General features: G+C 72.9%; 99 protein-coding genes, 1 tRNA gene and 1 pseudogene (1 of these 101 only partly in view). 53 read left to right on the forward strand and 48 right to left on the reverse strand.

All coding sequences use genetic code 11. The features are described 5' to 3' along the window. Positions 1 to 26 precede the first annotated feature (26 nt). Positions 27 to 103, forward strand: a tRNA-Met gene (locus tag DOO78_RS16350). 44 nt (positions 104 to 147) lie between these two features. On the opposite strand, the gene DOO78_RS16355 is transcribed toward DOO78_RS16350, so the two are convergent. Beyond that, positions 148 to 1443 carry a thiolase family protein gene (locus DOO78_RS16355; RefSeq protein WP_111470940.1) on the reverse strand — a complete coding sequence of 432 codons (1296 nt, stop codon included), beginning with the start codon at positions 1441 to 1443 and terminating at the stop codon, positions 148 to 150. A 148-nt stretch (positions 1444 to 1591) separates the two neighbouring features. Between DOO78_RS16355 and DOO78_RS16360 the strand changes: the two genes are divergently transcribed. The 4 genes from DOO78_RS16360 to DOO78_RS16375 all read left to right on the forward strand — a co-directional run bounded on the left by DOO78_RS16360 (position 1592) and on the right by DOO78_RS16375 (position 5839). Next, positions 1592 to 2389 carry an alpha/beta fold hydrolase gene (locus DOO78_RS16360; RefSeq protein ID WP_207802939.1) on the forward strand — a complete coding sequence of 266 codons (798 nt, stop codon included), beginning with the start codon at positions 1592 to 1594 and terminating at the stop codon, positions 2387 to 2389. Positions 2390 to 2496: 107 nt separating this feature from the next. Next, entirely contained in the window at positions 2497 to 4089 is a 1593-nt protein-coding gene (locus DOO78_RS16365; protein WP_111470941.1) for an ABC transporter substrate-binding protein, read from the forward strand. A 213-nt stretch (positions 4090 to 4302) separates the two neighbouring features. After that, positions 4303 to 4614, forward strand: coding sequence for a PepSY domain-containing protein (locus DOO78_RS16370; RefSeq protein ID WP_111470942.1), 312 nt, complete (start codon positions 4303 to 4305; stop codon positions 4612 to 4614). A 79-nt stretch (positions 4615 to 4693) separates the two neighbouring features. After that, entirely contained in the window at positions 4694 to 5839 is a 1146-nt protein-coding gene (locus DOO78_RS16375; RefSeq protein WP_111470943.1) for a mandelate racemase/muconate lactonizing enzyme family protein, read from the forward strand. A gap of 29 nt (positions 5840 to 5868) precedes the next feature. On the opposite strand, the gene DOO78_RS16380 is transcribed toward DOO78_RS16375, so the two are convergent. From DOO78_RS16380 to DOO78_RS16410, 7 genes are all read right to left on the reverse strand, one after another. After that, entirely contained in the window at positions 5869 to 6672 is an 804-nt protein-coding gene (locus DOO78_RS16380; RefSeq protein WP_111471047.1) for an enoyl-CoA hydratase, read from the reverse strand. A 51-nt stretch (positions 6673 to 6723) separates the two neighbouring features. Beyond that, a complete protein-coding gene (gene upp / locus DOO78_RS16385) occupies positions 6724 to 7353 on the reverse strand; it encodes a uracil phosphoribosyltransferase (protein WP_111470944.1) in 630 nt (209 codons plus the stop codon). Between the two features lie 71 nt (positions 7354 to 7424). Continuing rightward, a complete protein-coding gene (gene pcaB / locus DOO78_RS16390) occupies positions 7425 to 8768 on the reverse strand; it encodes a 3-carboxy-cis,cis-muconate cycloisomerase (RefSeq protein WP_111470945.1) in 1344 nt (447 codons plus the stop codon). A 5-nt stretch (positions 8769 to 8773) separates the two neighbouring features. Continuing rightward, the gene (gene pcaDC, locus DOO78_RS16395; RefSeq protein ID WP_111470946.1) at positions 8774 to 9925 is read right to left on the reverse strand and encodes a bifunctional 3-oxoadipate enol-lactonase/4-carboxymuconolactone decarboxylase PcaDC; all 1152 of its coding nucleotides are present in this window, start codon (positions 9923 to 9925) and stop codon (positions 8774 to 8776) included. A gap of 257 nt (positions 9926 to 10182) precedes the next feature. After that, positions 10183 to 11391, reverse strand: a complete 1209-nt coding sequence (gene pcaF / locus DOO78_RS16400) for a 3-oxoadipyl-CoA thiolase (protein WP_111470947.1) — start codon at positions 11389 to 11391, stop codon at positions 10183 to 10185. Between the two features lie 84 nt (positions 11392 to 11475). Beyond that, positions 11476 to 12102 (reverse strand): 2-dehydro-3-deoxy-6-phosphogalactonate aldolase, encoded by a 627-nt coding sequence (locus DOO78_RS16405; protein ID WP_111470948.1) that lies wholly within the window; start codon positions 12100 to 12102, stop codon positions 11476 to 11478. Beyond that, positions 12093 to 12986, reverse strand: a complete 894-nt coding sequence (locus tag DOO78_RS16410) for a 2-dehydro-3-deoxygalactonokinase (protein ID WP_111471048.1) — start codon at positions 12984 to 12986, stop codon at positions 12093 to 12095. The genes DOO78_RS16405 and DOO78_RS16410 overlap by 10 nt, the downstream gene beginning before the upstream one ends. A gap of 122 nt (positions 12987 to 13108) precedes the next feature. Here DOO78_RS16410 and DOO78_RS16415 point away from each other — a divergent pair, with 122 nt between their 5' ends. Beyond that, positions 13109 to 14278: a lactonase family protein gene (locus DOO78_RS16415; RefSeq protein ID WP_111470949.1), complete on the forward strand. Its 1170-nt coding sequence runs from the start codon at positions 13109 to 13111 to the stop codon at positions 14276 to 14278. Positions 14279 to 14365: 87 nt separating this feature from the next. Next, positions 14366 to 15562: an LLM class flavin-dependent oxidoreductase gene (locus tag DOO78_RS16420; protein WP_111470950.1), complete on the forward strand. Its 1197-nt coding sequence runs from the start codon at positions 14366 to 14368 to the stop codon at positions 15560 to 15562. Between the two features lie 108 nt (positions 15563 to 15670). Here DOO78_RS16420 and DOO78_RS16425 read toward each other — a convergent pair whose 3' ends face one another. Together DOO78_RS16425 and DOO78_RS16430 are read right to left on the reverse strand one after the other, a co-directional pair. Further along, positions 15671 to 17512 carry an ABC transporter ATP-binding protein/permease gene (locus DOO78_RS16425; RefSeq protein ID WP_128080072.1) on the reverse strand — a complete coding sequence of 614 codons (1842 nt, stop codon included), beginning with the start codon at positions 17510 to 17512 and terminating at the stop codon, positions 15671 to 15673. 294 nt (positions 17513 to 17806) lie between these two features. Continuing rightward, positions 17807 to 18778 carry a 2-hydroxyacid dehydrogenase gene (locus DOO78_RS16430; RefSeq protein WP_207802940.1) on the reverse strand — a complete coding sequence of 324 codons (972 nt, stop codon included), beginning with the start codon at positions 18776 to 18778 and terminating at the stop codon, positions 17807 to 17809. Positions 18779 to 18960: 182 nt separating this feature from the next. Between DOO78_RS16430 and DOO78_RS16435 the strand changes: the two genes are divergently transcribed. Then, positions 18961 to 19620 (forward strand): LysE family transporter, encoded by a 660-nt coding sequence (locus DOO78_RS16435; protein WP_111470952.1) that lies wholly within the window; start codon positions 18961 to 18963, stop codon positions 19618 to 19620. Positions 19621 to 19626: 6 nt separating this feature from the next. On the opposite strand, the gene DOO78_RS16440 is transcribed toward DOO78_RS16435, so the two are convergent. The 3 genes and pseudogenes from DOO78_RS16440 to DOO78_RS16450 form a co-directional block, all read right to left on the reverse strand. Continuing rightward, positions 19627 to 20943, reverse strand: a complete 1317-nt coding sequence (locus DOO78_RS16440; protein WP_111470953.1) for an NtaA/DmoA family FMN-dependent monooxygenase — start codon at positions 20941 to 20943, stop codon at positions 19627 to 19629. A 31-nt stretch (positions 20944 to 20974) separates the two neighbouring features. Next, positions 20975 to 22882 (reverse strand): ATP-binding protein, encoded by a 1908-nt coding sequence (locus DOO78_RS16445; protein ID WP_128080073.1) that lies wholly within the window; start codon positions 22880 to 22882, stop codon positions 20975 to 20977. 163 nt (positions 22883 to 23045) lie between these two features. Continuing rightward, positions 23046 to 24702 (reverse strand): annotated as a pseudogene (locus DOO78_RS16450) (gamma-glutamyltransferase family protein). Positions 24703 to 24785: 83 nt separating this feature from the next. Here DOO78_RS16450 and pncA point away from each other — a divergent pair. Next, positions 24786 to 25442 (forward strand): bifunctional nicotinamidase/pyrazinamidase, encoded by a 657-nt coding sequence (pncA, locus tag DOO78_RS16455; protein ID WP_111470955.1) that lies wholly within the window; start codon positions 24786 to 24788, stop codon positions 25440 to 25442. Between the two features lie 105 nt (positions 25443 to 25547). Here pncA and DOO78_RS16460 read toward each other — a convergent pair whose 3' ends face one another. Both DOO78_RS16460 and DOO78_RS16465 read right to left on the reverse strand, forming a co-directional pair. Continuing rightward, positions 25548 to 27662, reverse strand: a complete 2115-nt coding sequence (locus tag DOO78_RS16460) for a TonB-dependent receptor (RefSeq protein WP_111470956.1) — start codon at positions 27660 to 27662, stop codon at positions 25548 to 25550. A 68-nt stretch (positions 27663 to 27730) separates the two neighbouring features. Continuing rightward, positions 27731 to 28459 carry a maleate cis-trans isomerase family protein gene (locus tag DOO78_RS16465; protein WP_111470957.1) on the reverse strand — a complete coding sequence of 243 codons (729 nt, stop codon included), beginning with the start codon at positions 28457 to 28459 and terminating at the stop codon, positions 27731 to 27733. 119 nt (positions 28460 to 28578) lie between these two features. Between DOO78_RS16465 and DOO78_RS16470 the strand changes: the two genes are divergently transcribed. Continuing rightward, positions 28579 to 29409, forward strand: coding sequence for a dienelactone hydrolase family protein (locus tag DOO78_RS16470; protein ID WP_165838934.1), 831 nt, complete (start codon positions 28579 to 28581; stop codon positions 29407 to 29409). Between the two features lie 56 nt (positions 29410 to 29465). Beyond that, a complete protein-coding gene (dinB, locus tag DOO78_RS16475; RefSeq protein WP_243634576.1) occupies positions 29466 to 30557 on the forward strand; it encodes a DNA polymerase IV in 1092 nt (363 codons plus the stop codon). 23 nt (positions 30558 to 30580) lie between these two features. Here the strand turns inward: dinB and DOO78_RS16480 are convergent, their stop codons facing one another. Then, on the reverse strand, positions 30581 to 31240 hold the full coding sequence (locus DOO78_RS16480; protein WP_111470960.1) for a TetR/AcrR family transcriptional regulator: 660 nt from the start codon (positions 31238 to 31240) through the stop codon (positions 30581 to 30583). Between the two features lie 124 nt (positions 31241 to 31364). Between DOO78_RS16480 and DOO78_RS16485 the strand changes: the two genes are divergently transcribed. Continuing rightward, positions 31365 to 32531: an efflux RND transporter periplasmic adaptor subunit gene (locus DOO78_RS16485; protein WP_111470961.1), complete on the forward strand. Its 1167-nt coding sequence runs from the start codon at positions 31365 to 31367 to the stop codon at positions 32529 to 32531. Further along, positions 32528 to 35686 (forward strand): efflux RND transporter permease subunit, encoded by a 3159-nt coding sequence (locus DOO78_RS16490; RefSeq protein WP_111470962.1) that lies wholly within the window; start codon positions 32528 to 32530, stop codon positions 35684 to 35686. The genes DOO78_RS16485 and DOO78_RS16490 overlap by 4 nt, the downstream gene beginning before the upstream one ends. 205 nt (positions 35687 to 35891) lie before the next feature. On the opposite strand, the gene DOO78_RS16495 is transcribed toward DOO78_RS16490, so the two are convergent. Further along, positions 35892 to 36731: an IclR family transcriptional regulator gene (locus DOO78_RS16495; protein WP_111470963.1), complete on the reverse strand. Its 840-nt coding sequence runs from the start codon at positions 36729 to 36731 to the stop codon at positions 35892 to 35894. Positions 36732 to 36861: 130 nt separating this feature from the next. On the opposite strand from DOO78_RS16495, the gene DOO78_RS16500 reads away from it, so the two are divergent. The 5 genes from DOO78_RS16500 to DOO78_RS16520 all read left to right on the forward strand — a co-directional run bounded on the left by DOO78_RS16500 (position 36862) and on the right by DOO78_RS16520 (position 40669). Continuing rightward, on the forward strand, positions 36862 to 37962 hold the full coding sequence (locus tag DOO78_RS16500; RefSeq protein ID WP_111470964.1) for an amidohydrolase family protein: 1101 nt from the start codon (positions 36862 to 36864) through the stop codon (positions 37960 to 37962). A gap of 31 nt (positions 37963 to 37993) precedes the next feature. Further along, positions 37994 to 39106 (forward strand): amidohydrolase family protein, encoded by a 1113-nt coding sequence (locus tag DOO78_RS16505; protein ID WP_111470965.1) that lies wholly within the window; start codon positions 37994 to 37996, stop codon positions 39104 to 39106. A gap of 3 nt (positions 39107 to 39109) precedes the next feature. Beyond that, positions 39110 to 39523: a Rieske (2Fe-2S) protein gene (locus tag DOO78_RS16510; protein WP_111470966.1), complete on the forward strand. Its 414-nt coding sequence runs from the start codon at positions 39110 to 39112 to the stop codon at positions 39521 to 39523. 233 nt (positions 39524 to 39756) lie between these two features. Beyond that, on the forward strand, positions 39757 to 40173 hold the full coding sequence (locus tag DOO78_RS16515; protein ID WP_111470967.1) for a rhodanese-like domain-containing protein: 417 nt from the start codon (positions 39757 to 39759) through the stop codon (positions 40171 to 40173). A gap of 22 nt (positions 40174 to 40195) precedes the next feature. Continuing rightward, positions 40196 to 40669, forward strand: a complete 474-nt coding sequence (locus tag DOO78_RS16520; protein WP_111470968.1) for a DUF3237 domain-containing protein — start codon at positions 40196 to 40198, stop codon at positions 40667 to 40669. Between the two features lie 47 nt (positions 40670 to 40716). Here the strand turns inward: DOO78_RS16520 and DOO78_RS16525 are convergent, their stop codons facing one another. Continuing rightward, complete coding sequence (locus DOO78_RS16525; protein ID WP_111470969.1) at positions 40717 to 41397, reverse strand: amino acid ABC transporter permease; 681 nt, start codon at positions 41395 to 41397, stop codon at positions 40717 to 40719. A gap of 112 nt (positions 41398 to 41509) precedes the next feature. Further along, complete coding sequence (locus tag DOO78_RS16530) at positions 41510 to 42190, reverse strand: amino acid ABC transporter permease (RefSeq protein WP_111470970.1); 681 nt, start codon at positions 42188 to 42190, stop codon at positions 41510 to 41512. A 104-nt stretch (positions 42191 to 42294) separates the two neighbouring features. On the opposite strand from DOO78_RS16530, the gene DOO78_RS16535 reads away from it, so the two are divergent. After that, entirely contained in the window at positions 42295 to 42876 is a 582-nt protein-coding gene (locus tag DOO78_RS16535) for a hypothetical protein (protein WP_128080074.1), read from the forward strand. A gap of 24 nt (positions 42877 to 42900) precedes the next feature. Here the strand turns inward: DOO78_RS16535 and DOO78_RS16540 are convergent, their stop codons facing one another. Together DOO78_RS16540 and DOO78_RS16545 are read right to left on the reverse strand one after the other, a co-directional pair. Next, positions 42901 to 43680, reverse strand: a complete 780-nt coding sequence (locus DOO78_RS16540) for an amino acid ABC transporter ATP-binding protein (RefSeq protein ID WP_111470972.1) — start codon at positions 43678 to 43680, stop codon at positions 42901 to 42903. Then, a complete protein-coding gene (locus DOO78_RS16545) occupies positions 43677 to 44543 on the reverse strand; it encodes a transporter substrate-binding domain-containing protein (protein ID WP_111470973.1) in 867 nt (288 codons plus the stop codon). The genes DOO78_RS16540 and DOO78_RS16545 overlap by 4 nt, the downstream gene beginning before the upstream one ends. Before the next feature lie 276 nt (positions 44544 to 44819). Here DOO78_RS16545 and DOO78_RS16550 point away from each other — a divergent pair, with 276 nt between their 5' ends. Beyond that, complete coding sequence (locus DOO78_RS16550) at positions 44820 to 45071, forward strand: hypothetical protein (protein ID WP_111470974.1); 252 nt, start codon at positions 44820 to 44822, stop codon at positions 45069 to 45071. A 242-nt stretch (positions 45072 to 45313) separates the two neighbouring features. On the opposite strand, the gene DOO78_RS16555 is transcribed toward DOO78_RS16550, so the two are convergent. The 3 genes from DOO78_RS16555 to DOO78_RS16565 form a co-directional block, all read right to left on the reverse strand. Beyond that, complete coding sequence (locus DOO78_RS16555; protein WP_165838935.1) at positions 45314 to 46825, reverse strand: porin; 1512 nt, start codon at positions 46823 to 46825, stop codon at positions 45314 to 45316. A 365-nt stretch (positions 46826 to 47190) separates the two neighbouring features. Then, complete coding sequence (gene mtnA, locus DOO78_RS16560) at positions 47191 to 48282, reverse strand: S-methyl-5-thioribose-1-phosphate isomerase (protein ID WP_111470976.1); 1092 nt, start codon at positions 48280 to 48282, stop codon at positions 47191 to 47193. 54 nt (positions 48283 to 48336) lie between these two features. Beyond that, positions 48337 to 48993 carry a glutathione S-transferase family protein gene (locus tag DOO78_RS16565; RefSeq protein WP_207802942.1) on the reverse strand — a complete coding sequence of 219 codons (657 nt, stop codon included), beginning with the start codon at positions 48991 to 48993 and terminating at the stop codon, positions 48337 to 48339. A 194-nt stretch (positions 48994 to 49187) separates the two neighbouring features. Here DOO78_RS16565 and pal point away from each other — a divergent pair, with 194 nt between their 5' ends. Then, on the forward strand, positions 49188 to 49712 hold the full coding sequence (pal, locus tag DOO78_RS16570; protein ID WP_111470978.1) for a peptidoglycan-associated lipoprotein Pal: 525 nt from the start codon (positions 49188 to 49190) through the stop codon (positions 49710 to 49712). 36 nt (positions 49713 to 49748) lie between these two features. Here the strand turns inward: pal and DOO78_RS16575 are convergent, their stop codons facing one another. Both DOO78_RS16575 and DOO78_RS16580 read right to left on the reverse strand, forming a co-directional pair. Beyond that, positions 49749 to 50273 (reverse strand): UPF0262 family protein, encoded by a 525-nt coding sequence (locus DOO78_RS16575; RefSeq protein WP_111470979.1) that lies wholly within the window; start codon positions 50271 to 50273, stop codon positions 49749 to 49751. Continuing rightward, on the reverse strand, positions 50266 to 50724 hold the full coding sequence (locus tag DOO78_RS16580) for a DUF983 domain-containing protein (protein ID WP_111470980.1): 459 nt from the start codon (positions 50722 to 50724) through the stop codon (positions 50266 to 50268). The genes DOO78_RS16575 and DOO78_RS16580 overlap by 8 nt, the downstream gene beginning before the upstream one ends. 263 nt (positions 50725 to 50987) lie before the next feature. On the opposite strand from DOO78_RS16580, the gene DOO78_RS16585 reads away from it, so the two are divergent. Continuing rightward, the gene (locus DOO78_RS16585) at positions 50988 to 51653 is read left to right on the forward strand and encodes an aspartate/glutamate racemase family protein (RefSeq protein ID WP_111470981.1); all 666 of its coding nucleotides are present in this window, start codon (positions 50988 to 50990) and stop codon (positions 51651 to 51653) included. Between the two features lie 194 nt (positions 51654 to 51847). Then, positions 51848 to 54691: a PAS-domain containing protein gene (locus DOO78_RS16590; RefSeq protein ID WP_111470982.1), complete on the forward strand. Its 2844-nt coding sequence runs from the start codon at positions 51848 to 51850 to the stop codon at positions 54689 to 54691. A 266-nt stretch (positions 54692 to 54957) separates the two neighbouring features. Here DOO78_RS16590 and DOO78_RS16595 read toward each other — a convergent pair whose 3' ends face one another. Both DOO78_RS16595 and DOO78_RS16600 read right to left on the reverse strand, forming a co-directional pair. Then, a complete protein-coding gene (locus DOO78_RS16595; protein ID WP_111470983.1) occupies positions 54958 to 55257 on the reverse strand; it encodes a hypothetical protein in 300 nt (99 codons plus the stop codon). A 136-nt stretch (positions 55258 to 55393) separates the two neighbouring features. Then, a complete protein-coding gene (locus DOO78_RS16600) occupies positions 55394 to 56359 on the reverse strand; it encodes an N-carbamoyl-D-amino-acid hydrolase (RefSeq protein WP_111470984.1) in 966 nt (321 codons plus the stop codon). A 149-nt stretch (positions 56360 to 56508) separates the two neighbouring features. Between DOO78_RS16600 and DOO78_RS16605 the strand changes: the two genes are divergently transcribed. Together DOO78_RS16605 and DOO78_RS16610 are read left to right on the forward strand one after the other, a co-directional pair. After that, complete coding sequence (locus DOO78_RS16605; RefSeq protein WP_111470985.1) at positions 56509 to 57498, forward strand: Bug family tripartite tricarboxylate transporter substrate binding protein; 990 nt, start codon at positions 56509 to 56511, stop codon at positions 57496 to 57498. Positions 57499 to 57700: 202 nt separating this feature from the next. Beyond that, a complete protein-coding gene (locus DOO78_RS16610; protein WP_111470986.1) occupies positions 57701 to 58624 on the forward strand; it encodes a manganese catalase family protein in 924 nt (307 codons plus the stop codon). Between the two features lie 211 nt (positions 58625 to 58835). Here DOO78_RS16610 and DOO78_RS16615 read toward each other — a convergent pair whose 3' ends face one another. Together DOO78_RS16615 and DOO78_RS16620 are read right to left on the reverse strand one after the other, a co-directional pair. Beyond that, positions 58836 to 59783 (reverse strand): N-carbamoyl-D-amino-acid hydrolase, encoded by a 948-nt coding sequence (locus tag DOO78_RS16615; protein ID WP_111470987.1) that lies wholly within the window; start codon positions 59781 to 59783, stop codon positions 58836 to 58838. Positions 59784 to 59786: 3 nt separating this feature from the next. Next, on the reverse strand, positions 59787 to 61175 hold the full coding sequence (locus DOO78_RS16620) for a dihydroorotase (protein ID WP_111471050.1): 1389 nt from the start codon (positions 61173 to 61175) through the stop codon (positions 59787 to 59789). A 263-nt stretch (positions 61176 to 61438) separates the two neighbouring features. Between DOO78_RS16620 and DOO78_RS16625 the strand changes: the two genes are divergently transcribed. Next, positions 61439 to 62122: a hypothetical protein gene (locus DOO78_RS16625; RefSeq protein WP_128080075.1), complete on the forward strand. Its 684-nt coding sequence runs from the start codon at positions 61439 to 61441 to the stop codon at positions 62120 to 62122. Positions 62123 to 62372: 250 nt separating this feature from the next. Here the strand turns inward: DOO78_RS16625 and DOO78_RS16630 are convergent, their stop codons facing one another. Continuing rightward, positions 62373 to 63284 (reverse strand): LysR family transcriptional regulator, encoded by a 912-nt coding sequence (locus tag DOO78_RS16630; protein ID WP_111470989.1) that lies wholly within the window; start codon positions 63282 to 63284, stop codon positions 62373 to 62375. A 303-nt stretch (positions 63285 to 63587) separates the two neighbouring features. Between DOO78_RS16630 and DOO78_RS16635 the strand changes: the two genes are divergently transcribed. The 4 genes from DOO78_RS16635 (at position 63588) to DOO78_RS16650 (ending at position 67925) form a co-directional block, all read left to right on the forward strand. Beyond that, positions 63588 to 65126, forward strand: coding sequence for an MmgE/PrpD family protein (locus DOO78_RS16635; RefSeq protein ID WP_111470990.1), 1539 nt, complete (start codon positions 63588 to 63590; stop codon positions 65124 to 65126). A gap of 19 nt (positions 65127 to 65145) precedes the next feature. Next, positions 65146 to 65544, forward strand: coding sequence for a GNAT family N-acetyltransferase (locus tag DOO78_RS16640; protein WP_111470991.1), 399 nt, complete (start codon positions 65146 to 65148; stop codon positions 65542 to 65544). Positions 65545 to 65567: 23 nt separating this feature from the next. Beyond that, positions 65568 to 66707, forward strand: coding sequence for a bifunctional 2-methylcitrate synthase/citrate synthase (locus DOO78_RS16645; RefSeq protein WP_111470992.1), 1140 nt, complete (start codon positions 65568 to 65570; stop codon positions 66705 to 66707). 597 nt (positions 66708 to 67304) lie between these two features. Further along, a complete protein-coding gene (locus DOO78_RS16650; protein ID WP_111470993.1) occupies positions 67305 to 67925 on the forward strand; it encodes a histone in 621 nt (206 codons plus the stop codon). 156 nt (positions 67926 to 68081) lie between these two features. Here DOO78_RS16650 and DOO78_RS16655 read toward each other — a convergent pair whose 3' ends face one another. The 10 genes from DOO78_RS16655 to mobA form a co-directional block, all read right to left on the reverse strand. After that, positions 68082 to 68717, reverse strand: a complete 636-nt coding sequence (locus DOO78_RS16655) for a nitroreductase family protein (RefSeq protein WP_111470994.1) — start codon at positions 68715 to 68717, stop codon at positions 68082 to 68084. Positions 68718 to 68786: 69 nt separating this feature from the next. Beyond that, on the reverse strand, positions 68787 to 69419 hold the full coding sequence (gene otnC, locus DOO78_RS16660; RefSeq protein ID WP_111470995.1) for a 3-oxo-tetronate 4-phosphate decarboxylase: 633 nt from the start codon (positions 69417 to 69419) through the stop codon (positions 68787 to 68789). 19 nt (positions 69420 to 69438) lie between these two features. Next, the gene (otnK, locus tag DOO78_RS16665) at positions 69439 to 70704 is read right to left on the reverse strand and encodes a 3-oxo-tetronate kinase (RefSeq protein WP_111470996.1); all 1266 of its coding nucleotides are present in this window, start codon (positions 70702 to 70704) and stop codon (positions 69439 to 69441) included. 112 nt (positions 70705 to 70816) lie between these two features. Next, complete coding sequence (locus DOO78_RS16670; protein ID WP_111470997.1) at positions 70817 to 71260, reverse strand: GNAT family N-acetyltransferase; 444 nt, start codon at positions 71258 to 71260, stop codon at positions 70817 to 70819. Between the two features lie 22 nt (positions 71261 to 71282). Beyond that, positions 71283 to 72185, reverse strand: a complete 903-nt coding sequence (locus DOO78_RS16675; protein ID WP_111470998.1) for a class I SAM-dependent methyltransferase — start codon at positions 72183 to 72185, stop codon at positions 71283 to 71285. A 43-nt stretch (positions 72186 to 72228) separates the two neighbouring features. Next, positions 72229 to 73269, reverse strand: coding sequence for a glycosyltransferase family 4 protein (locus DOO78_RS16680; RefSeq protein ID WP_111471051.1), 1041 nt, complete (start codon positions 73267 to 73269; stop codon positions 72229 to 72231). Between the two features lie 37 nt (positions 73270 to 73306). Then, positions 73307 to 73708: a 6-pyruvoyl trahydropterin synthase family protein gene (locus DOO78_RS16685; protein WP_111470999.1), complete on the reverse strand. Its 402-nt coding sequence runs from the start codon at positions 73706 to 73708 to the stop codon at positions 73307 to 73309. Positions 73709 to 73719: 11 nt separating this feature from the next. Next, positions 73720 to 74718, reverse strand: a complete 999-nt coding sequence (locus DOO78_RS16690; protein WP_111471000.1) for a zinc-dependent alcohol dehydrogenase — start codon at positions 74716 to 74718, stop codon at positions 73720 to 73722. Continuing rightward, on the reverse strand, positions 74715 to 75503 hold the full coding sequence (locus tag DOO78_RS16695) for a RibD family protein (RefSeq protein ID WP_111471001.1): 789 nt from the start codon (positions 75501 to 75503) through the stop codon (positions 74715 to 74717). The genes DOO78_RS16690 and DOO78_RS16695 overlap by 4 nt, the downstream gene beginning before the upstream one ends. 131 nt (positions 75504 to 75634) lie before the next feature. Then, positions 75635 to 76282, reverse strand: coding sequence for a molybdenum cofactor guanylyltransferase MobA (gene mobA, locus DOO78_RS16700; RefSeq protein ID WP_111471002.1), 648 nt, complete (start codon positions 76280 to 76282; stop codon positions 75635 to 75637). Positions 76283 to 76426: 144 nt separating this feature from the next. On the opposite strand from mobA, the gene DOO78_RS26980 reads away from it, so the two are divergent. Together DOO78_RS26980 and DOO78_RS16710 are read left to right on the forward strand one after the other, a co-directional pair. After that, entirely contained in the window at positions 76427 to 76972 is a 546-nt protein-coding gene (locus DOO78_RS26980) for a BON domain-containing protein (RefSeq protein ID WP_123060035.1), read from the forward strand. Positions 76973 to 77398: 426 nt separating this feature from the next. Continuing rightward, complete coding sequence (locus DOO78_RS16710; RefSeq protein ID WP_207802943.1) at positions 77399 to 79090, forward strand: sigma-70 family RNA polymerase sigma factor; 1692 nt, start codon at positions 77399 to 77401, stop codon at positions 79088 to 79090. 60 nt (positions 79091 to 79150) lie between these two features. Here DOO78_RS16710 and DOO78_RS16715 read toward each other — a convergent pair whose 3' ends face one another. Further along, positions 79151 to 80497 (reverse strand): dicarboxylate/amino acid:cation symporter, encoded by a 1347-nt coding sequence (locus DOO78_RS16715; protein ID WP_111471003.1) that lies wholly within the window; start codon positions 80495 to 80497, stop codon positions 79151 to 79153. A gap of 197 nt (positions 80498 to 80694) precedes the next feature. Here DOO78_RS16715 and DOO78_RS16720 point away from each other — a divergent pair, with 197 nt between their 5' ends. Genes DOO78_RS16720 through ftsH form a run of 3 tightly spaced genes read left to right on the forward strand, consistent with a single transcriptional unit; the run spans position 80695 to position 85372 of the window. Then, positions 80695 to 81108, forward strand: a complete 414-nt coding sequence (locus DOO78_RS16720; RefSeq protein ID WP_111471004.1) for an Hsp20/alpha crystallin family protein — start codon at positions 80695 to 80697, stop codon at positions 81106 to 81108. 8 nt (positions 81109 to 81116) lie between these two features. After that, the gene (gene lon / locus DOO78_RS16725) at positions 81117 to 83534 is read left to right on the forward strand and encodes an endopeptidase La (RefSeq protein ID WP_111471005.1); all 2418 of its coding nucleotides are present in this window, start codon (positions 81117 to 81119) and stop codon (positions 83532 to 83534) included. Continuing rightward, positions 83531 to 85372, forward strand: coding sequence for an ATP-dependent zinc metalloprotease FtsH (gene ftsH / locus DOO78_RS16730; protein WP_111471006.1), 1842 nt, complete (start codon positions 83531 to 83533; stop codon positions 85370 to 85372). The genes lon and ftsH overlap by 4 nt, the downstream gene beginning before the upstream one ends. A 179-nt stretch (positions 85373 to 85551) precedes the next feature. Here the strand turns inward: ftsH and DOO78_RS16735 are convergent, their stop codons facing one another. Further along, the gene (locus DOO78_RS16735) at positions 85552 to 86589 is read right to left on the reverse strand and encodes an ABC transporter substrate-binding protein (RefSeq protein WP_111471007.1); all 1038 of its coding nucleotides are present in this window, start codon (positions 86587 to 86589) and stop codon (positions 85552 to 85554) included. A gap of 75 nt (positions 86590 to 86664) precedes the next feature. Beyond that, positions 86665 to 87105: a hypothetical protein gene (locus tag DOO78_RS16740; protein ID WP_111471008.1), complete on the reverse strand. Its 441-nt coding sequence runs from the start codon at positions 87103 to 87105 to the stop codon at positions 86665 to 86667. Between the two features lie 99 nt (positions 87106 to 87204). Between DOO78_RS16740 and DOO78_RS16745 the strand changes: the two genes are divergently transcribed. The 5 genes from DOO78_RS16745 to DOO78_RS28440 all read left to right on the forward strand — a co-directional run bounded on the left by DOO78_RS16745 (position 87205) and on the right by DOO78_RS28440 (position 95399). Beyond that, positions 87205 to 88743 (forward strand): acetolactate synthase large subunit, encoded by a 1539-nt coding sequence (locus tag DOO78_RS16745; protein WP_111471053.1) that lies wholly within the window; start codon positions 87205 to 87207, stop codon positions 88741 to 88743. Between the two features lie 282 nt (positions 88744 to 89025). Further along, positions 89026 to 90384 (forward strand): efflux RND transporter periplasmic adaptor subunit, encoded by a 1359-nt coding sequence (locus tag DOO78_RS16750; protein ID WP_128080076.1) that lies wholly within the window; start codon positions 89026 to 89028, stop codon positions 90382 to 90384. A 94-nt stretch (positions 90385 to 90478) separates the two neighbouring features. After that, complete coding sequence (locus DOO78_RS16755; RefSeq protein ID WP_111471010.1) at positions 90479 to 93625, forward strand: efflux RND transporter permease subunit; 3147 nt, start codon at positions 90479 to 90481, stop codon at positions 93623 to 93625. Continuing rightward, a complete protein-coding gene (locus DOO78_RS16760) occupies positions 93622 to 95154 on the forward strand; it encodes a TolC family protein (RefSeq protein WP_111471011.1) in 1533 nt (510 codons plus the stop codon). The genes DOO78_RS16755 and DOO78_RS16760 overlap by 4 nt, the downstream gene beginning before the upstream one ends. Positions 95155 to 95276: 122 nt before the next feature. After that, positions 95277 to 95399, forward strand: coding sequence for a hypothetical protein (locus tag DOO78_RS28440; protein ID WP_279387805.1), 123 nt, complete (start codon positions 95277 to 95279; stop codon positions 95397 to 95399). 54 nt (positions 95400 to 95453) lie between these two features. On the opposite strand, the gene DOO78_RS16765 is transcribed toward DOO78_RS28440, so the two are convergent. Next, positions 95454 to 96200 carry a DUF2459 domain-containing protein gene (locus tag DOO78_RS16765; RefSeq protein ID WP_165838936.1) on the reverse strand — a complete coding sequence of 249 codons (747 nt, stop codon included), beginning with the start codon at positions 96198 to 96200 and terminating at the stop codon, positions 95454 to 95456. Positions 96201 to 96316: 116 nt separating this feature from the next. On the opposite strand from DOO78_RS16765, the gene DOO78_RS16770 reads away from it, so the two are divergent. Together DOO78_RS16770 and DOO78_RS16775 are read left to right on the forward strand one after the other, a co-directional pair. Next, the gene (locus DOO78_RS16770) at positions 96317 to 97090 is read left to right on the forward strand and encodes a short-chain dehydrogenase/reductase (protein ID WP_111471013.1); all 774 of its coding nucleotides are present in this window, start codon (positions 96317 to 96319) and stop codon (positions 97088 to 97090) included. A 3-nt stretch (positions 97091 to 97093) separates the two neighbouring features. Further along, positions 97094 to 98260, forward strand: a complete 1167-nt coding sequence (locus DOO78_RS16775; RefSeq protein ID WP_111471014.1) for an acyl-CoA dehydrogenase family protein — start codon at positions 97094 to 97096, stop codon at positions 98258 to 98260. A 144-nt stretch (positions 98261 to 98404) separates the two neighbouring features. Here the strand turns inward: DOO78_RS16775 and DOO78_RS16780 are convergent, their stop codons facing one another. Continuing rightward, positions 98405 to 98929 carry a CinA family protein gene (locus DOO78_RS16780; RefSeq protein WP_111471015.1) on the reverse strand — a complete coding sequence of 175 codons (525 nt, stop codon included), beginning with the start codon at positions 98927 to 98929 and terminating at the stop codon, positions 98405 to 98407. Positions 98930 to 99103: 174 nt separating this feature from the next. Here DOO78_RS16780 and DOO78_RS16785 point away from each other — a divergent pair, with 174 nt between their 5' ends. The 9 genes from DOO78_RS16785 to DOO78_RS27890 all read left to right on the forward strand — a co-directional run bounded on the left by DOO78_RS16785 (position 99104) and on the right by DOO78_RS27890 (position 107603). After that, a complete protein-coding gene (locus DOO78_RS16785) occupies positions 99104 to 99955 on the forward strand; it encodes a phytanoyl-CoA dioxygenase family protein (protein WP_111471016.1) in 852 nt (283 codons plus the stop codon). Positions 99956 to 99980: 25 nt separating this feature from the next. After that, positions 99981 to 100955, forward strand: a complete 975-nt coding sequence (locus DOO78_RS16790; RefSeq protein WP_111471017.1) for a C4-dicarboxylate TRAP transporter substrate-binding protein — start codon at positions 99981 to 99983, stop codon at positions 100953 to 100955. Next, positions 100952 to 101434, forward strand: coding sequence for a TRAP transporter small permease (locus tag DOO78_RS16795; RefSeq protein ID WP_165838937.1), 483 nt, complete (start codon positions 100952 to 100954; stop codon positions 101432 to 101434). The genes DOO78_RS16790 and DOO78_RS16795 overlap by 4 nt, the downstream gene beginning before the upstream one ends. Before the next feature lie 28 nt (positions 101435 to 101462). Then, positions 101463 to 102752, forward strand: a complete 1290-nt coding sequence (locus DOO78_RS16800; RefSeq protein ID WP_111471019.1) for a TRAP transporter large permease — start codon at positions 101463 to 101465, stop codon at positions 102750 to 102752. Positions 102753 to 102817: 65 nt separating this feature from the next. After that, positions 102818 to 103858, forward strand: coding sequence for a Bug family tripartite tricarboxylate transporter substrate binding protein (locus DOO78_RS16805; protein ID WP_111471020.1), 1041 nt, complete (start codon positions 102818 to 102820; stop codon positions 103856 to 103858). Beyond that, positions 103855 to 105090 carry a CaiB/BaiF CoA transferase family protein gene (locus DOO78_RS16810; protein ID WP_111471021.1) on the forward strand — a complete coding sequence of 412 codons (1236 nt, stop codon included), beginning with the start codon at positions 103855 to 103857 and terminating at the stop codon, positions 105088 to 105090. The genes DOO78_RS16805 and DOO78_RS16810 overlap by 4 nt, the downstream gene beginning before the upstream one ends. Before the next feature lie 127 nt (positions 105091 to 105217). Beyond that, entirely contained in the window at positions 105218 to 106102 is an 885-nt protein-coding gene (gene ypfJ / locus DOO78_RS16815; RefSeq protein ID WP_111471022.1) for a KPN_02809 family neutral zinc metallopeptidase, read from the forward strand. 82 nt (positions 106103 to 106184) lie between these two features. Further along, positions 106185 to 106652 carry a hypothetical protein gene (locus tag DOO78_RS16820; protein WP_111471023.1) on the forward strand — a complete coding sequence of 156 codons (468 nt, stop codon included), beginning with the start codon at positions 106185 to 106187 and terminating at the stop codon, positions 106650 to 106652. A gap of 27 nt (positions 106653 to 106679) precedes the next feature. Continuing rightward, positions 106680 to 107603: a general stress protein gene (locus tag DOO78_RS27890; protein ID WP_207802944.1), complete on the forward strand. Its 924-nt coding sequence runs from the start codon at positions 106680 to 106682 to the stop codon at positions 107601 to 107603. A gap of 74 nt (positions 107604 to 107677) precedes the next feature. Here DOO78_RS27890 and DOO78_RS16830 read toward each other — a convergent pair whose 3' ends face one another. Both DOO78_RS16830 and DOO78_RS16835 read right to left on the reverse strand, forming a co-directional pair. Beyond that, entirely contained in the window at positions 107678 to 108541 is an 864-nt protein-coding gene (locus tag DOO78_RS16830) for an HpcH/HpaI aldolase/citrate lyase family protein (protein WP_111471024.1), read from the reverse strand. A 133-nt stretch (positions 108542 to 108674) separates the two neighbouring features. Further along, entirely contained in the window at positions 108675 to 109499 is an 825-nt protein-coding gene (locus DOO78_RS16835; RefSeq protein WP_111471025.1) for an alpha/beta fold hydrolase, read from the reverse strand. A 235-nt stretch (positions 109500 to 109734) separates the two neighbouring features. Here DOO78_RS16835 and DOO78_RS16840 point away from each other — a divergent pair, with 235 nt between their 5' ends. Continuing rightward, on the forward strand, positions 109735 to 110403 hold the full coding sequence (locus DOO78_RS16840; protein ID WP_111471026.1) for a GntR family transcriptional regulator: 669 nt from the start codon (positions 109735 to 109737) through the stop codon (positions 110401 to 110403). Between the two features lie 129 nt (positions 110404 to 110532). Next, positions 110533 to 110601, forward strand: the 5' end (the start) of a protein-coding gene (gene tcuA, locus DOO78_RS16845; protein ID WP_111471027.1) for an FAD-dependent tricarballylate dehydrogenase TcuA. The gene runs 1467 nt beyond the window's last position; only the first 69 of its 1536 coding nucleotides appear in the window; its start codon is at positions 110533 to 110535; its stop codon lies off the right edge, out of view.

Raw genomic sequence — 110601 nt, forward strand, 5'->3', positions numbered from 1 at the left:
ATCCACACACCCACACACACCACCCACGCGGGGTGGAGCAGCCCGGTAGCTCGTCAGGCTCATAACCTGAAGGTCACAGGTTCAAATCCTGTCCCCGCATCCAAATCCAGATGAAGAAGCCCGCCCTACCGGCGGGCTTCCTTGCGTTCAGGCGACCTCCACCAGCACCGCCATGCCCTGGCCGCCGCCCGCGCAGGCGCCGGCGATGCCGCGCTTCAGCCCGCGCCGCCGCAACTCCATCATCACCGAGAGCACGCAGCGCACGCCCGTCGCGGCCAGCGGATGGCCGAAGGCGATGGCGCCGCCATTCACGTTGAACCGAGCCCGGTCGATGCCGAGCGCGCGTCGCACCGCCTCCGCCTGCGCCCCGAAGGCCTCGTTGATCTCGAACAGGTCGATATCCCCGATCCCGAGACCGAGCCGCCGCAGCAGCGCGATCGTCGCCGGCACCGGGCCGATGCCCATCACCTCCGCCGGCACGCCGGCGGCGCAGGCCGCCACCACCCGGCCGAGCGGCGCCGCGCCGCCGCCGAGCGAGGCCGCGGCCGCCCGCGTCGTCACCACCACCGCCGCCGCGCCATCGACGATGGCGCTGCTGTTGCCGCCCGTCTGCACGCCGCCGAAGACCGGCTTCAGCCGCGCCAGCGCCTCGAGCGGCGTCGGCCGCACATGCGTGTCCACGGCGACCTCGGCGAGCTTGCGGGGCAGGGCGAGGCGGCGTGGCTTCAGCCCCTTGCCCTCGAAGACCTGCTCGGTGACCGGCGCGATCTCCTCGGCCAGGCGGCCGGCCTGCTGCGCGGCGAGCGCCCGGGCGAAGCTCTCCGCCGCATAGGCATCCGTCTCCTCGCGGCTCACCTTGTGCAGGCGCGACAGGTTTTCCGCCGTCCGGCCCATAGGAAGGTCGCAGCCGGTGTCGAACAGCGCCTCCCAGAGGAAATCCTTGAACTCCACCTGGCCCAGCCCGAAGCCGCCGCGCGAGGTGTAGGAGGCGACCGGGGCGCGGCTCATGCTCTCCGTGCCGACGCAGAGCGCCGCCTCCACCTGGCCGGCGCTGGTCGCCCGCGCCCCCTGGGCGATCGCCTCGAAGCCGGTGGTGCAGAGCCGCTGCACCCCATGCGCCGGCCGGTCATCCGGCATCCCGGCATAGAGGCCGATATGGCGGGCGAAGAAGAGGCTGTCGAAACTCGCCTGGGTGCAGTTGCCGGCGATGGTCACCCCGATCCGCGCCGGGTCGATCCCGGCCCGCGCGATCGCCGCCCGCGCGGCATGGATGCCGAGATCGGTCGGCGAGACCAGGGCGAGGGCGCCGTTGTAGTCGACGAAGGGCGTCCGCGCCCCGGCCACCAGCGTGGCATCGGCGAAGGTCTCGAGGAGGGCGGCCTCGGCATAGCGCGACCAGTCGGGCGCGTCGGCGGCGGCGGCCGGATCGAGGGCGACATTCATGGCGTCTGGGCCTCCGGGTCTTGCTGTTGGCGCAGCATGGCACGGCCGCGGCCAGGGGAGGAGCGGGGAGGGCCGGGCCACCCCTAGCCGGGCCACCCCTGGCCGGGCCGGCCGCGGCCGCCCTATCCTGCGCGCGGGGAGATCGGCGATGCAGGACGGCATGGTCGCGGGCGAGATCCTGCTGGCGGAAGGCCGGCTGGAGACAGGCTGGTGGGGCCCGGCCGCGGCGGCGGCGCCGACCCTCGTGCTGCTGCATCAGGGCCTCGGCAGCCTCGGCCTCTGGCGCGACATCCCGGCGCGCCTCGCGGCGGCGACCGGCTGCGGCGTCTTCGCCTGGTCCCGCCTCGGCTATGGCCGTTCGGACCCGGTGCGGCTGCCCCGCCCCTTCGACTATCTGCGGCAGGAGGCGCAATCGGTGCTGCCGCGCGTGCTGGAGGCGATCGGGCTGCAGCAGGGCGTGCTGGTCGGGCATTCGGATGGCGGCTCCATCGCCGCCATCCATGGCGGCACGGTCGAGGACCCGCGCCGGCGCGGCATCGCGGTGCTGGCGCCGCATTTCTTCACCGAGGCCGCGGGCCTCGCCGCCGTCGCCGAGACCCGCGCCCGCTACGAGCAAGGGGATCTCCGCGCCCGGCTCGCCCGCCATCACCGGCATCCCGACATCGCCTTCCATGGCTGGTGCGACACCTGGCTGCATCCCGACTTCCCGGCCTTCTTCGACCTGCGGCCGGATATCGCCGGCCTGCGCGTCCCGGTGCTCGCCATCCAGGGCGAGGCCGATCCCTATGGCAGCCCGGCGCAGCTCGAGCTGCTGGCGCGGCAGGCCGCCGGGCCGGTGCAGGTGATGCTGCTGCCCGGCATCGGCCATGATCCGCTGCTGGAGGCGCCGGAGACGGTCCTGCCGGCGCTGCGCGCGTTCACCGACCGGCTGTTCGCGGTGCGATGAGAGGCGGCGGGTGGGGGAGGTGACGCCGCCGCGGCGGCCGGCTAGCCTTGCCGCCGCTGAGGAGACCGCCGGTCCGCCGCCCGAAGGAGAGCGACGTGACCCAAACCATGCCCCCGATCACCCGCCGCGGCGTCCTGGCCGCGGCCGCCATCGGCATCGCCGCCCCGCGCCTCGCCCTGGCGCAGGGCGCGCGGCTCATGCGCTTCATCCCGCAGATCGATCTTTCGGTCATCGACCCGCATGGCTCGCTCGCCTATGTCACCCGCGGCCATTCGCAGATGGTCTTCGACACGCTCTACGGCATGGACAGCCAATTCCAGCCGCAGCCGCAGATGGTCGAGGGCCATGTCGTCGAGGCGGATGGCAGGCGCTGGACGCTGACCCTGCGGGAGGCGCTGTTCTGGCATGACGGCACCCCGGTGACGGCGCGCGACTGCGTTGCCTCCATCCGCCGCTGGGCGAAGCGCGATGCGCTCGGCGGCGCGCTGATGCTGGCGACCGACGAGCTTTCGGCCACCGATGACCGGCGCATCGTCTTCCGCCTCAACAAGCCCTTTCCGCTGCTGCCGGCCGCCCTCGGCAAGGTCAGCTCGCCCATGCCGGCGATGATGCCGGAGCGGCTGGCCAACACCGATCCCTTCAAGCTGATCCCCGAGATCATCGGCAGCGGCCCCTTCCGCTTCCTGGCCGCCGAGCGCATCCCGGGCTCGCGCAACGTCTACGTGAAATTCGACAAATACGTGCCGCGTGCCAATGGCAAGGCGGACTGGCTGGCCGGGCCGAAGGTCGTGCATTTCGACCGCGTCGAATGGACCACCATCCCCGACGCCGCGACCAAGGTGGCGGCGCTGCAGCAGGGCGAGCAGGATTGGTGGGAGAACCCGACGCATGACCTGCTGCCGCTGCTGGCCAAGGACCGCAAGATCAAGGTCGAGGTGATCAACCCGACCGGCGCGGTCAACATGATGCGCCTCAACACGCTGCAGCCGCCCTTCGACAAGCCGGAGGGACGCCAGGCGCTGCTCTACGCCTTCAGCCAGACCGATTTCATGCAGGCGATCGTCGGCGACGATCCCGCCATGTACCACGTCCCGCACGGCGTCTTCTGCCCGGACACCCCGATGGCGAGCGAGGCGGGGCTGGAGCCGCTGAAGGGGCCGCGGAACTACGACAAGGCGAAGCAGCTCCTGAAGCAGGCCGGCTATGCCGGCCAGAAGGTCGCCATGCTGGTCGCCACCGACTACGCCCAGTTCAAGGCGATCGGCGAGGTCGCGGCCGATGCCATGGCGAGGATCGGCATCAATGTCGATTTCGTCGCCACCGACTGGGGCACCATGCTGCAACGGCGCAGCAACAAGGGGCCGCTCGACCAGGGCGGCTGGTCCTGCTTCAGCACCGGCTGGGAGGGAGCGGACCACATGGACCCCTCCAACCACTACGCCATGCGCGGCAATGGCGACGACCCCTCCGCCTGGCCGGGCTGGTGCGTCGACCAGAAGCTCGAGGATCTGCGCAATGCCTGGTTCGACGCCCCCGATCTCGCCGCGCAGCAGGCGATCTGCCGCGACCTGCAGGTGCGGGCGATGCAGGTGGTCCCGAGCGTCCCGCTCGGCCAGTACATCCAGCCGACCGCCTACCGCACCAACGTCACCGGCGTCTCGCGCGGCTTCCCGGTCTTCTGGGGCGTGAAGAAGGGCTGATCCGACGGGCCTGCCGGGACGGGGGAGGGCAGGGCGGGGGAGGGCAGGCCGCCCGCCCCGGCCGCAGGCGCTTCGGTCCGCCGCCGGACACAGGACTGTGACCGCGCAGGGCTGCCCTGCCCGCGGCATGGAGCGACGATCCCGCTCGGACGTTCTATGGCCGTCGGGATTGCCGGAGCCGTCGATCCGCTCCGCAACAGGAGGCCATGTCGCATGTCCCACATCCTTTGCCGCCGCGCCGCGTTCCGCCTGGCCGTGCTCGGTTTCGCCACGGTCGCCACCCTGTCCGTCGCGCAGGCGCAGGAGCGGCGCCGCGTCGAGAACGACGCGCCCACCGCCGCCGAGCGCAAGCGGATCGAGGGCGTGCTGCAGCAGCGCGGCTATGTCCGGTGGAAGGAGATCGAGCGCGAGGATGGCGGCAAGACCTGGGAGGTCGACGACGCCTATACCGCCGATGGCAAGCGCTACGACCTCCGCCTCAGCGCCGACGACCTGAAGGAGATCGACAAGCACCTGGAGGATTGAGGCCATCCCGCAAGGCCGGCGGGCTTCCCTCCGCGCGCCGCAGCCGTAAGCTCGCCGGCAAGGACGGTCGGAGGGATCCATGCGCATCGCCAGCATCCGCACGCATGTGCTGGAGGCGCCGCTCGCCGCGCCCTTCGCCTATTCCCGTGCCTGGTACGGCACGCGGATGGCGATGCTGGTCGAGATCGAGACGCGGTGCGGCCTCACCGGCTGGGGCGAATGCTACGGCCCGGCCTGGATGACCGAGGCGATGGTGCGCAGCGTCGCGCCCTGGCTGATCGGCGAGGACGCGCTGCGCACCGAATGGATCTGGCAGGAGATCTATGCCCGGCTGCGCGACCACGGCCAGAAGGGCGTGGTGATCGAGGGGCTGAGCGGCATCGACATCGCCCTCTGGGACCTCAAGGGCAAGCATTTCGGCGTGCCGGTGCACCGGCTGATGGGCGGGCCGCTGCGCAACGAGGTGCGTGCTTACGCGACCGGCCTCTACCGGCGGCGGGAGGGCGACCCGCTCACCTATCTCGCCGAGGAGGCGGCCGGCTACGCGGCCGAGGGCTTCCATGCGGTGAAGCTGAAGGTCGGCTTCGGCGTGCCCGAGGATGCCGCCGCCACGCAGGCGGTGCGCGAGGCCATCGGCCCGGAGGTCGGGCTGATGGTCGATGCCAACCATGCCTATGACGCGGTCGCGGCGATCGCGCTCGGTCGGCGGATCGCGCCGCTCGGGATCGGCTGGTTCGAGGAGCCGGTGCCGCCGGAGGATCTCGACGGCTACCGCGCGGTGCGGGCGGCGCTGCCGATCCCGATCGCGGGCGGGGAGTGCGAGTTCACCCGGCTCGGCTTCCGCGAGGTGCTGGCCTCGCGCGCCATGGACATCATCCAGCCCGATACCTGCGCCGCCGGCGGGCTATCGGAGTGCAAGAAGATCGCCGACATGGCCGCCGCCTTCGGCATCCGGTACAACCCGCATGTCTGGGGCACCGGCATCGGCCTCGCCGCCTCGCTGCAACTCATGGCGGTGCTGCCGACGCATACGCCGGCCTCGCTGGCGCCGGCCGAGCCGGTCTTCGAGTTCGACCGCACCGAGCACCCGATCCGCCAGGCGATCCTGCGGACGCCGATCGAGCCGGTCGGCGGCGTGGTGGCGATTCCGCAGGGGCCGGGCCTCGGCATCGAGATCGACCGGGCGGCGCTCGACCGCTTCCGGGCCCGCCCGCCGGGCGGCTGAGGGGGCCGGCATCGCCGCCGGCCACCGGATCACGCCGCCGTCTGCGCCTTGCCCCGGGCGATGGCGGCGGCAAGCCCCGCCTCGCGGGTCTTGCGGAACTCCTCCGTCACATGCGCCAGCTGATGCGTGTCGAAATGCGCGTTGATGGCATCCCGGAAGCCCTGCATGTCGGCGGCGCGGTTCAGCGAGCGCTTGGTGAGCCTGATGGCGAAGGGCGGGGCGCTGGCGATGTCCTCGGCCAGCGCCTGCGTCGCCTCCTCCAGCGTCGCGCGCGGCACCACGCGGTTCACCATGCCGAGCCGGTGCGCCTCGGCCGCATCCATCCGGCGGCCGGTGAAGAGGAACTCCTTGGCCGCCCGCAGCCCCATCACATAGGGATGCATCAGCACCTCCACTGCCGAGGCGGCGAGGGTCTTGCAGACCGGGTCGGCGAAGAAGGCGTCCTCGGCGGCGACGATCATGTCGCACATATTGGCCACCATGAAGCCGCCCGCGATGCAGGCGCCCTGCACGGCGGCGATGGTCGGCTTCGGGCAGTCCCAGATCCGCAGCGAGTATTCCAGGTAGCGCCGCTCCTCATAGGCCCAGCGCTCCTCGACGGTGAAGGCCTGGCGGCGGGCCTGGCCCTCCTTCAGGTCGTGGCCGGCGGAGAAGTGGTCGCCCTTGCCGGCGATGACGATGACGCGGACGGCGTCGTCGGCGCTCGCCTCGCGCAGCGCCGCGTCGAGCTCGTCGAGCAGCACGCTGCTCTCGGCGTTGCGCATCTCCGGCCGGTTGTGGGACAGCCAGGCGACGGGGCCGCGCCGCTCCACCGCGATTTGCGTATAGGCCATGGTTTCCTCCTCCATTGAGCGTGAATCCGGGGGCGATAGGCGCCCGGAGGGCTACCGGGTGCCGAACATCCGGTCACCGGCATCGCCGAGGCCGGGGACGATGTAGCCATGCGAATCGAGATGGCTGTCGATCGCCGCGGTCCAGATCGGCACCTCGGGATGCGCGCCGTGGAAGCGCTCCACCCCTTCCGGCGCGGCCAGCAGGCAGACCAGCCGCAGCTCCTTGCAGCCGCGCTCCTTCAGCCGGTCCACCGCGGCGACGGCGCTGTTGGCAGTGGCGAGCATCGGGTCGAGGACGATGACCAGCCGTTCCGCCACATCGGGCGGCGCCTTGAAGTAGTATTCCACCGCCTGCAACGTCTTCGGGTCGCGGTAGAGGCCGATATGGGCGACGCGGGCGGAGGGCACCAGCTCCAGCATGCCGTCGACGAAGCCCATGCCGGCGCGGAGGATCGGCGCGAAGACCAGCTTCTTCCCGGCCAGCTTCGGCGCCTTCATGGTCGTCAGCGGCGTCTCGATCTCGACATCCTCGAGCGGCAGGTCGCGCGTGACCTCATAGGCCAGCAGCATGCCGATCTCGTTGAGCAGCTGCCGGAAGCCCTTGGTGGTCCGCTCCGCCTCCCGCATCAGGGTGAGCTTGTGCTGCACCAGGGGGTGGCGGACGAGATGCACGTCCCTCATCGCGGGTCCTTCCGGGCAGGGGGAAATCCCCTGGGCTTTCCTCCCTGCTGTAGCACCGCTGGAGCCCGCGCCTACACCCTTGCCAGCACCCGGTCCACGAAGGCCCCGGCCGCGCCCAGATAGCCGGCCGGATCGGTCAGCCGCTCCACCTGCTCGCGCGGCAGCTTGCCCGCCACCTGCGGGTCGCGCAGCAGCGCCTCGGCCAGCGGCACGCCCTCGGCCAGGGCCAGGTCGCAGGCATGGTTCACCACGTGATGCGCCTCGCCGCGGCCCATCACCGGGGCCAGGCCCATCATCACCGCCTCGGCCATGATGAGGCCGCCGGTGCTCTCCAGGTTGCGCCGCATCCGGGCGGGATCGACCACGAGCCCCTCGGCGATCACCCGCGCGCAGGCCAGCGCGCCATGCGCCAGCAGGAAGGCCTGGCCCACCGCCAGCGGCTCGGCCTGCCAGGGGCCGGTGCCGCGTTCCTGGTCCTGCGCCATGGCGGCCAGCATCTGCGGCACCAGCGCCTGGACGCCGCGCGCCTGGGCGATGACGTACTCGCAGGAGATGGGGTTGCGCTTCTGCGGCATGGTGGAGGAGCCGCCGCGGCCCGCCTGGTGCGGCTCGGCCACCTCGGCCACCTCGGTCTGCATCAGCAGGATCACGTCGGTGGCGAGCTTCGAGAGGGCGCCGGTGAGCAGGCCGAGGAAGGACACGGCCTCGGCCAGCCCGTCCCGCGCGACATGCCAGGGGATGTCCGGCACGGCGAGGCCGAGCTCCTCCGCCAGCGCCGCCTGCACCGCGAGGCCCTGCTCGCCGAGCGAGGCGAGGGTGCCGGCGGCGCCGCCGAATTGCAGCCGCTCGACCCGCGGGCGGAGCTGCGCCAGCCGCTCGCGCATGGTCAGCAGCGGCGAGAGCCAGACGGCGGCCTTGTAGCCGAAGGTCACCGGCAGGGAGTGCTGGAGGTGGGTGCGGCCGGCCATGACCGTGTCGCGGTGATCGCGGGCGAGGCGGGCGAGGCCGGCGATCACCGCCTCCAGCTCGGCCTCGATCAGGCCGAGCCCGTCGCGCACCTGCAGCACCACGCCAGTGTCCATGATGTCCTGCGTGGTGGCGCCCCAATGCGTCCAGCGCCCGGCCTCGGGCCCGGCCAGGGCGCTGAGCTGGCGCACCAGCCCGACCACCGGATAGCCGGTGTTGCGCGTCGCCGCGGCCAGGGCCGGCAGGTCGAGCCGGTCGACATCGGCGGCGGCGGTGATCGCCTCGGCGGCCGTCGCCGGCACGATGCCGAGCCGCGCCTGGGCGCGGGCCAGCGCCGCCTCCACCGCCAGCATGCCGGCGAGGAAGGCGCGCTCGCCCATCGCGGCGCGCATGGCATCCGTGCCGTAGAGGGCGCCGAGGACGGGGCTGTCGGCCGGGTTCACGGGCATCGGGCTCAGCCTTCCATCTCTTTCAACGTTTCCTTGGCGATGCGGAGCGCGGTGTTGGCGCTCGGCACCCCGCCATAGGCGGCGAGCTGCAGCAGCACCTCGGCGATCTCCTCCGGCGTCACCCCGGTGTTCTGCGTCGCCCGCACATGCAGGCGGAATTCCTCATGGTGGTGCAGGGCGGCGAGGATGCCGAGGCAGAGCAGGCTGCGGTCGCGGACCGAGAGGCCCGGCCGGGTCCAGACCCGGCCCCAGACGCCCTGCAGGATGAAGTCGCGGAAGGGCGCGTCGAGCGGCGTCAGCGCCGCCTCGGAGCGTGCCACATGCGCCTCGCCCAGGATGCGCCGGCGCATCGCCATCCCGGCCTCGGCGGCATCCCCGGCCGGGGCGGTGACGCGCTCCAGATGCCCGAGCACGGCGCGGGTCATCGCCGCCGCGCGCTCGAGGTTCGGGATATGCGCCGCCTCGGCGATGGTGACGAGATGGCTGCCCGGGATCGCCGCCTGCACCGCCTCGGCGGCGGCGAGCGGGGTGGAGGCGTCGCGCTCGCCGACGATGACGGTGGTCGGGCAGGCGATGCGGCCCATGACCTCGGATGCGCGGCAGTCGCGCAGCGCCGCGCCGCAGCCGGCATAGCCCGCCGGATCGGTGGCGAGCAGCATCCGCCGCAGCCCCTTCGAGGAGGCGAGGGAGCGGTCGCAGACCCAGCGCTCCATCACCGCATCGGCGACCGCGCGCATGCCGCCCGCGGCCACGGCGTCGATCCGCTGCTGCCAGGTCTCGGGCGGGCCGAATTCGAGGGCGGTGTCGCAGGCCAGGAGCGAGAGCACCCGCTCCGGCGCCATCGCCGCCATCTGCAAGGCGATGCGCCCGCCGATGGAGACGCCGCCGACATGCGCCGCCGCGATGCCGAGGCTGTCGAGCAGGGCGAGCGCATCGCGCGCCAGCATCGCCATGCCGTAGGGACCGGGCGGCGCCTCGGTCAGCCCATGGCCGCGCATGTCCATGCGGATGACGCGGAAGCGCCCGGCCAGCGCCGCCGCCTGCGGCTCCCACATGGCGAGGCTGGTGCCGAGGGAGTGCAGCAGCAGCACCGGTGGCGCCGTCGCCGGCCCCTCCACTGCGGCATGGACGCAGATATCGCCGATCTCGCAGAACATGGCGGGCCTCCGGGCCAAGGGAGCGAAAGGAAGGGAGCGAAAGGAAGGGAGCGGAAGGAGGGCAGCGGCGCGGGCGGCGGGCCTCGCCGCCCGCGCTTCGCGACGGGTCATACCAGGCGCACGAGGGTCCGGCCTGTGGCCTGCTGGGCCGAGCGCCCGAAGGGGCGCCGCGGGTCGCGCCGTCAGGCGCGCCAAATGGCGCGACGCCGCGCAGCCAGGCAAAGGCGCAGGACGGTGACACCGTCCTGCGCTCGGGATCAGACCCGCTCGAGCACCATGGCGATGCCCTGGCCGACGCCGATGCACATGGTGGCCAGGGCGTAGCGGGCGCCGCGGTTCTGCAGCTCCTGCACCGAGGTCTGCACCAGCCGGGCGCCCGACATGCCGAGCGGATGGCCGAGGGCGATGGCGCCGCCATTCGGGTTCACATGCTCGGCGTCGTCCGGCAGGCCGAGGTCGCGCGTCACCGCCAGCGCCTGGGCGGCGAAGGCCTCGTTCAGCTCGATGACGTCGATCTCCCCGAGCGAGAGCCCGGCCTTGGCCAGCACCCGGCGCGTCGCCGGCGCCGGGCCGAAGCCCATGATGCGCGGCGCGACGCCCGCGGTCGCCGCGGCGACCATCCGGGCGCGCGGCGTCAGCCCGTATTTCTTCACCGCCGCCTCGCTGGCGACGATGATGGCGCAGGCGCCGTCATTGACGCCGCTGGCATTGCCGGCGGTGACGCTGCCGCCTTCTTTGCGGAAGGGGGTGGGGAGCTTCGCCAGCGCCTCCAGCGTCGTCTCGGGCCGCGGATGCTCGTCCTTCTCGACGCGCAGCGGCTCGCCCTTCCGGCGCGGGATCTCGACGGCGACGATCTCCTGCGCGAAGCGGCCGCTGGCCTGGGCGCGGCCGGCGCGCTGCTGCGAGCGCCAGGCGAAGGCGTCCTGGTCGGCGCGCGAGACCTGGAACTCCTGCGCCACGTTCTCGGCCGTCTCCGGCATGGAATCGACGCCGTATTGCGCCTTCATCTTCGGATTGACGAAGCGCCAGCCGATCGTGGTGTCGTAGATCTCGGGCGCCCGGCCGAAGGCCTCGGCCTGCTTGCCCTGGACATAGGGCGCGCGGGTCATGCTCTCGACGCCGCCGGCGAGCATCAGCTCGCACTCGCCCGCCTTGATGGCGCGGGCGGCGATGCCGACCGCATCCATGCCGGAGCCGCAGAGCCGGTTCACCGTGCTGCCGGGGATGCTGTCCGGAAGGCCGGCCAGCAGCAGCGCCATGCGGGCGACGTTGCGGTTGTCCTCGCCGGCCTGGTTGGCGCAGCCGAAGATCACGTCCTCCACCGCCTGCCAGTCGACGCCCGGATTGCGCGCCTGCAGCGCCTTCAGCGGCAGGGCGCCGAGGTCGTCGGCGCGGACCGGGGCGAGGCCGCCGGCATAGCGGCCGATCGGAGTGCGGACGGCGTCGCAGATATAGGCCTCGGCCATGGCGGCTTTCCTCCCGTGGTGGCGCGCGGAGACTTGCCCCGCGGCCGGGCCGGGGTCAACCGAGGGCGTGCCCGGCCCGGCGCGTCACCCCCCGTGCAGGGTCTCGACCAGCGCCCTGGCGCGCTCGCCGACCAGGGCGGCGGCATCGCCCGGCTTGTAGAGCGAGGACCCGATCCCGAAGCCGCCCGCCCCGGCCGCCCGCCAGGGGCCGATGGTGTCGGCCGCCATGCCGCCCACCGGCAGCACCAGCGTCCCCGGCGGCAGCACCGCCCGCAGGGCCCGCAACACCGCGGGCGAGGCCGCCTCGGCCGGGAAGAGCTTCAGCGCATCCGCCCCGGCGGCGAGCAGCGAGAAGGCCTCGGCCGGGGTGAAGAAGCCGGGCGCGGCGAGCAGCCCCGCCGCCTTGGCCGCCCGCACCAGGGCCGGGTCGGCATGCGGCGTGACCATCAGCCGCCCGCCCGCGCCGGCGACCGCCTCGACCTGCGCCGGCGTCATCACCGTCCCGGCCCCGACCAGCGCCCGGTCGCCGAGATGCGTCGCCAGGCGGCGGATGCTCTCGATCGGCTCCGGCGAGTTCAGCGGCACCTCCAGCACCCGCAGCCCGGCGCCGACCAGCGCCTCCCCGACCGGGATCGCCTCCTCCGGCGTCAGGCCGCGCAGGATGGCGACGAGCGGGCAGGGGGCGAGCCATTCGGCGAGCGTCAGGGCCATGCGATCATCTCCGCGATCAGGGCGAGGCCGCGCGCCACGATGTCCTCGGCATGCCGGCGATGCGCCAGCCCGTGCTCGGCGAAGGCGAGGGCATAGGCGTGGCAGAGCGCCTCGCTGCCGGCGAGGTGGATCGGCCCCGCCGGCTGCCCCTCCGCCAGAACCGCATGCAGCTCATGGCCGATCAGCAGGCCGGAGAGGTAGCTCGCCGTCTCCGCCGCGGCGAGCTCGCCGGCGAGGCCGAGGGCGCGCGTGCCGAAGAGGTGGTGCAGCAGCCCGCCCGGCTCGCCGGCGCGGCGCACCCCGCGGCGGAAGGCCGTGTCCGAGCCGGGGCCGGGCCCGGCGAGGCGGCCGAGGATGCTGTGCTGCAGCAGCACGGCGCGGGTCTCGCCGGTCATCTGGGTGGCGAAGCCGGCGATGCGTCCGCCCTCCAGCCGGGCCCATTTGCTGTGGGTGCCGGGCAGGCAGGCGAGCGCCGCGGCGCCCGGCGGCAGCGCGGCGAGCAGGCCGAGCAGCTTGGTCTCCTCGCCCCGCATCACATCCGGCACGCCGGCCGCGTCGCGCGTGGTGAGGCCGGGGACGAGGCGGCAGGCGGCGCCCTCGAAGGGCAGCGGCACCACCGCGGCGGCGATCTCGGCCGGCCCGGCGGGGCAGGGGAGGTAGGGCGCCTCCTGCCAGCCCTGGCGGCTGCCGACCATGCCGCAGAGCAGCACCCGCCGCTCGCCCTCGGCGAGCCAGGGGCCGATGGCCTCGCGCAGCGCGGCCGGGAAGCCGCCGGGCGGGACGGTGAGGATGCCGCCCTCGCGCTCGATCCGGTCCAGCACGCCGCCCCGCGGATCGAGGCGATAGGCGCGGAAGGCGGTGGTGCCCCAATCGATGCCGATCATGCCCATTCTCTGCGCCGGACGGCGGCGGCGCGCAATGCGGGCCGATGCGAGGCCGGGCCGGCTGGACACCCCGGCCGCCCGGCCCGACACTCGCGGCCGGGCATATCAGAGGGCCACGCCGCATGACACGTCTGCTGCTCGCCGGCCTGGCCGCGCTGGCCCTCGCCCCCTGCGCCGCCGGACCGGCCGGCGCCCAGCTCCTCCTCTCCTCCAACGACAACAAGGTGACGCTTGAGAACGGCGCCATGAAGGTGCTGCGGGAGCCGCAGCCCGACACGCTCTCGATCCTCGACCTCTCGGTCAGCCCGCCGGCGCTGCGGGCCGAGATCCCGGTGCCGGCCAGCGTCATCGGCCCGCCCACCTCCGTCGCCGTCACGCCGAACGAGAAGCTCGCCCTGGTCACCGCCAACCAGCGCCCCGACCCGGCCGAGCCCGGCAAGCTCATCCCCGGCAACACCATGGCGGTGATCGACCTGGCCGCGACGCCGCCGCGCATCGCCGCGACGCTGCCCACCGGCGCCGCCCCCGCCGGCATCTCCATCAACCGCGCCGGCACGCTGGCCCTGGTCGCCAACCGCGCCGAGGGCTCGGTCAGCGTCTACCGCATCAACGGCAGCCAGGTGGTGCCCGCCGGCAAGGTCGATATCGGCCCGGTTTCCTCCGAGGTCAGCCATGTCGCCTTCACGCCGGATGGGCGCTTCGCGCTGGTGACGCGCTACGGCGACCACATGCTGAACCTGCTGCAGATCGAGGGCGACAAGGTCATCAAGCTCGACCGCGAGATCACCGCCGGCGTCCGGCCCTATGCGGTCACCGTCGGGCCGGACGGGCGCTGGGCGGCGGTGGCGAATATCGGCCGCGGCACCGGCGATGCCGATACGGTCAGCCTCATCGACCTGACGCAGGAGCCCTTCCGGGTGGTGGACACCATCAGCGTCGGCCAGACGCCCGAGGGCATCACCGCCAGCCCGGATGGGAAGCATCTGGCGGTGACGGTGATGAACGGCTCCAACAAGCCGCCCGGCTCGCCCTTCGCCGGGCCCGGGCTGGTGCGGCTGCTGCGGGTGGAGAATGGCCGGCTGGCGGCGGTCTCCAAGGCGAAGGTCGGCAACTGGGCGCAGGGCGTCGCCTTCGCGCCGGATGGCCGCACGCTCTTCGTCGGCAACATGGTGGACAAGGACATCTCGGTGTTCCGGGTCGCCGAGGATGGGCAGCTCACGGAGGCGGGGCCGCGCATCCGGCTGAACGGCGCCTCGGCGGCGCTGCGGGTGGCGGACCGCCCGGCGCGGTGAGGCGGCGGTCGGTCGGTTGACCATCGGCCGGTCCAGTCCCTAGCCTGCGGACGGAACCATCGTCACACCCAGGAAAGGCATCCCTTCATGGCCCATCGCGGCTTGCGGTTCGGCATCTTCCTCGCCCCCTTCCACCGGGTCGGGGACAACCCGACGCTGTCGCTGACGCGCGACATGGAGCTGATCCAGTGGCTCGACCATCTCGGCTTCGACGAGGCCTGGATCGGCGAGCACCATTCCGCCGGCTGGGAGATCATCGCCAGCCCCGAGATCTTCATCGCCGCCGCCGCCGAGCGGACGCGCCACATCATGCTCGGCACGGGCGTGACCTCGCTGCCCTACCACCACCCGCTGCTGGTGGCGCAGCGCTTCGTCCAGCTCGACCACATGACCCGCGGCCGGGTGATGATGGGGGCCGGCCCCGGCGCCCTGGTCTCGGATGCCTACATGATGGGCATCAAGGCCGAGGACCAGCGGCGGATGATGGATGAGAGCCTCGACGCCATCACCCGGCTGCTCGCCTGCGAGGAGCCGGTCACCATGAAGACCGACTGGTTCGAGCTGAAGGAGGCGCGGCTGCACCTCGCCCCCTACAGCAACCCGCGCTTCCAGATCGCCGTCGCCTCCGCCACCACCCCCTCGGGCGTGCTGGCGGCGGGCAAGTACGGGCTCGGCCTGCTCTCCCTCGGCGCCGGCCTGCCGGGCGGCAACGCCAAGCTCGCCGATTACTGGCGGCAGGGCGAGGCGGAGGCGGCGAAGCACGGCAAGACCATGCCGCGCGACGGCTGGCGCCTCGTCGTCAACATGCATTGCGCCGAGGAGGACGAGCGCGCCTTCCGCGACGTCGCCCGCGGCGAGCGGATCGAGACGCTCAGCTATTTCAGCGAGACGCTGGGCCGGCCGCCGATGCGCTCGGAGGACCCGCTCGGCGACGGGCTGAAGGCCGGCACGACGCTGGTCGGCTCGCCCGACACGCTGATCAAGGGCATCGAGCGCCTGCTCGAATACACCGAGGGCGGCTGCGGCGGCGTGCTGTTCCGGGCGCATGAATGGGCGAACCGCGAGGACACGCTGCGCAGCTACGAGCTCTTCGCCCGCTGGGTCATGCCGCGCTTCCAGGGCTCGCTCACCATGCCGGCGCAGAGCCGCGAATGGTGCAGCGACAACCGCACCGGCATCTTCGGCCCGAGCATGGGCGCGCTGCGCAAGGCCTTCACCGATGCCGGGCAGGAGGTGCCCGACCACATGCGCATGAAGCTGCATACCGGGAAGGTCGATCTCTGAACCGGCGGGCCCGGTTCGGGCGCTCGGCCGGCAATGCCGGCTGCCAGGCGGGATGTGTCCCGGCCGGCATGATCCGCCCGGCCTGACCGCGCAGGCCGGGCGGTTGCCTCAGAGCGCCTGCGCCCGGGCTGGCAGCGCGGCGCGGTCGGGCCGCGGCGCCGGCCGCTGCTCCGGCAGCGCATGCGCATGCGCCACCCGCAGCCGGCCCGGGGCGGGCAGGGGCGGCAGCGCGGCGGGGCTGGCGCCGACCAGCCGGCCGCCCTCGAGCCGCAGCACCCGGTCGTGCCAGCGGAGCAGGCCGGGCCGGTCGCCGGTCGAGACCAGCCCCACCCCCGCCAGCTCCTGCTCGAAGAGCCGCATCAGCCCGGCCTCGGCGATCTCGTCGAGCGCCGAGGTCGCCTCGTCGAGCAGCGCCCAGCGCGGCCGGTGCAGCAGCAGCCGGGCGAAGCCGAGGCGCTGCTGCTCGCCGAGCGAGAGGCTACGGTCCCAGCGCCCCGCCTCGTCGAGCCGGCTCGCCAGCCCGGCCAGGCCGCAGCGCGTCAGGGCGGCGGCGATCGCCGCATCGCCGAAGCGGTCCGGCGGCGCGGGGTAGCAGACCGCCGCCCGCAACGGGCCGAGCGGCAGGTAGGGACGCTGCGGCAGCAGCAGCATCTCCGCCCGCGCCGGCCGGCGGATGCGCCCCTCGCCCCAGGGCCAGAGCCCGGCCGCGGCGCGGAACAGCGCGCTCTTGCCACAGCCGCTGCCGCCCTGGATCAGCACGCGCTCGCCGGGGCGGATCTCGGCCTCGGCCTCCTCCAGCAGCACCCGGCCGGCGGGGCTGCGCAGGGTCAGCGCATCGAGGGCGAGCAGCCCGGCGTCCTCCTCGATCGCGATGCCGCCCTTGCCGGCCAGCCGGCCCGCCGCCTCCAGGCTGTCCTCCAGCGCCATGAGGCGCTCCATATGGCTGCGCCAGTCGGCCACCTGCGGCCAGTGCTCCTGCAGCCAGGAGAGGGCGCGCACCACCTCGGCGAAGGCCTGGCCGAGCTGGACCAGCGTGCCGAGGCCGATCGCGCCCGCGAAGTAGCTCGGGCTCGCCAGCAGCAGCGGCAGGGTGGCGGCGACCATGCCGTAGCCGGAGGCGATCCACATCAGCTGCCGCTCCTGGCGCAGCATGCGCTGCATCACGCCGACCACCCGGGCGAAGGCCTGGTCGAGGCGCCGCGCCTCGTCGGCGCCGCCGCCCAGCATGGCCACCGCCTCGGCCTGCTCGCGCTGCCGGATCAGGGCGAAGCGGTGCTCGGATTCCGCCTGGTTGCGGTCGATATGGATGCCGATCAGCGGCCGGCCGACCAGCCAGGTGAGCAGCGTGCCGCCGGCCGCGTAGAGCAGGGCGATGCCGAGCATGCCGCCCGGCAGCGCCAGGCCGGCGGGCGGGATGGCGGTGGAGAGGGACCAGAGCAGCCCGACGAAGGTGACGAGGTTGACCGCGGCATAGAACAGGCTGGTGCCGAGCTCGACCGAGACGGCGGTGGCCCAGCGGGTGTTCTCGCTGATGCGCTGGTCGGGGTTGTCGGCGGCCTCGGGCAGCAGCGCCATGTGGTAGTTGCGCCCGTCGCGCACCCAGCGCCCCTGCAGGTGCTCGACCAGCCAGCGCCGCCAGGAGAGGGCGAGGATCTGCCGCGCCCAGAGCTGCGCGACGGCGAGCGCCATGGTCAGCAGGGCGAGCAGGGGAAAGAGCCAGGCCTGCCAGGCCAGGCCCGACTGGTCGCGCCGCTCGAGCGCCGAGAAGAAGGCGCCGTTCCAGGCATTGAGGCCGAGGGCGGTGGCGATCTGCGCCAGGGTGCAAAGGATGACCAGGGCGGTCAGCCCCCAGGCCAGGCGCCGCTCGCCGGACCCGTACCAGCTGCGGGCGAGGTGGAGGGTGCTGCGCAGCGCGCCGTGGCGGGAGCGGTCCGCGCGATCGCTGGCCAAGGCGGGTATTCCCCTTAAAGTTGAGAAACTAAGGGAATACCTATACAGAGACGCTTGGGCGCGCAAAGGAAATGCGGCCGAATTGGGGCGGGACCGGGGCAACTGTGGCAAACCGGCCAGGCGCCCGCCCGCGATGTCCGGGCGACGGCGCCTGGGCCACGATCCGTTCGCCCGGGTTTACGGGAAATGCCCTAGAGCAGATCCCGATCAGGTGGACTCACCTGATCGGGTGAAGATGCTCTGAAAACAATAGCCTAGGGCACTTCCCCTGAACTGGTGTTCAGGGGAAGTGCCCTAGCCGGCCAGTTCGGGGATGACCCAGAGCGGCCGCTCGCCGCGGGCGACGCGCTGGCAATTGTCGAAGGCGTTGCGGAAGCGGGCCTGCTGGTTGTCCCAGGTCGGGCCCGCGAAATGCGGCGTCAGCACCACGTTGTTCAGCCGGAAGAGCGGGTTGTCGGCCGGCGGCGGCTCCTGGTCGAAGACGTCGAGCCCGGCGCCGGCGATGCGGCCCTCGGCGAGCGCGGCGGCCAGCGCCGGCTCGTCCACCACCGGGCCGCGGCAGGTGTTGATGAGATAGGCGGTCGGCTTCATGCGGGCGAGCTCGGCGGCGCCGATCATGTGCCGCGTCGCCGGGGTCAGCGGCACGTGCAGGGAGACGATGTCGGCATTCGCCAGGATCTCGCCGAGCAGGCGGAAGCGGACCGCGAGCGCGTCCTCCTCGGCCTCCGAGACGCGGCGGATGTCGTAATACTGCACGTCCATGCCGAAGGCGTTGGCCAGCCGCGCCACCTTCTTGCCGATCGCGCCCAGCCCGACGATGCCGAGCGTCTTGTCGCGCAGCTCGTAGAGCTTCGTCCCGGCCAGGTCGTTGCCGCGCCAGCGCCCGGCGGCGACGCTCTGGTGCTGCCAGACCAGGCGGCGGCAGGCGGCGAGCATGAGCAGGATCGCGTGCTCGGCCACGGCGGTGGAATTGGCGCCGCCGTTGTTGCAGACCGGGATGCCGGCCTGCCGCGCCGCCTCGATGTCGATGGTGTCGTAGCCGGCGGAGAGGAGCTGCAGCAGCTTCAGCCGCGACGCCCGGCGGTAGAGGCCGGCATCGATGGCGCGGCTGCCGAAGCCGACCAGGAAATCGGCCTCCGGCAGGGCCTTCTCGAATTCCGGGCTGCCGAGCGGCGCCACCACCATCTCCATCTCGGGCGGCGCCAGCTCGCGCGCGAGATCCATCGCGCTCAACGGGTTGTCCATCATCAGGATGCGCGGGGCCATGGCCGTTTCCTCCGGGTCCTGCCTCCGTCATGGCCGGGGCCGGCGACGACGGCAAGCCCGGCGCCGCGCCTCCACCGCCCCGGATCGGCCAGGGGACCGGGCCGCGGGCGGCATACGGTGGCGCACAGCGCGAGGGCACGCCGCGGGGCTAGTGGCCTGGGGCCGAAGCGTGGGGCGCAGCCATGCCGCAGGGCGTCGCCGAGTTCCTCTTCCTCTCCCTCGCCGTCATGGCGACGCCGGGACCGGCCGTCGCGCATGTCCTGGCCAGTGCGCTGCTCGGGGGCGCACGCCTCGCAGGCGCGGCGATGGCGGGGCTGATCCTCGGCCACTGCGTCACGATCTCCCTCAGCCTCACGGCCGGCGCGGCGCTGATGGCCTCGCCGGCGCTGCTCGCGGCGGGGCAGGGTGCGGCGGCGGCGGTGTTGCTGCTGCTCGGGCTGCGCCTGCTGCGGCGCGGCCTCGATCGCGCCGGCGCGGCAGCGGTGGGAGGCGCCGCGCCACGCTGGCCGGAGAGCCGGATCGGGGTGGTCGCCGGCGGCTTCGTCATGACGCTCGGCAACCCGCTCTCGCTCTCCTTCGCCGTCTCGGCCGCGGCCGGCTTCCTCGATCCAGCGCATCCGCACCTGCCGCAGAGCCTCGTCCTCGGCGGCGCCTATATCGGCGCGGCGGCCGCGGTCTATGCCACCTATGCCGCGCTGGCCGCCATGGCGCGCGGGCGCGTGCTCGGGGCCGTGGCGCGGCGGCAAGGCCCGATGCGCCTGGCCGCCGGCCTGGTCATGCTGGCGGCGGCCGGAATCATCGGCCTGCGCAGCGCCCGGCTGCTCGAGGCGTCGATGCCGTGACGGCGCTCAGAACTCCAGCAGGTTGTCGCGGAACTGCGCGTGGCCATAGGCGCGCCGGGCCAGGCCGCGGCGCTGCAGCGCCGGCACCAGGCCGTCCGCCACCTCGGCGATGGTGCGGCGGCTGACATCGCCCATGGAGATCAGGAAGCCGTCGCCGCCCACCTCCTCCATCGCCTCGGCCATCTGCCCGGCCACGGTGTCCGGCGTGCCGACCAGCTCGACCGAGCCGCTGCTGCCGCGATAGCTCAGCATCGCCTCGCGCAGGCTCTTCTTCCCGGCGACGCGCTTGAAGTCGTCGAGCGACTGCTGGTGCCCGTTGGTGCGGAGGTCGAGCGAATCGACCGGCGCATCGAGGTCGAAGCGGGAGAAGTCGATGTTGGTGATCTTGCCGAAGAAGGCGAGAAGCTGCGGCACCTGCCGCTCCGCCCGCTGCTTGCGGGCGTCGAGGCGCGCGGCGGCCTCCGCCGCCGTCTCGCCGAGGCAGGGATTGACCAGGTAGAGCACCTTCACATGGTCCGGGTTGCGCCCGGCGGCGGCAGCGCGGGCGCGGACATCGTCGCGATAGGCCTTCATCGCGCCGGTGCCCTTGATGCTGGCGACGATGGTATCGGCATGCCGGGCGGCGAATTGCCGGCCGCGCGGGCTGCCGCCGGCTTGGGCGATCACCGGCCGCCCCTGCGGGCAGGGGCCGGAGTTCAGCGGCCCATGGGTGCGGTACCAGCGACCCTCGAAATCCACCGCATGCACCTTGGTGTGGTCGACCAGCACGCCGCTCGCCTCGTCGGCGAGGATCGCGCCCGGCTCCCAGCTATCCCAGAGGCCGTTGACCGCCTGCATGTACTCGTCGGCCATGTCGTAGCGCAGGTCGTGCTCCGGCAGCCGGTCCAGCCCGTAATTCCGCGCCGCGACGTCGGAGCTGCCGGTCACCATGTTCCAGCCGATCCGCCCCGAGCTCGCCTGGTCGAGCGAGGCGATCATCCGCGCCAGCAGATAGGGCGGGTGGGTGAAGGTCGCGAAGGTCGGCACGATGCCGATGCGCTGCGTCGCGGCCGCCATCAGCGTCGCGGTGATGGCGGGGTCCTGCCGCGGCACGGCGAGGCCGTGCTTCAGGTAGATCTCGGTCGAGCCGCCGAAGCTCTCGCCGACATAGGAGCTGTCCTCGATCAGGATGTAGTCGAAGCAGGCGCGCTCGAGCGAGCGGGCCATGTCGCAGAACAGGTCGGGCACCCGCCAGTCGCGGCCGATCGCACCCGTCCAGGGCTCGCCCCAGGCCTGCACCGAGGATCCCTGGAGGAACCAGCCGAGGTGGAAGGGCTTGGGCATGAGTCGACTCCCGCGATGAGACGCCGCGAGGCTAGCATGCCCCATGCCAGTCGAGCCGGGCCGGCCCGCTCGCCTGGATTGGCCCGCCGCGTCCCGGGCCGGCCGCCGTGCCCTCCCCTGCGGCGGCCGGGACCAGCCGCGCCAGCTCCGCCCGCAGCACCGCGCGGTCGATCGGCTTCGTCAGGTGCCCGTCCATGCCCGCCGCGCGGATGGCCGCGCTGTCCTCCGGCATGGCATAGGCGGTGAGCGCGACGACCGGCACGCGGCCCAGCCGCCCCGGCAGGGCGCGGATCAGCCCCGTGGTCGCGTAGCCATCCAGCCCGGGCATGCCGATATCCATCAGCACCAGGTCGGGCTGCGCCCCGGCCCGCAGCATGGCGATGGCCTTGGCGCCATCCGCCGCCTCCAGCACCGCATGGCCATCCTGCTCCAGCAGGGCGCGGGCGATCCGCCGGTTGGCCGTGGCATCGTCGACGACGAGGATGCGCAGCGCGGCACGCGGCGACAGGGCCGGCGGGGCCGGGGCAGCCGGCGCGGCCGGCGCGGCCGGCGCGGCGGCGGGCAGGGGCAGGCTGGCGGTGAAGCGGCTGCCGCGCTCCTCCGGCCCCGGGCCATAGTCCAGCCGGCCGCCCATGGCACGCGCCAGCGCGGCGCTGATGGCGAGGCCGAGGCCGGTGCCGCGCCCGGCCTCGCTCTCCTGCCGCGACTGGGCGAACTCCATGAAGAGGCTGTCCCGCATCTCGGCCGGGACCCCCGCGCCGGTGTCGAGGACGGCGAGGCTCAGCCCGCCCTCCGGCCGGCAGCGCGCCTCGAGGGTCACGGCGCCGCCTGCCGGCGTGAATTTCACGGCATTGCCCAGCAGGTTCAGCAGGATCTGCCGCAGCCGCACCGGATCGGCGAGCACCGTCTCCGGCAGGTCAGGCGCCAGGTCCGGCACGAGGTCGATCCGCTTCTCCGCGGCGGCGCCGCGGACCATGTCCAGCGCCTCCCGCAGCAGGACCCGCAGCGGCACCGGCCGCGGCGCGAGCTCGATGCGGCCGGCCTCGATGCGGGTGAGGTCGAGCACGTCGTTGACGATGGCCAGCAGGTGCCGCCCCGCCTGTTCGAGTGTCTCCGCCTGTTCGCGCTGGCGGGCCGAGAGCGCCGCGTCTCGCGCCAGAACCTGCGCCATGCCGAAGACGCCGTTGAGCGGGGTGCGCAGTTCATGGCTCATACGGGCGAGGAAGCGGGATTTCTCCCGGCTCGCGGCGGTCGCGGTGTCGCGCGCCCGGGTCAGCACGGCCTCGGCCGCCAGGGCGCTCCGCTCCCCGGCCAGGGCGACGAGCAGCACCGCATGGCTGGCGAGCAGGGCGACGCCGATGATGGCGATGAGGTCGTCCCACATCGCCGCCGGTGCCTCGCCGCCATGGGTCTGGAAGGGAAGCACGAAGGCCAATCCGGCGCGCGCCGCATAGGTGACGCCGTGCGCGACCAGCACGCCGATCGCCGCGCGGTGCGAGGGCAGCGGATGCCGCCGTATGCCCTGGCGGAAGGCCTGCGCGTTCGCCAGGCTGTAGAGGGTGATGATCGCCGAGCCCAGGGCGACTCGCTCGGGCAGCGAGGTGAGGAAGCCGGGCAGCAGGCAGCCGGCGCCCCAGGCCGCCGCGCCGGCCAGCAGGCCCGGCGCCTGCACGTCGAGGCCGGAGAAGCGCCGCGTGCCGCCCCAGAGCAGGCCGTAGCCGAAGCAGATGGCGGCGTTGCCGAGCAGGATCGGGATCCAGTCCGGCACCAGCCCGCGCAACGCGAAGACCGGCATCGACAGCGCCCAGGCGAGATGCGCGGCACCCCACCAGGCCAGGGCCGGCTGGGTTCTGTCGCGCCGCCAGATGAGGAGGAACAGCCAGGCGAAGACCGTCGCCAGGGCAAAGCTGAGCGCGACGCGGGCGGAGGTCAACTGCAAGAGACGTGCATCCTGCGAGGCAAGGGCAGGGAGCGCACGCAAAAGGCGTCCACTGCGCAAGTTTATTAATCACAGGTTGTATAACAAGTCATGTATACTGGGCAACCGTCTCCCGTGGCCTCCCGCGCGTCGGGCGCGTTTGCCAGGCCCGCGCGGCGCGGAATCAACGCCCCCGGGCTTGGTCCGGCCAGAAGCGCACCCCGGGGCGCGCCAGCCCGCCGCCGAGGCCGATCGCCGTGCCATCCGCCCGCCAGCAGGCGGCGCCCTCGAGCATTCCCCCGGCCCCGAAGCCGATGGCGCACATCCCGCCCGCGACATGCGGCAGCCGCAGCGGCGCATGGCCGCGCGCGCGCAACCCGGCCGCGGTCGCGTCGGCGAAGCCGGCTTCCAGCTCCAGCGCCAGGCCCTGGGTCCAGAGCCGCGGCGCCTCCACCGCCGCCTGCAGCGGCATCCCGTGGTCGATGAGGTTGATCAGCGCCTGCATGGCCGAGCCGAAGATGCGCAGGCCCCCGGGCAGGCCGAGCGCCACCATCGGCGCCCCGTCGCGGAGCGCGATCAGCGGCGCCTGGCTGGTGGTGATGCGCTTGCCCGGGGCGATGGAGAGCGCATGGCCCGGCCGCGGGTCGAACAGCGCCATGTAGTTGTTCGGGATCAGCCCGAGCGCCGGGATCAGGAAGCGGGCGCCGAACAGGCTGTTGATGGTGTGCGTCGCGCAGAGGATATGGCCTTCGGCATCGGCGACGGTCAGATGCGTGGTGTTCGGGCTCTCGCCCGCGGCCGGCATAGGATTTCGACAGCAGCGTCTCGACCGGCACGGCGACGAAATCCGGGTCGGCGGTGGCGGCGGCGCGGTCGGCGAAGGCGATCTTCAGCGCCTCGGCGATCAGGTGGCAGCTCTCGGCCGTGCCGAAGCCGAGATGCCGCAGGTCGAAGCCCTCCAGGATGTTCAGCATCTGGATGACGTGCACGCCGCCCGAGGAAGGCGGCGGCGGCCCGACCACCTCGATGCCGCGATAGGTGCCGCGGACCGGGGCGCGGGCGACGAGGCGCATGTCGCGCAGATCGGCCGCCGTCAGCAGCCCGCCGCGGCGGGCGATCTCCTCGGCGACCAGGGCGCCGAGCGCGCCGCCATGCAGCGCCCCCGGCCCCTCGCGGGCGATGGTCTCGAGCGTCTCGGCCTGGGCGCCGATGACGAGCCGCGCCCCGGCCGCCAGCGGCGTGCCGCCGGGCAGCAGCAGGGCGGCGATGGCCGGGTCGCGCGCCAGGTCCGGCGCCGCCTCGGCGATGCATTCGGCGAGATAGGGGGTGACCGCGAAGCCGCGCCGGGCGAGCCGGATGGCGGGCGCCATGACATCGGCCAGCAGCAGCCGTCCATGCCGCTCCAGCGCCGCGCACCAGGCGAGCAGGTTGCCGGGCACGGCGACGGCGCGCGAGCCGACCGCATTCGCCCGATCCACCGTCTCCAGCGCCGCCGGCCAGTCCTGGCTGACCGGCGTGAACATGTCCGGCCTTCCGGCGGCGGGCACGGTGGAGAGGCCGTCCAACACCTCGTGCCGGCCATCGGGCAGGCGCAGATGCGTCATGCCGCCGCCGAGCAGCCCGACCATCATCGGCTCGACCACGGTGAGGGCGAAGAGGGCGGCGATGCCGGCGTCCACCGCATTGCCGCCGGCCGCCAGCATCTCGGCGCCGGCGGCGGAGGCGAGGGGGTGGTTGGTGACGACCATGCCGCGGCTGCCGAGGGCCGGCTGCTTCTCGGGGGTGAAGGTGGTGCCGGCGCGGGCGCGCCAATCCGATGCGGTCATGCCGGGAGCCTCCATCCGATCGCGGCGGCCGGCAAGCCCGCGGTGGCGCGCGCGGCGGTCCCGTTGCAAGCTGCCGGGACCGCCGCGAGGGAGTCCTCATGACCGCCATCCGCCTGGACGCCGCCACCGACATCCTCGGCATCGTCGACGTCCAGCCCACCTTCATGCCGGGCGGCGAGCTGCCGGTCGCCGGGGGGGAGGCGGTGGTGCCGGTGATCAACCGGCTGCTGGACGGCCCCTTCGCGCATGCCTTCGCCACGCAGGACTGGCACCCGCCCGGGCATTCCTCCTTCGCCTCCTCGCATCCGGGCCGGGCGCCCTTCGAGAGCGTCGAGATGCCCTACGGCCCGCAGACCCTCTGGCCCGACCATGCCATCCAGGGCAGCGCGACCGCCGCGCTGCATCCGGCGCTGGCGCCGGCGCGGATCGAGCTGGTGATCCGCAAGGGCTTCCGGCCGGAGGTCGACAGCTACTCCGCCTTCTTCGAGAACGACCGGCGGACCACGACCGGGCTGCATGGCTGGCTGCGGGAGCGGGGGATGCGGCGGCTCTTCCTCGCTGGCCTGGCCACGGATTACTGCGTCGCCTTCTCCGCCGAGGATGCGGCGCGGCTCGGCTACCAGGTCTTCGTCATCGAGGAGGCCTGCCGCGGCATCGGCCTGCCGGCGGAGGGCGGCGACACCACCATCGACGCGGCGCGCCGGCGGCTGGAAGGCATGGGCGTGCGCTTCGTGAGCATGTCCGCCTTCACCTGATCCCGGTGCCCTGCCACGGCTTCGCCGTGGCAGGCTGTGACGCATCCTGGATCAGAAGCGAATCACGGGGCCCCCGCGACGGCGCAAAGCGACGTCGTGGGGAATTCAAAACGCCCGGCTCAGCCCCGCCAGCACCGTTCGCCGCAGCCCGTATTGCGGCGCGCCGACGCCGATGCCGCTGCCGTCGCGCAGCTGGTAGATGCTGTCGAAGGCGTTGATGAGATCGAGCCGCAGCGTCCAGGTGCCGCCATCCGGCCCGGTGACATCCTGCGCCACGCCGAAATTGAAGGTGGCATAGGCCGGCAGCTTCTCGGAATTGGCGAAGCCGCGGCGCAGCCCGTTGCCGTAGAGCATGCTGGCCGAGAGCCGGCCGCCCTCCCAGCCGCGCCAGACGGTGCCGGCCGAGCCGGTGACAAGCTGGTCATGGTCGGTGCGGACATATTTGCCGGCGATATAGGCGAGCTCCTCGGCATCGAAGGTGAACTGCGCCGAGCGGATGTCCCGCGCCGCCGAGCGGCTGAGGGCGAGGTTGCCGTAGACCAGCCAGCGCTCGCTGCGCCAGTTGCCGCTGAACTCCACGCCATAGATCTTGCCCTGGCGGTAGTTGAAGGGCGTGAAGATCAGCGCGTTGCCGAACTGCCCGAAATCCAGCAGGTCCCGCACGTCCTTGTAGTAGGCGTCGACGCCGAGGGTGAGGCGCTCGCCCAGGCGCTGCGAGACGCCGATGTCGAAGCGATGCGCCCGCTCCGGCCGCACCGGGTCGTTCTGCAGGTTGGCCGCCGCGCCGGTGGTGCCCTCGAAGCGCGCCAGCGTGGCGTTCGAGACCAGTTCGAGTTGCGGCGGGGTGAAGGTGCGGGCATAGCCGGCATGGACCGTGGTGGTCTCGGTCGGCCGCCAGACCAGGTTGGCGCGCGGCGAGAGTTGCCCGGCGGTGACGTATTCCACCATCTGGTCCCAGCGGACACCGAGATTGAGCGTCAGCCGCTCGGCGAGCCGCCACTCGTCCTGCAGATAGGCGCCGTAGAGCCAGCCGGTGCGGCCGAAGCGGTCGCTGAGGGTGAAGGGGTCGTCCACCGGATTGCCCATGGCATCGAGCGGCAGGACGGTGGTGTCGCTGCGGAAGCGGGCCCGCTCGCCGGTGACCTGGAAGCCGGCGCGCAGCGTGTGGCGCTCGCTCACCCGCCAGGAGGCGTCGGTCTGCGCCCCCATGGCGAGGCTGCCGCGATAGACGTCCGAGGCGACGCCGTTGAACACCATCTCCCCCACCACGCTCGGCACGTAGTGGATGGAGGAGGAGCGGAGGAAGGGCGCGATCTGCAGGTCGACATCGCCCCAGCTCTTCTGCAGGGCGGCGGTGCCGTACCAGGTGCGCTCCCACTGCCGGGCCCGCAGCCCGGTGCTGTCGAAGTCGGCGACGCCAAAGGCGGTGTAGTCCGGCGCGATCCCGGGCGTGGTCGGGATGCGGAAGCGGTTGAGCGCGGTGCCGGCGATGAGCGAGAGGCGCGTGGTGTCGTCCAATTGCCGGGCGGCATAGGCGAGGCCGCGGGTCTGCTCGGTGCCGCCGTTGCGCGCCTGCCAGGAGCTGGTCGGGTTCTCGATCCCTTGGTCGCTGCGGAGGAAGCTGCCGCTGGCGAAGACGTCCCAGCCGCCGATCAGCCCGGCCCAATTGGCATAGGGCTGGACCGTGCCGCGCGAGCCGCCCTGCACGCCGATGGCGCCCCCGGGATCGAGCGCGCCGCTGCGCGTCTCGAGATCGATGACGGCGTTGGTGCGGAAGCCGAATTGCGCCGGCAGGGCGCCGGTGAGGACGGAGACGCTGCGCAGCGAGCGGGCGTCGAAGACCTGGCCGAAGCCGGATATCCCCTCGGGCAGCGCCACGCCGTTCAGCCGGTATTGCAGGTTGCGGTGCTCGCCGCGGACATGGATGTCGCCGAAGCTGTCCTGCACCACGCCCGGCGTCTGCAGCAGCACCTGGTTCAGCGGCTGCGCGCCGCCGCCGGGCAGCGCCTCGATCGTCTCGCGGTCCACCGTGGTCTCGCGGCTGCCGAAGCGGGCGAGGATGCCCTGCCGCGCCGCCGCGGCGCGCTGCGCCTGCACCACCAGCTCCGGCAGCGTCGTCACCGCGGCGTCGGCGCCGGTGACCTGGGGGTTGGTCTGCTGGGCGAAGGCGGGCAGGGCGAGGGGTGCGAGCAGGAGGCCGAGGCCGAGGCGGTGGGTCATGGGTTAGGGTTATATTATAACGTAACCGGCCGACAAGCCGGTGCGGCGCGGTTTTCCCGGCCGCCGCGCTACCAGGGCAGCGTGAAGACCCGCCCGTGCCGCGCCAGTGGCGCCGGGTCGGCGCCCGCCACGCCGAAGGCGCCCCAGAGCGAGACGGCGACGCTGTCGAGCACCGGGATGCCGAGCTCGGCCTCGAGGCGCGGCGCGAGGCGGGCGCCGCGGAAATTGGTGCAGTGGATGGCGATCGCCTCCGGCCCCGCCGCCGCGACCTCCCGCACCAGCCGCTCGATCACCGGCTCGGCATGGTCGGCGAAGCTGAAATTGCCCGGATCCTCCAGGTGCCGCTCGGCGACGCAGGTGAGCCCGGCCTCGGCCCAGCGCGCCGCGATCGCCCGCTGCACCTCGCCCAGATAGGGCGTGACCAGCCCGATCCGGCGCGCGCCGAGGGCGGCGAAGGCCCGCATCAGGGCCAGCGTCGCGGTGGTCGCCGGGATGCCGGTCTCGGCGATGATGGCGGCGCAGAGCGCCCGGTCCTGCTCGAGGCCGAGCCAGGCGCCGGAGGTGCCGTTCCAGCAGATGGCCTGCACCTTCGCATCGGCCAGCAACCCGGCGGCGGCCAGGACCGGCGCGAGGTCGAATTGCGCCCGCGATCCCGCGCCCATGTCGATCGCCACCACCCGGAAGCGGGCGAAATGCGCCGTCGCGCCCGGCCGGTCGGCCAGCATCGCCGCGGTCAGCGGCTCCAGCACCGTGTTCGAGGAGGGGGTGAGCATGCCGAGGCGGAGGGGACTGTCCATGCCCCCTTCTCCGGCAGGCGGGACCGGGCGGTCAACGCCGCCGCCCGTGCGGGCGGTCACAGCGGGCCGGCCGGCAGGGTGACAAGCTTCCCTGCACTGGAGACGATTGCGGAGGGGCGATGCGAACCATGGCCTGCCGGCGACTGGCCGCGCTGCTCGCCCTGCTGCTCGTCTCCCTGCCGCTGGCCCGGGGCGGGGCCCGGGCGGCGGAGCCGATGCCGGAGGAGGCCCGCCCCAGCGCGCTGCTCCGGCTCGGCGCGGAGCACGGCCTGCTGACCGTGCCGCCCGACCGGGCGCCCGATCCGGCGCCCGACCTGCCGCCGGGCGGGCGCTGGCCGGTGGCGATCCTGCTGCCCGACAGCGACGGCAGCGAGAGGCGCGGCACGCTCTATGGCGAGCGGCTGCTGCAGAACGGCATCGCCCTGCTCGAACCCCTGCCGGACGAGGCAGCCGAGGGCATGGCCGCCGACCGGCTGGCGGCGAGCCTGGCGGCCATCGCCGCCGATCCGCGCCTCGATGGCCGGCGCATCGCGGTGCTCGGGCTCGGGGCCGGGGCGCGGCAGGCGCTGCTCGGGCTGGCGGCGCGCCCGGCCCCGGTCGCCCTGGCGCTGCTCTATCCGGGCTGCGACGCGGCGCTCGCCGAGCTCGCGCGCGGCCTGGCCGGCCTGCGCGTGCTGCTGCTGCATGGCGATGCCGATCCGGCGAACGACGCCGCGGCCTGCGCGGCGCTGGCCGCCGCCTTCCCGGCCTCGGCCAGGCCGCGCCACCGCCTGCTGCCCGGCACCGGCTATGGCTGGGACGCGCTTGGCCTGGCGCCGCCCGGCGCCGCGGTCCTGCTGCCCGATCCGGCGGGGCAGGCGCGGCGGCTGCGGGCCTGGCCCGATCCGGACGCGACGCTGATCGCCGCCGACCAGCTCCTCGGCTTCCTCCTCGCCGCCTTCGGGCGCTGACGCGGGCGGGCCGCGCCGGGGCGACCATGCTATGCTCGGCGGCGGAGCCACTGCCCGTGACCGCCCCGATCCGCAAGATCTGCCATGTCGATCTCGACGCCTTCTATGCGAGCGTCGAGCAGCGCGACGACCCGGCCCTGCGCGGCCGGCCGCTCGCCGTCGGCGGCTCGCGCGAGCGCGGCGTGGTGGCGGCGGCGAGCTACGAGGCGCGGCGCTTCGGCGTCCGCTCCGCCATGCCCTCCAGCCAGGCGCTGCGGCTCTGCCCCGAGCTGGTCTTCGTCAAGCCGCGCTTCGAGGTCTACCGCGCCATCTCGCGCCAGATCCGCGGCATCTACGAGGCCTATACGCCGCTGGTCGAGCCGCTTTCGCTCGACGAGGCCTATCTCGACGTCACCGAGAACCTGAAGGGCATCCCCTGGGCGAGCCGCATCGCCACCGAGATCCGCGCCGCGATCCGCGCGGAGACCGGGCTGACCGCCTCGGCCGGCGTCTCCTACAACAAATTCCTCGCCAAGCTGGCCTCCGACCACCGCAAGCCGGACGGGCAGTTCGTCATCACGCCGGAGATGGGGCCGGGCTTCGTCGAGGGGCTGGAGGTGGCGCGCTTCCACGGCGTCGGCCCGGCGACGGCGGCGAAGATGCACCGGCTCGGCATCCGCACCGGCCGCGACCTGCGCGAGCAGCCGCTCGCCGTCCTGCAGCAGCATTTCGGCAAGGCCGGGGCGCATTTCCACGCCATCGCCCGCGGCGAGGACGACCGGCCGGTGCGGCCCGACCGGCCGCGCCGCTCGAGCGGCAGCGAGACCACCTATCCGCAGGACCTGACCGAGACGGCGCAGGTGGAGGCCGGGCTGGCGGCGCTGGCGGCCGAGGTCTCGGACTGGTGCGAGCGGCATCGCTGGTTCGGCCGCACGGTGACGGTGAAGCTGCGCTACGCCGATTTCCGCACCGTGACGCGCAGCCGCACCCGGCCGGCGCCGGTGCAGGGGAGGGAGGCGCTCACCGCCGCGGCGCTCGATCTGGTGCGCGGGCTCTTCCCGCTGCGGCGGCCGGTGCGGCTGCTCGGCGTGACCGTGGCGGCGGCCGAGGCGACGGAGGAGCGGGCGCAGCCGAGCTTCGATTTCGGCCCCGCCCCGCCGGCCGCCTGAGGCCAGCGCGCATCGGGGGCGCGTCAGGGGGCAGCGCCGAGGCCGGCGAGAAGGAGATCGAGATGCGCCGCCTGCATGGCGGCGAGATCGGGCGCCGCCTCGCCGAGGATCATCTGCCAGACCGAGCCGGCCACGGCCGGCGCCATGATCACCGCGGCGAGGCCGGGCAGGGCGGCGGCGGCCGGGCGGAACTCGCCCGAGGCGACGCCGGCCCGCAGCACCGCCCGCGCGATGCCGAGCGCCCGGTCCAGGATCTCCCGGCGGTAGAACTCGGCGAGCTCGGGCACCCGCTCGGCCTCGGTGAGGATGAGGCGGAACAGGGCGCGCTCCTGCTTCTCCTCGCGCAGGCGGGCATAGGCCAGGGCGATCAGGTCGGCGAGCAATTGCCGCGCCGAGCCCTCGAAGCCGCTGAGCCGCCGCTCGGCATCCTCGAAGACCGGCCGGGCGCAGGCGGTGATGCTGGCCTGGAAAAGCTCGGCCTTCGAGGGGAAGTAGTGGTAGATCAACCCCTTGGCGATGCCGGCCCGGCGCGCCACCGCGGCCATGCGGGCGCCGGCATAGCCCCGCTCGGCGAATTCCTCGATCGCCGCGGCGAGGATCTGCGGCATGCGGGCCTCGGGCGGCAGCCGCGCGCGGGGCTCCTGCCGGCCATCCCCCCCGGTCGCTGCCGCCGCCTCGGTCATCGGTCCGTCATCCTTCGATCCGATTATTGACCTTCTGGTCAATATCCCTAGATTGCCTCTCGCAGCTATTGACCATGAGGTCAACCGCAGGCGCGGAGGAGAGGCCGAAGGGCCGCTGGGACAGATGCCGGACCACCTGCTTCCCGACCCGATCGCCCTCGGCGAGCCGGCGGCGCCACGGCCCGCCCGCCGGCGGCGCTGGCTGCTGCTGGGGGCGGCGGCGCTGCTGCTGGCCGCCGGCGGCCTCTGGCTCGGCCGGCACCGCGCCGCCGCGCCCCCGCCGCCCGCGGCCGCCGCCGAGCCGCCGCCGGCGCTGACCGTCGGCCTGGTCCCGGCGCGGCGGCAGGTGCTGCGCCGCCCGGCGATCGGCGACGGCTCCGTCACCGCCTGGCAGGAGCTGATCCTCGGCACCGAGACCGGCGGGCTGCGCGTCGTCGAGGTGGGGTTCGAGGAGGGCGACGCGGTGCGGCAGGGCCAGGTGCTGGTCCGTCTCGACCCCGCTTTGCCGACGGCCCAGCTCGCCCAGGCGGCGGCGGCCGAGTCCGAGGCGGAGGCGGCGCTGCGCATCGCCGAGGCCGATCTCCGCCGCTCCAGCGAGCTCGCCCGCACCGAGAACGTCGCCCGCCAGATCCTGGAGCAGCGGCAATCCGCCGCCCGGCAGGCGGCGGCGCGGCTCGAGGCGGCCCGCGCCCGGCGCGAGGAGGCGGCGGCGCGCCTTGCCCAGACCCGCATCCTGGCGCCGAGCGACGGCATCGTCTCCCGCCGCAGCGTCCTGCTCGGCGCCGTGGTGCAGCCGGGCCAGGAGATGCTGCGCCTGATCCGCGACGGCCGGCTGGAGCTGGATGCGAGGGTGCCCGAGCTCGACCTCGCCGGCATCGCCCCCGGGCAGGCGGCGCGGGTCTTCCATGGCGAGCGGGAGATCCCGGCGCAGGTGCGCGCGGTGGCGCCGGTCGTCGCCGGCGACACCCGGCTCGGCATCGTCCACCTGATGCTGCCGGCCGGCTCCGGGCTGCGCCCCGGCATGTTCGCCCGCGCCGAGATCGCCCCGCCCGAGACACCCGCCGCCCTGACCGTGCCGCAGGAGGCGGTGGTGTTCCGCGCCGGCGCGCCGGTGGTCTTCGTCCTGCCGGCGGGCACCGATCACGTGGCGCAGCGCCGCCTCGTCACCGGCCAGCGCGGGGACGGGCAGGTGGAGGTGCTGGACGGCCTCGCGGAAGGCGAGCGGGTGGTCGCGGCCGGCGCCGGCTTCCTCACCGAGGGCGACCGCGTGCGCGTCGCCGCCGGCCCATGACCCGCCCCGACGCGCCGCCGGCCGATGCCGCGGCCTATCGCAACATCTCCGGCTGGGCGATCCGCAACCCGATCGCCACCATCGTGCTGTTCCTGCTGCTGACCGTCGGCGGGCTGGTCGCCTTCCCGAGCCTCCGCATCAACAACACGCCCGATATCGACCTGCCGGCCGTCGTCGTCACCGTGCTGCAGCCCGGCGCCGCGCCGGCCGAGCTCGAGACGCAGGTGACGCGGCGCATCGAGGACGCGGTCGCCGGCATCGGCGACGTCAAGCACATCACCTCCATCGTGCAGGACGGCACCTCGACCACGGTGATCGAGTTCTCGCTCGCCAAGGACCCCGACCGGGCGACCAACGACGTGCGCGACAAGGTGGCGCAGATCCGCGCCGACCTGCCGGCGGCGATCCGCGACCCGATCGTCAGCCGCGTCGAGATCACCGGCGGCGCCATCCTCACCTACACGGCCGCGGCGCCGGCGATGAGCACGGCCGAGCTCTCCTGGTTCGTCACCGACACCGTGGCGAAGTCCCTCCTCGCCATCCCGGGCGTCGCCCAGGTGAACCGGGTCGGCGGGGTGGAGCGGGAGATCCGCGTGGCGCTGCGCCCGGACCGGCTGCTCGCCCTCGGCATCACCGCGGCGCAGGTGAACGCCCAGCTCCGCGACGCCAACATCAACCTGCCCGGCGGCCGCGGCACGCTCGGCGCCAGCGAGCAGAGCATCCGCACCCTCGGCGCGGCCGATTCGGTCGAGACCCTGCGCGCCCGGCCGATCATCCTCTCGAACGGCCGCACCGCCCGGCTCGGCGACCTGGCCGAGGTGACGGATTCGCATGCCGAGATCCGCACCGCGGCGCGGCTGGATGGCCGGCCGGTCGTCGCCTTCGAGGTGCTGCGCACCCGCGGCTCCTCCGAGGTGCGCGTCGCGCGCGACGTCGCCGCCCGGGCGGCGCTGCTGGAGGCGGAGCATCCGGGGGTCGAGATCCGCAAGGTCACCTCCACCACCGCCTTCGTCGAGGCCGGCTATCACGGCGCCATCGAGGCGCTGCTGGTCGGCTCGGGGCTGGCGGTGCTGGTGGTCTGGATCTTCCTGCGCGACTGGCGGGCGACCCTCGTCGCCTGCCTCGCCATGCCGCTCTCGCTGATCCCGACCTTCCTCGTCCTCTCCTGGCTCGGCTATGCACTGTCCAACATCACCCTGCTGGCGCTGACCCTGGTCGTCGGCGTGCTGGTGGACGATGCCATCGTCGAGATCGAGAACATCGTCCGGCATCTGCGCAGCCGGCCGGAGCAGGGGGCCTATCGGGCGGCGCTCGAGGCCTCGGCCGAGATCGGCCTCGCCGTCATGGCGACGACCGGCGCCATCCTCGCGGTCTTCATCCCGGTCGCCTTCATGCCGGGCATCCCGGGGCAGTTCTTCCGGCAGTTCGGCCTGACCGTCGCCGCCGCCGTCACCTTCTCGCTGCTGGTCGCGCGGCTGCTGACGCCGCTGATGGGCGCCTATCTGCTGCGCCAGCCGCGCGAGCACCGTTCGGAGGAGGTCGGCGAGGGGGCGATCGGCCGGCGCTACCTGGCCCTGCTCGGCTGGTGCCTCCGGCATCGCTGGACGACGCTGGCCGGCGCCGCCGGCTTCTTCGCCCTCTCCCTCGCCCTGGTGCCGCTGATCCCCTCCGACTTCGTCCCGGCCGCCGATCGCGGCCGCTCGGCGCTGGCGATCGAGCTCGCCCCCGGCGCCACCCTCGCCGAGACCGACGCCGCGGTGCGCCAGGCGACGGCGATCCTGAAGGCGCGGCCGGAGGTGGCCTCGGTCTTCGCCTCGCTCGGCACCGCGACGGTCGCCGGCGGCCCCGGCCTCGGCAGCACCACGCGGGAGGGCGACCCGCGCAACGCCAACCTCATCGTCACCCTGGTGCCGCGCGGCGAGCGGAGGCTCAGCCAGCAGCGCTTCGAGGCGGCGGTGCGGCCGGCGCTGGAGGCCATCCCCGGCGCCCGCATCCGCTTCGGCGCCGATGGCATGAGCGGCTCCCGCGCCTCCATCACCCTGATCGGCGACGACGCCGCGGCGCTGGCCGGGGCGGCGCGCGAGCTGGAGCGGCAGATGCGGACCATCCCCGGCCTCTCCGGCGCCCGCTCGGTCGCCAGCCTGGAGCGGCCGGAGCTGCAGATCGTCCTCCGCGACGCCCGCGCCGCCGAGCTCGGCGTCTCGGCCGCGGCGATCGGCGCCACGGCGCGCATCGCCACCATCGGCGATATCGACCAGTCGCTGGCCCGCTTCACCCTGCCCGACCGGCAGATCCCGATCCGCGTCATGCTGGCGGAGACGGCGCGCAACGACATGGATGCGCTGCGCAGCCTGCGCGTCGCCGGCCGGGCCGATGTCACCGTGCCGCTCGAGGCGGTGGCGGAGATCCGCCACGGCGCCGGCCCGGCGCAGATCGACCGGCTGGACCGGGTGCGCAAGGCGACGGTGGAGGCGGAGCTGGACGGCATGCCGCTCGGCCGGGCCACGGCGCTGATCGCTGCCCTGCCGATCATGCAACACCTGCCGGCCGGGGTGCGGGAGCGCGAGACCGGCGACAAGGAGGTGATGACCGAGCTCTTCGGCGGCTTCATCATTGCGCTCGGCACCGGCGTGCTGCTGATCTACCTGGTGCTGGTGCTGCTCTTCGGCGGCTTCCTGCAGCCGCTCACCATCATGTCCGCCCTGCCGCTCTCGCTCGGCGGCGCGCTGCTGGCGCTGCTGCTGGCGCAGAAGGCGCTCGGCGTCTCGGCGGTGATCGGCGTGCTGATGCTGATGGGCATCGTCGCCAAGAACTCCATCCTGCTGGTGGAATACGCCATCGAGGCGCGCCGGGCGGGCCTCGCGCGCGGCGCGGCGCTGTTCGAGGCGGCGCGCAAGCGGGCGCGGCCGATCGTCATGACGACGATCGCGATGACGGCGGGCATGGCGCATATCGCCGCCGGACTCGGCGCCGATGCCGAGTTCCGCGCGCCGATGGCGCTGGTGGTGATCGGCGGGCTGATCACCTCGACCCTGCTGAGCCTGGTGGTGGTGCCGGTGGTCTACACGGTCGTCGACGATGTCGGACGGCTGGCGCTCCGCGCCTGGCGCTGGCGCCGCGAGCCGCGCGGGCGGATGGCCACGGAGCCGCGCTGACGGGCGGCCGCATCGATCGTGGGAAAAGGGATGGCTCCGGCGGATGTCCCGCTCGGCGACCGTGACCGCGGCCTGACGGCCGCGGTCCGGTGCTCTTTGTTGCGGGACGTTCCGCTCCCCACGCCGTCTTGGTGCCGGCGCGGAAGACGTTTCCTTTGGGCGGAAATCATCTTCCTCTCCAAGGGAGCATACCCCTTGGGTGAGGTCAAGCCCTCGTCAAGCCCATGCGGGCATGTAAAATCGGGCGCATGCGGGTTTCGATCTCGGCGCGCGCCGCCTGCAGCCGTTCCAGCACCTCCTGCCGGCGCGGCGGCTGCAGCCGGGCCGAGATGGCGGCGAGGCTGAGGGAGGCGACGGGATCGCCGACCGGGCCGAAGATCGGCTGGCCGATGCCGGTCGTGCCGGGGACGAGGTCCTGCACCACCGTGTGGCCGTCCCGGCGCGAGGCCTCGATCCAGCGCCGCAGCCGATCCTCGTCGACGCCATGGGCCGCCCGCCCGGCCCGCTGCTCCGGCGCCTGCAGCAGCCGCTCGATCTCCGCCGGGTCCTGCAGGAAGGCGAGCAGGGCGACGCTGCCGGCGCCGAGGCCCAGCACCCGCCGGTCGCCGGGATTGGTGACGACGGCGCGGATCGGGTAGGTGCCGTCGATGCGGGAGACGCAGATCGCCATGTCGCCGGAGCGGAGCGTCAGGTAGACGGTGTCCTGCGTCGCTTCCGAGAGGGCCTGCATCACCGGATGCGCCACCTCCGCCAGGCCGAAGCGGTTGGCGGCCGCGAAGGCCCAGCCCGCGAGGCGCATGCCGAGGTGATAGCGCGCCCCGGCGGCCTCCTGCTCGATGAAGCCGTGCTCGGCCAGCGCCGCCACCAGGCGGTGCACGGTGGTCTGGCTGAAGCCGGAGCGGCGCACCAGGTCGACGAAGCGCAGGCCCGTCGTGCCGGCATTGGCGAGGGCGTTGAGCAGCACGGCGGCGCGGCCGAAGGATTGCTCCAGGCCGCGTTCGCCGGGGGTGAAATTCCGCTCCATGGCCGCGGGGTGTCCGCGCATCCGCCCTCCTGGTCACGGGGCTGGTCGTTGACGGCCGGCCCCATACGTGTTTCGCTTGAAGGAATGGATTTTCCTTCTAAGGGAAATTTGTAACACCGGCAAGCCAGCCGTCCGGCGCCGGGGAGGGACGATGACGCGAGAAGCCCCGCCATCCGGCGCCTTCTCCGGCCTGGCCGGCGCCATCGACTGCGACATCCATCCGGCGCCGCCCGATCTGCGCGCCCTGCTGCCGCATCTCGATCCCTATTGGCGCGAGCATGTCGAGCGCCGCGGGCTGGAGCGGGAGAACCTCGACACCAGCGCCTATCCGCCCGCCGCGCCGATCAACGCCAACCCGGACTGGCGGCTCCCCGCCGGGCCGGCCGGCAGCAGCCTCGCCGCGCTGCAGGCGCATCTGCTCGACCCGCTGGCGCCGCGGGCGGCCATCTGCAACCTGATCCACGGCGCGCAGATGATGATGAGCGAGGACCTGTCGGCCGCGCTCTGCCGCGGGCTGAACAACTGGCTGGCCGCCGAATGGCTCGGCCGCGACGACCGGCTGCGCGCCTCGATCACCGTGCCGGTGCACAGCCCGGAGCTGGCGGCGGAGGAGATCGAGCGCCTGGCGCCCGACCGGCGCTTCGTGCAGGTGCTGCTGCTGGCCATGGCCGAGCTGCCGCTCGGGCGGCGCATGATGTGGCCGATCTATCGCGCCGCCGAGAAGCACGGCCTGCCGGTCGGCATCCATGCCGGGTCGAGCTTCCGCCACCCGCCGAGCGCCGGCGGCTGGGGCTCCACCTATCTCGAGGACTACGTCACCTATGCCCAGGGCTTCGCGGGGGCGCTGAACTCGCTGCTGGCCGAGGGCGTGTTCCAGAAATTCCCCGGCCTGCGCGTGGTGCTGATCGAGAGCGGCGTCACCTGGCTGCCGGCCAGCCTCTGGCGCATCAACAAGACCTGGCGCGGGGTGCGGGCCGAGGTGCCCTGGCTCGACCGCCTGCCCGCCGATCTGGTGCGCCAGCATGTGCGCCTCACCCTGCAGCCCTTCGACGCGCCGCCCGATGCGCGCTCCCTCGCGGTGCTGCTCGACCAGCTCGGCTCCGACGAGCTGCTGCTCTTCTCCACCGACTACCCGCACTGGCATTTCGACGCCGCGGAGGGACCGCTGCCGGCCGGGCTGCCGCCATCGCTGATCCGCAAGATCACGGTGGAGAACCCGCTGGCCACCTATCCGCGACTGGCGGCCGCCTGATGGCCCCCACCCCGTCCATGGGAGACCTGCGATGAACGTGGCGCTCCAGACCCCCCGGATCGAGCGGCCGGGCGAGGCCTATCTCGGCTTCGTCGATTGCGACGTGCATCCGTTTTACCGCACGCCGGCCGATTTCGATCCCTTCCTCTCGGCGCGCTGGCGCGAGCACCGGCAGAGCATCGGCGGCCGGTCCCGCCAGGGCCTGGCCCGCACCTCGCTCTATCCGCGCATGTCGCCGGGCAACGGCATGCGCGGCGATGCCTGGCCGAAGACCGGGGGGCCGCCGGGCTCCGATCTCGCCCTGATGCGCGAGCAGCTCCTCGACCTCTCCGATGTCAGGGCCGGGCTGCTGGCGCCGCTGGTCGGCGGCGCGGCGGCGGAGCGCAATGTCGAGTTCGGCGCCGCCATGGCGGTGGCGGTGAACGAGTGGCAATGCGCGCATTTCTGCGACCCGGAGCCGCGGCTGAAGGCGAGCGTGCAGATCACCCTCGAGCACGAGGAGAGCGCCCTGGCCGAGATCGAGGCCCGCGCCGGCGATGCCCGCTTCGCCCAGGTGAACATCCCGCCGCGCGGGATCGAGCCGCTGGGGCGCCACCGCTACCGCAAGATCCTCGCCGCCTGCGCCGCGAACGGCTTCCCGATCTCGCTGCATCTCGGCGGCACCAGCGGCCATGCCAGCACCGGCGGCGGCTGGCCGAGCTTCTACCATGAGGAGCATCCCTCCTACGTGCAGTCCATGCAGAGCCTGGTCACCAGCCTGGTCTGCGAGGGCGTGTTCGAGACGGTGCCGGATCTCAAGGTGGTGCTGGTGGAGGGCGGCTTCGCCTGGCTGCCCTCGCTCGCCTGGCGGCTCGACAAGCACTGGAAGCGCCTGAAGGCCGAGGTGCCGCATCTGAGGCGCGCGCCGAGCGAATACATCCGCGAGCATGTCTGGGTCTCCACCCAGCCGATGGAGGAGCCGGAGCGGCCGGACGACATGCTCCGCACCATCGAATGGATCGGCCCCGACCGCATCCTGTTCTCGACCGACTATCCGCACTGGGACCAGGACGACCCGCGCTACGCCTTCAAGGTGCGGCTGCCGGAGGACTGGGCGCGGATGATCTACCGCGAGAATGCGATGGCGCTCTACCGGCTGGACTGAGGCATGGCGCGGCACGTCGTCGCGGCCGTCGGCGAGATTCCGCCGGGCGGCCGCAAGCTGGTGACCATCCGGGGGCGGGAGATCGGCGTCTTCAACCTCGACGGCGCCTACTACGCCCTGATCAACCGCTGCCCGCACCAGGGCGCGGCGCTCTGCACCGGCGCCATCGTCAGCCGGCTGGAGGCGCCGATGCCGGGCGAGTACCGCCTCGCCCAGCCGGGCAGCATGCTGCGCTGCCCCTGGCATTGCTGGGAGTTCGACATCCGCACCGGCCAGTCCTGGTGCGAGCCGGAGGACGTGAAGGCGCGCAGCTACGCGGTCACGGTCGAGCCGGGCGAGCGCCTGGCGCGCGGCCCCTTCGTGGCGGAGACGGTCAGCGTCGCCGTCGAGGAGGATTACGTGGTGGTGACGCTCTAGAAGCCCCACGACGTCGCTGCGCGCCGCCGCGGGGGCCCCGTGGAGTGCCTTCTGCCCGAGACGCGTCACAGCCTGCTGCGGCGAAGCCGCGGCAGGGCAACGGGTGGCGACGGTTCGGAGAGCAGCTTTCAATGCCCCATGGCGTCGCGGGCGCGGCGGAGGGCGGCCTTGCCGGATTGCCCTGGCGGCGGCCTCGCCGCATTGTCCCCGCCGAACCAGGAGGAACTCGCCGCATGCCCGGCGTGCCCGATATCTCCCCCACCGAGACCTGGGAGGCCCTGCGGGCCGATCCCGAGGCGGTGCTCATCGATGTCCGCACCGATGCGGAATGGAATTTCGTCGGCCTGCCGGACCTGACGGGGATCGGCAAGCAGACGCTGCTGGTGCCCTGGCAGCTCTACCCCTCCATGCAGGTCAATGGCAGCTTCCCGGACCATCTGCACAAGGCCGGGCTGACCGCGACCCACCGCCTCTACTTCATCTGCCGCTCCGGCGCCCGCAGCCTCGCGGCCGGGCAGGCGGCGCAGGCGGCGGGCTTCCCGCAGGCCTTCAACGTCGCCGATGGCTTCGAAGGGCCGGTGGATGGCGAGGGGCATCGCGGCACGGTCGCCGGCTGGAAGGCGGCCGGGCTGCCCTGGCGGCAGCGCTGAACACGCAAGGAGAGGACGCATCATGGCGACGACGCCACTGCCGCTGAACACCGAATTCCTGTTCCGCATGGCGCTGCAGGCCGGCACCCCGCAGATGGCGGCCGCCGGGCCGGGCCAGGAGCTGCGCGTCATCCCGGTGACCGGGGGCAGCTTCGAGGGACCCTCGCTGCGCGGCGAGGTGGTGCCGGGGACCACCGCCGACTGGCTGCGCGTCGAGCCCGACGGCACGGCGCATATGGATGTCCGGCTGGTGATGCGGACCGACAAGGGCCAGCATTTCTACATGCACTACAGCGGCGTCCGCACCGGCCCGCCGGCGGTGCTGGCCCAGCTCGGCCGCGGCGAGGCGGTGGACGCCTCGGCCTATTACTTCCGCGTCGCCATCCGCTTCGAGACCTCGGAGCCCGAGCTCACCTGGCTGAACCGGGTGCTCGCGGTCGGGGTCGGCCAGCGCCCGCCGACGGGGCCGACCTACGACGTCTACGCGGTGCGCTGAGGCGGCCGGCCCCAGGCGGCGCTGTTGGGCGGCGCTGCTGGGCGGCGCTATTGCCGCCCGGCGAGCTGCCGGTTCTCCAGCCGGCTCAGCAGCCGCACCACCGGCCAGAGCAGCAGGAAGTAGATCACCGCCGCCGCCATGATCGGGGTCGCGTTGTAGGTCACGCTCTGCGCCTGCCGGGCCTGGAAGAGCAGCTCCGGCAGCGCCACCACCGAGGCGATGGAGGTGAGCTTCACCACCTCCAGCGTGTTGCTGATGAGGTCCGGCAGCACGTTGCGCACCGCCTGCGGCAGGATGACATAGGCGAGCGCCTGGGCGCGCGAGAGGCCGGTGGAGCGCGCCGCCTCCATCTGCCCGCGCGGCACGCTCTCGATCCCGGCCCGCAGCACCTCGCCGTAATAGGCGCCCGTGTTCAGGAAGAAGCCGATCGCCACCGCGCCGAGCGCCGAGACCTCCAGCCCGGCGAAGGGCAGGCCGGCATAGATGAAGATCAGCAGCACCAGCGGCGGCAAGGCGCGGAAGAAATCGACCCAGGCCATGAGCGGCCAGCGCACCAGCGGGTGGTGCACGGTCGAGAGCAGCGCCAGGACGGTGCCGCCGACGAGGCCGAGCGGGACGACGATCACCGAGAGCAGCAGCGTCTGCTGCAGCCCCAGCCAGAGGATCGGCCAGGCCTCCCGCAGGATGTCGAGCGAGAAGAAGGCGAGGAGGAAGTCGTCGAGGCTCATGGCGTCTCCACGCGGCTCACGCTGCGGTCCTCCGCGATCGCGTGGATCTGGCCATGCGATTCACGCTGCGGTCCTCGCCTTTGGCTGCGGTCCTCCGCGATCGCATGGCGGGCTACCGCTTCCAGGCGAAGCGCGTCTCGATCCAGCGGCCGAGGATGACCACCGGAACGAAGAGCACGACATAGGCGAGGGCGCCGAGCGTCAGCGGCGTCGGGTTGAAGGAGAAGGAGACGCCGGCCTGCGCCGCGCCGAGGATCTCCGAGACCGCGACCACCGAGCCGAGCGCCGTGCCCTTGGTGATGGCGATGGTGCGGTTGGTCAGCGGCGGGATCACCATCCGCAGCGCCTGCGGCAGCACCACCCAGCCGAGGGTCTGGAGGAAGGAGAGGCCGGTGGAGCGCGCCGCCTCCCACTGGCCGCGCGGCGTCGCGGTGATGCCGGCCCAGATGATCTCCTCGGCGAAGGCCATGAGGACCAGGGAGAGGGAGAGCCAGGTCGCGGCGAAGCCGGAGAGGGAGAGGCCGGCCGCCGGCAGGCCGAAATAGAGCAGGGCGATGATGACCAGCGGCGGCAGGGCGCGGAACAGGTCGACCAGGAAGACGATGAGCCAGTTCAGCGGCCTCAGGCCGAGGCTCCGCGCCACCGCCAGGCCGAGGCCGGCGGCCAGGCCGCTGGCGATGATGCAGAGGGCGAGCAGGATCGTCAGCCAGAAGCCGTCAACGATCCGCGGCAGATACTCCCAGGCGACCCGCGCGTTGAAGAAGGAGTCGAGGAACCTGTCCCAATTGCTCATGCGCGGCCACTCCGCGGCCGGGACCTGCCCAATCGGGACTTGTCCAGGCCGCGCCGGCCGGTGCAGAGCTTGCGGGACCCAGCCGGAGAGATGACCTGATGCCGTTGTCTTCGCGCCTTCGCCTGCTGCCCCTCGCCCTGCTGCTGCTCGCCGGCTTCAGCCCGCCGCCGGAGGCGCAGCGCGCCGTGCCGGGCGGCCGCGCCGGCTTCATCGCCGATGGGGCCGGCGGCTGCTGGATCTGGGTCGGCGGCCTGCCGGCCAATGCCGAGGGGCTGGCCGGCAGCTGGACGGGCCCCTGCCCGGAGGGCCCGGCCGAGGGCGAGGGCCGGGCCGTCACCACCTGGCGGGAGGCCGGGCGGGAGAAGCAGATGGTCTATGAGGGGGCGCTGCAGGCCGGCAAGGCGGAGGGCAAGGGCCGGCTCTCGCATTACGAGGGCGGCCGGCTGGTGGTGCAGGAGGAGGGCGCCTATCACGACGACCGCTTCACCGGCGGCCGCTTCATGATCCCGGGCGCCGGGCTGGTCTATGAGGGCGGCTGGTTCCTCTCCGGCCCGCATGGCGAGGGGCGGCTGGAGGTGGATGGCCGGGTCTTCGAGGGCAAGTGGGAGCTCGGCTGCCTGCGCAGCGGCGATGCCTGGATCGCCTTCACCCGCCCGCCCAAGACCTGCGACAGCCCCGCGACCTGAGCGCGCGTCATCCGGCCGCATCGCTCAGTGCCGCTCGACCTGGCCGATGAAGGCGCGGGTCCGCTCCTCCCGCGGCGCGCCGAAGATCTCGGCCGGTGGCCCCTGCTCGACGATGCGGCCATCGGCCATGAAGACCACCCGGTCGGCGGCGGCGCGGGCGAAGCCCATCTCGTGGCTGACCACGACCATGGTCATGCCGTCCTCGCGCAGCTCCCGCATCACCTGCAGCACGCCGCCCACCAGCTCGGGGTCGAGCGCCGAGGTCGGCTCGTCGAACAGCATCACCCGCGGCTCGAGCGCGATGGCGCGGGCGATGGCCACGCGCTGCTGCTGGCCGCCGGAGAGCTGCCCGGGATGGTGCCCGGCGCGGTCCTCGAGATGCACGCGCGCGAGCGCCGCGCGGGCCCGGGCCTCGGCCTCGGCGCGCCCCTTGCCCTGCACCTTGCGCAGCGCCAGCGCGACATTCCCGAGCGCGGTCATGTGCGGGTAGAGGTTGAAGGACTGGAAGACCATCCCGATCCGCTGCCGCGCCGCGTTGAGGTCGGTCCGGCGGTCCAGCAGGTCGATCCCCTCCACCGTGACGCTGCCGGAGGAGGGCTCCTCCAGCCGGTTCAGGCAGCGCAGCAGGGTCGACTTGCCGGAGCCGGAGGGGCCGATGATGAAGACCAGCTCCCGCTCGGCGACCGCCAGATCCACCCCCTTCAGGACATGCAGCGGGCCGAAATGCTTGTGGATCGCCCGCGCCTCGACGATGGGCCGCGCCGCGCCGGTGTCTGCCCCGGGCCGGGGCGCGGCAAGGCTCATGGGCAGGCCACCGCGTGCGGGGTCTCCTCGTAGCCGGGCATGCCGGGCACGCCGAAGCCGGGGAAGACCACCCGCTCGGCATCGTCCGGCTTCGGCTCGGCGCCGAACCACGTCTTCGACAGGGCGGCGACGGTGCCCTCCTGTTTCAGGCACTCGATCACCCTCTCCACCTGGTTGCGCATCGCCGCGCTGTCCTGGCGGAAGGGGGTGCCCCAGTGGAAGCGGGTGCCGGGCAGCACGAAATCGGCGACGTATTGCGGCGTGCGGGTGGCCGAGTACTTCACCACCGTGTTGCCGGCGAGGTTGGCATAGGCCCTTCCCTGCAGCACCGCCTGCACCGCATCCGCCTGGCTGTCGAAGGCGAGCAGCGTCAGGCCCAGCCGCTCGGCGTTGTTGCGCACCCATTGCTCGTAGGGCGTGCCCTTGTTGACGCTGATCGTCTTGCCGCGGAGATCCTCCTCGGCCTTGATCGGCGCCGTGCCGCGCTTGATGCCGAATTGCAGCTCGGTCCAGAGATAGCCCTCGGTGAAGAGCAGGTTGGCGGCCCGCTCGGGCGTCACCGTGGTCGGGGCGCAGAGGAAGTCGTAGCGGCCGGCATTCATCGCCGGGATGAGGCCGGAGAAGCTGGCGCCGGTGATCTCGACCGGCCGGTTCAGCTTCTTGCCGACGGCATCGAACAGGTCGATCTGGAAGCCCTGCAGCCCGCCCTGCAGGGAGGGGAAGGCGTGCGGCGCATAGGTGCCGTCGACCCCGCAGCGCAGCGGCGGCTGGCCGGACTCCCTGGCGCCCACGGTGATGGTCTGCGCCCCCGCGGTCCCGGCGAGGCCGAGGGCAAGGACAAGGGCGGCGGTCAGCAGACGCATCGGGACGGGGCTCCGGCGGGCGGTGAAGGCGGCGGGAGCCTCCCCCATCCGGCAGGGGGGCGCAACCGGGCGGCCGGCCGGTTCCGCGCCGGCCCGGCCGGCCGATGCCTGGGGGATGGGCGGTTCGTCCGGCGCCCTGCCCCTCGCCTGGGCAGCGCGTGGGCAGGCTTTGCCATGAAATCGCCCCAGGCTTTCCCCCTTCATGCCCTGCCCCCGGTATTCAAGGGGGGTGAGCCGGGCGCCCCGCCCGGGAGGCGAGCGAAGGATGAAGTCACCATGCAACGCATTGCCTGCGCGCTGATCGGGAGCGCGCTGCTGCTCATCACCGCGCTGGTCGCGCTGCTGTTGAGCGATGCGTTGGCGCCGGGCCGGGTGCCGCCGATGCTCTGCTTCTGGGCCGCCTGCGGCGCCGGCGGGCTGTTGGTCGGCGGCTTGGCGCTGCTGGAGTGGAGCGGCCGGCAGGCGGTGCTGCCGCTGCCGCGGGCCGCGCCCGGCGCCTCCTATCCGCCGGCCGGCCGGGTGGTGTGATACGAACGGCCGTTGCTGGCGACCCATCAACGGCCCCCATCGGCAGTCCCCTTGGCGCCCGGCGGAACCCTCCGGGTCGCTTGGCTTCGCGCCACTCGGCGCAACACCCATTCGGGCGCTCGGCCCTGCGGGCCGCAGGTCGGACCGGCGTGCACCTGGTGTGAGCCGGCATGCCCCTGGCCCGACCGGGGCCAGACGGAGAAAGGGGGACGCCCGCGCGGCAGGGCAGGCGCCCGCCGAGGTCAGAAGGCGAACTGGGTGCGCAGCGCCAGGGTGTGGAAACGCTTGCCGATCTGCGTCGTGCCGGCGGCATTCAGCCGGTCCACGTTGACGATGTCCCAGTTGAGCATGAAGCGCAGGAAATTGTTCGGGTACCAGGAGAGGCCCATGCCGACGACCTCCTGCCGCCCGCCGAAGACGCCGCCCGTGGCCGCCTGCGCCCGGCCGCGCGTCGCGTGGTCGTTCAGGTCGACGACGCTGTAGCGGGCCATCGCCTCCCAGGCCCCCCAGCCGCCCCCGGCGAAATCGAAGGGCCGGGCCGGGCTCGGCCGGCCGAAGGCGCCGGAGGCGGTGCTGTAGCGCCGCGGCTCGCCGGTGATAACCCAGCTCCCCTCCACATAGCCGCCCTCGAAGCCGAGATCCGGCCGCGGCACCCCGCTGGCCTGGGACTGGTTCACCCCGATCCGCACATACTCGCCCTGGAGCATGAAATTCCGCCAGCGCAGGCCGAATTCCGGGCCCCAGGTATAGGCGCTGTCGGCGGCGAGGGCGCCGGTGTCGATCAGCCGCGTCTGGTCGATGCGCCATTCCGGCCGGTCGCGCAGGCGCAGCGACTGGCCATCCGCCTGCCGCCGGAGGTCGAAGGCGTAGGAGCCGGTGACGCCGAGATGCACATCCGTGTCGGCATCGGCATAGGGCCGGCCGGCGAGCCGCGCGACGCCGCCGGTCTGGCCGCTGGTCGCCTGGGTGCTGTTCGAGCCGTAGCTGTCGCCGGTCAGGTAGGCCGCGGCGAACCAGCGCTCCGCCGCCCAGCGGCCGCCGATCGAGGCGCGGGAATCGCCGGCGGCGATGCCGCGGGCGATCTCGATGATGCCCGGCCGCTCCAGCATCAGGAAGTCGTTGGAGCTCATGGAATCGGCGAGCCCGTAATAGGGCTTGTAGTAGCCGAGGGTCAGCGCCAGGGGCTTCACCGGCGACCAGTTGAAATTCGCCTCGTAGAGCGTCGGCGTGCCGTCCGGCGAGCCGCCGAAATCCGGCGTCAGGTTGAGGGTGAAGTCGTCGTAGCCGAGGCTGAAGAACAGCCGGGCGCGGCGCAGGTTCTGCCCGAAGCTGTCGAGCCGCGCCGCCGGGTTGCCGCCGAAGCCCGGGCTGTCCTGCAGGGCGCCGCCGACATCCCATTGCACCTGGCCGCCGAGCGAGGCGCGGAAGCGGCCGTCGCCCGAGGTGATGGTCGGGCGGCCCCGCTCGAAGGCGAGGCGCACCTGGTCGGCGGGCGGCGCCTCGGTGAGGCGGGCCGGCGGCGGCGTGGTGTCGAGGCGGCGCTGCGCCGCCTGCGCCTCGGCCCGGGCTTCGCTGGCCTGCTGCTTCGCGGCCCGGGTCTCGGCCTCGCGCGCCTGCATGTCGCGCCGCATGCGCGTCAGCTCGGATTGCAGGCTGCGGATCTGGCGCTCGATCGCCTCCATCCGGGCGGCGTCCTGGGCCTGCGCCCCGGCCGGAAGGCCGAGGCCCGTCGCCAGGCCCAGGGCGAGCAGCACGGGCCCCGGTCCAATCGATTGATTTCGCATGCTTCTGCCCTTCCGCATCGCGGCAGACCTAGGGCATGCCCTGTGAACTTCCGTTCACCTGCAATGCTCTAGGTATTTGTTTTGACGAGCATCTTCACCTGTCCGGATGAGGTCATCCGGACAGGATCCGCTTCAGGCCCTGGTCCGTTCACCCGGGTTCATGGACCATGGCCTAGCGTGGTGTCGTGTCGCGTGAGTCGCGCCTTCGGTGTGTCCACCTCCGGCGGGCACGCTCTAGGCGGCGCCGGGGCAGGCGCGGCGAGTCATTTCCGTGAAATTGCAGGCAAGTTACGGACGGGCCAGGAGCGCCGAGCGCCGACAGGGCCCGGTGAGGATCAGGGCGCGTCCGCGTACAGCCCGCGCAGCCCGGCCTCGGAGGCCTCGCAACGGCCGCGCTCGGTGATCAGCCCGGTCACCAGCCGCGCCGGCGTCACGTCGAAGGCCGGGTTGGCCGCCGGGCTGCCCTCGGCGGCGACGCGCACCGTCTCGATCCGCCCATCGGCGGTGCGGCCGGTCAGGTCGGTCACCTCGGCCGCGCCGCGGGCCTCGATCGGGATCTCCGCCACGCCGTCGCCGACCTGCCAGTCGATGGTCGAATGCGGCAGCGCCACCCAGAAGGGCACGCCGTTGTCGCGCGCCGCCAGCGCCTTCAGATAGGTGCCGATCTTGTTGGCGACGTCGCCCCGCCGCGTCACCCGGTCGGTGCCGACGATGCAGAGATCGACCTCGCCATGCTGCATCAGGTGCCCGCCGGCATTGTCGGCGATGACGGTGTGCGGCACGCCGTGCTTGCCGAGCTCGAAGGCGGTGAGCGCGGCGCCCTGGTTGCGCGGCCGCGTCTCGTCCACCCAGACATGCACCGGGATGCCGGCATCATGCGCCTGGTAGATGGGGGAGAGGGCGGTGCCGTAATCCACCGTCGCCAGCCAGCCGGCATTGCAATGGGTGAGCACGTTCACCCGCTCGGCCGGCTTGCGCGCCTGGATCTCCTGCAGCAGCGGCAGGCCATGGGCGCCGATGCGGCGGCAGGTCTCGGCATCGTCGTCGGCGATCGCCAGCGCCTCGGCATAGGCGGCCGCCACCCGCTCGGCGGGCGGCAGGTTGTGCAGCCGGGCCCGCATGCGCCCGAGCGCCCAGCCGAGGTTGATGGCGGTCGGCCGGGTGGCGCCGAGCAGGGCGATGGCCCGCTCCAGCGCCTCGGTCGAGGCATCCGCCCGCAGCGCCAGCGCCACGCCATAGGCGGCGACGGCGCCGATCAGCGGCGCGCCGCGCACCTGCATGCTGCGGATCGCCTCGGCCACCTGCGCCGCCTCGGTCAGGCGCAGGATGTCGAGCTGCCAGGGCAGCCTTGTCTGGTCGAGGATGCGGACGGACCAGCCATCCGCATCCACCCAGACGCTGCGATAGGGGGTGCCGTCGATCTTCATGCGCCCCAGATGCGGCGGCGCGGCGGGAAAGGCAACCGGGCGCCGCGGCCGGGATCAGTCCAGCAGCAGGGGCATGCCGGGATCGCCCTTCGCCATCGCCCGCTGATAGGCCGGACGGGCGGCGATCCGCTGCAGATAGGCGCGGATGGCGGGGTAGGGGGTGAGGTCCACCGGGCTGAAATAGCGCATGGTGGTCAGGGTGAAGCCGATCATGATGTCGGCGGCCGTGAAGTCCCGGCCCGCCAGCCAGGGCTGCGCCGCCACCCGTCGTTCCAGATGGCCGAGGGCGCGCTCGCGCCGCTCCTGCGCCGCCAGCAGCACCTTGTGGTCGGCCGGCAGCCCGGCCCGGTTGAGCAGCATCAGCCGCCCCAGCACCGGCTGCAGGGTGCCGTTGGTGAAGTGGAACCAGTAGAGATAGTCGGCGAATTCCGGCGCCTCCGGCCCGGGCGCCAGCCGGCCGCCGCCATGCCGCGCCAGGATGTATTCCATGATCGCCGCGGATTCCGCGAGCAGCACCTCGCCCTCGGTGATGACCGGCGCGGCGCCGATCGGGTGCAGCGCCCGCAGCTCGGGCGGCGAGAGCATCGTCACCGCATCCCGCGTGTAGTGCTTCAGCGCGTAGGGGATGCCGAGCTCCTCGCAGAGCCAGACGATCCGCTCGGATTGCGACTTGCCCAGGTGATGCACCGTCAGCATGGCCTGCTCCTCCACGGGGCGGCGGATGCCGGGCCCCGCGCCAGCTACGGCCGGACCGGCGCCACGCGCAACCATGTGCCGGATTGCCGCAGGGGGTGGGTTTCGACGGCCGATGCGCACGCGCCGCTTGCGCCGGGGCGCGCGACGGGCGATGCCCTCACCGGCAGGTGATCGCTTCCGACTCGCCGCCTCCGCACAGACGAAGAGAGATGCGCATGAAGATCGCGCCCGCCGCGGGCCTCGCCCTTGCCCTTCTCGCGGCAGCCTGCTCCGACTCCGCCGAGAATGCCGCGACCAGCGGCAATGCGGCGGCCAACGGCATGCAGGGCGGCCTCGCCGGCTCCACCCTGGGCGGCCAGCGCGCCGGCGCCGGCCAGCCCGGCTCGCAGGAGGATCTCGCCGCGACCGCCGGCGACCGCGTCTATTTCGCCACCGACAGCGCCTCGGTCGGCGCCGACCAGCGCCCGACCATCCAGCGCCAGGCGCAGTGGCTGGCGCAGTACCGGCAGGTGCAGGCGACGGTCGAGGGGCATGCCGACGAGCGCGGCACCCGCGAGTACAACCTCGCCCTCGGCCAGCGCCGGGCCAATGCCGCGCGCGACCTGCTGGTCAGCAACGGCGTGGCGGGCAGCCGGCTGCAGACCATCAGCTACGGCAAGGACCGGCCGGAGGCGCTCGGCTCCGACGAGCAGGCCTGGGCGCAGAACCGGCGGGCGGTGACGGTCGTCCGCTGAGAGGACGGCGCGGACGGGGCGGCGGCCCGCCGCCGCTCAGATCCGCTGGTGCAGCGCGCAGACCAGGGTGAAGAGCCGCCGCGCCGTCTCGAAATCGAGGCCGATGCGGCCCTCGAGGCGCTGCGTCAGCAGCTCGGCGCCCTCGTTGTGCAGGCCGCGCCGGCCCATGTCGATCGCCTGGATGCGGGCCTCGTGGCCGCCCTCGGCGACCGCCTGCTCATGGCTCTCGACGATCAGGTGGTAATCCTTGATCAGCCGCCGGAAGGGGCCGAGGGCGAGCGCCACCGCCCGCACCGGGGTGTCCTCGCCGTCGCGGATGTCGAAGACCAGCCGGCCATCGCGCACGCAGAGATGCAGGGCGAAGGGCCCGCCGGCGACGCCGGTGGGGTCGAAGCGGTTCTCGGTGAGGAGATCGGCCACGGCTTGGCGCCGGTCCGCCTCGGCATAGGCCGAGGGCAGGGGGGTCGCATCCGGCAGGACGAGATTGGCCAGGCGCCGCTGCGCCGGATCGGCCTCGGCCGGCGCCGCCGCCCCGGCGTCGCGGCGGACGGTGTCAGGCATGCGGGCTGCCGAGGCGGTCGCGGGCCGGGGGCGGCAGCGCCGCTTCCTGCTCGGCGGCGACGAAGCCGAGCGTGCTCATCCAGCCGACCACCGCGCCCTTGATGGGCCGCAGCATCAGCGTGCAGATGACGGCGAAGAGCGGCAGCCAGACCACCATGTGCAGCCACATGGGCGGCTGGTAGGTCTTCTCCACCCAGAGCACGCACGGCACCAGGAGGTGGCCGGCCAGGAAGATGGTGAAATAGGGCGGCGCGTCATCCGCCCGCAGCAGCCCGAGCGGCGCGTGGCAATGGCTGCATTCCGGCACCACCCGGAGATAGCCCGCGAAGACCCGGCCGATGCCGCAGAAGGGGCAGCGGTTCATCAGTCCGCGCCGCAGCGCCAGCAGCAGCGGCGGTGTCTCCTGCGTCGCCGGGTGCGGCGGGGGGATGCCCTCGGGGGTCCAGCGCATGATGGTGTTCCTCCTGTCCGGTGGCCGGAACCCCGGTCTCGGCACTCGCCGGATGGTAGCCTGGATGGTCCGACCTGTCTGCGCAGCGACGGCGCGATCCATTGTGCAATGCAATATCGGTCCGGCGCCCCGCCTGGATCAAGCGCCGCGATGCAGCCCCGCGTTCCCCGCATCCCTAGGCGCGACGGGCCTGGCGTGGCGGGTCTAGGCAGGCCGGGTCCTGGGGCTTGCCCAACGGCCCGGCGCGGCGCGAGGCTCGGGCCATGGCGGCACGCATCCTGGTCATCAATCCCAACACCACCCGGTCCTGCACCGAGGGGATCTCCGCGGCGATGGCGCCCCTGCCCATGCCGGCCGGGCTGCGGCTGGAGGTGGCCATGCTGCCCGGCGGGCCGCCGGCCATCGCCAGCTGGGAGGACTGGCACGCCGTCGCCCTGCCGCTCTGCCGGATGGTCGAGCGCGAGCCGGCCGCAGCCTATGTGATCGCCTGCGTCTCCGATCCCGGGCTCGAGGCGGTGCGGGCGGCAACGCCGCGGCCCGTGCTCGGCATGTTCCGCTGCGCCGTCGCCGCGGCGGCGAGCCGTGCCGAACGCTTCGGCATCATCGGCTTCGTCGCGGCGAGCGAGGCCCGCCAGCGCCGCGCGCTGCAGGCGATGGGGCTCGAGGTGCGGCTCGCGGGCTGGGAGGCGCTCGACCTGCCGATGTCCGTGCTGACCGACCCCGAGGCGCCGCGGGAGCGCATCGCGGCCGCGGCGCGCCGGCTGGCCGCGGCGGGGGCGGAGGCGATCATCCTCGGCTGCACCGGCCTCGCCGGCCATGCCGCGCTGGCCGCCGAGGCGGCGCGGCGTCCGGTCATCGAGCCCTGCCGCGCGGCGGGCGCCATGGCGCTCCTCGCCGCGCTCGAGACGGGCGCGCCGGCCACGGCCTGAGCCGGCCATACGGCAGGCGCGAGGAGAGGCCGGCGGCGTCCGCAACACCGTTGCCGGCCATGCAGCCGACGGTTGCAATCCGGCCCCGGGCAGGCTTCCCTGCTTGCGATGGTCCCGATCGTCCCCGCGACGCTGGTTATGCAAGCCTGGCTGCCTCGCGGCGCGCGGCGGCGGCCCGGATGACGGCAGCGCGCATGCGTCTGCGTCGCTGGCGCAGCCTGGATGTCGGCCTCGCGGCGACGGCGCTGCTGTCCCTGCTCTGGGGCGCGGTGGTGCTGGCCATCCGCGGGGATGAGCGGGCGGCGGTTGCCACGGCCTTCCGCGACACGGCCAACATGGTGCGCACGGTCGAGGCGCAGGTGGCCGGGCGGATCGAGGCGATCGATGCCCGGCTGCGCTTCGCGCAGGAGCTCTATGCCCGCGATCCGGAGCGGTTCAGCTTCGGGGCCTGGAGCGGCGTCGACCCGGAGGGGGACATCCCGGTCGGGTTGGTGGTGGGGCTCGATGGGCGGACGCTGGTGGGGCCGCCGGGCACCAGGCCGGACGACATCGACCGCTCCGACCTCGACGCGGTCCGCAGCCATCTCGACCATCCCACGGAAGACCGCCTGTTCGTCGGCCCGCCCTTCATCGGCCGGCTGGCGCGCCGGCGGGTGCTGGCCTTCTCCCGGCCGTTGCGCCGCGACGGCGAGGTGGTCGGCGTGGCGATCTTCGGCGTCGATGCCGCGAGCTTCTCGCGGCTGTACCGCGATCTCGATATCGGCGGCGGCGTCATCGCCCTGATCGGGCTGGATGGGGTGGTGCGGGCCTGGGCGCCGGAATCCGGCATGGTCGGCCGGACCTTGCCCCGCGAGGCCGAGCTCCGGATCCCGTCCGGCGCGGTGCAGGTCTCGCGCCGCCTGTCGGCGGCCGAGGATGGGGTGGAGCGCTTCGTCACGCTGCGCCAGGTCGGTGGCCAGCCGCTGGTGGTGATGGTCGGCCTGCCGGCGGCGCAGGTCCTGGCGCCGGTCTGGAGCGACCGCAACCGATTGCTGCTGCTCGGCCTCCTCCTCTCGGTCCTGATCGTGGTCGTCTCGGTCCTGCTGCTGCAGCGGCGCCGCGCCGCCGGCCGGGCGCATGCGGTGCTCGAGGCGGCGGTCGGCCATATCAGCCAGGGCATCCTGATGGTCGATCCGCAGGGGCGGGTCGCCCTGGCGAATGCCCGCGCGATCGAGCTGCTCGGGCTGCCGCCCGGCCTCGCGGTGCCGGGCCGGCCGCTGCGCGACATCATCGCCTGGCAGCTGGACTCGGGCGAGTTCGGCCAGGACCCCGTGCCCGATCCGCATCTCCGCAGCATCGCCTCCGCGCCCGGCGCGCCGCCCGACCTCTACGAGCGTGTCCGGCCCGACGGCACGGTGCTCGAGATCCGCACCGAGCATCTGCCCGATGGCAGCCATGTCCGCACCTATACCGACCTCACCGCGCCGCGGCGCGACGCGCAGGTGCTGGCCGAGGCGCGCGACCGCGCCCTCGCCGCCGAGGCCGCCCTCGCGGCGGTGATCGAGAACGTCCCGCACGGCGTGCTGATGGTCGATGCCGAGAACCGGATCGTGGTGATGACCCGGCGCGCGCTCGAGATGCTCGACCTGCCGGCGTCGCTCGGCCGGCCGGGGACCGATGTGCGGGAGCTGTACCGGGCGCAGGTGGCGCGCGGCGATCTCGCCACCGCGCCCGATATCGACAGCGGCGGCACGCGCATGGTGCTGACCGAGCGGCCGCCGGCGATCGCGACCTATGAGCGCGAGCTGCGCAACGGCCGGGTGATCGAGGTCCGCACCACCGTGCTGGCCGATGGGCGGGCGGTCCGCACCTACACGGATGTCAGCGAGCGCCGGGCGGCGGCGGCGGCGCAGGAGGCGGCGCGGCTGGCGGCGGAGGCCAATGCCCGGGCCCGCACCGAATTCCTCGCCATGGTGAGCCACGAGCTGCGCACCCCCTTGAACGCGGTGATCGGCCTGTCCGGCCTGCTGCTGCAACAGCAGCCGAGGGAGGACCAGGCGCAGCACCTGCACCTCATCCGCGAGGCGGGCGAGCATCTGCTCGCCCTGGTCAACGACATCCTCGACGTCACCCGGCTCGAGCGCGGCGAGATGGCCCTGCGGCAGGAGAGCTTCGACCCGCGCGAGAGCCTCGGCGCGGCGGTCGGGATCATCCGGCCGCAGGCCGAGGCGAAGGGCCTGTCCCTGTCCTTCGAGGTGGCGGACACCGTGCCCCGGCGCGTCGTCGGCGACGTGGCGCGGCTGCGCCAGGTGTTGCTGAAGCTGCTGGGCAACGCGGTGAAGTACACCGAGCAGGGCGGCATCCGGGCGATGCTCTCGGTGCTGTCGGCGGGGAAGGATTCGGTGCGGCTCGGGATCACCGTCGCCGATACCGGCATCGGCGTTCCGCCGGAGGCGCAGGCGCGGCTGTTCAGCCCCTTCTCGCAGGGCGAGGGCGGCGTCGCGCGGCGCTTCGGCGGCCTCGGCCTCGGCCTCGCCATCTGCCGCATGCTGCTCGAGCGCATGGGCGGCAGCATCCGGCTCGAGAGCGAGCCGGGCACCGGCAGCGTCTTCCGCTGCGAGGTGCCGCTGCGCCGGGCCGAGCCGCTTCCCGCCCCCTCGGCCGGGCCCTGGCATGGGCCGCTGCGCATCCTTGTCGCCGAGGACGTGCTCGCCAACCGCCTGCTGATCAACCACTCCGCCGCGAGGCTCGGCCATGCGGTGGATACGGTGCAGAACGGCCGCGAGGCGGTCGAGGCGGTGCAGGCCAGGTCCTACGACCTGGTGATCATGGATGTCCTGATGCCGGTGCTGGACGGGGTGGAGGCGACGCGCGCGATCCGTGCCCTGCCGGGGCCGGCGGGCCGGGTGCCGATCATCGGCCTGACCTCGCACGCCGCGCCGGAGACCGAGGCCGAGTGCCTGGAGGCGGGCATGGACCGCTTCGCCCGCAAGCCGATCGGCCCGGATGCGCTGCGCGCGGCGATCGCCGCGGTGCTGGAGACGCGCGCGGTCGTCTGAAGCGTGGCCGGGCTCATACGAACGGCCGCTGCTGGTGACCCATCAACGGCCCCCTCAGATGCCGGGCGCAAACCTCCGGTCTGCTTGGCTTCGCCGCACTGGCGGCGGCGCCCGTTCGGGCGCTCGGCATGAAGACGCATTCATGCCGTTGGTATGACGCGGACCAGCCCCGCCATTGCGCCTGGTACGGCCTTGCGACGCGCCGGGCCGGGACGCCCTCGGCCGATCAGGCCGGCCCGCCCAGCCGGGTCCGCGCCGCCGGCGTCCTACCGCTGGGGATTGCGGCCGCCGCCGGTGGCCGCCATCTCGCCGCCGGTGACCGGCGAGCCGCTCTCCTCCGGCCGGCCGACATCGGGCTGGAAGGAGCGGCGATCCACGTCCAGCGCCTGGGCGGCGGGGGTCTGCTCGACCGGCCGCGGGCCCTCGGGGCCGCCGGCCTCGGCCACGCGGTCGCGCTGCACCTCCTGGTGCAACTGGCGCGAGGCGCGCTCGGCCGGTGTCTCGGCCTGGGCCGCGAGACCGACGAGGCCGATGGGAAGGCAGCTCAGCAGCAGGCGGCGGTGCATGATCGGTGCATCCCCTGGCGCCACCAGCGGCGCCGTCGCCATGCGGAGCGCGCGGGACCGGGTCCGGGTTGCGCGGCCCCGCTCGACCCCGGTGCGCGGCATGGCCCGGCATGGGGGCGCCGCGCCACGCCGGGCGTCACCCCTGGCCGGGCGTCCAGCGTGGCGGCGCGGCGCTGCTGGTCTGGCCGGTGATCCGGCCATAGGCCTCCGGCCGGCGGTGCCGGGCGAAGTCGAAGATGGTGCGCCGGCCGAGCTCGCACATGCCGAGATCGCAATCGGCGAGGATCAGCTCGTCCCCCCAGCTCGTCGCCTGGGCCATGATCTCGCCCTGCGGGTTGACGATGATGGAATGCCCGAACAGCTCATGCCCGTCCTCGGTGCCCGCCTTGGCGACGGCGGCGGCGAAGCAGGCATTCTGGTAGCACCCCGCCTGCACCGAGAGATGGCTGTGGAAGACGCGCAGGTGATGCGCCTCGAAGCCGCGGTTCTCCATGTTCAGGCTCGGCGTGTTGTAGCCGAGCATGACCAGCTCGACCTGCTGCAGCCCGAGCATGCGCCAGGCCTCCGGCCAGCGGCGGTCGTTGCAGATCAGCATGCCGATATTGGCCTCGGTGCCGCCGACCGGGGCGCGGACCACCGGGAAGCCGAGATCGCCCACCTCGAAATAGCGCTTCTCGAGATGCTGCACCCGGCGCTGCGGGTCGAACTCGCTGTGCCCGGGCAGGTGGACCTTGCGGTATTTCAGCGCGACCTCGCCGCTCGGATGGACATAGGCGGCGGTGTTGAAGCGCCTGCCGTCCGGCGTCTTCTCGGCATAGCCGAGATGGAAGCCGATGCCGTAGCGCCGCGCCGCCGCGAAGAGCGGCGCGGTGGCCGGCGAGGGGAGGGTGGTCTCGTACCAATGGTCGGCGTTGGCGAGGTCCTCCTCGTACCAGCGGGGGAAGAAGGTGGTCAGGGCCAGCTCGGGGAAGACCACCACCTCGGCGCCGCGGCGATGCGCCGTCTCCATCAGCCGCACCATGCGGCCGACCGCGACCTCCCGGCCCTCGGCCTTCTGGATGGGGCCGAGCTGGGCGGCGGCGAGGGTGAGGCGGCGGGACATGCGGCGGTCCTGGGCTGTGGGGGCGATGTCGCAGGACAGTAAAGCAAGTCGCCCACCGGCACAGGCCGTGGCGGCCTCGGCGCGCCCCGCCCGTGAGCAGGTGACACCCGCTTTCGTATCGGGCAAACCCCCGGCGAGGAGACCCGTCGATGCCCACCACCCGCCGCGCCACCCTGCTGCGCCCGCTCGCGGCCGTTGCCGCCGGCGCGCTGCCCTTGCCCGCCCTCGCCCAGGGCGGCGAGTTCCCCAACCGCCCGCTCCGGATGATCATTCCCTTCCCGCCCGGCGGCGGCAGCGACATCCTCGGCCGGCTGCTGGCGCAGCGCATGGGCGAAGCGCTGGGCCAGCCGGTGGTGCCGGAGAACCGCTCCGGCGCCGGCGGCAACATCGGCACCGAGGCGGTGGCGAAGGCGCCGCCCGATGGCTACACGCTGGTCATCGTCTTCAACACCATCGTCGTCAACCAATTCGTCTATGCCCAGCTGCCCTTCGACCTGAAGCGCGACCTGACGCCGGTGGCGAAGGTGGCGCTCGCCCCGACCCTGATCTGTGGCGGCCCGAAGCTGCAGGCGCGGGACCTGCGGGAGGTCGTCGAGATCAGCCGCCGCGAGCCGGGCCGGCTGAACCACGGCACGCCCGGCCTCGGCACCATCACCCATGTGAGCTGCGAGCTGATGGATGCGATGTCGGGCGGCAAGCTGACCCAGGTGCACTACCGCGGCACCGGCCCGGCGGTGACGGCCTGCGTCAGCGGCGAGGTGGAGCTGGTCTCGGCGCCGCTCTCGGCGGTGGACGAGCTGGTCAAGGCCGGGCGGCTGCGGGCGCTCGGCAACCTGGCCGGGCAGGACAGCCCGCTGATGCCGGGTGTGCCGACGGTTGCCGCGGCGGCCAGGCTGCCGGGCTATGCGGTGGACAATTGGGGCGCGGTGCTGGCGCCGGCCGGCCTGCCGGAGCCGATCCGGCAGAAGCTCGAGTCGGCGGCGCGCCAGGCGGTGGACACGCCGGAGGGCCGGGCGGCGCTCGCCTCGCGCGGCATCGAAAGCAGCTTCGGCGATGGCCGCGCGCTCGCCGCCGTCATCGAGGCCGACAGCCGGCGCTGGGAGCCGGTGATCCGCAAGGCGGACATCCGGGTGGAATAGGCCGTCACGGCGAGGGATGCGGGGCGCGCCCGCGCCCGCGCCCGCGCTGCCGGTTGCCGATGCATCCTTGCCGGTTCGGATGGGCCGGCGGGCAGCGCGGCGTCGGTGACTTCATACTGTCGCGGAATGCGCATGAACCCTGGTTGCCCCGGGCCGTTCTCTGGCCTCGCGGCTCTGCGGGCCGCAGCAGGGAGAGTCCGGGATGTTCATGCGCATCGACAAGCTTCAGGCCGAGCTGCCCGCACCCAAGCGGAAGGATCCGAACGCCGCCGCCGCCCTGCAGGAGCTGCTGGGCGGCAAGTATGGCGAGATGTCGACGCTCGGGAACTACATGTTCCAGAGCTTCAATTTCCGCAGCAAGGACAAGCTGCGTCCCTTCTATTCCCTGGTCGCCAGCATCACCGCCGAGGAGCTCGGCCATGTCGAGCTGGTGAGCAACGGCGTCGCCATGCTGGCCAACGGTCCGGATTCCGCGGGCGACGAGACCGGCGGGCAGGACATCTCCGGCGCGCCCTTCGAGGCGATGAAGGACATCCGCTCCTTCGCCAGCTTCGCCTCCCATGCCGGCGGCTCGGTGCCGGTGAACAGCAACGGCATGTCCTGGAATGCCGACATGGTGACCACGACCGGCAATGTCGTGGTCGACCTGCTGCACAATTTCCACTTGGAATGCGGCGCCCGGCTGCACAAGCTGCGGGTCTACGAGACGCTGTCGGACCTCACCGGGCGCGAGGTCTGCGGCTATCTGCTGGTGCGCGGCTCGGTGCACGCGCATGCCTATGCGCTGGCGCTGAAGCAGATCACCGGCGCCGACATCACCAAGGTGCTGCCGACGCCGAACATCCCGCTCGGCAACATCCCCGAATGCCAGAAATACCTGCAGGAGGGCTCGCATCGCCGGCTCTATACCTGGAGCCCGGCCGACTACAAGGAGATCGCCGGCCTCTGGGGCAATGGCGAGCAGGCCTTGCCGGGCGACCCGCCGGGCGAGTTGCAGGTGGTGGACGGCCTGCCGGAAGGCGGCAAGATCCATCAGCTCACGGGTGTCGCCTCGGCCTTCACCCCGGACTATGCGCCCGAGGAGATGTTCGAGGTCGCCACCAAGCTCTACAAGATGTCGCGCTGACCGGCAGCGGGGCACGCCACCCGTCTCATACCAACGGCATGAATGCTTCATTCATGCCGAACGGGCGCCGGGCCCCGTGGCGTGGTGCCAAGGTTTGCGGAGCAAACCGCTCGGCGACTGAGGGGCCGTCGATGGGTCACTATCGACGGCCGCTGGTATCATTGGGCGCGCCCGGGCCCCCGCGGCGGCGCGCAGCGGCGTCGCGGGGCGTTCAGCCGGGCGGCACCGCGCCCGTCCGCTCGGTGATCATCCCGTACCATTGCGGCCGGCGATGGGCGGCGAAATTGAACATCTTCTCCTTGCCCTGGCGGCAGGCATCGAGATCCGCCTCGGCCAGGATCAGCTCGTCGCCGAGCCCCTTGGCCTGTGCCACCACCTCGCCATTCGGATCGACGATGCAGGAGCCGCCGATCAGCCCGGCGCCGTCCTCGTTGCCCGCCTTCGCCACCGAGACCGCCCAGGTCGCATTCATATAGGCATTGGCCTGCACCGCGAGGGTGGAGTGGAAGGTGCGGCGCTCGGCGCTCTCCCCCTCGCCGCCATTCGGATCGTAGGCGGCGGAGTTGTAGCCGATCAGCACCAGCTCCACCCCCTGCAGGCCGAGCACCCGCCAGCCCTCCGGCCAGCGGCGGTCGTTGCAGATCAGCATGCCCATCACCGGCGCGCCCCAGGCAGCCGGGCCGCGCGCCGCCGGGAAGCCGGTATCGCCATAGGCGAAATACATCTTCTCGAGCTGCTGGTAGCGCTGCCCGGGCTTCACCCGGTCGGAGCCCGGGAGGTGGATCTTGCGGTACCTGAACAGGATCGACCCGTCCGGCCCGACGGTGACGGCGCTGTTGAAGCGCTGCCCCTCCGGCGTCAGCTCGGCATAGCCGACATAGAAGCCGACCCCGAGCGCCTTCGCCCGGTCAAACAGCGGCTGCACCTGTGGGTTCGGCATCGCCGTCTCGAAGCAGGCCAGCAGCTCCGGGCTGTCCTGCTCCATCGGCCAGCGCGGGAAGAAGGTGGTGAAGGCGAGCTCGGGGAAGACGACGAGCTGCGCCCCCCGGGCGGCGGCGCCTTCCAGCAGCGCGATCATGCGGCCGAGGATGGCGGCGCGGCTGTCGGCGCGCTGGTTCGGGCCCATCTGGGCGCCGGCGAGGCGCAGGATGCGGGCCATGGCTCAGCCCTCCCCCAGATAGGTGTCGCGGTGCTGGCGCGGCACGAAGCGACCGCTGCCGGGCCGGGCCAGCACGGCGCTGCCGTCCCAGATGCAGGCGCCGCGGAGATAGGTGGCGGCGACGCGGGCGTGCATCGCCCGCCCGTCATAGGGCGACCAGCGGGCATCCTCGCGGTCGCGGATCTCGCGCGCATCGAAGGTGAAGTCGCCGCGCTCCAGCACGCAGAGATCGGCGTCGCACCCCACCCGGAGGGCACCCTTCTTCGGGAAGAGGCCGTGGAAGCGGGCCGGCCGCTCGGCGCCGTAGAGCGCCATCAGCGTCACCGGCAGGCCGCGCTCGGCGAGCAGCGTGTAGAGCAGGGGGGCGAAGCTCTGCAGCCCGGTCAGCCCGGCGACGGGGGCGAAGATGTCGCCGTCATAGCGCTTCCGCTCCCGCGGCCAGGGGGCGTGGTCGGTCGAGACATAGGCGATCCGGCCGGCGCGGAAGGCCTCCCACATCCGCTCCACCTCGGCGGCGCTGCGGAAGGGCGGGTTGCATTTGCCGAAGCCCTGCAGCCGGACCAGGTCCTCCTCCGTCATGCAGAGATACTGGATGCAGGCCTCGCCCGAGGTCCTGGCGCCGCTGCGGCGGTAGATCTCGGCCAGCTCGAAGCCGCGGGCGATGGAGGAATGGGCGATGTGGACATGGCAGCCCGTCTCCAGCGCCATCTCGAAGATCTCGAGATCGGCCATGCTCTCGGCCAGGGGCGGCCGGGTGCGGGCATGCATGATCGGGTCGGTGCGCCCGGCCGCCTTCGCCTCCTCGGTCAGGCGCTGCACCAGCTCCTGGTCCTCGTTGTGGATGGCGCACATGAGGCCGGTCTTCGCGATCTCGCGGAAGGCGGCCAGCATGGTCGGGTGGTCGATGCGCGGGAAGCGCACCGCGTCGTATTCATAGGTGGAGAGCTTGAAGGAGCAGGCGCCCGCCTCGGCCAGCCCGGCGATGGCCTCGATGCCGCCCGCCTTGGTGATGGTGCCGTAGAGCGCCATGTCGACATGCGAGGTCGCCTCGACCACCGCCACCTTCTCCCGCAGGATGCCGGCATCGGTCACCGGCCGCGGCACGTCATAGGGCATGTCGACGCAGGTGGTGACGCCGCCGGCGGCGGCCGACATCGAGGCCCCCTCGATCCCCGGCCAGCCGGTGCTGCTGCTGGTGTGCATGTGGCCATCCACCAGCCCGGGCAGCAGCAGCCGGCCGGCATGGTCGTCGACGGACGCGGCCGGCGGCGGCGTGCCCTGGCCGATCGCCGCGATTGCCTCCCCGCGCACCGCCACATAGCCATCCCGCAGCACGGCATCGGGCAGCACGACATCGCCGAGGATCACGCGGTCGAAGGGGGTGGGCGGCATCTCGCTCTCCGGCATCGGGTTCGCGGGACCCTACTCCGCTTCCCCACGCAATTTGAGGGGGGCGGAGCGGCGAAATCTGCCGCTGCCGCCCGGCAATGCCTGCCGGGCGGGCGGCGATTGCCGGGCCTTGCGGCGTGGCGCGGCGCCGGGGATGGCCGGTGGCGCCGGGCCGCGTGGGAAAATATTACACTGGCACCATGATCGCCCCCTGTCCCAGGGCCAGCGGACGAAGGGTCCGGGGCCTTCGACGGAGGGAAGCGATCATGCAGATCGGTTCATCGAGCACCGCATCCATGGAGGGCTGGGCGCGGTTGCAGGCGCCGCGGCCGGCGAGCGGCAGCACGGATGACAGCAGCAGCACCCGCCAGGGCACGGCCAGCGATGCCGGCACGACGGATGCGAGCGGCACGGCCGGCGGCACCGCCCTGCCGCAGATCGCCGCCGCGCTGATGCAATTCCTGATGCAGGCCCAAGGCGGCATGCAGGGCACCGCACAAGGCCAGGATGGCAACGGCAGCGATGGCCGGCGCAGCAGCGCCGCCGGCGAGGCCGCCGATGCGCGGCCCGCTGGTCCGCCCGCCGGCCCGCCCCTCGGGCCGCCGCCTGCTCCCCCGCCCGGGCCTCCCCCGGGCGCCGGCAGCACCGATGCGGCCGACAGCGCGAACGGCACCGCCGCCGCCGCTTCGGGCAGCGCTGACGGCACCACGACCGCCGCCACCGCGGATGCCGACACGACGGGGACCGCCGGCGAGACGCAGGGGGCGGGCCGGCCGCATCGCCACCACCAGGCCGGCCCCGCCGATGACGGCGCCGGGCAGCAGGACAGCGACCCGATGCGCGACTTCATGCAGGCGATGACCCGCGCGCTCGACGCCTATGCCGCGCAGAACAGGAGCAACAGCGGCACCTCCGCCACGGCCGCGGCCAGCACCTCGGTCAGCGCCTGAGGCTGGGATGCGGCCGGCCCGGCAAAATGCCCGGTCCCCGCTGCCGCTCCTTCCCAGGCGAGCCGCTCCACGCCCCTCCGCGACCGGCTCTGATCCCTGGTGCGCGACGTGCGGACCTGCGGCCCGCAGGGCCGAGCGCCCAACTGGACGCCGCGCCGCGCCGCGTGGCGCGACGCCAAGCTGCCAGGGGCAGCGTCCGGCGCTTGCGGGGCGCGACGGTGCGACCGTCGCGCGCTTGGCATGATACCCGTCACGGCGCCGGCTCGCTCTGCGGGAAGACCTGCCGCGCCACCTGCACCGCCAGGCGCGCCGCCTCGGTTTCGCGCTCGCCATTCCAGACCAGCGCGACGCCGACGGAATCGACCGGGCCGGCCAGCTCGCGGAAGGCGACGCCCGGCGGCCGCAGCACCGCCATGCCGGAGCTGACCAGCGCGACGCCGAGCCCGGCCGCGACGAAGGCGAGCTGCGCCATCGCCGAGGAGACCTCGCGCACCGGCACCGGCTCGAAGCCGGCGGCGCGGCAGGCGCTGATCTGGCGGTCGAAATAGGCCGGGCTGATACTGCGCGGCAGGAGCATCAGCGGCTCCCGCGCCAGGGCGGCGAGCGGCAATGGGCCAGCCGTGCCGAGCAGCGCATGCCCGTCCGGCAGCGCCGCCACCAGCGCGTCCTTGCCGAGCGGCAGGACATGCAGCGGCAGCCGGTCGTGGTCGAGGCGGGCCAGGGCGAAATCCACCTCGCCGCGCCGCAGCGCCTCCACCGCATCGGCGGTGTCCATCTCCTGCACCGCCATGGCGGCGTCGGGCTGGGCGTCGCGCAGCGCCCGGACGAGCGGCGGCAGGAAATCGAAGAGGGCCGAGGTGACGCAGGCCAGCGCCATCGGCAACTGCCGGCCGGCGCGCAGCTCGCGGGCCAGCGCCTCGACCTGCTTGGCTTCCTCGGCGAGTCGGCGGATGACCGGCAGCAGCGCCTCGCCCTCGCGCGTCGGCCGCGCCCCCTTGCGCGTGCGCTCGAGCAGCCGCACGCCGAGCTCGGCCTCCAGCGCCTGGATCTGCGCCGAGAGCGGCGGCTGCGACAGGCCGAGCCGCGCCGCGGCTCGCCCGAAATGCCCCTCCTCCGCGACGGCGAGGAAATGCGCCATCCGCCGCAGCATGCGGAAATCCATGCGTCATCCCCCGCGGCGCCGGCTCGTCGTCCTGTCCGGCCGGCCCATCCCGCAGGCGCGGCCTGCCGGATCGCCCGCCGGCCGCCGCACCTTGCCTCGCATCGCCGATACGGAAATCCTATCGATCCGCTGCGTCAATCGGAATGGACGAAGACCGGGCGCGGCGGGAGAAAGCCCGCGTCGTCCTTCGCCTCAGCCCCGGCAGGTCCCGGGGCAGGTCGAGCGGGCAGCACCACGTCCCGGAGCCAGGCCGCATGGCAGGCCCGGGGATCCCAAGGCCATCGAGAGGGAGCCAGGCCCGTCATGCAGATGCACCCCGTGAAACTTCACCCGTCCAAGGCCATGTTGCCGCGCGAGGAGCAGCTCGCCTGGAAGATCGCGGGAGTCGCCGCCGACAAGGTCGCCGTCCAGAAGGACGTGCAGGAGATGATCATCAACCGGATCATCGACAACGCCTCGGTCGCCATCGCCGCCATCAACCGCCGGCCGGTGGTCTCGGCCCGCGCCATGGCGCTCGGCCATCCGCGCAAAGGGGGGGCGACCATCTTCGGCCTGTCCAACGCCAAGGGCTTCTCGCCGGAATGGGCGGCCTGGGCGAACGGCACGGCGGTGCGCGAGCTCGACATGCACGACACCTTCCTCGCCGCCGACTACTCCCACCCCGGCGACAACATCCCGCCCATCCTGGCGGTCGCCCAGACCATGGAGAAGTCCGGCCGCGACCTGATCCGCGGCCTCGCCACCGGCTACGAGATCCAGATCGACCTGGTCCGCGCCATCTGCCTGCACGAGCACCGGGTGGACCACATCGCGCATCTCTGCCCCTCGGCGGCGGCCGGCATCGGCGCGCTGCTCGGCCTGAAGCAGGAGGTGATCTTCCAGGCGGTGCAGCAGGCGCTGCATGTCTCGGTCTCCTTCCGGCAGAGCCGCAAGGGCGAGATCAGCTCCTGGAAGGCCTTCGCCCCGGCGCATGCCGGCAAGCTGGCGGTCGAGGCGGTGGACCGCGCCATGCGCGGGGAGGGGGCGCCGAGCCCGATCTACGAAGGCGAGGACAGCGTCATCGGCTGGGTGCTCTCCGGCCGCACCGAGGCCGACAAGCACGGCCGCGCCGCCGCCTATGAGCCGGTCTACTACCAGGTGCCGCTGCCCGGGCCCGGCGAGGCCAAGCGCGCCATCATGGACAGCTACACCAAGGAGCACTCGGCCGAGTACCAGTCCCAGGCCCTGATCGACCTCGCCTTCCGCATGCGCGAGCAGATCCAAGACCTCGAGGACATCGAGCGGATCGTCATCCACACCTCCCACCACACGCATTACGTGATCGGGACCGGGGCGAACGATCCGCAGAAGATGGACCCGAAGGCGAGCCGCGAGACCCTCGACCACTCCATCATGTACATCTTCGCCGTCGCCCTGCAGGACGGGCGCTGGCACCATGTGGACAGCTACGCCCCGCGGCGGGCCGGGCGGGCGGACACCGTCAGGCTCTGGCACAAGATCGAGACCACCGAGGACCCGGAATGGACCCGCAAGTACCATTCGCGGGACCCGGAGGAGCTCGCCTTCGGCGGCCGGGTGGAGATCTTCTTCAAGGACGGCACCCGGCTGGTCGATGAGCTCGGCGTCGCCAACGCCCATCCGAACGGCGCCCGGCCCTTCGGGCGGGAGGACTACATCAACAAGTTCCGCACCCTGACGGACGGCATCATCTCCGCCCGCGAGGCGAACCGCTTCCTCGAGGTGGTGCAGGACCTGCCGCGGCTGCAGGCCGGCGAGCTGCACCTGGTGAACGTGGCGCTGCCCGCGGGCACACTGACGGAAGGCAAGCCGGGCATCTTCTGAGCCCTGGCGGCGGGCGCGCATGACGGGGCGGGGCAGCGGTGGCGGGGAGGGCGCGGCGCAGGTCGCGCTCCGTCCCGGCCATCCTGCGGCTGCCGCGGCGCGCGCCCGCATCCATCGCGCGGCACAGGCGGCGGCGCTGCCCGGCCTGCCCGGCCATCCAGGCCTCGATGCCATGGCGGGGACGATCCTGCACCTCCATGTGGCGCCCCCCTGGCAGGGGTGCGGCATTGGGGGCAGGCTCCTGGCGGAGGCGGAGGCCGCCTCGCCCGGTGGCCTCGGCCGCCACGCCTTCCGGCGGAACCTCGCGGCACGCCGCTTCGACGAGCGCCAGGGGTTCCGCATCGCCGAATGCCGGGAGGCATCGGCCAAGGAGAAGGGGGAGCCGGACATCCGCTACGTCCTCTCCCCGCAAGGCTGACCCTTTCCAGAGGAGCGCAGAGCATGAGCGAGAAGAGCAACACGCCCGAGATCAAGAAGGGCCTGGTCGGCGTCTATGCCGATGTCTCCACCATCTCGAAGGTGATGCCGGAGACCAACAGCCTGACCTATGGCGGCTATGCCGTGCAGGACCTGTGCGAGTCTTGCAGCTTCGAGGAGGTCGCCTACCTCCTCTGGCACGGCGAGCTCCCCACCGCCGCCCAGCTCGAGGCCTTCAGGCGGGAGGAGGCGGCCCAGCGCGCCATCTCGCCGGCGCTGCACCGCGTCATCCGGGAGTTCCCGCATGACGGCCACCCGATGGACGCCATCCGCACCGCGGTGTCCTTCATGGGCCTCGAGGACCCCGAGGCGGGCGACGTGTCCGATGCCGCGCAGCGGCGCAAGGCGATGCGGCTGCTGGCGAAGATCCCGACCTGCATCGCCGCCGCCCATCGCGCCTCGAAGGGGCTGGAGCCGATCGAGCCGAACCCGGCCCACTCCTTCGGCGAGAATTTCTTCAACCTGGTCTTCGGCAAGGTTCCGCAGCCGGAGGTGCTGAAGGCCTTCGACGTCTCCCTGATCCTCTATGCCGAGCACACCTTCAACGCCTCTACCTACACCGCCCGGCTGGTGACCTCGACCGGGGCGGACATCCACGGCGCCATCACCGCCGCCATCGCGGCGCTGAAGGGGCCGCTTCACGGCGGCGCGAACGAGGCCGTGATGCACATGCTGAAGGAGATCGGCGACCCGAAGATCGCCCGGGAGTGGCTGCAGAGCCGCTTCGACCACAAGGCGCTGGTCATGGGCTTCGGCCACCGGGTCTACAAGAGCGGCGACAGCCGCGTGCCCACGATGCGGAAATACGCCGAGAAGATGGCCGAGGTGGTGGGCGACCGCACCTGGATGGAGATCTCCCGCATCCTGGCCGACGAGATGCTGACCAAGAAGAACATCCACCCGAACCTCGATTTCCCGGCCGGGCCCGCCTACTACCTGATGGGCTTCGACATCCCGCTCTTCACCCCGATCTTCGTCGCCTCCCGCATCACAGGCTGGGCGGCGCATGTCTTCGAGCAGGGTGCCGACAACCGCCTGATCCGCCCGCTCTCCTGGTACACCGGGCCGGAGCAGCGGCCGGTGCCGGCGCTCGACGCGCGATGAGGCCTCGCATCGCCGGGTGACGCCGCGGCGAGCGATCGACGACGGGACGGCCGCCGGACTCTCCGGCGGCCGTTCGTGACTCTGCCGCCTGCAGCAACGCGGCATGCATGCGAGGCGATGCACGGCGCGCCACGTCGCGCGAGATGCGCGCGCAAAAATTCGATGCGCAATTTGCGGTTTCTGTTGACACGGTGGTTGCGTGTGCAGATAGCGTGCAACTGCGCAGGATGTCGCACGCGATTCGCGCGATCTGGAATCGCCGAGTGCAGCGACGGAATGCTGCGGCAGGGAAGGACGGTCCATGGACCGCAGGCAGCACGGGATGGCGACGCGCCGCGTCGCAGGTCCCGCGCCGGTGCCGGGCAGAGACGCCTCGCCCGGCGAGGGAGACGCGACCGAGGGAGGCGGAATGCGGCCGAGCGCCGCCGATCGCCCCTGGCAGCGTTCCGCTCGCGCGACCTGGACAGCGACCACGACGGCGCCACGCGCTACGGGATCCGCGCGCCGCCGCCATCGCACGACCGATCCTGTCTCCACCTGGGATGTCCGCGCCGCGGCGTCCCGGCTCACCACGGAACGCGCAAGGAGATCCTGACCGTGACCGATACCCCCGAGACCCCGAAGGCGCAGGCGATGGCGATGTCGACCACGCGGCGCACCGCCAAGAAGCCCGCCACCGCGCGCGGCCGCGTGGCCGCGAAGAAGCCGGCCGCCCGCAAGGCCGCGCCGAAGAATGCGGCGGCGAAGAAGCCGGCCGCCCGCAAGCCGGCGGCGAAGAAGGCGACCACCGCGCGCAAGCCGGCCGCCCGCAAGGCGACGACGACCGCCCGCAAGCCGGCGGCGAAGAAGGCGACCACCGCGCGCAAGCCGGCCGCCCGCAAGGCCGCGACCACCCGCAAGCCGGCGGCCCGCAAGGCGACGACGGCCAAGAAGGCCGTGGCGAAGAAGCCCGCCGCCCGCAAGGCGACGACGACCGCCCGCAAGCCGGCGGCGCGCAAGGCCACCACCGCGCGCAAGACCACCACCACCGCCGCGCGCAAGCCGGCCGCCGCCCGCAAGACCGCCGCGCCGAAGCGCGCCGCCGCCGCGAAGGCGGCCACCTCCTCGCGCTCGGAAGCCGCCAAGAAGGCCGCCGCGACCCGTGCCGCGAAGAAGGCTGCCGCCGCCAACCCGGCGCCCGCGCCGGAGGCGATGAGCGAGGACAGCTCCGCGACCTGAGCCGCGGCTGCAGCGGGGCGCGGCCCGGCCGGGGCCGCGGGTCGCTGCGTCCCCGGCGATCGTGCCGACCTGCGATGCGCCGGTTTCCGATCCCGGCGAGAGGGCGCCGTCCTGCGAGGGACGACGCCCTTTTCGCAGGAACCGGCGCGCCAGGTGTCAGCCGCGCCAGCCGCCGAAGAAGGCGAACGCCTCGATCGGGCGCCGCTGCCGGGGCGCCGTCTCGCGCGCCGCCAGCGCCTCCGGCAACGCCTCGGGCGGCCCGACCTCGCCGATGGCGATGGCGGCGACCGGGTCGAACCCCTCCGGGACGGCGAAGGCGCTGCGGGCGGCCGCGGCATCGAAGCCCGCCATCGCATGCGCCTGCAGCCCGAGCGCCGCCGCCTGCAACGCCAGGAGCGCGGTCGCCGCGCCGGTGTCGTGCCAGCCATGCCGCAGCGGGTTGCCGTTGGTCGGGTTGTGCGTGCGGGCGACCGAGAGCAGCAGCGCCCCCGCCTGCCGCGCCCAGTCCCGGTTGTTGGGCGAGAGCACGCCGAGCAGCGTGGCGAAGGCCTCCGGCTCGGCGTCGCGGCGGGCGACGATGAAGTGCCAGGGTTGCAGGTTGTTGCTGCTCGCCGCCCAGCGGGCCGCCTCCAGCAGGCGCTCGATGGCGCCGGGCGGCAGCGGCGCGCCGGTGAAGCTGCGCGGGCTCCAGCGCTGGGCGATGAGCGGCGCGATGGGATGCGCGGCGGGCGCCTCGCGCCCAGGGGCGGGGGCGGGGGTGAGGGCGGCGTGGTGGGTCTCGGGATGGCTCATGGCGGCTTCTCGTCTCCTGCCGCCATGCTCCGCGCCCGGCACGCCCGGTCAAGGGCGCGCCGGCCTGCCTCAGCCGAAGGTCGAGAGCAGGTCCTCGACCTCGGCCGGCGTCAGGCTGCGGGGCTGGCGGCCCTGCAGCAGCAGGGCGAGCTTCGCCGCCTCCTCCAGCTCCTCGGCGGCGTAGACCGCCTCGTCGAGCGTCCGGCCGCTGACGACCGGCCCGTGATTGGCGAGCAGCATCGCCCGTGCTCCCTGCGCCGCGGCGGCGATCGCCGGCGCCATCGCCGCATCGCCCGGGCGGTAGTAGCGCACCACCGGCAGGACGCGGCCGATCCGCATGACGAAATAGGGCGTCAGCGGCGGGATCGGCGCCGGCTCGCCCGGCGCGGCGAGACAGGCGATGGCCGTCGCATGCGTCGAGTGCAGATGCACCACGGCGCCCGCCTCCGGCCGCGTCTCCAGCACCGCGCGGTGCATGAAGACCTCCTTCGAGGGCGCGTCGCCCGAGACGTGCCGCCAGCCCGGATCGAGCTTGCTGATCCGCGCCGGATCGAGCCGGCCGAGGCAGGCGTTGGTGGGCGTCATCAGGTAGCCGTCCGGCAGGCGGACGCTGATGTTGCCGGCGCTGCCCACCGCATAGCCGCGGCCGAAAAGCAGGCGGCCATGCGCGGCGATCGCCTCGCGGAGCTCGGTTTCGTTCATCGCGGCCTCCTGCCCTGTGTCAGGCGTCGAACGCCTTGAGGAAGAAGTCGCGGGCGCCGAAGTTGCCGCTCTTCAGCGCCAGGTGCAGCCCGCCGGAGGGAGAGGCGATCTCGGCATGGGTCCAGGGCACGCCCGGATCGATCTCCGGCCCGATGCGCAGCGAGGCGACGTCGAGGCGCGAGACCACCGCGCCCGAGGTCTCGCCGCCCGCCACCACCAGCCGGCGCACGCCGCGCTCGACCAGCCCCGCCGCGATGGCGGAGAGCGCCTCCTCCACCAGCGCCCCGGCGGCGTCGCGGCCGAGCTTCGCCTGCAGGGCCGCCACCTTCTCCGGCGGCGCGCTGGCGGCGATGACGACGGGCTGCGCCCCGAGCTTGCCCGCCGCCCAGTCCAGCGCCTCCGCCACCAGCGCCGCCGCCTCCGGCCGCGCCAGCACGTCCAGCTCCAGCACCGGCGCATGATCGCGGGCGTAGCCGATCTGCCCGAGCGTGGCGCGCGAGCAGGACCCGGCCAGCACCGCGGCATGGCCAGTCATCGGCGGCAGCGCCGCCGCCGCCTCGCCGCGCTCGGGCAGCAGCCCCCTGGCGCGGAAATTCGCCGGCAGCCCCATGGCGACGCCGGAGCCACCGGTGATCAGCGCATGCTCAGCCGCCGCCTCGCCGATCGCCAGCAGATGCGCATCCGTCACCGCATCGACGATGGCGTAGCGCCGGCCGCTCTCCTTCAGCACGGTCATCGCCCGACGGATGGCCGCCGCGCCCTGCTCGACGGTGGCGAAGGGCACGAGGCCGACGGCGCCGTCGGTCTGTCGGCCGAGGACGCGGACGAGGTTGGCGTCCCGCATCGGGGTGAGCGGGTGGTTCTCCATCCTGCTCTCGTTCAGCAGCGCCTGGCCGACGAAGAGATGACCCTGGTAGACGGTGCGGCCATTGGTGGGGAAGGCCGGGTTCGCCAGGGCGAAGCCGCAGTCCAGCCGCCGCACCAGGGCGTCGGCGACCGGGCCGATATTGCCCGCCTCGGTGCTGTCGAAGGTGGAGCAGTACTTGAAGAAGATCTGCCGCGCCCCGGCGGCGAGCAGCCCCTCGCAGGCGGCCAGGCTCTCGGCCACCGCCTCCCGCACCGGCGCGGTGCGCGACTTGAGCGCGACGATGACGGCATCCGCCTCGGGCAAGGGGCCGGAGGGCACGCCGATCACCTGCACGGCCGTCATGCCGCCCTTGACCAGGGTGTTCGCCAGGTCGGTGGCGCCGGTGAAGTCATCGGCGATGCAGCCGAGCAGGGGCATGGTCGTCTCTCTCCCGTGAGCCTGCGGCGCAATCTAGCCCGGCCGGGACCCTGCGGCGATGACCTGCGGCGATGCCCCGCTGCGGATGCTCCGCTGCGTCAGGGCCGCCCGCTCAGGGCGCATCCTCCGTCAGCCGCTTGCGCAGGAAGAGGCGCTCGCCCTGCGGCGGATAGGGCAGGCGGGCGAACTCGACATAGCCCTGCTTCTCGTAGAAGCCCGGCGCCTGGAAGCTGAAGGTGTCCACCCAGGCGGAGTGGCAGCCGCTCGCCTGCGCCCGGCGCTCGGCGGTGGCGATGATGCGGCGGCCGAGCCCGGCGCCGCGCAGCCCCTCCTCGAGCCAGAAATAGCGCAGGAACAGCCAGCCGGCATACATCTCGGCCTGCAAGCCGCCGGCGACGCGGCCATCCTGGCGGGCCAGGACATGGATCGCCTGCCAGGGCTGGTGCCCGGGCCATCGCTGCTCGTTATAGGCCTCCAGCCCCTTCGGCAGGGCGTCGAGATCCTCCTTCGACGGGGCATCCTCGATGCCGAAGCTCAGCCCTGGCGGCAGCGTCATGGCGGCACCCATCTCCTTCGGTTCAGCGGCGCCGCGGCGGCAGCGCCAGCAGGTCGTGATGCGCGATCCGCGCCGAGAGCCGCCCGGCCTCGACCTGGGCCAAGCGCGCCGCGGTCCAGGACTGGATGCGCCGGAGGCCGCGCGGGTCCTGCCGGGCGGCGGCCTCGGCATGGCCCTGCACCAGCTCGGAGAGCAACGCATCGGCATTGGCGCGGAGCGCCGGATGCAGCACCGGGCCGCGCTGCCGCACCTCCCAGTCGCTCGGCGCCCGCTCCACCGTGAAGCCCCGCGCCGCGAAGATCTCGGCGATCGCGGCCGGGGCGCGCGGCCCGAGCGCGGCGCCACCGAAGCCCTTGTCGCGCGCCTGATCGCGGCGGAAGCCGGCGGCGACCGGCGCATCGGCCGGGTGCGGCGGGGCGAAGCGCTCGCGCCCCTCGACGCAGAGCGCCGCATAGAAGGGCAGGCGCAGCGCCGCCGCCATGCGCTCCAGCCAGGGGCGGGAGACGAGGTCGCAGAGCGCCGAGCTCACCACCGCATCGGCATTCGCCAGCGGCAGGTTGTCCGGCGCCTCGGCGAGATCGGTGATGAGCGTCTCGATCCGCCAGGCGCCGCCGGGGGCGTGCACCAGCAGGGTGCGCCGGTTGGGCGCGGTGACCGGGAAGCCGATCTGGTCGGCGCGGTCGGCGATGGTGTCGAAGGCGGCCTCGGCCATGTCGCGGCTGCTGTCGACCAGCGTCCAGACCTGGGCGCGGCCGAGCCGGGGCGCCAGCCAGCGCAGCAGGCTGCCGGTGCCGGCGCCGAGATCGATGAAGCGCGGCCGCGCCGGCAGCAGCGCCAGCAGCCGCGCCGCCAGCGTCTCCGACCGCGCCGCGGCATCGAAGGGCTCGCGCAGGTCGAGCCAGTCGAGGGCGAACTCCTCCGCCATCAACCGTCTCCGCGCTGCTGGCCGGCCGCGTCGCGGTGCCGCATCACGCGCGCTCCAGCTCGGCGGCGAAGGCGGCGGCGCGGTCGGACCAGCGCGGCAGGCGCTGGCCGGCCTGCCAGGCAGCCTCGGCCATCTCCCGGCGCATCTCGGTATCGGCGAGCATCCGCCGCAGCGCCTTGGTCAGGGAGACGACATCGCCGGGCGGCGAGACGGCGCCGGCCTCCATCGGCACGAGATCGGCGATGGCGCCGCCGGCGGTGATGGCGATCGGCAACCCACGCGCCAGCGCCTCGGCCGCCGCCATGCCGTAGCCCTCCCACCAGGTGGCGAGGGCGAAGAGGTCGGCGCCGCGATAGAGCGCCTCCAGCGCCTCGCCATCGACTTCGCCGGCGAAGGTGACGCGGCGGGTGAGGCCGAGCGTCTCGGCCAGGGCCTGCAGCCCCTCGGCATGCACCGGGTTGCGGTCGTTGCCGCCGGCGATGGTCAGTGTCCAATCGAGATCCAGCAGCCCGGCCAGGGCCCGCATCAGCACGTCGTGCCCCTTGCGCGGCACCAGCGTGCCGACGGAGAGGATCGCCGTGCCGGGGCCGCCGGAGCCCGTCGCGCGCGGCGCCGGATCGGTGCCGGGCTCGACCACGCCGAGGCGCGCCGCCGGCAACTCGAACTCGGCGGCGAGGCGCTGCGCGGTGTGGGGCGAGGTGGCGACGAGGCGGGCGAGGCGCGGGAAGAGGTCCCGCTCGATGCCGCGCAGCGCCTCCCGGTCCTCCTGCGGCGCGCCGTGCTCGAGGGCCGTCGGGTGGTGGATCAGGCCGATGGCATGGCGGGCGGCGAGCGGCTCCGCGAGAGCGGCGAAGGCGGGCAGGCCAAGGCCGTCGATGACCGGGCGCGTGTCGGCCGGCAGCGCCTCGAGCGCGGCGCGCGCCGCGGCCTCGGCCGCTGCGTCGGGCAGCGGATGCCGGCCGGCGAGCTCCACCACCTCGACCGCATGGCCGAGGTCGCGCAGGCCCTCCACCATGCGGCGATCATAGATATAGCCACCCGAGAGGGTGGCGAAGGGCCCGGGGAGGATCAGCGCGATCCGCATGCGCACCCCCCGCGCGGCCGTCGCGCCAGGCGCCGCGTCATGCGACGGCGCCCTCATAGGCGGCCCAGGCATTCGGGCTCTCGCGCAGCAGCACCTTCAGCGCCGTCACCTGCCCACCCTGGGGACCGAGCCGGCCCTCGCGCAGCGCGGCGCAGAGTAGCTGGTGGATGTGCCGGCAGAGATATTCGGTGGTGGTGTTCTGCCCGGCGAATTGCCCCTCGTCGTCGAGGTTGCGGTAGTCGAGCGTATCGAGGGCGCGGCGCAGCTCCGTCTTGGCCAGGCCGATATCCACCAGCAGGTGCAGATGGTCGAGCTGCGGCGCGCGGAATTCCGCCTCCACCGCGAAGGTGGCGCCGTGCAGGCGCTGGGCCGGGCCGAACTCGGCCCCGCGGAAGCTGTGCGCCACCATGATGTGGTCGCAGACGGTGAGCGAGAACATCGCGATACCTTCTAGGGATAGGTGATGACGGGGCAAGGGGGGGGGGCGGCGCCGGGGGCGAGCAGGCCGGGCAGCCGTTCGGGCAGCTCGGCGAAGCCGGCGACCGGCGCGCAGAGCGCATCGAGCCGCGGATCCTCGAGCAGGGCGAGGGCGAGGGCGAGCCGCTCCGCATGGCTGCGGCGGCCGCGCATGGCGGGGGCGACGGCGCCGACCTGCGAGGAGAGCAGGGAGAGCCGCCGGGCATGGAAGGCCTCGCCGAGCGGCAGCGGCACGACGCGGTCGCCATGCCAGCTCGCCTCGACGATCCGCGCCTCGAAGGCGGCGCGCTCGAGGGCGAGCCGCAGCCCGGCGGCGCTGGCGCTGGCATGGATGATGAGCTCCTGCTCGCCCGGCGCCGCCTCGGGCAGGGCGAAGCGGGCGCCGATGGCGGCGGCGAGGGCGGCGCGGCCGGGATCGAGATCCACCAACACCGGCGCGAGGCCCGGCATGCGCGCCAGCAGCGCCGCCACCAGCAGCCCGACCAGGCCGGCGCCGATGACGAGGACGCGCTCGCCGGGCAAGGGGCGCGCATCCCAGAGGATGTTGAGCGCCGTCTCCATGTTGGCGGCGAGCACCGCGCGATGGTCCGGTACCGCCTCCGGCACCGGGATGCACATGCTTGCCGGGGCGAGGAAGCGGTCCTGGTGCGGGTGCAGGACGAAGACGCGGCGCCCCTGCAGCGCCGGCGGCCCGGCCTCCACCACCCCCATGGCGCAGTAGCCGTACTTCACCGGGAAGGGGAACTCGCCCGCCATCAGCGGCGCGCGCATGGCGGCATGCTGGCTCGGCGGCACGCGGCCCTCGAGGACCAGCCGTTCGGTGCCGCGGGAGAGGGCGGAGGCTCGGCAGCGCACCAGCGCCTGGTCCGGCGCGGGCGGCGGCAGCGTCTCCTCGCGCAGCTCCGCCCGGCCGGGCGCCACGATCCAGAGCGCCCGGGCCTGGCGGCCCGGCTCCGGCGCGGGTGCCGTCATCGCGTCGCCGCGCCCGGCCGCGCCCGGTCGAGCGCGATGTCGAAGAGCACGTCGGGGCCGAGCGGATGGACCGTCCAGGCGAAGCGCAGCCCGTCGGCGATGCGGGCCACCTCGGGCAGGGTGAAGGCGGGCACGCCCGAGCCGAGCAGCACCGGCGCCACCGTCACATGCAGCCGGTCGAGGCAGCCGGCGGCGAGGAAGCGGCTGACCGTGACGCCGCCGCCCTCGACGAAGATGCGGGTGAGGCCGCGCGCGGCCAGCGCGGCGAGGATGGCGGGGACGCGCAGCCCGCCATGCGTGGCATCGCGCGGCAGCCGCAGCACCTCGGCCATGCCCAGCCGCTGCGGTCCGGCCGCGTCCTCGGCGCAGAGGAGGAGGGTCGGCGGCCCGTCACGGAACACGCCGAACGCGGCGCCGAGCCGGCGGTCGGTGTCGAGGATCACCCGCACCGGGCTCGGCCCGGTGCAGTCGCGCGTGGTCAGCCGCGGATCGTCCTGCCGGACCGTCCCGGCGCCGATGACGACGGCGTGGCAGAGGGCGCGCAGCCGGTGCGTGTGCAGGATGTCGCCGCGGCCGCCGATCCATTGCGAGGAGCCGGAGGCGGTGGCGATGCGCCCGTCCAGGGTCTGCGCCAGGCGGCCGACGACGATGCAGCCATCGGCGGCGCGCGGCGGGGCAAGCAGCGGGCCGAACAGCGCGCCGAGCGGGCCGCCGGGCAGCGGGCCGGGCGCGTCGCGCAGCCGCAGCAGCGACTCCCAGTCGGTGTGGCGAGCGGTTCCATCCATCGGGCGCGGACCATGCGGGAAGGCGGGCAGGGATGCCAGCGGATCGAGGCGCCGGGAAGGCGGGCAGCGCCCGGCCGGCACCGGATCGTGGCGAGGCGCGAACGCCGCGGGAGCGCGGGTGTTCGCCGGCCTCAGGCGGGCAGGCCGGGCAGCATCGCCTCCGCCCGGGCCAGGTCCTCCGGCGTGTTGGCGTTGAAGAAAGGATCGCAGGGCGTCGTCGGCCACGTCGCCGTGGCGCAGCCGAGATGGGCCGCGATCCGGCCGGCCCGGCGCTCGCCGGCCTGCAACGCATCCCGCAGGGCATGGCGCAGGCCGACCGGCCAGAGGGCGATGGGCGGATGCTGCCGCCCGGCGGAGGCGGCGCAGGCGATGGGCAGGCCGGCATCGCGCCGCGCCGCCGCGAGCCGCGTCGCCAGGTCGGCAGGCAGGAAGGGCGTGTCGCCGGGAACGGAGAGCAGGTCCGGCAGGTCCGGGCGATGCGCCGCCGCCCAGTCGAGCGCGGCCAGCACGCCGGCCAGCGGCCCGGGATGCCCGGGCAGGGAATCCGCCACCACCGGCAGGGCGAGGTCGGCGAAGCGCGCGGCCTCGCCATTGGCGTTGAGGATGACTGCGGCGACCTGCGGCCGCAGCCGCGCCAGGACATGGCCCAGCAGGGGGCGGCCGCCGAGTTGGCGCAGCGGCTTGTCGCCGCCGCCCATGCGCCGCGCCAGGCCGCCGGCCAGGATCACGCCGAGGATGGCGGGCGCCGCCGAGGCAGGGCTGGGTGCGGCCTGCCTCATGGCGACCGCCCATGGCGCGCCGCCAGGGCGCCTGGCCGCGGCCGGAGATGGGGTGGCATGCCGACACAGGGTGGCGAGCCGCCCGGCCCCGCGCAACCCGGCCGGTGGCGGTGACGTTTATCGGCCACAATCGGGAGGACATCCATGCCCACCTATCGCTTCCCCGCCGAGGCCGGCCTGGCCCTGGACGGAGGAGCGCTGACCGCCGATGCCATCAACCACCGGCTCAGCGCCCTCGGCTTGACGCGCGAGGGGATCACGGTCAGCCGGAACGACGACGCCGTCACCCTGGAAGGCCGGCTGCCGGATGAGGCGACGCGGGAGCGGGTGCTGCTCGCGGTGGGCAATCTGCAGGGTGTGGCGCGCGTCGATGACCGGATGACGGTGGCGCAAGCCCGGGAGGGCCTGCTCGGCACGCTCGGCGCCTTCGCCCGGCTGCCCTCCGGGAGCGCCACTATCGAGGCGGCGGAGCGCGCGGTGCATGCGGCGCGGCCTGATCCCGATGCGCGGTTCGGTCCGGGCGGCAGCATCCTGCACGTGGTGCAGCCGGGGGAGACGCTGGAGGCGATCGCGGCCCGGCACTACCACGACACCGCGGCGGCCGGCTGGATCCTGGAATCCAACGATCCCGTGGTGTCCGACGCCGCGTCGCTGCGGCCGGGCATGGTGCTGCGATTGCCGCCCCGTTAGACCGCGATCCGCCAGTGCCGGTTCGCAGGCCATCAACCAGAACGGGAAGATCTGCCGGGGAGGGCTCTCGCCATGCCCCGGCATCGCCGGTGCCAGCGCCATCGGTTTCAACCGGAAGCCGTGCGATCCCATTGGGCAACCGAGACTTGACTTGCCTCCGTGGCGATGCCTAGGAACGCGGTTACCGCTGAGGTCCATGCCACAGTTGCAACCCTGCTCCGTCAATTGCGCAGCGGGGCTGGCAGGGTTCGGCGTTTATCACCACATCCCTCGCGCGCCCCGATGCTGCGCGACCCTCCTGACGGCTGATCCGCTCCCGTGCCGCTTCGCGGTGTCGCGGGCCTGTGGTCGTTGAAGGTGGGACGTCGCCGGGGCACGGACCGACATGGAGGCGGATCGCGGGATCTGCCGGGAGTGGATCGAGTGATGGACGGGTTTGTCACCGAGACGATGCTGGACGAGAACGAGGCCGAGGTGCGCGTCTCGCGGCCCCTTGGCGCGCCGGCCTTCGAGGCGCTGGTCGCTCGCGTCCCGGGTGGTGACGAGATGCCCGCCTGGGAGGAGGGTGACGGCGCCGAGGACGCTCCGGGCGATCTCGCCGCCGAGGCCGAGGAGGGCGAGGGCGATGCCCCCGTGGCCGAGACCGAGGTCGTCGCCCCGACGACCGGCAATTACGACGAGGCCTCGCTCGGCCGTACCGATGACCCGGTCCGGATGTTCCTGCGCGAGGCGTCGCGCACGGAGCTGCTGACGCGCGAGCAGGAAGTGGAGCTGGCGCAGCGCATCGAGGCGGGGCGCGAGGCGATGCTGGGCGCTCTCGGGGCCTGCCCGACCACGCGCCAGTCGCTCGCCGGCTGGCGCGACGCGGTCGCGGCGGGCGGGCTGCCGCTGCGGGATCTGGTCGAGCTCGAGGCGATGGCCGCGGCGGCTGAGGCGCCGGCCGAGGGCAGTGAGGAGGGCGAGGCCGCCGAGGGCACGCTTGACCAGCGGCTGCGGCCGGAGATCCTGGCGGCCTTCGACGCGGCGCTGGCCGCCGCGGCCACCGGCCCGGCCGTCGAGATCGCCGGGCTGATCGCGGCGCTGCGGCTGCGGGCCGACCGGATCGAGACGCTGATCGAGCAGGTGCGCGGCGCGCATCGCCGGCTGACCGGCCTCGATGGCCGGGCGCTGCGGCTGGCGATGGCGGCGAAGCTTGGGCGCGAGGCCTTCCTGAAGCTCTGGGATGCCGGCGAGGACGGGACGGCCAAGCTGGCCGCCAAGCTCAAGGGGGCCGGGCCGGAGCTGCTCGAGATCCGCGCCGAGGTGGCGCGGATCGAGGCGGAGACCGGTCTCGCCGCGCCGATGCTGCGGCAGCTGCATGCCGAGATGAGCCGCGGCGAGCGCGACATTCGCAAGGCCAAGGAGGAGCTCACCCGGGCGAACCTGCGGCTGGTGGTGCATATCGCGCGCAAGTACCGCAACCGCGGGTTGCTGCTGGGCGACCTGATCCAGGAGGGGAATATCGGCCTCATGCGCGCGGTCGAGAAGTTCGACTGGCGCAAGGGCTTCAAGTTCTCCACCTATGCCACCTGGTGGGTGCGCCAGGCGATGACGCGCGCCATCGCCGACCAGGCGCGGACCATCCGCGTGCCGGTGCACATGGCGGAGACCGCCTCGAAGATCGCCCGGCTCGGCCGCATCCTCGCCCACCGGACGGGGCGCGAGCCGACGGCGGAGGAGCTTGCCCAGCGGCTCGGCGTGCCGACCGAGAAGGTGAAGTCGGTGCAGGGGATCGTGCGCGAGCCGGTCAGCCTGGATACGCCGATCGGCGAGGAGGAGGATGGGCGCCTCGGCGACCTGATCGAGGACCGCAACGCGGTGCACCCCTTCGACGCGGTCGCCCGTTCCGGCCTGCGCGAGGCGGCGGCACGGGTGCTCTCCGACCTGACGCCGCGCGAGGAGCGCATCCTGCGCATGCGCTTCGGCATCGGCATGGAGCGCGACCACACGCTGGAGGAGGTCGGCAAGACCTTCCACGTGACCCGCGAGCGCATCCGGCAGATCGAGGCCAAGGCGCTCAAGAAGCTGCAGAACGGCCAGCGCGGCCGGGCGCTGCGGAGCTATCTGGACCGCAGCTGAGCTGGCCTCGCGGCATGGGAAAGGGCGACCCTTCGGGGTCGCCCGTCCTGTGTCCGCCGCTCAGGCCGGCCTTCGCGTCGGGACGTAGGTCTCGATGTCGCTCGCGGCATCCGCCGCATCCTCGGGCTCCGGCGTCATCTCGCCCTCCCATTTGCCGACCACGGCGGTGGCGAGCGAGTTGCCGATGACGTTGGTCGCCGAGCGGCCCATGTCGAGGAACTGGTCGATGCCGATGATCAGCAGCAGCCCGGCCTCGGGGATGTTGAAGGTGGTCAGCGTCGCCGCGATGACGACGAGCGAGGCGCGCGGCACGCCGGCCATGCCCTTGCTGGTCAGCATCAGCAGCAGCAGCATCGTCGCCTGCTGGCCCCAGGACAGCTCGATGTTGTAGGCCTGCGCGATGAAGAGCGTCGCGAAGGTGCAGTACATCATCGAGCCGTCGAGGTTGAAGGAATAGCCGAGCGGCAGCACGAAGCTGATCACCTTGCGGCTGACCGGGAAGCGGACGAGCTGCTCCATCAACTGCGGATAGGCCGCCTCGCTGCTTGCCGTGCTGAAGGCCAGCAGGAAGGGCTGCCGGATCAGGCTGATCAGCTCGAAGACCCGGCGGCCGAAGATGAGGAAGCCGACCGCGGCGAGCAGGCACCAGAGGATGGCGAGGCCGAGATAGAACTCGGCGACGAACTTGCCGTAGGTGACCAGGATGCCGAGGCCCTGGGTGGTGATGATCGCCGCCATGGAGGCGAAGACCGCGATCGGCGCGAGGCCCATGATGTAGCCGGTCACCTTCAGGATGACGTGGCTGAGCTCCTCGGTCCAGGCGACGATCGTCTTCGCCTTCTCCCCGAGCGCGGCGCAGGCGACGCCGAAGAAGATGGAGAAGACGACGATCTGCAGGATCTCGTTGGTCGCCATCGCCTCGAAGATCGAGCGCGGCACCAGATGCGTCACGAAATCCTTGAGCGAGAGCGAGCTGGTGCCGACGCCGCTCGCCGCATGCGCGTCCGGCAGCGGCAGGTCGAGCCTCGCGCCGGGCTGCAGGATGTTCACCAGCAGCAGGCCGAGCAGCAGCGAGACGAGCGAGGCGCTGATGAACCAGGCCATGGCCTTGGCGCCGATGCGCCCCACGGCGCGGGTGTCGCCCATATGCGCGACGCCGACCACGAGGGTCGAGAAGACCAGCGGCGCGATGATCATCTTGATCAGGCGGAGGAAGATGTCGGTGATGAGGGAAATGTAACCGGAGATGGCTTTCGCGGTGTCCGGGTTGGGCCAGAGCATGTGGCAGAAATGGCCGGCGATGATCCCGAGCACCATGCCTACCATGATGAGCAAGGTCAGCCGCTGGGTGCGCAAGGGGTGCCCTCCTGCTTCGCCCGGCGCCGCCGGGAATCGTGACGGGAGCATGGAGGAAGCCCTGTTGGCGCAGGAGTGGGCGCAGTCCCGGTGACGGAATTGTGTAGATCGGCCGTATCGATCCCGCAGCGGCCCGGCAGCGGCCGGTGGATGCGCGCCGCAAGGGTAGGAACGATGACGCGAAGGGCGCATTCTTTCGGGCGGAGGCCGCCACCGATGCGGCGGGCAGGAGCGGGGCGCGTAACGGCATGACGAGGGACGACCCGGAAGCCTGGATGTGGGCCGAGGCCTGTGACGCGGTGACGCGCGCGGAGCGCCTGCACCGCCGCTTCTTCGAGCTGCGCCCGGGGCCGGCGGCGGGCCCCCCGCTCTGGCAGCCGCCGGCGGATGTGCTGGAGACGGCGCGCAGCGTGCTGGTGATGGTCGCGCTGCCGGGCGTCGATCCCACGGGCATCGAGGCGGTGATCGAGGGCGGGGCGTTGCGCGTCGCGGGCGTGCGGCGCCTGCCGCCGGAATGGCGGGATGCCGCCATCCATCGCCTGGAATTGCCGCAGGGCCGGTTCGAGCGGCGGGTGTCGCTGCCGCCCGGCCGCTACAGCGCCGCGGTGCGCCACACCATGTTGAATGGCTGCCTGCTGGTCAGCCTCGACAAGACCGCCTGAGGTCCATCATGTCCGCATTCCCGCACGACCGCCCGCCGCCGCGCCTGCCGGATCTCGGCCCGGGTGCCGAGGGCCAGCCCGCCGCCGCCCTGCCGCCGGATGCGCTGCCGATCCTGCCGGTGCGCGAGATGGTGCTCTTCCCGGGTGGCGTCGTGCCGCTCGCCGTCGGCCGGCCCAGCTCGGTCGCGGCGGTGCAGTACGCGCTGCGCGAGGGACGGCCGATCGGCGTGGTGATGCAGCGCGACCCGCAACAGGCGGAGCCATCGGCCGGCGACCTGCACCGCACCGGCACGGTCGCCAACATCCTGCGCTGGGTGACGCTGCCCGATGGCAGCCACCAGCTCGTCTGCCAGGGCGTGCAGCGCTTCCGCGTGCTCGACTGGGTGGCGGAGCGGCCCTTCATCGCCGCCGGCGCCTTCCGCATCGCCGAGCCGGAGACGCGCACGCAGGAGCTGGAGGCGCGCCTGCTCAACCTCCGCAACCAGGCGCTGGAAGCCCTGCAATTGCTGCCGCAGGTGCCGGAGGGGCTGGTCGCCACGGTGCAGGGGCTGGACCAGCCGGGCCCGCTTGCCGACCTCGTCGCCGGTTATCTCGACATTCCCGCCACCGAAAAGCAGGCGATCCTCGAGACCGTCGATCTTGGCGAACGGCTCGACCGCGTCTCCCGCGTGCTGGCGCAGCGGCTGGAGGTGCTGCGGCTCTCGGCCGAGATCGGCCGGCAGACCCGCGCCAGCCTCGATGCCCGGCAGCGCGAGGTGCTGCTGCGCGAGCAGATGGCGGCGATCCAGAAGCAGCTCGGCGAGGACGACGGCAAATCCGCCGAGATCGCCGAGCTGACCGCGGCGATCGAGAAGACCGGCATGCCGGCCGAGGTGGAGGCGGCGGCGCGGCGCGAGCTGAGGCGGCTGGAGCGCATGCCGGAAGCCTCGCCCGAGCACGGCATCATCCGCAACTACCTCGACTGGCTGATCGAGCTGCCCTGGCGCCTGCCGGCGGAGCGGGGGATCGACATCGCCGAGGCGCGGCGGATCCTCGACGAGGACCACTACGGCCTCGAGAAGATCAAGCGCCGCATCGTCGAGTACCTCGCCGTGCGCAAGCTGGCGCCGGAGGGCAAGGCGCCGATCCTCTGCTTCGTCGGCCCGCCCGGCGTCGGCAAGACCTCGCTCGGCCAGTCCATCGCCCGCGCCATGGGTCGCGCCTTCGTCCGCGTCTCCCTCGGCGGCGTGCATGACGAGGCCGAGATCCGCGGCCATCGCCGCACCTATATCGGCGCCATGCCGGGCAACATCCTGCAGGGCATCCGCAAGGCCGGCGCGCGCGACTGCGTCATGATGCTCGACGAGATCGACAAGATGGGACGCGGCATCCAGGGCGATCCCTCGGCGGCGATGCTCGAGGTGCTGGACCCGGAGCAGAACGGCACCTTCCGCGACAACTATCTCGGCGTGCCCTTCGACCTCTCCCGCGTCGTCTTCATCGCCACCGCCAACATGCTGGACACCATCCCCGGCCCGCTGCGGGACCGGATGGAGATCATCGAGCTCAGCGGCTACACCGAGGAGGAGAAGCTGCAGATCGCCCGGCGCTACCTGGTGCGCCGGCAGCTCGAGGCGAACGGGCTGCGGCCGGAGCAGGCCAGCCTGACCGATGCCGCGCTGCGCGCCATCATCCATGCCTATACCCGCGAGGCCGGGGTGCGCGGCCTCGAGCGGGAGGTGGGCCGGGTGTTGCGCCACGCCGCGGTGCGCATCGCCGAGGGCAGCGCCAGCAGCGTCGCCATCGATGCCGGCGACCTTACCCCGATCCTCGGCGCGCCGCGCTTCGAGAACGAGGCGGCGATGCGCACCAGCGTCCCCGGCGTCGCCACCGGCCTCGCCTGGACCCCGGTCGGCGGCGACATCCTCTTCATCGAGGCGACGCGCACGCCGGGCGGCGGCCGGCTGATCCTCACCGGCCAGCTCGGCGAGGTGATGCGCGAGAGCGCCCAGGCGGCGCTCAGCCTGGTCAAGGACCGCGCCGTCTCCCTCGGCATCGATCCCGCCCTGTTCGAGAAGTCGGACATCCATATCCATGTGCCCGCCGGCGCGACGCCGAAGGACGGGCCGAGCGCCGGCGTCGCCATGTTCACCGCGCTCGTCTCCCTGCTGACCGGTCGGACGGTGCGCAGCGACACGGCGATGACCGGGGAGATCAGCCTGCGCGGCCTGGTGCTGCCGGTCGGCGGCATCAAGGAGAAGGTGGTCGCGGCCGCCCGCGCCGGCCTGACCCGGGTGATGCTGCCGGCCCGCAATCGGCGCGACGAGGAGGACATCCCGGCCGAGACCCGGGCGCGGCTGGAGCTGATCTGGCTGGAGCGCGCCGAGGAGGCGGTCGCCGCCGCGCTGGAACCGGCCAAGGCCCCGGCCAGGGAGGGCGCGGCATGAAGAAGGACGGCCGCTTCAACATCCTCTACTGGGCGGTGGCGCTGCTCGGGCTGGTGCTCGTGCAGTACGTCGCCGCCCGCAACCAGCAGGTCGCCAACATCCCCTACAGCCAGTTCCAGCAATTGCTGAGCGAGGGGAAGGTGGCTGATGTCGGCGTCTCCGACCGCTTCATGCAGGGCACGCTGAAGGAGGCGCTGCCGGGCGGCCAGACCCGCTTCACCACCACCCGCGTCGATCCCGACATCGCCCGGGAGCTGGAAGGGCACGGGGTCAAGTTCAACGGCCAGATCGAGAGCACGCTGTTCCGGGACGTCCTCTCCTGGATCCTGCCGATGGTCTTCTTCGTCGGCATCTGGTTCTGGCTGGGGCGCCGCATGGCGGCCGGCGGCGGCCTGATGCAGATCGGCAAGAGCCGCGCCAAGGTCTATGTCGAGAGCGACACCAAGGTCAGCTTCGCCGATGTCGCGGGCGTGGACGAGGCCAAGGACGAGTTGCGGGAGGTGGTCGACTTCCTGCGCGAGCCGGAACGCTACGGCCGGCTCGGCGGGCGGATGCCGAAGGGCGTGCTGCTGGTCGGCCCGCCGGGCACCGGCAAGACCTTGCTGGCGCGCGCCGTGGCGGGCGAGGCGAAGGTCCCCTTCCTCTCCATCTCCGGCGCCGAGTTCGTCGAGATGTTCGTCGGCGTCGGTGCCGCCCGGGTGCGCGACCTGTTCGAGCAGGCCCGCGCGCAGGCGCCGGCCATCATCTTCATCGACGAGCTGGACGCCCTCGGCCGGGCGCGCGGCCTCGGCGGCGGCTATGGCGGCGGCGTGAATTCGGAGGCCGAGCAGACGCTGAACCAGCTCCTGGTCGAGATGGACGGCTTCGATTCGCGCGCCGGCCTCATCATCCTCGCCGCCACCAACCGGCCGGAGATCCTCGATCCGGCCCTGCTGCGCGCCGGGCGCTTCGACCGGCAGGTGCTGGTCGACCGGCCGGACCGCGCCGGGCGGGTGCAGATCCTGCATGTCCATCTGCGGCGGGTGAAGCTGGCGCCGGAGGTGGAGCCCGAGAAGATCGCCGCGCTCACGCCCGGCTTCACCGGCGCCGACCTTGCCAACCTGGTCAACGAGGCGGCGCTGCTCGCCACCCGCCGCGGCGCCCCGGCGGTCAGCATGGCGGATTTCGGCAATGCGGTGGAGCGCATCGTCGCCGGGCTCGAGAAGCGCAACCGGCTGCTGAACGCGCATGAGCGCGACATCGTTGCGCATCACGAGATCGGCCATGCGCTGGTTGCCATGTCGCTGCCGGGGACCGATCCGGTGCACAAGGTCTCCATCATCCCGCGCGGCATCGGCGCCCTCGGCTACACCATCCAGCGGCCGACCGAGGACCGCTTCCTGATGACGCGGGAGGAGCTGGAGCGGAAGATGATGGTCCTCCTCGGCGGCCGGGCGGCGGAGCTGGTGGTCTATGGCCATCTCTCGACCGGCGCCGCCGACGACCTGCAGCGGGTGACCGACATCGCCCGCGGCATGGTCACGCGCTACGGCATGTCGGAGTCGCTCGGCAGCGTCACCTATGAGCGCGACCCGCGCAGCATGCTGGCCGGGCCGGGCGCCATGCCGGGCGGCCCGCGCGACCACGACTACGGCGAGGCGGCGGGCAATGCGATCGATGCCGAGGTGCGGCGGATCGTCGATGGCGCGCTGGAGCGGACGGTGACGCTCGTGAAGGAGCGGCGCGAGGCGCTGGAGCGGACGGCGCAGCGCTTGCTCGAGAAGGAGACGCTGGAGGAGGCCGAGCTGGTCCAGCTTCTCGGCGTCACCCCGCGCCCAGCCAAGGAAGCGGCCGAGTAGCCATCAGGGGCGCCTCAGGCCGGCCCGAAGAGGTCGAGATGGGCGTCCAGCCCCGGCTCCCGCCAGAGCGGCCGCGCCAGCCGACATAGCCGTCCGGCCGCGCCAGATGGCAGGCCGGGGCCGGCCCGGCGCCGACCACCAGGACGTCGTCCACCATGCCCTCGCTGCCGCCGGCACGGTCAGGCCTTGCCGATGCCCCTGTTCACTAGCGAGAGGTCGAAAGCCTTCCGCCAGTCGAGATCCTTCGGCAGCACGCCCACCTCGGCCATGGCGGCATGGAAGCGGCCCCACCGTTCCTCGGTCATGGCGCCGATGCCGAGCCGGCCGGCATCGCCGGAGCGGACGATGCCGGCCTCGTTCATCATGCGCGTGCCGAAGGCGATGAGATCGTCGCCCATCTCGGGGTTCTGCGCCTTGATCAGGGCATTGGCGGCTGCCGTGTCGACGCCGCCGGCCGGGCCCTTCAGATACTGGTCCCAGCCCTCCATCGAGGCGTCGAGGAAGCGCTGGATCACCTCGCGCCGCTCGGCGAGCGTCTTGGCGCCGATATTGATGGTGGTGCCGTAATTCTCGAAGCCGGCATCGTGCAGCAGCAGCGTCTCCGGCGTCATGCCGGCCTGCCGGAGGGAGAAGGGCTCGCTGCCGAGATAGCCCTGCTGCACCAGCATCCGGTCGGCCAGGAAGGGCTGCAGGTTGAAGGTGTAGGGGCGGATCTGCTCGTCCTTCAGCCCGTATTTCTGCCGCAGGAAGGGCCACCAGGTCACCCGCGGCTCGGCGCTGATCAGGATGGTGCGGCCGCGCAGCGCCTCGAAGCCGCTGAAGCCGGTGCCCGGATGGCCGATCAGCACCACCATGTCCTTCTGGAAGATCGCCCCGATGCAGAGGAAGGGCAGCTTCTCCTGCACGAAATTCAGCGCGCCGAGGCCGTTGCCCATGGACATGTCGACCCGCCCGCCGAGGAGGAGCTGCGCCGGGTTGATCTGCGGTCCGCCGGTGCGGAGATCGACCTCCAGCCCCGCCTTGCGGTACAGCCCGGCCGCCTGGGCCTGGTAGAAGCCGCCATGCTCGGCCTGGGCGCGCCAGTTGGTGATGAAGCTCACCTTGTCGAGGCGCGGCTGCGCCCGGACGGGACCGGGCGCGGGCAGCAGCAGCGGCGCCCCGGCGCCGAGCAGGCCGAGCGCCGCGCGGCGCGAGACGATGTGACGGTGCACGGACATGCGGTCTCCCCCGACGGGCCGGGAGGCAGGGTGCCACGCCCCGCCGCCGGCGCAAACGCCGGGCATCGGGGTCCCTCAGGGCCGCAGGTGCAGCGGCCGGATCAGCATGAGGGCGGTGCCGAAGCCCCAGGCCCCGTTGTAGAGCAGGCCGCGCCAGGGGATGGCGCCGTTCCAGAGCGGCAGCCCCTTCAGCCAGGGCACCAGCGACACCGCGACCGCCGTCAGGGCGAGCGCCCCGAACAGGGTCGAGAACAGGATCGCCCGCGGCCGGACCCCGGTGAGCAGCAGGGCCAGCAACGCCCCCCAGGCGCCGCCCCAGAAGCTCTGCGACAGGACCGTCGGCACGCCGAGCGGCCGGGTGGGCGCCATGTTGAAGGGGGGCGCGGTCCGGCCGAGGGCGGCGACCACCGCGGGGATGTCATTGCCGAGGTGGTGGAGCAGGAAGGCGGTGCCCTGATGGAAGACGAGCACGGCCAGGGCGCCGGCGATGAAGCCGGCCAGGATCGTTCGCACCATCGGCCTTGGATTCCCCCTCTGCCCTGCCGGCCGGTCCCTTGCCGTGCGGCTCCGGCCCGCGCACCCTGACAGGACGTGATGTCCTGGAAGGGGAACGCCGTGAACGGAGCCGAGAGCCTGGTCAAGACCTTGTTGGGAAGCGGCGTCGATGTCTGCTTCGCCAATCCGGGCACCAGCGAGATGCATTTCGTCGCCGCGCTGGATCGGGTTCCCGGCATGCGGTGCGTCCTCGGCCTGCAGGAGAACATCGTCACCGGCGCGGCCGACGGCTACTGGCGCATGGCGGAAAAGCCGGCCTGCACCCTGCTGCATTGCGGCCCGGGCCTCGCCAACGGCCTCGCCGGGCTGCACGATGCCCGCCGCGCCCGCTCGGGCATCGTCAACGTCGTCGGCGACCAGGCGGTCTATCACCGGCCCTTCGACGCGCCGCTGACCGCCGATACCGAGGGCTGGGCGCGCGGCGCCTCGGCCTGGGTGCGCACCTCCAGCCGGTCCGAGGATGTCGGCGCCGATGCGGCCGTCGCGGTGCAGGCGGCGCGGACCTCGCCCGGCCAGGTGGCGACGCTGATCCTGCCCTCCGACAGTTCCTGGAACGAGGGCGGGGTGGTGGCGGCCGCCCTGCCGGTGCCGGCGGTGCCGCAGGCCGATCCGCATGCCATCCGCCAGGCGGCCCGGCTGCTGCGCGAGAAGCGCAACGTCCTGCTCCTGCTCGGCGGCCTGGCGCTCCGCGAGGGGGCGCAGCAGCAGGCCCAGCGCATCGCCGCCGCGACCGGGGCGAAGCTGCTGGCCGAGGGCTCGAATGCCCGCATCCAGCGCGGCCGGGGCCGCCTGCCGCTCGAGCGGGTCCCCTATGTGAACGAGCTCGCGGTGAAGGCGCTCGAGCCCTACGAGCACATCATCCTGGTCAATGCGAAGGAGCCGATCGGCTTCTTCGGCTATCCCGGCAAGCCCAGCCGCTTCTGGCGGGAGGGCTGCGAGCTGCATGCGCTGACCCGGCTGGAGCAGGATGCCGAGACGGCGCTGCGGGCGCTGGCCGAGGAGCTCGGCGCGCCGGCCGCCGCCATGCCCGATCCCGGCCCGCGGCCGGAGGCGCCGCGGGGATCGCTGAGCCCGGAGGGGCTGGCCCGCGCCGTCGCCGCGCTGATGCCCGACGGGGCGGTGGTGGTCGACGAATCCGTCACCTATGGCCGGGGCTTCTTCTCCGAGAGCCATGCCGCGCCGCCGCATGACTGGCTGCAGAATTGCGGCGGCGCCATCGGCTATGGGCCGCCGGTCGCGGTCGGGGCGGCGATCGGCGCCGGGGGGCGCCGGATCATCGCCCTGCAGGCCGATGGCAGCGCCATGTACACGCTGCAGGCCCTCTGGACCCAGGCGCGGGAGCGGCTGCCGGTGACGACGGTGATCCTCTCGAACCGCAAGTACCAGATCCTGATCGGCGAGTATCAGAATGTCGGCGCCAATCCGGGCCGGACGGCGATGGACATGCTCGATCTCGGCAATCCCGATATCGGCTGGGTGCAGCTGGCCAACAGCCTGGGGGTCGAGGCGGCGCAGGCGGCCAATCTGGAGACGCTCGGCGACCTGATGGCGCAGTCCTTCAGCCGGCCCGGGCCCTTCCTGATCGAGCTGCTGATCTGACCGCCGCGGCGCCATGGTCCCTCGATCGCCGGACCATGGCGTCTCCGCTGCCTGGGCCAAGTCTCAATAGGGCCGATGTTGTGCCGCAACATGAGACTTCGCGCGTGAAACAAGCTTTCCTAGCGTTCAGGTTTCGCGCAATGTCGGGGTAAGCCGCTTGGGCGCATGGTCACGCTGCGCCGGGATAATTGGTGTCCCGGCACGCCCTCCTGCGTTATTTCGGCACGTCGAGGCAGGGCAGGGGGCACGGGACATGCGGCAGGCGGTGAGTTTCGAGCAGACATGAATATGGTCCACCAGCCGCATCCAGTGCCGGAGGCCAAGGTCGCACGACCGGCGGTGCCGCATTCCGTGCCGCCGTCCCAGCCCGCGCCCGCCGTCGAGGCCGCCCCCGGCCCGCCGGAAGCCCCGGCCGAGGCCGCGCCCCCGGCCCGCCGCCTCTGGCTGCCCTCGGCGCTGCTGCTGGTGGCCGCCATCGGGGCCGGCGCCTACTACATCACGCATCGCGAGCGCCCGGTGCCGACCTCGCCGCCCGCGACGGTCACCGAGCCGCTCTCGCAGGGCGAGTTCCGCCTCTCGGACAACGAGATGCGGGCGCTGCGGATCGAGGAGATGCAGCTCCGGGACTTCCGGGCCGAGCGGATCGCCGAGGGCCGGATCGCCTACAACGAAGACCGCGCCACCCCCGTCTTCTCGCCGTTCAACGGCCGCGTGGTCCGCGCCGAGGCGCGCATGGGCGATACGGTGAAGGCCGGCGACACCCTGCTTGAGATCGAGACCACCGACCTCGCCGGCGCGGCCAACGACCTGCTCTCGGCGGCCGACGCCGCCAACAAGGCCCGCGCCACCCTCGACCAGGCGAAGCGGGAGGAAACCCGCCAGGCGAACCTCTTCTCCGCCCGCGCCGCCTCGCAGCGTGATGTCGAGCAGGCCCGGGTCTCTGCCGGGACCGCGGCCGACGACCTGCGCAGCGCCCAGGCGACGCTGGCCGCCGCCCGCGACAAGCTCCGCGTGCTCGGCCGCAGCCCGGAGGAGATCGCCCGCATCGAGCAGACCCGCATGGTGAATGCGGTGGTGCCGGTGCTCGCCCCGATCGGCGGCACGGTGACGCAGCGCAAGGTCGGGCCCGGGCAGTGGCTCTCGAGCGGTGCCGCCGATCCCATCTACACCATCGCCGACCTCTCCACCATGTGGCTGATCGCCGCGGTGCGGGAGCTCGACGCCCCGCTCATCCGGGTCGGCCAGCAGGTGAAGGTCTCGGTCGGCGCCCTGCCGGACCGGGTCTTCGATGCGCAGGTCACCGCGACCAGCGCCGGGCTCGACCCGGCCACGCGCCGGATGACGGTGCGGGCCGAGGTGAAGGACCCCGACCGCCTGCTGAAGCCCGAGATGTTCGCCACCTTCCGCATCGAGGTGGGCGAGGAGCAGCGCGCCGTCGCGGTGCCGGTGAACGCCCTGATCTTCCGCGGCCCCGAGGCGAGCGTCTGGGTGGCGCTCGACGGCAACCGCTTCATGCTGCGCAAGGTCAAGGTCGGCATCCGCAGCGGCGACATGATCGAGGTGACGGAAGGGCTGAAGGAGGGCGAGCACGTGGTGACGGGCGGCGCCCTGTTCATCGACCGGGCCGCGAGGATCGACTGACCGGCTTCCACGGCTGGCGGAACCGGGGTCGATTCGGTCATGATGCCGCCAGGCGCCGCATCAGGCCGCGCCGCACGCGGCCAGGACAAGAGCAATGCGCCAGATCGTCGCTTTCTCCCTACAGCGTCGACCGCTGGTCATCCTGCTGTTCTTCGTCTTCATCATCCTCGGCCTGATCGGCTTCACCCGCCTGAACATCGAGGCCTATCCCGATCCGGTGCCGCCGCAGGTGGTCATCGTCACCCAGAACCCCGGGCAGAGCGCCGAGGAGATAGAGCGCTACGTCACCATCCCCGTCGAGGTGGCGATGGCCGGCCTGCCGAACCTGACCTCGGTGCGCTCGACCAGCCTCTTCGGCCTCTCGGACGTGCGGGTGCAGTTCAATTTCAACTTCACCTATGACCAGGCGCTGCAGCAGGTGCTGAACCGGCTCGGCCAGCTCCAGGGCCTGCCCGAGGGGGTGGAGCCGGAGATCTCGCCGCTCAGCCCGATCGGCGAGATCATGCGCTATCGCCTGGTCGGGCCGCCCGGCTACTCGCTGGCCGACCTCAAGACCCTGCAGGACTGGGTGCTCGACCGCCGCTTCAAGCGGGTGCCGGGGGTGATCGACGTCACCTCCTTCGGCGGCCTGACCAAGAGCTACAACATCATCATCGACCTGCACCGCATGGCGGCGCACGGCCTCGCCCTGCCGCAGGTGATCGAGGCGGTGCGGGCGGGCAATGCCACGGTCGGGGCGGGCGTCATCCGCATCGGGCCGCAGGCGGCGGTGGTGCAGGGGATCGGGCTGATCCGCAACCTCGACGACATCCGCGGCGTGGTGGTGGCGGCGGGCGGCGGCATGCCGGTGCTGCTCTCCGACATCGCCGAGATCGAGATCGGCAACATGCCGCGACTCGGCATCGCCGGCCATGAGGGGGATGACGACGTGGTGCTGGCCACGGTGCTGATGCGCCGCGGCGAGCAGACCCTGCCGACCATCCGCGGCGTGCAGCGGGAGGTGGAGCGCATCAATGCCGGCGGCATCCTGCCGCCCGGGGTGCGGATCCATCCCCTCTACGACCGGGAGGACCTGGTGAAGATCACCACCCGGACGGTGGTGCACAACATCATCGAGGGCGTGCTGCTGATCCTGGTGATCCAGTACCTCTTCCTCGGCGATCTCCGCGGCGCCCTGGTGGTGGCGGCGACCATTCCCTTCGCCTTCCTCTTCGCCATCCTGCTGATGCTCATCCGGGGCGAGAGCGCCAACCTGCTCTCGCTCGGCGCCCTCGATTTCGGCCTGCTGGTGGATGCCACCGTCATCATGGTGGAGAACATCTACCGCCATCTCGGCCTCGCCCGGCAATCGGCGCATCGCTACGTGCCGCCGGCCGGGACGAAGGAGCTCTCCGGCCTCTCGCTCACCGTGCTGCGGGCGGCCGGCGAGGTGGACAAGGCGATCTTCTTCTCGGCCCTCATCATCATCGCCGCCTTCATCCCGCTCTTCACCCTCGGCGGCATCGAGGGGCGGATCTTCGGCCCGATGTCGAAGACCTATGCCTATGCGATCATCGGCGCCCTGCTGGCGACCTTCACCATCACCCCCGCCCTGGCCGCGGCGATGCTGAAGGAGGACAGCCAGGAGCGGGACACGCCGGTGGTCCGGGTGCTGCGTTGGGGGCATCGCCGGCTCTACGGCCTCGCCATGCGCGCCCGGGCGCTCTGCCTCGGCCTCGCCGCCCTCACCTTCGCCACGGCGATCCTGCTGCTCTCGACGCTCGGCGCCGAATTCCTGCCGACGCTCGAGGAGGGCAATCTCTGGGTCCGCGCCACCATGCCGGGCACCATCTCCCTCGAGGAGGGCAACGGCACGGTCAACCGCATCCGCGCCGTGCTGCTCGAATTCCCCGAGGTGGTCACCGCCACCTCGCAGCAGGGCCGGCCGGATGACGGCACCGACAGCGCCGGCTTCTTCAATGCCGAGTTCTTCCTGCCGCTGAAGCCGCCCGAGGCCTGGACCACGGCGACCAACCGCGACGGGTTGGTGCACGCCATGCAGGAGCGGCTCTCGCGCGAGTTCGTCGGCATCGAGTTCAGCTACGCCCAGGCGATCAGCGACAACGTCCAGGAGGCCGCCTCGGGCGTGAAGGGCGCCAATGCCATCAAGGTCTTCGGGCCGGAGCTCGACATCATCGCCCGCAAGGCGGAGGAGATCCGCCGGGTCCTGGCCGGGGTGGAGGGGGTGGCCGACCTCGCCGTCTTCCGCTCCCTCGGCCAGCCGACCGTGGCGGTGCAGATCGACCGCGCCCGGGCGGCGCGATTCGGCCTCTCGGTCGGCGACATCAACGAGGTGGTGCAGGCGGCGATCGGCGGCGCCGAGGCCGGGCGGGTCTACGAGCCGGGCGGCGACCGCAATTTCCCGCTCGTCGTCCGCCTCGCCGCGCCCTTCCGCGACAGCCTCGATGCCATCGCCCGCATCCCGGTCGGCGGCGGCGGCGCGGCGACGCTGGCCGATGTGGCGCGGATCCGCCTCATCTCGGGCGTCTCCTACATCTACCGCGAGGATGCCAGCCGCTACGTCCCCATCCGCTTCTCGGTCCGCGGCCGCGACCCGGCCAGCACGGTCGCCGAGGCGCAGGAGCTGGTGGCGCAGCAGGTCGAGCTGCCGCCCGGCTACCGGCTGGACTGGGTGGGCGAGTTCCGCAACCTCCAGGAGGCGATCGGGCGCCTGATGGTGGTGGTGCCGGCGGCGCTCGCCCTCATCCTGGTGCTGCTCTACGTGCAGTTCAACACGCTGCGGGAGACGCTGCTGGTCTTCGCCATCGTGCCGCTCTCCCTCACCGGCGGCATCGCGGCGCTGGCGGTGGCCGGGCTCAATTTCTCGGTGCCGGCGGCGATCGGCTTCCTCGCCCTCTTCGGCATCACGGTGATGGAGGGCATCATCATGCTCTCGCACTTCAACCATCTCCGGCTGGAGGGCATGCCCTGGCGCACCGCCCTCGACCAGGCCGGCACCGACCGCATGCGGCCGGTCTTCATGACCTGCTTCGCCTCCTTCACCGGCCTGCTGCCCATGGCGCTGGCCACCGGCATCGGCGCCGATGTGCAGAAGCCGCTCGCCCTCGTCGTCGTCGGCGGTATCGGCCTGGTGCCGCTCTTCATCCTCGTGGTCTTCCCCGTCATGATCGATCTCTTCGGCAAGCCGCGGCATCTGCGGCAGGATTCCTCCCAGGTCCGCTCTCTGGGCCTGCGGGCATGACGCCTCGGCTGCTCCCGCTGCTGCTTGGCCTCGGCCTGTTGGTGTCGCCGGGTCTCGGACCGCCGGCCCTGGCGCAATCGGGCCCGCGGGCGATGCCGGGCGGCCTGCCGCTGCCGGTCGGGCAGGGGGCGCAGCCGCTGACGCTCGACGCGGCGGAGCGGCTGCTGATCGACCGCAACCTCGTCCTCCTCGCGGCGCGGCGCGGCGTCGATGCCGCCCGCGCCAACCGGCTGGTCGCCTCCTCCCTGCCGCCGCCGCAGGTGCAGGTCGGCAACAGCTTCGCGCAGTTCAACGAAACCGCGGCCGGCGCCATCAAGGGCGCCCGCTTCCTCAGCCCATCGAACAACATCAGCGTCGGCCTGCAGGTGCTGGTCGAGCGCGGCAACAAGCGGAGCCTGCGCACCCGGCTCTCCGAGGACCAGATCGGCACCGCCGAGGCGCAGGTGCTGGACGCGCTGCGCACCCAGCTCTTCACCCTGCGCCAGGCCTTCCTCGGCGCGCTGCTGGCGCGGGCCAATCTCGAGGTCGCGCTCGGCAACCGGCTGAGCCTCGACCGGACCGAGACGCTGCTGCGGCGCCAGCTCCGCGACGGCGCGATCCCGGAGGGCGACCTGCTGCGCTTCCAGGCGAGCCGGCTGCAATTCGAGCCCGACGTCACCAACAACGCCCAGGCCTATGCCGCCGGCATCGCCTCGGTCGCGGCGCTGCTCGCCGCCGATCCGGCCGCCTTCCAGCCCGGGGCCGGGCAGATCCAGGCGCTCGGCATCCGCCCGAGCGTGCCCGCCTCCCTGGCGCCGCCGCCGCCCGGCCCGCGCGGCCCCGCCGGCACCCCGCCCGGCCCGGCCAGCGCGCCGACCAGCGTGCAGACCATCCTCTCGCCCGTCGCCTTCGACCTGCGCGGCCGCTTCGACCTGGTGCCGGCGCTCGGCATCTCCCGCGACGAGCTGGCCCAGGCGATCGAGAACCGGGCCGATGTGGTGGCGGCGCAGCGCCAGGTGGCCGCGGCCAATTCCAACCGGCAACTGGCCGAGGCGTCGCGGTCGCGCGACGTCACCGTGAATGGCGGCTGGTCCCGCTCCCGCCTGTCGCAGGACCTGCCGAATTCCCGCGACCAGCTCAACGCGACCGACAGCTTCGGCATCCAGCTCTCGATGCCGATCTTCACGCGCCAGATCACCGAGGGGAATGTCGGGATCGCGGCCGCGCAGGCCGGGCAGGCGGAGGCGCAGGCGCGCGCCGCCCTGCTGCAGGCGCGGGCCGACTTCGCCACCGCCTGGGCGAGCTACGAGCAGGCGCGGGCCTTGCTGAACCTCTATACCGGCGGGGCGCTGAACCGCGCCGAGGAGGCCTATCGCAGCACCGAGCAGGCCTATCTGGCGGGCGGGCGGACGCTGCTCGACGTGCTGGATGCGCTGCGGACGCTGAACGCGACGCGGGTCCAGGCGAATCAGGCGCGCTACGCCTATCTCCTCGCCCTGGCGCAACTCGAACAGGCGACGGGCGTCTCCGGCATCGCGCCACGGCTGTGACGCGATTGCACCAGGTCGTGGCGAAGCGGGCATCACCCGCAGGGGAGGCTGCCCTTCGCCCGGTTGCGGCGGCAATGATCCGGCCCCACCCTGTGGGGGAGTACCAAAAGGGAGAATCGCGCATGGTCCGTATCGTCTTCGCCGTCGGCGTCCTCGGCCTCCTGGCGGCCTGCAGCCCGAGCTTCGGCAGCGGCCAGCCGCGCGAGGTCGTCTACGTGCCGGCGGGCAGCGCGCCGCCGCGCTGAGGCCGGCAGGGCGCCGCCGCGGGGCCTGACGCGCCCCGCCAGGCCGCGGAATGCTCAGCCCCCTTGGCTCGCCGGGTCCCCTCGCGGGCCCGGCAACCGGGGCCGTGCCGTGGCAGCGGCGTCCTCCCATCTCAGGCCGGCCAGGCGCGGTTGCGGCGGGTCTGCCGCGCAGGCGATGGGCGCGAGCTGGTCGAGCACCGCCCCGGCGAAGAGCGCCCCCTCCGGCCGCACCGGCAACCCCGCCGCCTGCAGCCCCTCCGCGGCCCAGCGATTGCACGTGTAGATCAGCGAATAGCCGCGCGCGGCCCTGTAGAAGAAGCTGCCCATCAGCGCCTCCTCGCGGGCCGGGATCAGCCGGTCCTCGGCATCCCAGGCGAAGCTGTCGGCGAGGAAGCGGACCAGCCCCTCGCGCCCCCCGGGCGGCAAGGCGAGGGCGAGCACGCGGCCCGGATAGGCCTCCGGCGGCGGCACGAGCAGCCCGGTCACCTGGATGACGCCATCGCCCGGGATGGGACCGAGCAGCCATTCCTCGAAGGCGCCGTTCCCGGCCAGCATGAACCCGTATTTCCCGAAGCCGAAGGCCAGCGCATCGGCGCCGGGGAAGGCCGCGGCGAGCCGGGCGAGACGGCCCCGCAGCGCGGTGCGACGCAGCGCCAGTTCCAGATGCCAGCCATGGCTGACCACCCAGGCCTCCGTCTCGGTCGCCGCGCCCGCCGGGCAGCGGGGGGGCGGCCGCGAGCAGCCGGCGAGGGCGCCAAGGGCGAGCGGCGTGAGCAGGGCCAAGGCCTTGCGACGTCCCATGGCCTTGCGACACCCCGGAGCGAAGCGGATAGTCATGCCGAATGCCGGGATCCTGCGCAGCCCGCGGCGGTGGATCGCATGCGGCGGGGGAGGGCGGCAAGCGGGAGAGACGATCCATGGACATGCAGATCCGCGGCAAGCGGGTGCTGATCACCGGCGGCTCGAAGGGCATCGGCCTCGCCTGCGCCGAGGCCTTCGCGGCGGAGGGGTGCGACCTCGTCCTCGCCTCGCGCGATGCGGCGGCACTGGACAAGGCGGCGGGCGCCATCCGCAGCCGGCATCAGGTGAACATCGCCACCCAGGCCGGCGATCTCGGCGACCCGGCGGCGCGCCTCGCGCTGCACGCGGCGCATCCGGAGATCGACGTGCTGGTGAACAACGCCGGCGCCATCCCCGGCGGCACGCTGCAGGACATCAGCCTGGAGCGCTGGCAGCAGGCCTGGGCGCTGAAGGTCTTCGGCTACATCCACCTGACCCAGCTCTACCTGCCGGCCATGGAGACGCGCAAGGACGGCGTCGTCGTCAACATCATCGGCATGGCCGGCCGGGCGCCGCAGGCCGACTACATCTGCGGCGCCGCCGGCAACGCCTCGCTCATCGCCTTCACCGCGGCGCTCGGCGGCAAGGCGCCGGACAGCAATGTCCGCGTCGTCGGCATCGCGCCCGGCGCCACCATGACGGAGCGGATCATCACCCTCTCGAAGTCGCGGGCGAAGACGAAATGGGGCGATGAGGGGCGCTGGGAGGAGATGCTCGCCGGCCTGCCGCTCGGCCGGGCGGGCAAGCCGGAGGAGATCGCCGACCTCGCCGTCTTCTGCGCCAGCCCGCGCGGCGGCTATCTTTCCGGCACGACCATCGAGGTGGATGCCGGCGCGCAGTACCGGGGCTAGACGATGGAATTCCGCCTGACCGAGGCGCAGCGCGCCCTGATCGCGCCGGTGCGGGAGATGGCGCAGAGCCGCTTCCGCGCGCGCGCGCTCCGCTGGATGGATGGCAGCTTCCCCTGGGAGAACATCCGCGACCTGGCCGGACTCGGCGTGCTCGGGATGACGGTGCCGGAGGAGTATGGCGGCCTCGGCCTGCCGGTCTTCGAGACGGCGCTGATCCTCGAGGAGATCGCCAAGGTCTGCTACCCGACCGCCATGGCCGTGCTGGGCGAGGCCGGGGTGCAGACGCGGGTGATCGCCCGCTACGCGCCCGAGGGCATCCGCGCCCGCATCCTGCCGGCCGTGGTCAGCGGCGACTGCATCCTCTCGATCTGCATGACCGAGCCGCATGCCGGCACGGATGTGGCGAATTACCGCACCAACGCGGCGATCAAGGGCGATCGCGTCGTGGTGAACGGCGCCAAGACCCTGATCAGCCGCGCCGAGGAGGCGGGGATGTTCGTGGTCTTCACCCGCATCGACGGCAGGCCGGGGCGCGAGGGCATCGGCTGCGTGCTGGTCGAGCGCGGCACGCCCGGCCTCGCCGTCACCGGCACCTACCACACCATGGGCGGGGAGAACCTGCACGAGGTGCGCTTCGAGGATGTCGAGCTGCCCATCGAGAACCTCGTCATCCGCGAGGACGGGTTCAAACGGCTGCTCTCCGCCTTCAACACCCAGCGCTGCCTCAACCCGGCGATCAGCCTCGGCCTCGCCGAGGGCGCCTTCGACGAGGCGCTGCGCTATGTGCGGGACCGCCCGGTCTTCGGCCGGCCGATCGCCGATTTCCAGGGCGTGCGCTGGAAGCTCGCCGACATGTACAAGGAGATCGAGGCGGCGCGCGGGTTGCTCTGGCGCGCCTGCATGACGGCCGATCCCTTCCCGGACCCGTTCCTGGCTGCGACGGCCAAGATCTTCTGCAACGAGATGGCGATCCGGGTGACGAGCGAGGCGGTGCAGCTGCATGGCGGCTTCGGCTTCACCGACGAGTACCCGGTCTCCCGCCTGTATCGCGGCGCCCGCTACGGCAGCCTCGGCGGCGGCGCCACCGAGACGCTGCGCGACCTCATCGGCCGCCGGCTCGCCGGCGAGGATCCCGGCCCCGATGGCATCATGGGCCTCGGCTACTTCTAAGAACTCCCCGCAAAACCGCTTCGCGGCTTTGCGGGGACCCCATGGTCCCCTCTTGTCCAAGGGGCGTCACAGCCTGCCGTGGCAAAGCCGCGTCAGGACAACGAGCAGCGACGGTTTCGATAGGCGCTCTGACGCAGTTTACGGTCAGAGCAGCTTCGCCCCATCTGATGGGGATCTGCTCTGAGGCGCCGCCTCCAGCGCCGCGACCAGAAGCTGCAAGAGCTCCCGGCCGAAGGCGCGCATGTTGGCGACGCGGTCGGGGCTGCCGGTCTCGATGGTGAGGGTCTTCGCCACCGGCCCGGCGACGGCGAAGACGCCATGCCCGGCGGCATGGCCGTAGCGGTTGCCGGTCGGCCCGGTGGCGCCCGCCTCGCCGAGCGCCCAGGTGGTGCCGAGGCGGCTGCGCGCGCCCTCGGCCAGCAGCGCCGCCATCTGCTCCGAGGCCGGGGCGGCGCCCTTCAGCGCGGCGGTGGGGATGCCGAGCAGCCCCTCCCGCGCCGCGCGCGTATAGACCACCGTGCCGCCGAGGAAATAGGCCGAGGCGCCGGGCACCGCGAGCAGCGCGGCCGAGACGAGGCCGCCGCTCGAACTCTCGGCGACGGCGATGGTCTCGCCGCGCGCCTTCAGCAGCGCCCCGGCGCGGGCGGCGATCGGAAGCAGGCTGTCCATGGTGGTCCTCCCCTGTCGCCGCGAAGGCTATCGCGGCGGCGCGCCGGGCGAAACCGCAGCGCCTTCGGGGATGGCGCGCCGGACTCCTTTGCGCAGGCGGATGATTGACAGATATATCACGGCCGTGCTCGGCTCCGTCACAAGCCCCGGCATGGGGCGCGGAGGACGTCGCGCATGCCCGCATCCCTGTCCGAGGCCGCGGTCGAGGAATACCGGCGCCTCGGCTATCACTTCCCGATCCGGGTCTTCCCGGCCGCGGAGGCGGAGGGCCTCCTGGCCAGGCTGCGGGCGACGGAGGCGAGGCTCGGCGGCAGCCTCTCCGGCCGCATGAACCAGAAGCCGCATCTCCTCTTCCCCTGGGCGCATGCCCTCGTCACCCATCCGGCGGTGCTGGATGCGGTGGAGAGCGTGCTGGGCCCCGACCTGCTCTGCTGGGGCAGCCAGTTCTTCATGAAGGGCGCGCGCGACCCGGCCTATGTCTCCTGGCACCAGGACGGCACCTATTGGGGCCTCTCCAGCCCCGATGTGGTCACCGCCTGGATCGCCCTCACCCCGAGCGTGCCGGAGAGCGGCAACATGCGCGTGGTGCCGGGGACGCATCTCTCGCAGGTGCCGCATACCGATACCTTCGCCGCCGACAACCTGCTCTCGCGGGGGCAGGAGGTGGCGGTCGAGGTGGACGAGAAGGACGCGGTCGACATCACGCTGCAGCCCGGCGAGATGAGCCTGCACCACGTGCTGATCGTGCATGGCTCGGAGCCGAACCGGGCGAGCTGGCCGCGCATCGGCTTCGCCATCCGCTACGTCCCGACCCATGTCCGCCAGCAGGGCGGCGAGAAGGACAGCGCGCTGCTCGTCCGCGGCACCGACCGCCATGGGAATTTCGAGCTCGAGACGGCGCCCGAGGAGGAGCTGCATCCGGCGGCCCTGGCGCGGCATGCGGCCATTCTCGACCGCCAGCTCGCCATCCTCTACCGCGGCGCCGGGCAGGCGGGAAAGCTCGGGGCGACCGTCACGGCGATGTAGCGCCGGCCAGCCGGGGGAGGGACGCATGAGAACCACACGCCGCGCGGTGCTCGCCGCGACGCTGGCCGCGCCGGCCCTGGCACGGGCGCAATCGACCATCCGCATCCGCTTCGCCCACAGCCTCTCGACCGTCGAGCCGGCGCATCAGGCGGCGGAGTTCTTCGCGAAGAACGTCGCGGCGCGGACCAACAACCGCGTGCAGATCGAGGTCTTCCCGGGCGAGCAGCTCGGCAGCGGCCGCGACGTGAACGAGATGATCCGCCAGGGCGCCAACGTGATGAACATCACGGATCCTGGCTACCTCTCGGATTTCGTGCCGGATGTCGGCATCCTGAACGGCCCCTACCTGGTCCAGGAATACGACCAGTTCGGCCGACTGCTCGACAGCGACTGGTATCGCGGCGTGGATGCGGCGCTGCAGAAGGCGGGCTTCCGGATGATCATGATGGGGGCCTATTTCGGCGCCCGGCACATGATCGCCGACCGGCCGATCCGCCGCCCGGCCGAGATGGCCGGCATGACGGTGCGCGTGCCGCCGAACCAGATGTGGATCGAGACCTTCCGCAGCCTCGGCGCCCGGCCGACCACCGTGCAGTGGAGCGAGATCTACAACGCGCTGCAGCAGAACGTGGTGCAGGCGGCGGAGGCGCCCTATGGCTCGCTCTGGGGCGCCCGGCTGCAGGAGGTGCGCAAGGTCATCTCCACCACCGGGCATTTCCAGGCCCTGACCGGCTGGCCGATCAACAACGGCTACTTCAACCGCCTGCCGGCCGATGTGCGGGCCGTGCTGCTCGAGGAGGGCGGCAAGGCGCAGCAGGAGCAGACCCGGCTGACCCGGGAGCAGGAGGCCGGCTTCGTCGAGCGCTTCCGCGGCGCCGGCGTCGAGATCGTGAGCGATCTCGACATCCCGGCCTTCCAGGCCGCCTCGGCCGCGACCTACAAGGCCTTCCCCAAATGGACGCCCGGCCTCTACGACACCGTGCGGAAGCTGCTGGCATGAGCGCCGGGCTGCGCCGGGCCCTCGGCCAGGCGGACGAGCTGATCGCCGTGCTCGCCCTGCTGGTCACCGTCGCCGCGGTCGGCTGGGGCGTGGTGACGCGCTACGTCACCTCCCAGCCCGCCGTCTGGTCGAGCGAGGTCGCCGCCATCGCCTTCGCCTGGCTGACCTTCTTCGGCGCCTCCGCCTGCTTCCGCCACAACGCGCATCCCTCGATCGACATGCTGGTGCAGCGCCTGCCGCCCGGCCCGCAACGCTGGGTGCGCCTCGGGGTCGATCTGCTGGTGGCCGGCTTCCTCGCCTATTTCTGCTGGCTGGGGGTGGAGTTCTCCCTGGCCGCCTGGGACAACCCGACCGCCGTGCTGCGCCTGCCGATGACCGTGGTCTATGCGCCGGTCACCCTGGCGACGGCGATGATGCTGGCCCGCCACCTGTCCAACATGCGCCGCCCGCTCGCCCTGCCCGAGAGGGCAATGGCATGAGGCGCCGCCGGCCCGGGGGCGCCGTCCCATGACAGTGGCGCTGCCCTCGATCCTGCTGGTCCTGCTCTTCGCGCTGAACCTGCCGGTCGCCTTCGCCATCGCCATCTCGGCGCTCTCCTTCTTCTTCCTCGCCGACGGGCTGCCGCTCGACATCTTCTTCCAGAAGATGGTCGCCGCGACCGAGAGCTACCCGCTGCTCGCCGTGCCCTTCTTCGTGCTCGCCGGCTCGCTGATGAACGCCGCCGGCATCACCCGGCGCCTGCTGCACCTGGCGGATGCGCTGGTCGGGCACCTGACCGGCGCGCTCGCCCAGGCCTGCACGGTGCTGGCGACGCTGCTCGGCGGCCTCACCGCCTCCTCCTCGGCCGATGCGGCGATGCTCTCCAAGCTGTTCGGGCCGGAGATGCTGCGCCGCGGCTATTCCGCCGCCTTCGCCGCCGCCATCACCTCCTCGGCCGCCATCATCACGGCGCTGATCCCGCCGGGGATCGGGCTCATCATCTATGGCTATCTGGCGGATGTCTCGGTCGGGCGGCTTTTCCTCGCCGGCGTCGTGCCCGGGCTGCTGCTCGCCGGCTCGCTCTTCCTCACCACCTGGTGGATCGCCCGGCGCCGCGGCTACCGGCCGACGCGGCCGCATTTCGCCGGCTGGGGCGAGGTCGGGCGGGCGGCGAAGGAGGCGGTCTGGGCGCTGCTGATCCCGGTCTTCATCATCCTCGGCCTGCGCTACGGCATCTTCACCACCACCGAGGCGGGGGCCATCACCGTCCTCATCACCCTCCTGATCGGCGCGCTGGTCTATCGCGAGCTCTCCTGGGCCAAGCTGCCCGGCGTGCTGCGGGAGACGGTGCTCGACACCTCCTCGGTGATGCTGCTGATCTGCGCCGCCTCGGCCTTCGGCTTCTACCTGGCCTGGGAACGGCTGCCGCCGGCGATGGCGAGCTGGATGGTCGGGCTGACGCGCGACCCGCAGATGCTGCTGCTGCTGATCAACGTGCTGCTGATCGTGCTGGGGACGGCGGTGGAGGGCACCGCGGCGCTGATCATCCTGACGCCGATCTTCGTGCCGGTGATCCTGCAATTCGGCATCGACCCGGTGCAGTTCGGCATCGTGCTGGTCACCAACCTGACCATCGCCGGCATCACGCCGCCGGTCGGGCAGATGATGTTCATCTCCTGCGCCGTGCTGCGGGTGCCGATGGAGGTCTACACGGTCGAGATCCTGCCCTTCCTCGCCGCCATGACGGCGGTGCTGCTGCTGATCACCTTCCTGCCCGGTCTCTCGCTCTGGCTGCCCGATCTGGTGATGGGGCCCTGAGCGCCGGCGCGCGGGCGTTGACGCGGCGCCCGGGACTGCCAGGATCGGCGCGAGGAGGAGGCGCCATGCCGAGGATCGAGCCGGATACCAGGCAGCGGGGCGCCGCGACCGGGCCGGAAGCCGGCGCGGCCCTACCTCGCCGCGCCCTGCTCGGCGCGGCGCTTGCCGTGCCGCATCTCGCCCGGGCGCAGGGCAGGGCCTGGCCGGACCGGCCGGTGCGCATCGTCGTGCCCTTCCCGCCGGGCGGCTCCAACGACGTGGTGGCGCGGCCGCTGGCCGAGCGGCTGCAGGCGAAGCTCGGCCTGCCCTTCGTCATCGAGAATCGCGGCGGCGCGGGGGGCGCCATTGGCGCCGCCCAGGTCGCGCAGGCGGCGGCGGATGGCTCCACGCTGATGGTCACCTCCTCCTCCTTCGCCACCACCGCCGTGGTGCAGAAGCCGGCCTGGGATGCCGAGGGCAGCTTCGATGCCATCGCCGTCCTCGCCCGCGCGCCCTTCTTCGTCATGCTGAACCCGGAGGTGCCGGCGCGCGACCTGCCGGGGCTGATCCGCCTGGCGCGCGAGACGCCGGGCGGGCTCGACTACGGCAGCTCGGGCGCCGGCGGGATCAACCACTTCATCAGCGAGTATTTCTGCCAGGCGGCCGGCATCCGCATGAACCACGTGCCCTATCGCGGCACCGCGCCGGCGGTGACCGACCTCGTCGCCGGCAACATCCAGGTGATGATCACCACCGTCGCCAGCGCCAATGCCGCGATCCGCGACGGGCGGGTGCGGGTCATCGCCGCCACCGCCCCGAGCCCGGCCGAGCGCGGCGGCCTGCCGCCCGAGGTGCCGGCGGTGCCAACGGCCCGCGAGGTCGGCGTCGATTACGAGGTGGCGATCTGGTGGGGGCTGCTGGCGCCGAAGGCCGTGCCGCCGGCGATCCGCCAGGCCATCCATGCCGCGGCCAATGAGGCGCTGGCCGATCCCGGCCTGAGGCGCGTCTACGACGCCGAGGGGGCCGTGCCTGCGCCGGGCCCGCCCGAGGCCTTCGCCGGCGTCCTGCACGCCGATCTGGACCGCTGGCGCAAGCTCGCCGAGGCGGCCAATATCCGGGCAGAATGACCCAGCAGCCGACCCCGCATCGCCGCGAATTCGATCCCGACGCCACCGGCGCCCTGCAGGGGCTCCGGGTGGTCGATCTCTCCCGCCTCGTCGCGGGCAACCTGCTGACCAAGGTGCTGGCCGACCACGGGGCGGAGGTCATCAAGGTGGAGCCGCCCGAGGGCGACACGCTGCGCGCCTGGCGGACCCAGGGCCTGTCCCTCGACTGGAAGGCGCTCAGCCGCAACAAGCTCTCGGTCTGCCTGGCGCTGCGCGATCCCGCGGCGGTCGAGGTGGTGAAGCAGCTAGCCGCGACGGCCGCCCTCTTCGTCGAGAGCTTCCGCCCCGGCGTGCTGGAGGCGATGGGGCTGGCGCCGGAGACGCTGCTGGCGATCAACCCGCGCCTCGTCATCACCCGGGTCAGCGGCTGGGGCCAGGACGGGCCCTACCGGCACAAGCCCGGCTTCGGCACGCTGGTCGAGGGCTATTCCGGCTTCGCCGCCGTCAACGGCTTCGCCGACCGCGAGCCGGTGCTGCCGCCCATGTACATGGCGGATGGCTATGCCGGGCTCTATGGCGCCGCGGCGGCGATGATCGCGCTGCGCCATGCCGAGGCGACGGGGCAGGGGCAGGTGATCGACCTCGCCCTCTTCGACCCCATCCATGTGATGATGGAGCCGCAGCACGCGAAGTGGCAGCTCACCCATAAGCTGAAGCCGCGCACCGGCAGCCGCAGCACCAATGCTGTGCCGCGCAACGCCTATCGCACCCGGGATGGCGGCTGGGTCTGCCTCTCCGCCTCGACCCAGGGGATGACGGAGAAGCTGCTGCGCTCCATCGGCCGGGAGGAGCTGATCGCCGATCCCCGCTTCCGCACCAATGCCGACCGCGTCCGGCATGCCGAGGCGCTGGATTCCATCATCGCCGACTACATCGCGGCGATGACGCTCGAGGAAACCTTGGCGCATTTCGACCGGGCCGGCGTCACCATCGGCCCGATCATGGATGCCGAGATGCTCTCGCATGACCGCTACGCCATCGAGCGCGAGGCGCTCATCGAGGTGCCGGATGCCGAGATGCCCTCGGGCTTCTTCCCGATGCACGGCATGGTGCCGCGCCTGTCCGGCACGCCGGGCATCCTGGCCCGGCCGGCGCCGCGGCTCGGCGAGCACAACGAGGCGATCCTCGCGCCGGTGCTGGGCGAGGCGGAGCTGGCGCGGCTGCGCCGGGCGGGGGTGGTGCGGGACGCCTGAGGCCGCGCCCGGTCCCGCGGCCGGGCCGTTCCCATCCGCCCGGGGGTGCTAAAAAGCCCGGATGCGGAACCAGTTTCCGGGCCCGGGGTTTGGCCTTGAGTGGCGATGCGTCAGGAGGGAGCCCATCATGCGCCTCGAAGGGGAACGCGAGAGCGAGAACGTCGAGGACCGTCGTGGCAGCGGCGGCTTCGGTGGTGGCGGGCGGGGGATCCCGATCGGGGTGACGGGCGGCGGCCTCGGCACGGTCGCCATCATCCTCCTGGCGCTCTTCTTCGGCGTCGATCCGCGCGTCATCCTCGGCGGCGGCGACGGGGCGCCCCCGCAAAGCCAGGTGACGGAGAGCCGGCCGGCGCCCGATGCCGCCCAGGATGAGGGCCAGCGCCGCTTCGTGGCGCAGGTGCTGGCGACGACCGAGGATACCTGGACCGACATCTTCCGCCGCGCCAACCGGCAGTACAACCCGCCGAACCTGGTGCTGTTCAGCGGCGGCACCCAGAGCGCCTGCGGCTTCGCCCAGACCGCGGTCGGCCCCTTCTATTGCCCGAACGACCGCAAGGTCTATCTCGACACCGCCTTCTTCCGCGACATGGAGCGCAAGCTCGGCGCCCCCGGCGAGTTCGCCCGGGCCTATGTCATCGCGCATGAGGTCGGCCACCACGTGCAGAACGAGCTCGGCATCCTGCAGCGCGTCGCGCAGGAGCGGCGCGGCATGGGCGAGGCGGAGTCGAACGCGCTGCAGGTGCGCGTCGAGTTGCAGGCGGATTGCTTCGCCGGGATCTGGGCGAACCACACCGAGCAGATGCGCCGCTTCCTCGAGCCGGGCGATGTCGAATCCGGCATCGGCGCTGCCGCTGCCGTCGGCGATGACCGGCTGCAGCGCCGCGCCCAGGGCTATGTGGTGCCGGAGAGCTTCACCCATGGCAGCTCGGCGCAGCGCGTGCGCTGGTTCCGCACGGGGCTCGAAAGCGGCGACATCCGGCGCTGCGATACCTTCAGCACTGACCGGTTGTGACGGAACGCGTCGTGTGAAGCGCCGTTAGAGGGAGGCTCGCGGGCGTCAAGCCCGCACCGACCAGTCAAACGGGAAAATGCAAATGCGCACGACGTTCTTTCGCCTGGCGCTGCTGGGCACGGTGGTTGCTGCCCCGGCCCTGGCGCAAACCTCCCCCGCAACGCCCGACCGCACGGCGCCGCCCGCTGCCACCGAAGGCAGCACGCGCCCTGGCATGACCCCGGCGACGCCCGATACGCGCAGCGGCGCCACGATGCCGGGCCGCGACGCCACGACCGGCGCCACCTCGCCGAACCGCGGCAATGACAGCAGCAATGCCGCGGTGCGGCTCGATGACGGCAACCGCACCGCCGCCTCGCCCGCGGCCGGGGCCAACAGCTTCACCGAAGGCCAGGCCAAGAGCCGCATCGAGGCCGCCGGCTTCACCAATGTCTCCGACCTGCAGAAGGACGACCAGGGCGTCTGGCGCGGCCGGGCGCAGCGCAACGGCCAGCAGGTGAGCGTGGGGCTCGACTACCAGGGCAACGTCGTCCCGAACGCCGGCCGCTGACGCAAACCCAGGAAACGGAGCACCCCCATGGCGACCCGCACCATTGCGCGTCTCTTCGACAGCTACGCCGATGCCTCCGCAGCCGTGAGCGATCTCGAGGCCGCGGGCTTCGAGCGCGACGATATCAGCCTGATCGCCAATCGCGGCGATGAGGCATCGGCCGACGGCACCGGGACCACCTCTCACGAGACCTCCAGCGGCGCCGGCACCGGCGCGACGCTCGGCACCATCGTCGGCGGCGGCGCCGGCCTGCTCGCCGGCCTCGGCTCGCTGGCCATCCCCGGCATCGGCCCGATCGTCGCGGCGGGCTGGCTCGTCGCGGCCGTGACCGGCGCCGGCGTCGGCGCCGCGGCGGGCGGATTGCTCGGCGCGCTCACCGGCTCCGGCCTCTCCGAAGAGGAGAGCCATGTCTATGCCGAGGGCGTCCGCCGCGGCGGCAACCTGGTGACCGTACGCGCCGATGAGAGCCGGGCCAGCGAGGCCGAGACGATCATGGCCCGGCACAATGCCACGACGGCCGAGGCGCGCGGCGCGGATTACCGGGCCGGTGGCTGGAGCCGCTACGACGACACGGCCGATCCCGCCACGGGTCTCGGCACCGGGGCCGGCGTCGGCACCACCACCGCGGCCGGGCAGATGGGCACGCGGACCAGCGACTATCCCGCCACCGACGCCGCGATCGCCGGGCGCCCCGACGGCAGCCCGGGCAACCCGCCCGGCACCAAGCTGTCGCGCGCGGCCGATGACACGCTCGGGACGAATATGAGCGGGGCGCGGCCGGAGAACGAGGCGAACCACAGCTCGCCGCCGGACGGCACCCCGGGCAACCCGCCGGGCACCAAGCTGTCGCGCGCGGCCGACGATGCGCTCGGCACCAACATCAGCGGTGCGCGGCCGGAGAACGAGACGCGGCCCGAGACCCGCGACGCCGAGCCGCGCATCGGGCGGTAAGGTCACCGCTGCGGCCGAGGGTCCTGGACCGCCTGGTTCAGGGCCCCGGCACGGGCCGGGTTCGCCTGGCCCCATTACCGGGCGCGGGCCAGCAGGCGCCGCGCCCGCTCCACGACCGGCTCGTCGATCATCTGGCCCTCGAAGGCGACGGCGCCGAGACCCTGGGCCAGCGCGGACTCGAAGGCCGTGACCATGCGTGCCGCGCGCTCCACCTCCTCCGGCTGGGCGCCGTACTCCGCATTCACCACCGGCACCTGGGCCGGATGCACGCAGCTCGCGCAGGCGAAGCCAAGGGCGCGGGAACGCCTGAGCATGGCGCGATAGCCCTCGAGATCCGCAATCCCGGCGACGGTGCCGATGAAGCCCAGCGGCAGGATGCCCGCCGCGCGCGCCGCCAGCACCGCCAGCATCTTCGGCACGTAGAGCGCATCCGGCGTCGGCTCCATGCCGAGATCGGTCGCCATGTCCTCGCCGCCGGCGCCCAGCGCGACCAGCCTTGCCTCGGCGCGGGCGATCGCCTCCATGACGCTCAGCGCCGCCGCCGTCTCGACCAGCCCGATGAAGCGGGTGCGTCCCACCGGGACGCCATGCGCCGCCTCGGATTCGCCCGTCATCTCGCCGAGCAGGCGCACATGGTCGGGGCCCATCAGCTTGGTCAGCACCAGCACATCCGCGCCCGCGGCGACGGCGGCATCGATATCCTGCGCCGCCATCCGCAGCGGCCGGTTGATGCGCACGCAGACATCGGCGCCGCCCTGCCGCACCATCGGCACCGCCCGGGCCAGGGCGGCGCGCGCCGCCGGCTTCTCGGCCGGGGCGACGGCATCCTCGAGATCAAGGATGATCGCATCCGCGCCGCGGGTATGGGCCTTGGCGACGAAGCTCTCGCGGGTGGCCGGGACGTAGAGGAGGGATCGCCAGGTCGGGAGGGTGCGCATGGCGGCAGGCTAGAGCGTGATCGCCGGGGGTGGAATCACCGAAGGCGTGACTCAAACGACCGGACACGGCGCCGGACCGTGCTCCAGCGCGCCTCGGCCGCCGGGTCGGACGCCCCCTGCCGCCCGGCAGGGCTCAGCCGCGCAGGAAGGCCAGGATGTCGGCGTTGATCGTCTCGGCATGGGTGGTGTGCATGCCGTGCGGCAGGCCCTGATAGGTCTTCAGCGTGCCGTTGCGCAGCAACTTCGCCGCCTTCGGCCCGGCCGCGGCATAGGGGACGATCTGGTCGTCCTCGCTGTGCATGACCAGCACCGGGATGCTGATCCGGCGCAGGCTGTCCGAAAGGTCGGTCTGCGAGAAGGCGACGATGCCGTCATGCTGCGCCTTGGCGCCGCCCATCATGCCCTGGCGCCACCAGTTGCGGATGCTGCCCTCGGAGGGCTTCGCCCCCGGCTGGTCGAAGCCGTAGAAGGGGCCGGTCGGCACGTCGAGGTAGAACTGCGCCCGGTTGGCGGCAAGCTGCGCCTGGAACTCGTCGAAGACCGATTTCGGCGTCCCCTCCGGATTGCCCTCGGTCTGCAGCATGAAGGGCGTGACGGCGCTGACCAGCACCGCCTTGGCCACGCCCTGGTCGCCATGCCGGCCGAGGTAATGCGCCACCTCGCCGCCGCCGGTGGAATGGCCGATATGGATGGCGTCGCGCAGGCCGAGATGCTCGGTCACCGCCTTCAGGTCATCGGCGTAATGGTCCATGTCGTGCCCCTCCGCCACCTGGCTGGAGCGGCCATGGCCCCGGCGGTCATGGGCGATCACGCGATAGCCCTGGCCGAGGAAGAACAGCATCTGCGCGTCCCAGTCGTCGCCGGATAGCGGCCAGCCATGGCTGAAGACGATCGGCTGGCCCGATCCCCAGTCCTTGTAGAAGATCTCCACGCCGTCGCGTGTCGTGACATAGGGCATGCGGTGCGCTCCTGGGAGGAAGGCCGGACCTGCGTCATGCCCCGAAGGGGCGCCTTCGCCGGGCAGGACGCAGCAGGCGCAACGCGCGGCGGGCGCTTCGGTCGCCGCGCGCGGAGGGAGCCTGCCGGCGCCGGGCGAGGTCGGCGGACAGGCTCCGCCAAGGGCGGCGAGGGACAGCCGCCCAGCCGGGCGGACATCTCTTGCCGAATGCGCGCATGCGCCCGTATGCAGGCGGATGCGCCATGCTGCCGCCTCCCCGACGCCGACCCAAGCCGGCAGTCTCGCCGAGCGGGCCTATGACCTGTTCCGCGACGGGCTGCGGACCGGCGCCTTCCGGCCCGGGCAGCGGCTGCTCGAGACCGAGCTCGCCGAGCAGCTCGGCATGAGTCGCACGCCGGTGCGCGAGGCGATCCGCCGGCTGCAGTCGGAAGGGCTGGTCGCCCATCTCCCGGCCCGCGGCCTCTGCGTCGCCATCTACGACGCGGCGGAGGTGGATGAGCTCTACGTGATGCGCGAGGCGCTGGAAGGCACCGCCGCCCGGCTCGCCGCTCAGCATGCCGGCGCGGCGGAGATCGCGCTGCTGCAGGGCATTCTGGCGCAGGAGCAGGGGCTGGTCGGCATGGCGGCCGCCGAGCAGAACCGGCGCTTCCATCGCGCCCTGCATCAGGCGGCGCACAACCGCTACCTGCTGCGCTCGCTGTCGGCGATCTCGGATGCGCTGCTGCTGCTCGGCCCGACCACGCTGGAGCTGCCCGGCCGGGCGGCGGCGGCGCTGGAGGAGCATGGGCGGATCGTCGCCGCCGTCGCCCGGCGCGACAGCGCGGCGGCGGAACAGGCGGCGCGGGCGCATATCGCCGCGGCGCATGCGGCGCGGCTGGCCCTGGCAGCGGCCGCGCCAGCCTGAGCCTCCTGCCCCGGGGCCGCCGCGCGGCCCCTGGACGCCCGCCGGGCTTGCGCCGCGGAAGGGCGATGGACACTCTGGCGCATCCCTGTATACATGCGTGCACAAGAAGGCGCCAGGAAGGATAGGCGAATGGCCGCGACCGCTAGCGACAGCTTCGACGTCATCGTGGTGGGGGGCGGCAATGCCGCCTTCTGTGCC

Origin of the sequence: Roseicella frigidaeris, from assembly GCF_003258945.1 — a bacterium.
Lineage (GTDB): Bacteria > Pseudomonadota > Alphaproteobacteria > Acetobacterales > Acetobacteraceae > Paracraurococcus > Paracraurococcus frigidaeris.

What these genes read in the sequence shown, in the direction of transcription:
- DOO78_RS16355 (WP_111470940.1), bottom strand. Translation starts at nt 1,443, where the DNA reads ATGAATGTCGCCCTCGATCCGGCCGCCGCCGCCGACGCGCCCGACTGG.
- DOO78_RS16360 (WP_207802939.1), top strand. Translation starts at nt 1,592, where the DNA reads ATGCAGGACGGCATGGTCGCGGGCGAGATCCTGCTGGCGGAAGGCCGG.
- DOO78_RS16365 (WP_111470941.1), top strand. Translation starts at nt 2,497, where the DNA reads ATGCCCCCGATCACCCGCCGCGGCGTCCTGGCCGCGGCCGCCATCGGC.
- DOO78_RS16370 (WP_111470942.1), top strand. Translation starts at nt 4,303, where the DNA reads ATGTCCCACATCCTTTGCCGCCGCGCCGCGTTCCGCCTGGCCGTGCTC.
- DOO78_RS16375 (WP_111470943.1), top strand. Translation starts at nt 4,694, where the DNA reads ATGCGCATCGCCAGCATCCGCACGCATGTGCTGGAGGCGCCGCTCGCC.
- DOO78_RS16380 (WP_111471047.1), bottom strand. Translation starts at nt 6,672, where the DNA reads ATGGCCTATACGCAAATCGCGGTGGAGCGGCGCGGCCCCGTCGCCTGG.
- upp (WP_111470944.1), bottom strand. Translation starts at nt 7,353, where the DNA reads ATGAGGGACGTGCATCTCGTCCGCCACCCCCTGGTGCAGCACAAGCTC.
- pcaB (WP_111470945.1), bottom strand. Translation starts at nt 8,768, where the DNA reads ATGCCCGTGAACCCGGCCGACAGCCCCGTCCTCGGCGCCCTCTACGGC.
- pcaDC (WP_111470946.1), bottom strand. Translation starts at nt 9,925, where the DNA reads ATGTTCTGCGAGATCGGCGATATCTGCGTCCATGCCGCAGTGGAGGGG.
- pcaF (WP_111470947.1), bottom strand. Translation starts at nt 11,391, where the DNA reads ATGGCCGAGGCCTATATCTGCGACGCCGTCCGCACTCCGATCGGCCGC.
- DOO78_RS16405 (WP_111470948.1), bottom strand. Translation starts at nt 12,102, where the DNA reads ATGGCCCTGACGCTCGCCGAATGGCTCGCCCCCTGCCCGCTCGTCGCC.
- DOO78_RS16410 (WP_111471048.1), bottom strand. Translation starts at nt 12,986, where the DNA reads ATGATCGGCATCGATTGGGGCACCACCGCCTTCCGCGCCTATCGCCTC.
- DOO78_RS16415 (WP_111470949.1), top strand. Translation starts at nt 13,109, where the DNA reads ATGACACGTCTGCTGCTCGCCGGCCTGGCCGCGCTGGCCCTCGCCCCC.
- DOO78_RS16420 (WP_111470950.1), top strand. Translation starts at nt 14,366, where the DNA reads ATGGCCCATCGCGGCTTGCGGTTCGGCATCTTCCTCGCCCCCTTCCAC.
- DOO78_RS16430 (WP_207802940.1), bottom strand. Translation starts at nt 18,778, where the DNA reads ATGGCCCCGCGCATCCTGATGATGGACAACCCGTTGAGCGCGATGGAT.
- DOO78_RS16435 (WP_111470952.1), top strand. Translation starts at nt 18,961, where the DNA reads ATGCCGCAGGGCGTCGCCGAGTTCCTCTTCCTCTCCCTCGCCGTCATG.
- DOO78_RS16440 (WP_111470953.1), bottom strand. Translation starts at nt 20,943, where the DNA reads ATGCCCAAGCCCTTCCACCTCGGCTGGTTCCTCCAGGGATCCTCGGTG.
- pncA (WP_111470955.1), top strand. Translation starts at nt 24,786, where the DNA reads ATGACCGCCATCCGCCTGGACGCCGCCACCGACATCCTCGGCATCGTC.
- DOO78_RS16460 (WP_111470956.1), bottom strand. Translation starts at nt 27,662, where the DNA reads ATGACCCACCGCCTCGGCCTCGGCCTCCTGCTCGCACCCCTCGCCCTG.
- DOO78_RS16465 (WP_111470957.1), bottom strand. Translation starts at nt 28,459, where the DNA reads ATGGACAGTCCCCTCCGCCTCGGCATGCTCACCCCCTCCTCGAACACG.
- DOO78_RS16470 (WP_165838934.1), top strand. Translation starts at nt 28,579, where the DNA reads ATGCGAACCATGGCCTGCCGGCGACTGGCCGCGCTGCTCGCCCTGCTG.
- DOO78_RS16480 (WP_111470960.1), bottom strand. Translation starts at nt 31,240, where the DNA reads ATGACCGAGGCGGCGGCAGCGACCGGGGGGGATGGCCGGCAGGAGCCC.
- DOO78_RS16485 (WP_111470961.1), top strand. Translation starts at nt 31,365, where the DNA reads ATGCCGGACCACCTGCTTCCCGACCCGATCGCCCTCGGCGAGCCGGCG.
- DOO78_RS16490 (WP_111470962.1), top strand. Translation starts at nt 32,528, where the DNA reads ATGACCCGCCCCGACGCGCCGCCGGCCGATGCCGCGGCCTATCGCAAC.
- DOO78_RS16495 (WP_111470963.1), bottom strand. Translation starts at nt 36,731, where the DNA reads ATGCGCGGACACCCCGCGGCCATGGAGCGGAATTTCACCCCCGGCGAA.
- DOO78_RS16500 (WP_111470964.1), top strand. Translation starts at nt 36,862, where the DNA reads ATGACGCGAGAAGCCCCGCCATCCGGCGCCTTCTCCGGCCTGGCCGGC.
- DOO78_RS16505 (WP_111470965.1), top strand. Translation starts at nt 37,994, where the DNA reads ATGAACGTGGCGCTCCAGACCCCCCGGATCGAGCGGCCGGGCGAGGCC.
- DOO78_RS16510 (WP_111470966.1), top strand. Translation starts at nt 39,110, where the DNA reads ATGGCGCGGCACGTCGTCGCGGCCGTCGGCGAGATTCCGCCGGGCGGC.
- DOO78_RS16515 (WP_111470967.1), top strand. Translation starts at nt 39,757, where the DNA reads ATGCCCGGCGTGCCCGATATCTCCCCCACCGAGACCTGGGAGGCCCTG.
- DOO78_RS16520 (WP_111470968.1), top strand. Translation starts at nt 40,196, where the DNA reads ATGGCGACGACGCCACTGCCGCTGAACACCGAATTCCTGTTCCGCATG.
- DOO78_RS16525 (WP_111470969.1), bottom strand. Translation starts at nt 41,397, where the DNA reads ATGAGCCTCGACGACTTCCTCCTCGCCTTCTTCTCGCTCGACATCCTG.
- DOO78_RS16530 (WP_111470970.1), bottom strand. Translation starts at nt 42,190, where the DNA reads ATGAGCAATTGGGACAGGTTCCTCGACTCCTTCTTCAACGCGCGGGTC.
- DOO78_RS16540 (WP_111470972.1), bottom strand. Translation starts at nt 43,680, where the DNA reads ATGAGCCTTGCCGCGCCCCGGCCCGGGGCAGACACCGGCGCGGCGCGG.
- DOO78_RS16545 (WP_111470973.1), bottom strand. Translation starts at nt 44,543, where the DNA reads ATGCGTCTGCTGACCGCCGCCCTTGTCCTTGCCCTCGGCCTCGCCGGG.
- DOO78_RS16550 (WP_111470974.1), top strand. Translation starts at nt 44,820, where the DNA reads ATGCAACGCATTGCCTGCGCGCTGATCGGGAGCGCGCTGCTGCTCATC.
- mtnA (WP_111470976.1), bottom strand. Translation starts at nt 48,282, where the DNA reads ATGAAGATCGACGGCACCCCCTATCGCAGCGTCTGGGTGGATGCGGAT.
- pal (WP_111470978.1), top strand. Translation starts at nt 49,188, where the DNA reads ATGCGCATGAAGATCGCGCCCGCCGCGGGCCTCGCCCTTGCCCTTCTC.
- DOO78_RS16575 (WP_111470979.1), bottom strand. Translation starts at nt 50,273, where the DNA reads ATGCCTGACACCGTCCGCCGCGACGCCGGGGCGGCGGCGCCGGCCGAG.
- DOO78_RS16580 (WP_111470980.1), bottom strand. Translation starts at nt 50,724, where the DNA reads ATGCGCTGGACCCCCGAGGGCATCCCCCCGCCGCACCCGGCGACGCAG.
- DOO78_RS16585 (WP_111470981.1), top strand. Translation starts at nt 50,988, where the DNA reads ATGGCGGCACGCATCCTGGTCATCAATCCCAACACCACCCGGTCCTGC.
- DOO78_RS16590 (WP_111470982.1), top strand. Translation starts at nt 51,848, where the DNA reads ATGCGTCTGCGTCGCTGGCGCAGCCTGGATGTCGGCCTCGCGGCGACG.
- DOO78_RS16595 (WP_111470983.1), bottom strand. Translation starts at nt 55,257, where the DNA reads ATGCACCGCCGCCTGCTGCTGAGCTGCCTTCCCATCGGCCTCGTCGGT.
- DOO78_RS16600 (WP_111470984.1), bottom strand. Translation starts at nt 56,359, where the DNA reads ATGTCCCGCCGCCTCACCCTCGCCGCCGCCCAGCTCGGCCCCATCCAG.
- DOO78_RS16605 (WP_111470985.1), top strand. Translation starts at nt 56,509, where the DNA reads ATGCCCACCACCCGCCGCGCCACCCTGCTGCGCCCGCTCGCGGCCGTT.
- DOO78_RS16610 (WP_111470986.1), top strand. Translation starts at nt 57,701, where the DNA reads ATGTTCATGCGCATCGACAAGCTTCAGGCCGAGCTGCCCGCACCCAAG.
- DOO78_RS16615 (WP_111470987.1), bottom strand. Translation starts at nt 59,783, where the DNA reads ATGGCCCGCATCCTGCGCCTCGCCGGCGCCCAGATGGGCCCGAACCAG.
- DOO78_RS16620 (WP_111471050.1), bottom strand. Translation starts at nt 61,175, where the DNA reads ATGCCGCCCACCCCCTTCGACCGCGTGATCCTCGGCGATGTCGTGCTG.
- DOO78_RS16625 (WP_128080075.1), top strand. Translation starts at nt 61,439, where the DNA reads ATGCAGATCGGTTCATCGAGCACCGCATCCATGGAGGGCTGGGCGCGG.
- DOO78_RS16630 (WP_111470989.1), bottom strand. Translation starts at nt 63,284, where the DNA reads ATGGATTTCCGCATGCTGCGGCGGATGGCGCATTTCCTCGCCGTCGCG.
- DOO78_RS16635 (WP_111470990.1), top strand. Translation starts at nt 63,588, where the DNA reads ATGCAGATGCACCCCGTGAAACTTCACCCGTCCAAGGCCATGTTGCCG.
- DOO78_RS16640 (WP_111470991.1), top strand. Translation starts at nt 65,146, where the DNA reads ATGACGGGGCGGGGCAGCGGTGGCGGGGAGGGCGCGGCGCAGGTCGCG.
- DOO78_RS16645 (WP_111470992.1), top strand. Translation starts at nt 65,568, where the DNA reads ATGAGCGAGAAGAGCAACACGCCCGAGATCAAGAAGGGCCTGGTCGGC.
- DOO78_RS16655 (WP_111470994.1), bottom strand. Translation starts at nt 68,717, where the DNA reads ATGAGCCATCCCGAGACCCACCACGCCGCCCTCACCCCCGCCCCCGCC.
- otnC (WP_111470995.1), bottom strand. Translation starts at nt 69,419, where the DNA reads ATGAACGAAACCGAGCTCCGCGAGGCGATCGCCGCGCATGGCCGCCTG.
- otnK (WP_111470996.1), bottom strand. Translation starts at nt 70,704, where the DNA reads ATGCCCCTGCTCGGCTGCATCGCCGATGACTTCACCGGCGCCACCGAC.
- DOO78_RS16670 (WP_111470997.1), bottom strand. Translation starts at nt 71,260, where the DNA reads ATGACGCTGCCGCCAGGGCTGAGCTTCGGCATCGAGGATGCCCCGTCG.
- DOO78_RS16675 (WP_111470998.1), bottom strand. Translation starts at nt 72,185, where the DNA reads ATGGCGGAGGAGTTCGCCCTCGACTGGCTCGACCTGCGCGAGCCCTTC.
- DOO78_RS16680 (WP_111471051.1), bottom strand. Translation starts at nt 73,269, where the DNA reads ATGCGGATCGCGCTGATCCTCCCCGGGCCCTTCGCCACCCTCTCGGGT.
- DOO78_RS16685 (WP_111470999.1), bottom strand. Translation starts at nt 73,708, where the DNA reads ATGTTCTCGCTCACCGTCTGCGACCACATCATGGTGGCGCACAGCTTC.
- DOO78_RS16690 (WP_111471000.1), bottom strand. Translation starts at nt 74,718, where the DNA reads ATGACGGCACCCGCGCCGGAGCCGGGCCGCCAGGCCCGGGCGCTCTGG.
- DOO78_RS16695 (WP_111471001.1), bottom strand. Translation starts at nt 75,503, where the DNA reads ATGGATGGAACCGCTCGCCACACCGACTGGGAGTCGCTGCTGCGGCTG.
- mobA (WP_111471002.1), bottom strand. Translation starts at nt 76,282, where the DNA reads ATGAGGCAGGCCGCACCCAGCCCTGCCTCGGCGGCGCCCGCCATCCTC.
- DOO78_RS26980 (WP_123060035.1), top strand. Translation starts at nt 76,427, where the DNA reads ATGCCCACCTATCGCTTCCCCGCCGAGGCCGGCCTGGCCCTGGACGGA.
- DOO78_RS16710 (WP_207802943.1), top strand. Translation starts at nt 77,399, where the DNA reads ATGGACGGGTTTGTCACCGAGACGATGCTGGACGAGAACGAGGCCGAG.
- DOO78_RS16715 (WP_111471003.1), bottom strand. Translation starts at nt 80,497, where the DNA reads ATGCTCCCGTCACGATTCCCGGCGGCGCCGGGCGAAGCAGGAGGGCAC.
- DOO78_RS16720 (WP_111471004.1), top strand. Translation starts at nt 80,695, where the DNA reads ATGACGAGGGACGACCCGGAAGCCTGGATGTGGGCCGAGGCCTGTGAC.
- lon (WP_111471005.1), top strand. Translation starts at nt 81,117, where the DNA reads ATGTCCGCATTCCCGCACGACCGCCCGCCGCCGCGCCTGCCGGATCTC.
- ftsH (WP_111471006.1), top strand. Translation starts at nt 83,531, where the DNA reads ATGAAGAAGGACGGCCGCTTCAACATCCTCTACTGGGCGGTGGCGCTG.
- DOO78_RS16735 (WP_111471007.1), bottom strand. Translation starts at nt 86,589, where the DNA reads ATGTCCGTGCACCGTCACATCGTCTCGCGCCGCGCGGCGCTCGGCCTG.
- DOO78_RS16740 (WP_111471008.1), bottom strand. Translation starts at nt 87,105, where the DNA reads ATGGTGCGAACGATCCTGGCCGGCTTCATCGCCGGCGCCCTGGCCGTG.
- DOO78_RS16750 (WP_128080076.1), top strand. Translation starts at nt 89,026, where the DNA reads ATGAATATGGTCCACCAGCCGCATCCAGTGCCGGAGGCCAAGGTCGCA.
- DOO78_RS16755 (WP_111471010.1), top strand. Translation starts at nt 90,479, where the DNA reads ATGCGCCAGATCGTCGCTTTCTCCCTACAGCGTCGACCGCTGGTCATC.
- DOO78_RS16760 (WP_111471011.1), top strand. Translation starts at nt 93,622, where the DNA reads ATGACGCCTCGGCTGCTCCCGCTGCTGCTTGGCCTCGGCCTGTTGGTG.
- DOO78_RS28440 (WP_279387805.1), top strand. Translation starts at nt 95,277, where the DNA reads ATGGTCCGTATCGTCTTCGCCGTCGGCGTCCTCGGCCTCCTGGCGGCC.
- DOO78_RS16765 (WP_165838936.1), bottom strand. Translation starts at nt 96,200, where the DNA reads ATGGGACGTCGCAAGGCCTTGGCCCTGCTCACGCCGCTCGCCCTTGGC.
- DOO78_RS16770 (WP_111471013.1), top strand. Translation starts at nt 96,317, where the DNA reads ATGGACATGCAGATCCGCGGCAAGCGGGTGCTGATCACCGGCGGCTCG.
- DOO78_RS16775 (WP_111471014.1), top strand. Translation starts at nt 97,094, where the DNA reads ATGGAATTCCGCCTGACCGAGGCGCAGCGCGCCCTGATCGCGCCGGTG.
- DOO78_RS16780 (WP_111471015.1), bottom strand. Translation starts at nt 98,929, where the DNA reads ATGGACAGCCTGCTTCCGATCGCCGCCCGCGCCGGGGCGCTGCTGAAG.
- DOO78_RS16785 (WP_111471016.1), top strand. Translation starts at nt 99,104, where the DNA reads ATGCCCGCATCCCTGTCCGAGGCCGCGGTCGAGGAATACCGGCGCCTC.
- DOO78_RS16790 (WP_111471017.1), top strand. Translation starts at nt 99,981, where the DNA reads ATGAGAACCACACGCCGCGCGGTGCTCGCCGCGACGCTGGCCGCGCCG.
- DOO78_RS16795 (WP_165838937.1), top strand. Translation starts at nt 100,952, where the DNA reads ATGAGCGCCGGGCTGCGCCGGGCCCTCGGCCAGGCGGACGAGCTGATC.
- DOO78_RS16800 (WP_111471019.1), top strand. Translation starts at nt 101,463, where the DNA reads ATGACAGTGGCGCTGCCCTCGATCCTGCTGGTCCTGCTCTTCGCGCTG.
- DOO78_RS16805 (WP_111471020.1), top strand. Translation starts at nt 102,818, where the DNA reads ATGCCGAGGATCGAGCCGGATACCAGGCAGCGGGGCGCCGCGACCGGG.
- DOO78_RS16810 (WP_111471021.1), top strand. Translation starts at nt 103,855, where the DNA reads ATGACCCAGCAGCCGACCCCGCATCGCCGCGAATTCGATCCCGACGCC.
- ypfJ (WP_111471022.1), top strand. Translation starts at nt 105,218, where the DNA reads ATGCGCCTCGAAGGGGAACGCGAGAGCGAGAACGTCGAGGACCGTCGT.
- DOO78_RS16820 (WP_111471023.1), top strand. Translation starts at nt 106,185, where the DNA reads ATGCGCACGACGTTCTTTCGCCTGGCGCTGCTGGGCACGGTGGTTGCT.
- DOO78_RS27890 (WP_207802944.1), top strand. Translation starts at nt 106,680, where the DNA reads ATGGCGACCCGCACCATTGCGCGTCTCTTCGACAGCTACGCCGATGCC.
- DOO78_RS16830 (WP_111471024.1), bottom strand. Translation starts at nt 108,541, where the DNA reads ATGCGCACCCTCCCGACCTGGCGATCCCTCCTCTACGTCCCGGCCACC.
- DOO78_RS16835 (WP_111471025.1), bottom strand. Translation starts at nt 109,499, where the DNA reads ATGCCCTATGTCACGACACGCGACGGCGTGGAGATCTTCTACAAGGAC.
- DOO78_RS16840 (WP_111471026.1), top strand. Translation starts at nt 109,735, where the DNA reads ATGCGCCATGCTGCCGCCTCCCCGACGCCGACCCAAGCCGGCAGTCTC.